The 112,646-nt window shown below is 71.7% G+C and carries 104 protein-coding genes and 1 pseudogene (2 of these 105 cut by a window edge); 44 read left to right on the plus strand and 61 right to left on the minus strand.

The genetic code is table 11. From position 1 onward, the window contains the following. Positions 1 to 2,046 carry the 5' portion of a HAMP domain-containing protein gene (locus tag OO60_RS23535; protein ID WP_003066903.1) on the minus strand. It extends 315 nt beyond the left edge of the window, so 2,046 of the gene's 2,361 nt are visible here — the first part of the coding sequence; it begins with the start codon at positions 2,044 to 2,046; the stop codon falls past the left edge of the window. 195 nt (positions 2,047 to 2,241) lie between these two features. Between OO60_RS23535 and OO60_RS23540 the strand changes: the two genes are divergently transcribed. Beyond that, positions 2,242 to 3,144 carry a hypothetical protein gene (locus tag OO60_RS23540; protein WP_240490631.1) on the plus strand — a complete coding sequence of 301 codons (903 nt, stop codon included), beginning with the start codon at positions 2,242 to 2,244 and terminating at the stop codon, positions 3,142 to 3,144. Here the strand turns inward: OO60_RS23540 and OO60_RS23545 are convergent. From OO60_RS23545 to OO60_RS23555, 3 genes are read right to left on the minus strand one after another with little or no spacing between them, the layout of a single operon-like run. Continuing rightward, positions 3,141 to 3,374 (minus strand): helix-turn-helix transcriptional regulator, encoded by a 234-nt coding sequence (locus OO60_RS23545; RefSeq protein ID WP_003066897.1) that lies wholly within the window; start codon positions 3,372 to 3,374, stop codon positions 3,141 to 3,143. The genes OO60_RS23540 and OO60_RS23545 overlap by 4 nt on opposite strands. Before the next feature lie 2 nt (positions 3,375 to 3,376). Beyond that, the gene (locus OO60_RS23550) at positions 3,377 to 4,222 is read right to left on the minus strand and encodes an ABC transporter permease (RefSeq protein WP_003066895.1); all 846 of its coding nucleotides are present in this window, start codon (positions 4,220 to 4,222) and stop codon (positions 3,377 to 3,379) included. Then, a complete protein-coding gene (locus tag OO60_RS23555; protein ID WP_081655763.1) occupies positions 4,219 to 5,145 on the minus strand; it encodes an ABC transporter ATP-binding protein in 927 nt (308 codons plus the stop codon). Before OO60_RS23555 ends, OO60_RS23550 begins: the two co-directional genes overlap by 4 nt. 89 nt (positions 5,146 to 5,234) lie before the next feature. Here OO60_RS23555 and OO60_RS47845 point away from each other — a divergent pair. The 4 genes and pseudogenes from OO60_RS47845 to OO60_RS23570 all read left to right on the plus strand — a co-directional run. Beyond that, positions 5,235 to 5,390: pseudogene (locus tag OO60_RS47845) on the plus strand (DUF6191 domain-containing protein); the annotation flags it as partial. 4 nt (positions 5,391 to 5,394) lie between these two features. Further along, positions 5,395 to 6,468 carry a nitrite/sulfite reductase gene (locus OO60_RS23560; protein WP_081655762.1) on the plus strand — a complete coding sequence of 358 codons (1,074 nt, stop codon included), beginning with the start codon at positions 5,395 to 5,397 and terminating at the stop codon, positions 6,466 to 6,468. Next, positions 6,465 to 7,088 (plus strand): precorrin-8X methylmutase, encoded by a 624-nt coding sequence (locus OO60_RS23565; protein WP_003066882.1) that lies wholly within the window; start codon positions 6,465 to 6,467, stop codon positions 7,086 to 7,088. Before OO60_RS23560 ends, OO60_RS23565 begins: the two co-directional genes overlap by 4 nt. Continuing rightward, positions 7,085 to 8,572, plus strand: a complete 1,488-nt coding sequence (locus OO60_RS23570; protein WP_003066879.1) for a precorrin-2 C(20)-methyltransferase — start codon at positions 7,085 to 7,087, stop codon at positions 8,570 to 8,572. The genes OO60_RS23565 and OO60_RS23570 overlap by 4 nt, the downstream gene beginning before the upstream one ends. Here the strand turns inward: OO60_RS23570 and OO60_RS23575 are convergent. Genes OO60_RS23575 through OO60_RS23605 form a run of 8 tightly spaced genes read right to left on the minus strand, consistent with a single transcriptional unit; the run spans position 8,566 to position 17,900 of the window. Continuing rightward, positions 8,566 to 10,260: an ATP-dependent nuclease gene (locus OO60_RS23575; RefSeq protein ID WP_003066876.1), complete on the minus strand. Its 1,695-nt coding sequence runs from the start codon at positions 10,258 to 10,260 to the stop codon at positions 8,566 to 8,568. The genes OO60_RS23570 and OO60_RS23575 overlap by 7 nt on opposite strands. Positions 10,261 to 10,292: 32 nt before the next feature. Further along, complete coding sequence (locus OO60_RS23580; protein WP_081655761.1) at positions 10,293 to 13,385, minus strand: arabinosyltransferase domain-containing protein; 3,093 nt, start codon at positions 13,383 to 13,385, stop codon at positions 10,293 to 10,295. 18 nt (positions 13,386 to 13,403) lie between these two features. Continuing rightward, positions 13,404 to 14,063 (minus strand): 5,6-dimethylbenzimidazole synthase, encoded by a 660-nt coding sequence (bluB, locus tag OO60_RS23585; RefSeq protein ID WP_003066870.1) that lies wholly within the window; start codon positions 14,061 to 14,063, stop codon positions 13,404 to 13,406. Next, positions 14,060 to 14,779, minus strand: a complete 720-nt coding sequence (locus tag OO60_RS23590) for a cobalt-precorrin-6A reductase (RefSeq protein ID WP_003066867.1) — start codon at positions 14,777 to 14,779, stop codon at positions 14,060 to 14,062. Before OO60_RS23590 ends, bluB begins: the two co-directional genes overlap by 4 nt. Further along, positions 14,776 to 15,792, minus strand: coding sequence for a Gfo/Idh/MocA family protein (locus tag OO60_RS23595; protein ID WP_003066864.1), 1,017 nt, complete (start codon positions 15,790 to 15,792; stop codon positions 14,776 to 14,778). Before OO60_RS23595 ends, OO60_RS23590 begins: the two co-directional genes overlap by 4 nt. Further along, a complete protein-coding gene (cobM, locus tag OO60_RS23600) occupies positions 15,789 to 16,550 on the minus strand; it encodes a precorrin-4 C(11)-methyltransferase (RefSeq protein ID WP_003066862.1) in 762 nt (253 codons plus the stop codon). The genes OO60_RS23595 and cobM overlap by 4 nt, the downstream gene beginning before the upstream one ends. Beyond that, positions 16,547 to 16,729 (minus strand): hypothetical protein, encoded by a 183-nt coding sequence (locus OO60_RS46535; protein WP_155848855.1) that lies wholly within the window; start codon positions 16,727 to 16,729, stop codon positions 16,547 to 16,549. Before OO60_RS46535 ends, cobM begins: the two co-directional genes overlap by 4 nt. A 40-nt stretch (positions 16,730 to 16,769) precedes the next feature. After that, positions 16,770 to 17,900 carry a bifunctional cobalt-precorrin-7 (C(5))-methyltransferase/cobalt-precorrin-6B (C(15))-methyltransferase gene (locus tag OO60_RS23605; protein ID WP_003066859.1) on the minus strand — a complete coding sequence of 377 codons (1,131 nt, stop codon included), beginning with the start codon at positions 17,898 to 17,900 and terminating at the stop codon, positions 16,770 to 16,772. Between the two features lie 88 nt (positions 17,901 to 17,988). Between OO60_RS23605 and OO60_RS23610 the strand changes: the two genes are divergently transcribed. The 5 genes from OO60_RS23610 (at position 17,989) to OO60_RS23630 (ending at position 23,322) form a co-directional block, all read left to right on the plus strand. Beyond that, complete coding sequence (locus OO60_RS23610; protein WP_003066855.1) at positions 17,989 to 19,935, plus strand: putative cobaltochelatase; 1,947 nt, start codon at positions 17,989 to 17,991, stop codon at positions 19,933 to 19,935. Continuing rightward, positions 19,935 to 20,549, plus strand: coding sequence for a cob(I)yrinic acid a,c-diamide adenosyltransferase (cobO, locus tag OO60_RS23615; protein WP_003066852.1), 615 nt, complete (start codon positions 19,935 to 19,937; stop codon positions 20,547 to 20,549). Before OO60_RS23610 ends, cobO begins: the two co-directional genes overlap by 1 nt. Beyond that, positions 20,543 to 21,874: a cobyrinic acid a,c-diamide synthase CobB gene (locus tag OO60_RS23620; RefSeq protein WP_033262093.1), complete on the plus strand. Its 1,332-nt coding sequence runs from the start codon at positions 20,543 to 20,545 to the stop codon at positions 21,872 to 21,874. Before cobO ends, OO60_RS23620 begins: the two co-directional genes overlap by 7 nt. Beyond that, positions 21,867 to 22,883: an Rv2231c family histidinol phosphate aminotransferase CobC gene (gene cobC / locus OO60_RS23625; protein ID WP_003066842.1), complete on the plus strand. Its 1,017-nt coding sequence runs from the start codon at positions 21,867 to 21,869 to the stop codon at positions 22,881 to 22,883. Before OO60_RS23620 ends, cobC begins: the two co-directional genes overlap by 8 nt. A gap of 82 nt (positions 22,884 to 22,965) precedes the next feature. After that, entirely contained in the window at positions 22,966 to 23,322 is a 357-nt protein-coding gene (locus OO60_RS23630; protein WP_003066839.1) for a VOC family protein, read from the plus strand. On the opposite strand, the gene OO60_RS23635 is transcribed toward OO60_RS23630, so the two are convergent. The 4 genes from OO60_RS23635 to OO60_RS23650 all read right to left on the minus strand — a co-directional run bounded on the left by OO60_RS23635 (position 23,306) and on the right by OO60_RS23650 (position 26,715). After that, positions 23,306 to 23,992 carry a helix-turn-helix transcriptional regulator gene (locus OO60_RS23635; RefSeq protein WP_033262094.1) on the minus strand — a complete coding sequence of 229 codons (687 nt, stop codon included), beginning with the start codon at positions 23,990 to 23,992 and terminating at the stop codon, positions 23,306 to 23,308. The genes OO60_RS23630 and OO60_RS23635 overlap by 17 nt on opposite strands. Before the next feature lie 32 nt (positions 23,993 to 24,024). Continuing rightward, positions 24,025 to 24,765, minus strand: coding sequence for an adenosylcobinamide-GDP ribazoletransferase (locus tag OO60_RS23640; protein WP_244885569.1), 741 nt, complete (start codon positions 24,763 to 24,765; stop codon positions 24,025 to 24,027). Between the two features lie 319 nt (positions 24,766 to 25,084). Then, a complete protein-coding gene (gene cobT, locus OO60_RS23645; RefSeq protein ID WP_003069153.1) occupies positions 25,085 to 26,098 on the minus strand; it encodes a nicotinate-nucleotide--dimethylbenzimidazole phosphoribosyltransferase in 1,014 nt (337 codons plus the stop codon). A gap of 14 nt (positions 26,099 to 26,112) precedes the next feature. Beyond that, on the minus strand, positions 26,113 to 26,715 hold the full coding sequence (locus OO60_RS23650; protein WP_003069156.1) for a bifunctional adenosylcobinamide kinase/adenosylcobinamide-phosphate guanylyltransferase: 603 nt from the start codon (positions 26,713 to 26,715) through the stop codon (positions 26,113 to 26,115). Positions 26,716 to 26,750: 35 nt separating this feature from the next. On the opposite strand from OO60_RS23650, the gene OO60_RS23655 reads away from it, so the two are divergent. Beyond that, positions 26,751 to 27,674, plus strand: coding sequence for a cobalamin biosynthesis protein (locus tag OO60_RS23655; protein ID WP_033262095.1), 924 nt, complete (start codon positions 26,751 to 26,753; stop codon positions 27,672 to 27,674). Next, positions 27,671 to 29,152, plus strand: coding sequence for a cobyric acid synthase (locus tag OO60_RS23660; RefSeq protein ID WP_003069161.1), 1,482 nt, complete (start codon positions 27,671 to 27,673; stop codon positions 29,150 to 29,152). Before OO60_RS23655 ends, OO60_RS23660 begins: the two co-directional genes overlap by 4 nt. A gap of 49 nt (positions 29,153 to 29,201) precedes the next feature. Here the strand turns inward: OO60_RS23660 and OO60_RS23665 are convergent, their stop codons facing one another. Continuing rightward, positions 29,202 to 29,963, minus strand: coding sequence for a CbtA family protein (locus tag OO60_RS23665; protein ID WP_003069167.1), 762 nt, complete (start codon positions 29,961 to 29,963; stop codon positions 29,202 to 29,204). 19 nt (positions 29,964 to 29,982) lie between these two features. Beyond that, on the minus strand, positions 29,983 to 30,192 hold the full coding sequence (locus OO60_RS23670) for a CbtB domain-containing protein (protein ID WP_003069169.1): 210 nt from the start codon (positions 30,190 to 30,192) through the stop codon (positions 29,983 to 29,985). A 287-nt stretch (positions 30,193 to 30,479) separates the two neighbouring features. Between OO60_RS23670 and OO60_RS23675 the strand changes: the two genes are divergently transcribed. After that, on the plus strand, positions 30,480 to 31,376 hold the full coding sequence (locus tag OO60_RS23675) for an ROK family protein (RefSeq protein WP_033262096.1): 897 nt from the start codon (positions 30,480 to 30,482) through the stop codon (positions 31,374 to 31,376). A gap of 43 nt (positions 31,377 to 31,419) precedes the next feature. Here OO60_RS23675 and OO60_RS23680 read toward each other — a convergent pair whose 3' ends face one another. Both OO60_RS23680 and OO60_RS23685 read right to left on the minus strand, forming a co-directional pair. Continuing rightward, positions 31,420 to 32,817: a Dyp-type peroxidase gene (locus OO60_RS23680; RefSeq protein ID WP_003069264.1), complete on the minus strand. Its 1,398-nt coding sequence runs from the start codon at positions 32,815 to 32,817 to the stop codon at positions 31,420 to 31,422. Between the two features lie 231 nt (positions 32,818 to 33,048). Further along, positions 33,049 to 33,684, minus strand: a complete 636-nt coding sequence (locus tag OO60_RS23685) for an RICIN domain-containing protein (protein WP_003069268.1) — start codon at positions 33,682 to 33,684, stop codon at positions 33,049 to 33,051. A gap of 269 nt (positions 33,685 to 33,953) precedes the next feature. On the opposite strand from OO60_RS23685, the gene OO60_RS23690 reads away from it, so the two are divergent. Then, positions 33,954 to 34,943 carry an ArsR/SmtB family transcription factor gene (locus OO60_RS23690; protein WP_033262097.1) on the plus strand — a complete coding sequence of 330 codons (990 nt, stop codon included), beginning with the start codon at positions 33,954 to 33,956 and terminating at the stop codon, positions 34,941 to 34,943. 5 nt (positions 34,944 to 34,948) lie between these two features. Here the strand turns inward: OO60_RS23690 and OO60_RS23695 are convergent, their stop codons facing one another. Next, positions 34,949 to 35,521 (minus strand): TetR/AcrR family transcriptional regulator, encoded by a 573-nt coding sequence (locus OO60_RS23695; RefSeq protein WP_003097162.1) that lies wholly within the window; start codon positions 35,519 to 35,521, stop codon positions 34,949 to 34,951. Positions 35,522 to 35,599: 78 nt separating this feature from the next. Here OO60_RS23695 and OO60_RS23700 point away from each other — a divergent pair, with 78 nt between their 5' ends. Beyond that, positions 35,600 to 36,472 (plus strand): SDR family oxidoreductase, encoded by an 873-nt coding sequence (locus tag OO60_RS23700; protein ID WP_003097159.1) that lies wholly within the window; start codon positions 35,600 to 35,602, stop codon positions 36,470 to 36,472. A gap of 57 nt (positions 36,473 to 36,529) precedes the next feature. On the opposite strand, the gene OO60_RS48210 is transcribed toward OO60_RS23700, so the two are convergent. Continuing rightward, on the minus strand, positions 36,530 to 37,978 hold the full coding sequence (locus OO60_RS48210) for a glutamate synthase subunit beta (protein ID WP_003097157.1): 1,449 nt from the start codon (positions 37,976 to 37,978) through the stop codon (positions 36,530 to 36,532). Beyond that, entirely contained in the window at positions 37,971 to 42,542 is a 4,572-nt protein-coding gene (gene gltB / locus OO60_RS23710; protein WP_003097155.1) for a glutamate synthase large subunit, read from the minus strand. The genes OO60_RS48210 and gltB overlap by 8 nt, the downstream gene beginning before the upstream one ends. Before the next feature lie 533 nt (positions 42,543 to 43,075). On the opposite strand from gltB, the gene OO60_RS23715 reads away from it, so the two are divergent. Further along, positions 43,076 to 43,708 (plus strand): YigZ family protein, encoded by a 633-nt coding sequence (locus OO60_RS23715; protein WP_033262098.1) that lies wholly within the window; start codon positions 43,076 to 43,078, stop codon positions 43,706 to 43,708. Between the two features lie 322 nt (positions 43,709 to 44,030). Further along, a complete protein-coding gene (locus tag OO60_RS23720) occupies positions 44,031 to 46,733 on the plus strand; it encodes a GH92 family glycosyl hydrolase (RefSeq protein ID WP_033262099.1) in 2,703 nt (900 codons plus the stop codon). Between the two features lie 46 nt (positions 46,734 to 46,779). On the opposite strand, the gene OO60_RS23725 is transcribed toward OO60_RS23720, so the two are convergent. The 3 genes from OO60_RS23725 to OO60_RS23735 form a co-directional block, all read right to left on the minus strand. Further along, complete coding sequence (locus tag OO60_RS23725; protein WP_003097150.1) at positions 46,780 to 47,352, minus strand: GNAT family N-acetyltransferase; 573 nt, start codon at positions 47,350 to 47,352, stop codon at positions 46,780 to 46,782. 40 nt (positions 47,353 to 47,392) lie between these two features. Further along, positions 47,393 to 47,650 carry a hypothetical protein gene (locus tag OO60_RS23730; RefSeq protein WP_063749411.1) on the minus strand — a complete coding sequence of 86 codons (258 nt, stop codon included), beginning with the start codon at positions 47,648 to 47,650 and terminating at the stop codon, positions 47,393 to 47,395. Positions 47,651 to 47,777: 127 nt separating this feature from the next. Then, positions 47,778 to 48,233, minus strand: a complete 456-nt coding sequence (locus OO60_RS23735; RefSeq protein WP_033262157.1) for an Lrp/AsnC family transcriptional regulator — start codon at positions 48,231 to 48,233, stop codon at positions 47,778 to 47,780. Between the two features lie 80 nt (positions 48,234 to 48,313). On the opposite strand from OO60_RS23735, the gene OO60_RS23740 reads away from it, so the two are divergent. After that, on the plus strand, positions 48,314 to 49,375 hold the full coding sequence (locus OO60_RS23740; RefSeq protein ID WP_033262100.1) for a Glu/Leu/Phe/Val dehydrogenase dimerization domain-containing protein: 1,062 nt from the start codon (positions 48,314 to 48,316) through the stop codon (positions 49,373 to 49,375). Here the strand turns inward: OO60_RS23740 and OO60_RS23745 are convergent. From OO60_RS23745 to OO60_RS23780, 8 genes are all read right to left on the minus strand, one after another. Continuing rightward, on the minus strand, positions 49,317 to 50,567 hold the full coding sequence (locus tag OO60_RS23745; protein ID WP_033262101.1) for an ABC transporter substrate-binding protein: 1,251 nt from the start codon (positions 50,565 to 50,567) through the stop codon (positions 49,317 to 49,319). The genes OO60_RS23740 and OO60_RS23745 overlap by 59 nt on opposite strands. Further along, positions 50,564 to 51,679 carry a branched-chain amino acid ABC transporter permease gene (locus tag OO60_RS23750; RefSeq protein ID WP_209441400.1) on the minus strand — a complete coding sequence of 372 codons (1,116 nt, stop codon included), beginning with the start codon at positions 51,677 to 51,679 and terminating at the stop codon, positions 50,564 to 50,566. Before OO60_RS23750 ends, OO60_RS23745 begins: the two co-directional genes overlap by 4 nt. 34 nt (positions 51,680 to 51,713) lie before the next feature. Next, positions 51,714 to 52,592, minus strand: coding sequence for a branched-chain amino acid ABC transporter permease (locus tag OO60_RS23755; protein WP_033262102.1), 879 nt, complete (start codon positions 52,590 to 52,592; stop codon positions 51,714 to 51,716). Then, a complete protein-coding gene (locus OO60_RS23760; RefSeq protein WP_003080003.1) occupies positions 52,589 to 53,362 on the minus strand; it encodes an ABC transporter ATP-binding protein in 774 nt (257 codons plus the stop codon). The genes OO60_RS23755 and OO60_RS23760 overlap by 4 nt, the downstream gene beginning before the upstream one ends. Beyond that, positions 53,359 to 54,168: an ABC transporter ATP-binding protein gene (locus OO60_RS23765; protein WP_003080006.1), complete on the minus strand. Its 810-nt coding sequence runs from the start codon at positions 54,166 to 54,168 to the stop codon at positions 53,359 to 53,361. Before OO60_RS23765 ends, OO60_RS23760 begins: the two co-directional genes overlap by 4 nt. A 194-nt stretch (positions 54,169 to 54,362) precedes the next feature. Beyond that, complete coding sequence (locus tag OO60_RS23770; protein WP_003080009.1) at positions 54,363 to 55,172, minus strand: PHP domain-containing protein; 810 nt, start codon at positions 55,170 to 55,172, stop codon at positions 54,363 to 54,365. A 13-nt stretch (positions 55,173 to 55,185) separates the two neighbouring features. Continuing rightward, complete coding sequence (locus OO60_RS23775) at positions 55,186 to 55,830, minus strand: response regulator (RefSeq protein ID WP_003080014.1); 645 nt, start codon at positions 55,828 to 55,830, stop codon at positions 55,186 to 55,188. Continuing rightward, positions 55,806 to 56,945 carry a GAF domain-containing sensor histidine kinase gene (locus OO60_RS23780; protein ID WP_003080017.1) on the minus strand — a complete coding sequence of 380 codons (1,140 nt, stop codon included), beginning with the start codon at positions 56,943 to 56,945 and terminating at the stop codon, positions 55,806 to 55,808. Before OO60_RS23780 ends, OO60_RS23775 begins: the two co-directional genes overlap by 25 nt. Positions 56,946 to 57,029: 84 nt before the next feature. Between OO60_RS23780 and OO60_RS23785 the strand changes: the two genes are divergently transcribed. After that, positions 57,030 to 59,765 carry an FAD-binding and (Fe-S)-binding domain-containing protein gene (locus OO60_RS23785; RefSeq protein ID WP_003080021.1) on the plus strand — a complete coding sequence of 912 codons (2,736 nt, stop codon included), beginning with the start codon at positions 57,030 to 57,032 and terminating at the stop codon, positions 59,763 to 59,765. An 80-nt stretch (positions 59,766 to 59,845) separates the two neighbouring features. Here the strand turns inward: OO60_RS23785 and OO60_RS23790 are convergent, their stop codons facing one another. Genes OO60_RS23790 through OO60_RS23805 form a run of 4 tightly spaced genes read right to left on the minus strand, consistent with a single transcriptional unit; the run spans position 59,846 to position 62,360 of the window. Further along, complete coding sequence (locus tag OO60_RS23790; protein WP_003080024.1) at positions 59,846 to 60,406, minus strand: TetR/AcrR family transcriptional regulator; 561 nt, start codon at positions 60,404 to 60,406, stop codon at positions 59,846 to 59,848. A 42-nt stretch (positions 60,407 to 60,448) separates the two neighbouring features. Then, a complete protein-coding gene (locus tag OO60_RS23795; RefSeq protein ID WP_033262104.1) occupies positions 60,449 to 60,646 on the minus strand; it encodes a ferredoxin in 198 nt (65 codons plus the stop codon). 2 nt (positions 60,647 to 60,648) lie between these two features. Continuing rightward, the gene (locus OO60_RS23800; protein WP_003080031.1) at positions 60,649 to 61,854 is read right to left on the minus strand and encodes a cytochrome P450; all 1,206 of its coding nucleotides are present in this window, start codon (positions 61,852 to 61,854) and stop codon (positions 60,649 to 60,651) included. Beyond that, the gene (locus OO60_RS23805; RefSeq protein WP_003080034.1) at positions 61,851 to 62,360 is read right to left on the minus strand and encodes a PadR family transcriptional regulator; all 510 of its coding nucleotides are present in this window, start codon (positions 62,358 to 62,360) and stop codon (positions 61,851 to 61,853) included. The genes OO60_RS23800 and OO60_RS23805 overlap by 4 nt, the downstream gene beginning before the upstream one ends. Before the next feature lie 115 nt (positions 62,361 to 62,475). Here OO60_RS23805 and OO60_RS23810 point away from each other — a divergent pair, with 115 nt between their 5' ends. Next, positions 62,476 to 63,666 (plus strand): cytochrome P450, encoded by a 1,191-nt coding sequence (locus tag OO60_RS23810; protein ID WP_003080036.1) that lies wholly within the window; start codon positions 62,476 to 62,478, stop codon positions 63,664 to 63,666. 2 nt (positions 63,667 to 63,668) lie between these two features. Continuing rightward, a complete protein-coding gene (locus OO60_RS23815) occupies positions 63,669 to 63,884 on the plus strand; it encodes a ferredoxin (RefSeq protein ID WP_205624151.1) in 216 nt (71 codons plus the stop codon). On the opposite strand, the gene mtnA is transcribed toward OO60_RS23815, so the two are convergent. The 3 genes from mtnA to OO60_RS23830 all read right to left on the minus strand — a co-directional run bounded on the left by mtnA (position 63,841) and on the right by OO60_RS23830 (position 66,850). Continuing rightward, complete coding sequence (gene mtnA, locus OO60_RS23820; protein ID WP_033262105.1) at positions 63,841 to 64,839, minus strand: S-methyl-5-thioribose-1-phosphate isomerase; 999 nt, start codon at positions 64,837 to 64,839, stop codon at positions 63,841 to 63,843. The genes OO60_RS23815 and mtnA overlap by 44 nt on opposite strands. Positions 64,840 to 65,202: 363 nt before the next feature. Continuing rightward, a complete protein-coding gene (locus OO60_RS23825) occupies positions 65,203 to 65,997 on the minus strand; it encodes a PIG-L family deacetylase (RefSeq protein ID WP_033262106.1) in 795 nt (264 codons plus the stop codon). 61 nt (positions 65,998 to 66,058) lie between these two features. Beyond that, the gene (locus OO60_RS23830) at positions 66,059 to 66,850 is read right to left on the minus strand and encodes an Fpg/Nei family DNA glycosylase (RefSeq protein WP_033262159.1); all 792 of its coding nucleotides are present in this window, start codon (positions 66,848 to 66,850) and stop codon (positions 66,059 to 66,061) included. Positions 66,851 to 67,028: 178 nt separating this feature from the next. On the opposite strand from OO60_RS23830, the gene OO60_RS23835 reads away from it, so the two are divergent. Further along, positions 67,029 to 70,670 carry a tetratricopeptide repeat protein gene (locus OO60_RS23835; protein WP_162186952.1) on the plus strand — a complete coding sequence of 1,214 codons (3,642 nt, stop codon included), beginning with the start codon at positions 67,029 to 67,031 and terminating at the stop codon, positions 70,668 to 70,670. On the opposite strand, the gene OO60_RS23840 is transcribed toward OO60_RS23835, so the two are convergent. Continuing rightward, positions 70,671 to 71,297: a VOC family protein gene (locus OO60_RS23840; protein ID WP_003056596.1), complete on the minus strand. Its 627-nt coding sequence runs from the start codon at positions 71,295 to 71,297 to the stop codon at positions 70,671 to 70,673. A 252-nt stretch (positions 71,298 to 71,549) separates the two neighbouring features. Between OO60_RS23840 and OO60_RS23845 the strand changes: the two genes are divergently transcribed. Both OO60_RS23845 and infA read left to right on the plus strand, forming a co-directional pair. Continuing rightward, positions 71,550 to 72,242 (plus strand): GNAT family N-acetyltransferase, encoded by a 693-nt coding sequence (locus OO60_RS23845; protein ID WP_003056592.1) that lies wholly within the window; start codon positions 71,550 to 71,552, stop codon positions 72,240 to 72,242. After that, positions 72,242 to 72,454 (plus strand): translation initiation factor IF-1, encoded by a 213-nt coding sequence (gene infA, locus OO60_RS23850; protein ID WP_003056590.1) that lies wholly within the window; start codon positions 72,242 to 72,244, stop codon positions 72,452 to 72,454. The genes OO60_RS23845 and infA overlap by 1 nt, the downstream gene beginning before the upstream one ends. A gap of 42 nt (positions 72,455 to 72,496) precedes the next feature. Here the strand turns inward: infA and OO60_RS23855 are convergent, their stop codons facing one another. Beyond that, positions 72,497 to 72,958 (minus strand): hypothetical protein, encoded by a 462-nt coding sequence (locus OO60_RS23855; protein WP_003056588.1) that lies wholly within the window; start codon positions 72,956 to 72,958, stop codon positions 72,497 to 72,499. A gap of 106 nt (positions 72,959 to 73,064) precedes the next feature. Continuing rightward, positions 73,065 to 73,760 carry a hypothetical protein gene (locus OO60_RS23860; protein WP_003056586.1) on the minus strand — a complete coding sequence of 232 codons (696 nt, stop codon included), beginning with the start codon at positions 73,758 to 73,760 and terminating at the stop codon, positions 73,065 to 73,067. Positions 73,761 to 73,834: 74 nt separating this feature from the next. Between OO60_RS23860 and OO60_RS23865 the strand changes: the two genes are divergently transcribed. Together OO60_RS23865 and OO60_RS23870 are read left to right on the plus strand one after the other, a co-directional pair. Continuing rightward, positions 73,835 to 74,158: a YciI family protein gene (locus OO60_RS23865; RefSeq protein WP_003056583.1), complete on the plus strand. Its 324-nt coding sequence runs from the start codon at positions 73,835 to 73,837 to the stop codon at positions 74,156 to 74,158. Next, the gene (locus tag OO60_RS23870) at positions 74,155 to 75,390 is read left to right on the plus strand and encodes an RNA polymerase sigma factor (RefSeq protein ID WP_003056581.1); all 1,236 of its coding nucleotides are present in this window, start codon (positions 74,155 to 74,157) and stop codon (positions 75,388 to 75,390) included. The genes OO60_RS23865 and OO60_RS23870 overlap by 4 nt, the downstream gene beginning before the upstream one ends. Here OO60_RS23870 and OO60_RS23875 read toward each other — a convergent pair. Next, on the minus strand, positions 75,380 to 76,618 hold the full coding sequence (locus OO60_RS23875) for a hypothetical protein (protein WP_003056579.1): 1,239 nt from the start codon (positions 76,616 to 76,618) through the stop codon (positions 75,380 to 75,382). The two genes, OO60_RS23870 and OO60_RS23875, sit on opposite strands and share 11 nt — an antisense overlap. Before the next feature lie 170 nt (positions 76,619 to 76,788). On the opposite strand from OO60_RS23875, the gene OO60_RS23880 reads away from it, so the two are divergent. Further along, entirely contained in the window at positions 76,789 to 77,139 is a 351-nt protein-coding gene (locus tag OO60_RS23880) for a hypothetical protein (RefSeq protein ID WP_003056576.1), read from the plus strand. On the opposite strand, the gene OO60_RS23885 is transcribed toward OO60_RS23880, so the two are convergent. Further along, positions 77,129 to 78,277 (minus strand): epoxide hydrolase family protein, encoded by a 1,149-nt coding sequence (locus OO60_RS23885; protein ID WP_003056574.1) that lies wholly within the window; start codon positions 78,275 to 78,277, stop codon positions 77,129 to 77,131. The two genes, OO60_RS23880 and OO60_RS23885, sit on opposite strands and share 11 nt — an antisense overlap. Before the next feature lie 77 nt (positions 78,278 to 78,354). Between OO60_RS23885 and OO60_RS23890 the strand changes: the two genes are divergently transcribed. Beyond that, the gene (locus OO60_RS23890; protein ID WP_003056571.1) at positions 78,355 to 78,924 is read left to right on the plus strand and encodes a CGNR zinc finger domain-containing protein; all 570 of its coding nucleotides are present in this window, start codon (positions 78,355 to 78,357) and stop codon (positions 78,922 to 78,924) included. Between the two features lie 42 nt (positions 78,925 to 78,966). After that, a complete protein-coding gene (locus OO60_RS23895; protein WP_155848806.1) occupies positions 78,967 to 79,962 on the plus strand; it encodes a hypothetical protein in 996 nt (331 codons plus the stop codon). A 40-nt stretch (positions 79,963 to 80,002) separates the two neighbouring features. On the opposite strand, the gene OO60_RS23900 is transcribed toward OO60_RS23895, so the two are convergent. Beyond that, the gene (locus OO60_RS23900) at positions 80,003 to 80,362 is read right to left on the minus strand and encodes a hypothetical protein (RefSeq protein WP_003056565.1); all 360 of its coding nucleotides are present in this window, start codon (positions 80,360 to 80,362) and stop codon (positions 80,003 to 80,005) included. 89 nt (positions 80,363 to 80,451) lie between these two features. On the opposite strand from OO60_RS23900, the gene OO60_RS23905 reads away from it, so the two are divergent. Next, on the plus strand, positions 80,452 to 81,015 hold the full coding sequence (locus tag OO60_RS23905) for a dihydrofolate reductase family protein (RefSeq protein ID WP_003056563.1): 564 nt from the start codon (positions 80,452 to 80,454) through the stop codon (positions 81,013 to 81,015). Positions 81,016 to 81,021: 6 nt separating this feature from the next. Here OO60_RS23905 and OO60_RS23910 read toward each other — a convergent pair whose 3' ends face one another. Continuing rightward, a complete protein-coding gene (locus tag OO60_RS23910) occupies positions 81,022 to 81,975 on the minus strand; it encodes an RNA polymerase subunit sigma-70 (protein WP_003056558.1) in 954 nt (317 codons plus the stop codon). A gap of 79 nt (positions 81,976 to 82,054) precedes the next feature. On the opposite strand from OO60_RS23910, the gene OO60_RS23915 reads away from it, so the two are divergent. From OO60_RS23915 to OO60_RS23940, 6 genes are all read left to right on the plus strand, one after another. Beyond that, the gene (locus OO60_RS23915) at positions 82,055 to 83,041 is read left to right on the plus strand and encodes a helix-turn-helix domain-containing protein (RefSeq protein ID WP_003056555.1); all 987 of its coding nucleotides are present in this window, start codon (positions 82,055 to 82,057) and stop codon (positions 83,039 to 83,041) included. 189 nt (positions 83,042 to 83,230) lie between these two features. Continuing rightward, on the plus strand, positions 83,231 to 83,731 hold the full coding sequence (locus OO60_RS23920; RefSeq protein WP_244885572.1) for a GNAT family N-acetyltransferase: 501 nt from the start codon (positions 83,231 to 83,233) through the stop codon (positions 83,729 to 83,731). 56 nt (positions 83,732 to 83,787) lie between these two features. Further along, positions 83,788 to 84,558 carry an SDR family NAD(P)-dependent oxidoreductase gene (locus OO60_RS23925; RefSeq protein ID WP_003056550.1) on the plus strand — a complete coding sequence of 257 codons (771 nt, stop codon included), beginning with the start codon at positions 83,788 to 83,790 and terminating at the stop codon, positions 84,556 to 84,558. Between the two features lie 456 nt (positions 84,559 to 85,014). Beyond that, a complete protein-coding gene (locus OO60_RS23930; protein WP_003056546.1) occupies positions 85,015 to 85,593 on the plus strand; it encodes an RNA polymerase sigma factor in 579 nt (192 codons plus the stop codon). After that, positions 85,593 to 87,785 (plus strand): tetratricopeptide repeat protein, encoded by a 2,193-nt coding sequence (locus OO60_RS23935; protein ID WP_003056544.1) that lies wholly within the window; start codon positions 85,593 to 85,595, stop codon positions 87,783 to 87,785. The genes OO60_RS23930 and OO60_RS23935 overlap by 1 nt, the downstream gene beginning before the upstream one ends. A 44-nt stretch (positions 87,786 to 87,829) precedes the next feature. Beyond that, entirely contained in the window at positions 87,830 to 88,654 is an 825-nt protein-coding gene (locus OO60_RS23940) for an AAC(3) family N-acetyltransferase (RefSeq protein WP_003056543.1), read from the plus strand. Between the two features lie 36 nt (positions 88,655 to 88,690). Here the strand turns inward: OO60_RS23940 and OO60_RS23945 are convergent, their stop codons facing one another. Continuing rightward, a complete protein-coding gene (locus tag OO60_RS23945; RefSeq protein ID WP_003056541.1) occupies positions 88,691 to 89,200 on the minus strand; it encodes a hypothetical protein in 510 nt (169 codons plus the stop codon). A 136-nt stretch (positions 89,201 to 89,336) separates the two neighbouring features. Between OO60_RS23945 and OO60_RS23950 the strand changes: the two genes are divergently transcribed. Next, positions 89,337 to 90,509, plus strand: a complete 1,173-nt coding sequence (locus tag OO60_RS23950) for a S1 family peptidase (RefSeq protein WP_240490567.1) — start codon at positions 89,337 to 89,339, stop codon at positions 90,507 to 90,509. Between the two features lie 37 nt (positions 90,510 to 90,546). On the opposite strand, the gene OO60_RS23955 is transcribed toward OO60_RS23950, so the two are convergent. Together OO60_RS23955 and OO60_RS23960 are read right to left on the minus strand one after the other, a co-directional pair. Further along, positions 90,547 to 91,209 carry a dienelactone hydrolase family protein gene (locus tag OO60_RS23955; protein WP_003056537.1) on the minus strand — a complete coding sequence of 221 codons (663 nt, stop codon included), beginning with the start codon at positions 91,207 to 91,209 and terminating at the stop codon, positions 90,547 to 90,549. After that, complete coding sequence (locus OO60_RS23960) at positions 91,206 to 92,066, minus strand: arginase family protein (RefSeq protein ID WP_003056535.1); 861 nt, start codon at positions 92,064 to 92,066, stop codon at positions 91,206 to 91,208. Before OO60_RS23960 ends, OO60_RS23955 begins: the two co-directional genes overlap by 4 nt. A gap of 65 nt (positions 92,067 to 92,131) precedes the next feature. On the opposite strand from OO60_RS23960, the gene OO60_RS23965 reads away from it, so the two are divergent. Next, positions 92,132 to 93,484, plus strand: coding sequence for a TrpB-like pyridoxal phosphate-dependent enzyme (locus OO60_RS23965; RefSeq protein WP_003056532.1), 1,353 nt, complete (start codon positions 92,132 to 92,134; stop codon positions 93,482 to 93,484). 44 nt (positions 93,485 to 93,528) lie between these two features. Here the strand turns inward: OO60_RS23965 and OO60_RS23970 are convergent, their stop codons facing one another. Together OO60_RS23970 and OO60_RS23975 are read right to left on the minus strand one after the other, a co-directional pair. Continuing rightward, a complete protein-coding gene (locus tag OO60_RS23970) occupies positions 93,529 to 95,181 on the minus strand; it encodes a hypothetical protein (RefSeq protein WP_156081321.1) in 1,653 nt (550 codons plus the stop codon). 108 nt (positions 95,182 to 95,289) lie between these two features. Continuing rightward, positions 95,290 to 96,564 carry a diguanylate cyclase gene (locus tag OO60_RS23975; RefSeq protein WP_003056524.1) on the minus strand — a complete coding sequence of 425 codons (1,275 nt, stop codon included), beginning with the start codon at positions 96,562 to 96,564 and terminating at the stop codon, positions 95,290 to 95,292. Positions 96,565 to 96,772: 208 nt separating this feature from the next. On the opposite strand from OO60_RS23975, the gene OO60_RS23980 reads away from it, so the two are divergent. After that, positions 96,773 to 97,057 carry a hypothetical protein gene (locus OO60_RS23980; RefSeq protein WP_003056523.1) on the plus strand — a complete coding sequence of 95 codons (285 nt, stop codon included), beginning with the start codon at positions 96,773 to 96,775 and terminating at the stop codon, positions 97,055 to 97,057. Between the two features lie 30 nt (positions 97,058 to 97,087). On the opposite strand, the gene OO60_RS23985 is transcribed toward OO60_RS23980, so the two are convergent. The 3 genes from OO60_RS23985 to araD all read right to left on the minus strand — a co-directional run bounded on the left by OO60_RS23985 (position 97,088) and on the right by araD (position 101,958). Next, positions 97,088 to 98,287 carry an MFS transporter gene (locus tag OO60_RS23985; protein ID WP_033262107.1) on the minus strand — a complete coding sequence of 400 codons (1,200 nt, stop codon included), beginning with the start codon at positions 98,285 to 98,287 and terminating at the stop codon, positions 97,088 to 97,090. 51 nt (positions 98,288 to 98,338) lie between these two features. Then, positions 98,339 to 100,126 carry a VanW family protein gene (locus OO60_RS23990; RefSeq protein ID WP_003056521.1) on the minus strand — a complete coding sequence of 596 codons (1,788 nt, stop codon included), beginning with the start codon at positions 100,124 to 100,126 and terminating at the stop codon, positions 98,339 to 98,341. 119 nt (positions 100,127 to 100,245) lie between these two features. Further along, on the minus strand, positions 100,246 to 101,958 hold the full coding sequence (gene araD, locus OO60_RS23995) for an L-arabinonate dehydratase (RefSeq protein ID WP_003056519.1): 1,713 nt from the start codon (positions 101,956 to 101,958) through the stop codon (positions 100,246 to 100,248). A 76-nt stretch (positions 101,959 to 102,034) separates the two neighbouring features. Here araD and OO60_RS24000 point away from each other — a divergent pair, with 76 nt between their 5' ends. Genes OO60_RS24000 through OO60_RS24010 form a run of 3 tightly spaced genes read left to right on the plus strand, consistent with a single transcriptional unit; the run spans position 102,035 to position 104,184 of the window. After that, entirely contained in the window at positions 102,035 to 102,688 is a 654-nt protein-coding gene (locus tag OO60_RS24000; RefSeq protein ID WP_003056516.1) for a GntR family transcriptional regulator, read from the plus strand. Next, entirely contained in the window at positions 102,685 to 103,188 is a 504-nt protein-coding gene (locus OO60_RS24005; protein WP_003056513.1) for a metallophosphoesterase family protein, read from the plus strand. The genes OO60_RS24000 and OO60_RS24005 overlap by 4 nt, the downstream gene beginning before the upstream one ends. Positions 103,189 to 103,197: 9 nt before the next feature. Then, positions 103,198 to 104,184 (plus strand): PHP domain-containing protein, encoded by a 987-nt coding sequence (locus OO60_RS24010; RefSeq protein ID WP_003056510.1) that lies wholly within the window; start codon positions 103,198 to 103,200, stop codon positions 104,182 to 104,184. A 6-nt stretch (positions 104,185 to 104,190) separates the two neighbouring features. On the opposite strand, the gene OO60_RS24015 is transcribed toward OO60_RS24010, so the two are convergent. Further along, positions 104,191 to 105,036: a chitosanase gene (locus OO60_RS24015; RefSeq protein ID WP_003056507.1), complete on the minus strand. Its 846-nt coding sequence runs from the start codon at positions 105,034 to 105,036 to the stop codon at positions 104,191 to 104,193. A gap of 172 nt (positions 105,037 to 105,208) precedes the next feature. After that, a complete protein-coding gene (locus tag OO60_RS24020) occupies positions 105,209 to 105,799 on the minus strand; it encodes a TetR/AcrR family transcriptional regulator (protein WP_003056503.1) in 591 nt (196 codons plus the stop codon). Positions 105,800 to 105,865: 66 nt separating this feature from the next. On the opposite strand from OO60_RS24020, the gene OO60_RS24025 reads away from it, so the two are divergent. Then, complete coding sequence (locus OO60_RS24025) at positions 105,866 to 107,335, plus strand: flavin-containing monooxygenase (RefSeq protein WP_003056501.1); 1,470 nt, start codon at positions 105,866 to 105,868, stop codon at positions 107,333 to 107,335. A 25-nt stretch (positions 107,336 to 107,360) separates the two neighbouring features. On the opposite strand, the gene OO60_RS24030 is transcribed toward OO60_RS24025, so the two are convergent. The 3 genes from OO60_RS24030 to OO60_RS24040 form a co-directional block, all read right to left on the minus strand. Then, a complete protein-coding gene (locus tag OO60_RS24030) occupies positions 107,361 to 108,245 on the minus strand; it encodes a hypothetical protein (protein ID WP_003056498.1) in 885 nt (294 codons plus the stop codon). A 77-nt stretch (positions 108,246 to 108,322) separates the two neighbouring features. Then, positions 108,323 to 110,416, minus strand: coding sequence for a M4 family metallopeptidase (locus OO60_RS24035; protein ID WP_033262109.1), 2,094 nt, complete (start codon positions 110,414 to 110,416; stop codon positions 108,323 to 108,325). 150 nt (positions 110,417 to 110,566) lie between these two features. Next, positions 110,567 to 111,745: a saccharopine dehydrogenase family protein gene (locus OO60_RS24040; RefSeq protein ID WP_033262110.1), complete on the minus strand. Its 1,179-nt coding sequence runs from the start codon at positions 111,743 to 111,745 to the stop codon at positions 110,567 to 110,569. Between the two features lie 110 nt (positions 111,746 to 111,855). On the opposite strand from OO60_RS24040, the gene OO60_RS24045 reads away from it, so the two are divergent. Continuing rightward, on the plus strand, positions 111,856 to 112,646 hold the 5' portion of the coding sequence (locus tag OO60_RS24045; RefSeq protein ID WP_004562687.1) for a lactate 2-monooxygenase. The gene runs 373 nt beyond the window's last position; 791 of the gene's 1,164 nt are visible here — the first part of the coding sequence; its start codon is at positions 111,856 to 111,858; its stop codon lies off the right edge, out of view.

The raw sequence follows: 112,646 nt of genomic DNA on the forward strand, positions 1-112,646 counted from the left end.
CGGGTAGACGACGGCGCCGGTGTCGCCGGCCGCGATCCGCCGCGCCTCGTCGCCGACCCGCCGCAGTGGCCGCACGACCACGAGGAGGTGCCAGGCGAACAGCATCAGCGCGACGACGGCGGTGAGCAGCGCGGCGACCCGCGCGCCCGAGCGCACGGTGTTGTCCGCGACCCCGAGCGAGCCGATCGGCTGCTCGGCGACGACGACCCACTTCAGCGTCGCGGCGGCGCCCTTGTCGGCCAGGCGCTGCGCCGCGACGACCGCGGACGGCGTCGTCTCGCGGGCGTCCTTGCCGGACTGCGCGGTCTCGACGTTCTTGATCAGCGCCGGGTCGGACAGCGGGGCGAACGCGAGGTAGCCCTCGGTGTCGGCGATCGTGCGCTTGCCCTCGTCGACGACCCGGATCCGGCCGCCCGCGGAGCCGAGGAGCCCGGCCAGCCGTGGCACGTCGTACTCGCCGACCAAGACGTTCTTCGAGCCCGGCAGCGGTGTGAAGGCGTAGACGATCGGGACGCGCCCGCTCGTGTTGTGCTGGCGCAGGCCCTCGCCGTCGGGCAGCTTCCCGGGGTCGCGCAGCGACTCGCGCCCGGCCAGCAGCCGGACCGTGCCCTGCTCGTCGGCGACGTAGACGCTGCGGAACCGGCTCTCGGTGCCGGCGAGCCGGTCGAGCATGCCGCGCAGCTGCTCCGGCTCCTTGCCCTTGCCCAGCCGGGCGACGGACTGCAGGTCGCTGACACCCGCGGCGAGGCTGCGGCGCAGGGTGTCGGCCGAGCGCGTGACGCGGACGCCGTGCTCGCTGAGCATGGTCGGCGACACCGCGGCGTGCTGACGGCCGAGCGTCGCGGCGACCGCGCCCGACCAGCCGAGCAGGGCCACCGCGACAGCCGCGACGACGAGCTGGGCGGAGAGGAACGGGCGCAGGTCCGGCGCGGGCTTGCGGCGGCGCAGCTTGGACCGCGACCGCTCGAGCGCCGCCGTCACGCGGTTGACCTCGCGGATCCGCGACTGCCGGACCGGCTTGCCGAGCACCCCGGCGGCGACCGCGAGAGCGTCGGTGCGCAGCCGCCGGATCGGCGCGACGACCGTGCGCCTCAGCAGGAAGAAGCCCGCGACGGCCAGCACGAGCAACGCGGCGGCGGGGATCAGGCCCGGCCAGCGCACCGGCACGGCCTCGACCGGGAAGCGGCTGAACGTCACGACGGACAGGCCGAGGCTGCCGCCGATGCCGGCGGGGGAGACCGGCGCGTAGGAGACGACCGGGGCCCGCTCCTTGCCCTTCTCGGGCACGGCCCGGCCGGTCAGCACGCCGTCCTGGCCGGCGGCGGCCGCCGTGGCGGCGCGGGACAGCAGCTCCTGGGCGGGGGCGTCGGTCGCGGCGACGTCGGAGCCGTGGGCGTACAGGACCGCGCCGTCGGCGGTGACCAGCCGGACCTGCTGCTGGGTGTCCTTGTCGAGGTCGCCGGCCGTGGTGCGCAGCGCCGTGGAGACGACGAGGAGCTTGCCGGCGCGGCTCCCGGTGAGCGGGAGCGCGGTCAGCACGAGCGGGGTGTCGCCCGGGCGGGCGACCGGGCGGACGGTGAGGTTCGCGACGGCGACCCCGCGCAGTGTCTCGACCGGCACCGGCTCGCCGCGGGTGGCCACGACCTTCTGCGCGGCGGGGTCGTAGACGACGACGCCCCGCCAGTCTTCGTAGGTTTCACCCAGGCGGGTGAGCAGCGCGTCGTCGTCGGCGGTGTCGAACACCCCGGAGCCGGAAGCGACCTGGAGGTCGCCGGCGGCGGCCGTCGCCGAGGTGGCGACGCCCTGCGCGAGACCGGCAGCGCCGCGCTGCTGGCCCGCGGTCACCTCGTCGGGGACGCGGCCGGCGGCGTCGTTCGCGCGGATCAGGGACAGCGGGCCCGCGGTGGACAGGTACAGCGCGGTGAAGGCGGCGATGAGCAGCAGCAGGACAAAGGTGGTCGCCGACGCGACCCCGGCGCCGCGGGGGAACCCCGCTTCCGGAATCTGCGCGCGCAGTCGCGCCGTTCGAATTTCGTGCTGGTTCAAGAGGGTCTCCCCAGGCCCTTCCCGTCTAGCGGTCCGCCAGGACCGCCGGCCACCGCGGCCTTTAGCGAAATACCCACCCGTTCGGGTTACGTGAAGGTATCAATACTCGCTTTGGTGACGTTACAACTGACCCCATCGGGGGACAAATGGCAGCCAAGCTAACTAACGGGTGACATCAGTACACTCCGCCTAGTGATGAGCCGACCGCGGATGTTGCTCAGCGTGGCCGGCGTGGCCGTCGCTCTGGCCCTGGTCCTCACCCTGGTGCTGACCTCGGGTGACGACGCACCGCAGAAACCCGTGCCGGAGGCCGGTTTGGATTCCCTGGTGACCGACTTCACCGCGAAGCTGTCCGCGGACCAGGACTACCGCTCACCGAAATCCGACGAACGTCGGACGGCGGCGGCCGGTTTCGCGGCGGTGCTGGACCGCCGCGGCCCGGCGGACCTCGAAAAGCTCGGGTTCTCGGTGCGCGACGGCGTCGACCCGGCGACCGGGCGGCCGTACACGATCGCCGTCAACGAACCCGGCACCGAGCGGGCGTGGGGGATGTACGTGATCGACCGGTCGGCCCCGCCGTCGCTGGCGATCGAGGTGCCGCACCCGGCGTTCGACCTGCGGACGGAGCTGTTCGGCGTCGACCTGTTCCGCCGCACGCCGGGCGCGGTGCTGCTGGTGGCGGGGGCGCACCGGAAGGCCGACGACAGCAAGGCCGACGTCGCGCACGAAGAGGACTCGGTGTTCCACGTCGTGGCTTCGGCGCTGGCCGGCCGCGGGCTGGCGCAGGTCCAGCTGCACGGCTTCCACGACGAAAACCTGCCGTCGACCGACATCGTGCTGTCGTCGGGAGCAGCGGTGGCCGGCGACGCGGCCCGCCGCACGGCGGCGCGCTTGACGGCGGACGGGTTCGCGGTGTGCCGGGCGTGGGAGGAGCGCTGCGGAGCTCTGGAGGGGACGAAGAACGTCCAGGGCAAACTCGCGGCCGCGGACGACACGGTGTTCCTGCACGTGGAAATGAGCCGGACGGTGCGGGAGTCGCCCGGACGACGCGCTGACGTCGTCCGGGCGCTCACCGAGGCCGAGCTGGCCAAGCCCTAGGCGGACCGCTCGCCCAGCCGCGGGAACGGCTTCGTCGCGAACAGCACCTCGACGGAGACCTCGAAAAACTCCGCGATCCGCAGCGCCAGGTACAGCGAAGGACTGTACTCGCCGCGTTCGAGGTAGCCGATCGTCTGGTAGTGCACCCCGAGGGCCTCCGCCAGCTGCCGCCGCGAGATCGACCGCTCCGCGCGCAGCATCGCGATCCGGTTGTAGACGACCTCACTCATGGCTACCCCACACGCTGCATGGCCTTCTGCCGCCGTTCGGCCACCGACGAGCCCGCTTCGCGCCGCGCCATGCGGCGGAGCAGGACCGGGGCCAGCGCGAAGCCGAGCACCGACCAGGCGAGGAGCACGGCCAGGGTGGCCAGCGGCCGCCACGACTGGCCGATCTCGACGACGACCGCGCCGTCCGGCAGCAGCGCCGACCGCATCCCGAGGCCGAGCCAGTACATCGGGAACACCTGCGCGATGTCCTGCACCCACACCGGCAGCGCGGTGATCGGGTAGAAGATCCCCGAGATCGCGCCCAGGCCCATGACCGGCAGGGTGATCAGCCCGATCGACCGCGCGCTGTTGGCCAGCGACCCCAGCGCGGCGCCGATCGGCATCGTCGCGACCATGCCGAGCACCAGCACACCGAGCAGGTGCAGGTACGACCAGACGCCGTCCGGTGCCAGCGCGGAGAACGCGAACAGGCACGGGACCAGGACCGCGACCACCGACGTGAGCTGGGCGAGCGACAGCGCCGTCGTCTTCCCGACCAGGTAGCCGAGCATCCCGTTCGGGGTGGCCTTCGCGCGCAGCAGCGTGCCGTCCTCGCGGTCGACGGCCAGGTAGCCGGCCGCGCCGGTCAGGCCCTGGAACACGACGCCGGCGCCGAGCACGCCGGGCACGGTCGCCGCGCCGAGCGAGAACGACGTGCCGGGCAGCGTGGCGTTGCGCATGAAGAACAACGTACCGAGGAAGAGCAGCACGAAGACGACCTGGCCCACCACGTCGTCGAGGTTGGTCCACGTCTGCTTGAACTCGATCCAGCCGCGGGCCAGCCCGGCACGCAAGGCGACGGCGTTCATCGCGCACCCGCTTCCTGGAGCCCCAGCTCCGTCTCGCCGCCGGTCTCGGCGCGGTGGACCAGCGTCATGTAGGTGTCCTCCAGCGACGCGCGCCGGACCTCGAGGTCCGCGACGGCGTCGCCGTGCTGCTTGAACAGGTCGTACACGTACTTCGTGGCCTCGGTCGTCGAGTGGACGAACCGCTGCCCGCCGACGCTCCAGCGGACCTCGGCCTCGCCGGAGATCTGCCTGCTCAGCTCGTCGGCCGAGCCGTCGGCGACGATCCGGCCGCCGTTGAGGATGAGGATCCGGTCGGCCAGCTTCTCGGCCTCGTCGAGGTCGTGCGTGGTGAGCAGGATCGTCGTGTCGAGCTCGTCGGACAGCCGGTGCACCAGGTCGTGGAACTCGCGCCGGGCCTCGGGGTCGAAGCCCGCGGTCGGCTCGTCGAGGAACAGCAGCTCGGGCCGCCCGACGATGCCGATGGCGACGTCGAGCCGCCGCCGCTGGCCGCCGGAGAGCTGCTTGAGCTTCCGGTGCGCGTGCTCGGTGAGCCCGACCGTCGCGATCAGCTCGTCGGTGTCCCACGGCCGCGGGTGCGACGCCGTCGAGTACGGCGCGTAGTACCGGCCGAGGTGGGCAAGGAGCTCGCGGACACGCCATTTCCCGTGGTCACGCCAGGACTGGAGGACGACCCCCAGCCGCGCCCGCCAGTCCTCGCCGCCCTGGGCCGGGTCGGCCCCCAGCACGCTCACCTCGCCGGCCGACCGCATGCGGAAGCCCTCGAGGATCTCGATCGTCGTCGTCTTGCCCGCGCCGTTCGGCCCGAGCAGGCCGACGACCTCCCCCCGGTACGCCTCGAAGCCGACGCCGTGGAGCACGTCGTTCGTCCCGTACCGCATCCGCAGCCCGCGCACGCGGACGACGGCATCGCTTGGATCTCTCATCACGTTGACCCCCATCTGACTGATGCGATCGAATGTAGCACACCTACTACATTCGATGAGAGTTCTGCTGTGCCGGGAACGGCACCAAGCGGCGTGAGCTGGAACACCGGGAAACGATGTCGATGCTCGTCGAGCAGGACGCCGAAGGCGCGCCACCCCGGCGTGACGTGGACCTGGACGCCGGAACGGCCCGGATCCGGCCCCGTTCGGACCCGCCGGAGCCGCAAGACCGCCAGCTACAGTGACCCCATGCCGACCCCAGCACGTGTGCGAGCCGACGCGTGCCCCGGTGTTTTCGCACCCCACGACGCCGCCGACGGGCCATTGGCCCGGGTGCGGCTGCCCGGCGGCACGATTTCCGCAGCGCAGCTGCACGCGCTGGCCGACGCGGCCGAAGCGTGCGGCGACGGCGACCTCCACCTCACTTCGCGCGGCAACGTCCAGCTGCGCGGCGTCACCCGGCCCAGCCTCGCGGCCCGGCTGGCCGACGCCGGCCTCCTGCCGTCGCCGTCGCACGAGCGGGTCCGGAACGTCCTCGCGTCGCCGCTGAGCGGAGTGCGCGGCGGCCTCGCCGACGTCCGCGGCCTGGCGGGGGCACTCGATTTTGCGCTGTGTTCGGCACCGGAACTGGCGGCGCTGCCCGGGCGGTTCCTCTTCGCCTTCGACGACGGCCGCGGCGACGTCGCCGGGGAGGGCGCCGACGTCTGCTGGCGTGCGCTGGATTCCGGAACGGGGACGCTGCTGCTTGCGGGTGGCGACACCGGGCGGCGGGTGGCCCGCGCCGACGCCGTGGCCGCGTTGATCGAGGTCGCGCTGGAGTTCTGCCGGATACGCGGGTCCGCGTGGCGCGTCGCCGAACTCGACGACCCGGCCTGGCGCAGGACGCCGGTGCCGCGTGTCGAGGTCTCGGTGCCGGTGGGGCTGATCGAACGGGACGGCGGCTTCGCGGCCGGGGTCGTGCCGCGCTTCGGGCAGCTGTCCGCGGCGCAGGCGCGGGCGCTGGCGGAATTCGGGACGGCGCTCGTCACGCCGTGGAAGACCGTGGTCCTGCCGGACGTGCCCGCCGACGTCTTCGAACGGCTGGGTTTCGGCGGCGAGGCACTGGGAACCACCGCGTGCATCGGCCGTCCGGGCTGCGCGAAGTCGCGCGCCGACGTCCGGGCCGACGCGGTGTTCCGGCCGGGCCTGCGCGCGCACTTCTCGGGCTGCGAACGGCGGTGCGGGAAGCCGTCGCGCTCCCATGTGGACGTTGTCGCCGAAGCGGGGGGCTACCGCATCGACGGCCGCTGGGTGCCGCTCGACGAGCTGAAGGGAAATCTGTGATCGACTACCTGCGGGACGGTGCCGAGATCTACCGGCACTCGTTCGCCACGATCCGCGAGGAGGCGGACCTGGCGATCCTGCCCGACGACGTGGCCGGGCTGGCGGTCCGGATGATCCACGCCTGCGGCATGGTCGATCTGGTCGACGACCTGCGCTACACGCTCGACGTGGTCGAGTCCGGCCGCGCGGCCCTCGAAGCCGGCGCGCCGATCCTGTGCGACGCACAGATGATCGCCAGCGGCGTCACCCGCCGTCGCCTGCCCGCGGACAACGAGGTGCTCTGCACGCTCTCGGACCCCGGTGTCCCATCGCTGGCCGAGCGGATGGGCACGACACGCTCGGCGGCGGCGCTGGAACTGTGGCGCGACAAGCTGCCCGGTTCGGTGGTGGCGATCGGCAACGCACCGACGGCGTTGTTCCGCCTGCTGGAGATCCTCGACGAAGGCGTCGGCGCGCCCGCGGCGATCATCGGCGTCCCGGTCGGGTTCGTCGGCGCGGTGGAGTCCAAAGTGGAGCTCGCCAAGCGAGCGCCCGCGCCGTACCTGGTGGTGCACGGCCGCCGAGGTGGCAGCGCGATGGCCGTGGCGGCGATCAACGCCCTCGCGAGCGCAGAGGAATGACCGGCACGCTGTACGGCGTCGGGCTCGGCCCCGGTGACCCGGAACTGATGACGGTCAAGGCAGCGCGCCTGATTTCCGAGGCGGCGGTGATCGCCTACCACTGCGCGCGGCACGGCCGCAGCATCGCGCGCTCGGTCGCGGAGCCGTACCTGCGCGAGGGGCAGATCGAGGAGAAGCTCGTCTACCCGGTCACGACGGAGACGACGGACCACCCGGGCGGCTACGAAGGCGCGATCGCGGACTTCTACGAGCTGAGCGCGAAGCGCCTGGCCGAGCACCTCGACGCGGGGCGCGATGTGGTCCTGCTCTGCGAAGGCGACCCGTTCTTCTACGGCTCGTACATGTACATGCACGAGCGCCTGGCCGGCCGCTTCCAGGCGGTGGTGGTCCCGGGCGTGACATCGGTGAGCGCGGCGGCGTCGGTGATCGGCCGCCCGCTGGTCCAGCGCGACGAGGTCCTGACGGTGCTCCCGGGCACCCTCCCGGCCCCGGAGCTGGCCCGCCGCCTGGCGGACACGGACGCGGCGGCGGTCCTGAAGCTGGGCCGGACGTTCTCGTCGGTGCGGGAGGCGTTCGCGGAGGCCGGAAAGCTGGACGACGCGGTGTACGTCGAGCGCGCGACCTGGGGACAGCAGCGGATCGAGCCCCTGGCTTCGGTGGATCCTTCGACGGTGCCGTACTTTTCGCTGGCTCTGCTGCCTTCGCCCGCTTATGCGTCACGGCAGTCTCCTGCTTCGCCTGCTCCTGCGCCTGCTGCCGGGGGCGAGGTCGTCGTCGTGGGTCTCGGCCCGGCGGGTCCCGAGTGGCTGACCCCAGAGGCGGCTTCGGAGCTTTCGGCTGCGGAACACATCGTCGGGTACGGGCCGTATGTGGCGCGGGTGCCGCAGAAGGCGGGCCAGCAGCGGCACGCGTCGGGCAACCGCGTGGAGGCGGACCGGGCGCGCGAAGCGCTTTCCCTGGCTGCTTCCGGGGCTCGGGTCGCGGTGGTGTCCTCGGGTGACCCGGGGGTGTTCGCGATGGCGTCGGCGGTGCTGGAGCAGGTGTCAGCGGGCCACGGCTCGGGGGTTCGTGTCCGGATCGTCCCGGGCGTGACGGCAGCGCAGGCGGCGGCGTCCCGGGTGGGAGCGCCGCTGGGTCACGATTACTGCGTGCTGTCGTTGTCGGATCGCTTGAAGCCGTGGGAGATCATCGAGAAGCGCCTGGACGCGGCGGGCGCGGCGGATCTGGTGCTGGCGCTGTACAACCCGGCGTCCCGCACCCGGACGACCCAGCTCGCCGACGCCCGTGCTGTCCTCCTGCGCCATCGTGCTGCTTCCACGCCGGTCGTGGTGGCCCGGGACGTGGGTGGCCCGGAGGAGGACATCCGCATCACGACGCTGGGGGAGCTGGACCCGTCCACAGTGGACATGCGCTGCCTGCTGATCGTGGGTTCCTCGAAGACCCGATCCGAGAACGGCATCGTCTGGACGCCCCGCAGTTACTGATGGCGTGAGATGAACTCGGCGGCCGCGAGCACGAAGTCCCGCGCGGCCGCCGAGTTCCGTCCGGTTTCGAGCACCGTTCGCAGCCACTCGGCTTTGTTCTCGCCGGAGATGTCGGGGTGGAAGCGTTCCAGCTCGCCGCACGGGACCACGAAGATCCCCAGCTCGCGCAGGCCCCGGTCAAGGTCCTCGAAGGCGGTCACGGCGTCGCCCGACAGATGGTGGACGCCGTACTTCTTGAACTGCCGCCAGCCGCTCACCGGGCTGACGGCCTCCTTGATCTTGGCGATCTCGCCGCTGCTCAAGGAGGGCGCCTTGCTGCGGGCGAACTGCGCCTCGACAAGGGCCTTGGCGGCGGTGCGATCGACCTTCCGGCCCCACGACTGCACGGAGTTTTCGATGACCGCCCGGGCTTTCGCGAAAGCCTCCGGATCGCCGCCCTGAGCGACGACGACCTCGGCGAAGTCCTTGTCGTCGCGGAGGAAGTCGATGTCCAGTACTGCGACGACGGGCACCCGCGCCGAGCGCAGCGCATCGACGGCCCGGCCGACGCGGGCCTTGCCGTTGCAGTGGGTGAAGTGGATACCCGGCGCGGAGGTTCCGGCTTCGAGGACCGAGCGGTAGTAGGTGCAGTCGGATTCTGCTTCACAGACGATCACGCCGCGGGAGAACAGCCCGTCGACGATCGGGTAGTACTTCACGAGCGGGTCGTCGTAGAGCGTCCGGACCTTCGCCGGGGCGATGCTCGCCACGTGGTTGGTCGCGCCGGTCCGGGTCAGCCGAGTGATGGCGACATCCGCGCGCACCGAAGTGATGCCCTTGATGATGTCGGCGCTGTGCGTCGCCACGATGACCTGCGACCCCGCGGCGTGCTCCTCGGCGAGGAACCGGCCCAGCAGGTAGGCCTGCGGCGGGTGCAGGAACGCTTCCGGCTCGTCGATGAGCACGATGGGGTAGTGGGAGGTCTTGAGCGCGAAGAGGATGCTCGCGAACGCCCGGAACCCGTCACCCTGTTCCGCCAGTCGCGGTAGCTCGTTGAGTTGCCGCAGGTATTCGCGGCTCACCGGCGGCGCAGACTCGGGTTCGGTGACTTCGCCGACGTGCAGCGTGATTTCGGGTGTTGCGTACCGGTTCACGGTCAGCGGTTCGCCGAACGCGCGGCGCAGCAGGTCACTCATTGCGCGTTCGAATTCCCGGTCCTGGTACAGCAGCTGGGCCATGCCGGTGGGCCGCTGCGTGTACGGGTTGAACGCCTGCCCGTCGAGCGGCAAGCTCAAGCTGCTGTGCGCGCTCAGCTGGAGGACGAGAAGCGGGCACAGGACTCCGAGCCTACCGGGGTACCTCCCGAGGTGTTCCCAAGCGTTGGCAATCTGCGAGAACGTCAGGACCGTTCCCGAGTTCGTCCGGATCTGTGCTTCGTCGCCGGTCGATTCGGGCTCCCGGACGGGATGTGTGCGTCGGATCCAGGCCAGGAACCCCTCGTACTCCATCGGGGAATCGATGGCGACCTGCCGCAGGATCCGATTCGGCGGATGCGCTTGCTGGCCGGCTTGAAGTGCGAGCTGGGTGCCGAGTTCGCGCAGCAGCAGGCTTTTGCCGACGTTGTTCGGTCCCACGATCACCGTGAGGCCGTCGGCGATTTCCACCTCTTCGCCGGACTGCAGTTCCAGGCTCCGGAGCTTGAGCACCATGGCGTCATCCTGTCACGGTGCCCAAGCCGGATTCAGCGCGTCGGGTCCTTGCCGTTCGGCTGCCGCGGTCCCGGACCCGGTGACCACCAGCCCGGCACCGTCTTCTCGCCGTGCACCACCGTCGGTGCGATGCCTTCCGTGAACGGCTCGATCTGCAGCAGCTGGCCCCACGACTGGCTCGGCTGGCCGATCAGGTAACTCGGCACCTCCGGCTCCTCCGCCAGTTCCTCCAGCCACCCGATCGGCCCGCCGTTCGTCGAGGACGCCCACTGGGCCTCGTCCGCCAGGCCGCCCGCGGTGATGCGGTAGTCCGGGACCTGCGAAATCCCGTCGTGCGACGTCACCGGCTGGACGCACGGGTACACGAACGACGCCGGCCAGTCCACGTACACCGGCTTCGAGCCGATGCGGTCCGTCAGTGTCGTGAACGTCGGGACGCGCGGGGCCGACGCCGCGATCCAGCCGTCCTCGGTCAGGTCGTTGTCCACGATGTTGATGCGGACCGCGTTCGTCTCCGGCGGGAGGTCGCGCAGGTTGATGCGGGTGTCGTTCCAGCCGCCCGTGCCCGAGCCCGGCGGCAGCATGAACTGGCTGCGCAGGACCTTCACACCGTCCGGGGTGTCGACGCCGTAGTCCAGGCTCACCGAGGTCGGACGGCGGGCCGCGCCCGCCGTCGCCACCACGATCTGGCCGTCCGCCGGCTTCTCCGTCAGCGCGTACCAGTCGCTGCGCAGCCGTCCCGCGCGCGTCTCCGGGTCGAGGTAGCTCGACCACATCGGCACCTTCTCCGGCGTGAACCCGTGCGGCGGCTCTGCTAGGGGGTCCTTGTCGTCGATCGGGCGGGTGTGGAAGCCGGTCTGGACGCGGCCGTTGTCCTGGTCCGGGTTCGGCAGCGGCGAGTCCGTCTCCTTGGGCTTCTCCGCCACGGTCCGCTGCTCGGCCTGCGCGTGCAGGATGCTCGTCGCCGCGTCGCGCTCGACCATCACGTGGTCGGAGAGGTTGCAGCTCTTGCCGAACAGGTGCCCGACGTTCGCCGCGCCCAGGCTGTAGCTGCCGGACTGGTTGTGGATCGCCCACGCCATCGTGACGAACTCGCCCGCCGCGACCAGGCCGCAGACCACCACCAGCGACAGCGACCCGAGCCGCAGCGCCCGCAGCCGGCCCTCCTGCGGCTGGTCCGGCAGCCCCGGCCGGTGCGCGCGGACGTTCTCGACGAACGCGTACACCCCGGCGGCCGCGGCCGCGACCAGCAGGATCGTCGACAGCGGGATGCCACCGACCGACGGCGCCACGTTCGTCCACTGGACGCCGAGGCGGGAGACGAACCAGTACGTGTTCGGCCCGGTCGCGGCCAGCGCGGCGACCACCAGCAGCGCCGCCAGGAACGCCGCGCGGTTGCGTTTCGACCGCAGCACCGTCGAGCTGGTCGCGAGCGCCGCCAGCGCCGCCATCGACGCGCCGACCGCCGCGAACGCGCCGAAGTGGTGCGTCCACTTCGTCGGTGTCAGGGCCAGGAGCAGGAAGAACAGCGCCGTCGTGCCGATCAGGCGGCGCGCCGGGCCGAGCGCCGCGCCGGGGATCCGGCTGCGGCGCAGCAGCACCACCAGGCAGGTGGCGGTGCACAGCACGACCAGCAGCACCGGGAACCGGCGCGGCGCCGAGCCGTCCGGCAGGTCGGCGAACAGCAGCTGGTAGCGCGCGAGTTCCTGGAACCACGACAGGTTCGGGCCGACCTGGGTGCGGATCCGGGTCGCCTCCTGGACGGTCGCGAACGTCTGGTCGGCGAACACCACGACCAGCACGAGCAGCCCCGCGGCGGCGACCGGCGCGAGGACCGGCAGCCAGCCGCTCTCGTTCGCGCGTTGGCGGATCAGCTTGAAGAGCGGCCGCGCGGCGACCAGGAACGGCGCCACCGCGATCAGCCCGGTCGGCGTCGCGGCCAGGGTGAACCCGGCCGCGGTCAGGCCGAGGCACAGCGGCAGCAGCCGCCGCGTCACCAGCGTGCGCTCGACCGCGCAGATCGCCAGCAGCGAGCCGAGCGCGGCCACCGGTTCCGGGCGGACGCCGTTGTTGTAGGGCATCCACCAGATCAGGAACACCGTCGCCGCGGCCCAGCTGGCCGGGCGGCTGGTGCGGATCTGGCTGCCGAGGCGCGGCATCACCTCGCGGCTGATCAGCAGCCAGCTCAGCACGCCGAGCAGGAACGACGGCAGCCGGATCCACGGCGGCACCGTGCTGACGTGCGTCATCAGCTCGAAGACGTGGTAGAACCAGCCGAACGGCGCCTCGGCGACGCCGAACCAGCGGTGGTAGTTCGTCAGGTAGCCGGTCGCCTCGGTGACCCGGGCCATGGTCAGGATGTAGCCGTCGTCCGAGGTCACCGGCCCGATGAAGACCCACGCACCGAGCGCGATGATCACCGTCGCGTCCCGCGCGGTCAGCCGCCACCAGCCGACCGGCGCCCAGCGCGGCGCACGTCTCGCGAAGCCGGAGTCGCGGCGCCAGACCGCGATCAGGCAGCCGATCAGCGACAGGATGGCGAGCACGCCGACGACGATCTTCAGCGCGGTCGGCGACGTCTGGTAGCGCGTGTCCGGCACGACCGAGACGTGCAGCCCGGCGATCGGGTCCTTGCTCGAGTTGATCGAGGAGTAGATGCCGACCACGCGGGGCCGGACGTCGCCGCCGGCGTGGAAGATCGGCGTCCCGGCCACGGCGAGGGTCATCTGCGTCGCGTCGACGTCCAGCTCGACGTCGCACTTCTCGGCGGGCAGCGGCTGCTGGGCGATCTGCTGGCCCTGGCTGGAGGCGAGCAGCACGCCGTTGTCGACGCGCAGCTGCAGGCCGACGCCGTTGCCGGCCTTCGGGTCGGTGCGGCCGTCCGGCACGGTGGCGAACAGCAGGCCGGGACCGTTCGTGCGGGCGTCGACCGAGCGGATGGCCGCGCACGGCAGCTCGGCGCGCAGGTCCTCGGCCCAGTACCCGGTCAAGGGCGCGTTGACGGAGCGGGTGTCGCTGCCGGTGGGCCAGACGACCTCCGCCGTGTCCTGCACCACCGGCAGGAAGGGGAAAGCCAGCGCGCACAAGGCCGAGAGCAACCCCAGCGCTACGGCAATCAGACGCATCGGCGCAACGCTAACGGGTCAGACGTCGGCGGTTGACGCAGCCCCCGGGTCACGCGGGGTGAACCTGCCGTGGTGTATCGCCGCGGTCAGGGGACGGCGGCTCCGCCAACCGTGGCGTTCCAGGTCGGGCACGGTCTCCAGCCTGCTGACCGGGCCGACGCAGAGCCACGCGACCGGCCGGACGCCGCCGGGCACGCCGAGCAGCTCGCCGAGGAACGGTTCGCGGTAGAAGCTCACCCAGCCGACGCCCAGGCCCTCCGCGGTCGCGGCGAGCCAGAGGTTCTGGATCGCCAGGCACACCGAGTACAGCCCGGCGTCGGCGATGGCGTGCCTGCCGAGCACGTCGGGCGCGCCGCGCGCCGGGTCGTAGGTGACGACGATGCCCAGGCTCGCCTCGAGGATGCCCTCGATCTTGATGTTCGCGAAGGTGCTCGCGCGGTCTTCGCCGAGCTGCCCGGCGAACACCTCGCGCTCCTCGTGGACGTGCTTGGCGAACTTCTCGCGCGTCACGACGTCGTCGACCAGCACGAAGTCCCACGGCTGGGTGAGCCCCACGCTCGGCGCGGCGTGCGCGGCCTCGAGGACCCGCATGAGCGTGGCCTCGGGGATCGGCGCGCCGGTGAACTCGCCGCGGACGTCCCGCCGTTTGCGCAGGACTTCGTAGAACTCTTCGATCATCGGTGCAGGACCCATTCGACGGCGGCGGGGACGGTTTCGGCGGTCTCGGTGGCGGGGCGGTCCGGCCGCCTGACGAGCAGGACGGGCATGCCGAGCTCGCGGGCGGCGGTCAGCTTCGCGCTGGTCTGCGCGCCGCCGGAGTCCTTCGTGACCAGGACGTCCACCCGGCCGAGCAGCTCGCGCTCCGCGGCCACCTCGTACGGCCCGCGGGCGAGGATCAGCTCGTGGTGGCGCGGCAGCGGAGGCTCGGGCGGGTCGACGCAGCGGATCAGGAACCACAGGTCGTCGAGGTGCGCGAAGGCGGGCAGGCCCTGGCGGCCGCTGGTCAGGAACACGCGTTTACCCAGGTCGGCGAGCATTTCTGCGGCTTCGGCGAGGTCGGCGGCCCAGTGCCAGTCGTCCTGCGGTCCCGCCTGCCAGCCCGGCCGGGCGAGCCTGAGCAGGGGCGTCTGCGTTCGCTCGGCGGCCGTTGCCGCGTTCGCGCCGATGCGTTCGGCGAAGGGGTGGGTGGCGTCCACGACCGCTTCGACCTGGTTCTCGCGCAAGTACCGCGCGAGACCTTCCGGGCCGCCGAAGCCGCCTACGCGCACTTCGCCGACGGGGAGCCTCGGCCGCGCGACTCGCCCCGCCAGCGAAGAGACAACCTCGACTCCGCGTTCGGTGAGCGCTTCGGCGAGCTTCCGGGCTTCGCCGGTCCCGCCGAGGATGAGGATCACGAGCGACGCCCGTAGCCGACGGCTTCGCGCCAGCGGTCCAGCGTCCGCATGTTGGCGAGGGTTTCGGCCCAGGTCAGCTCGGGCGCCTGGCGGTCTCCGACGTGCGCGGCGACGTGGTCCGCTTCGCGCGCGAAGACGCCCTGGGTCGCTTCGACCTCGATGACCTCCGGCTCGCCGTCGGCCGGGGTCAGGACGATCTGCGAGACGCCGGGGTGGCGCAGCGGGTGGATCCACGCGGGCCGCGGAATGTGGATCTGCCCGTGCGAGCCGAACACGCGGATGCCGTCCTCCCGGGTCAGCCGGATGCCGCACGAGATCGTGGCGAGGATGTCGCCGGGCAGGCGCAGCAGGCCGGTCGCCCACTCGTCGACGCCGGTCGCGGACAGGTGCGCCATCCCGCTGACCTCGGACGGCTCGACGACGTCCTGCCCGGTCGCGGCCTGCGCGACCAGCCGGGCCAGCGAGGTGCAGTAGCAGCCGACGTCGAGGATCCCGCCGCCGCCGAGCGCGGGGTCGCTCAGCCGGGCGGTCTCCTCCGGGTTGCTGTCGAAGGAGAAGGTCGTGTCCACCGCGCGGACCTCGCCGATCGCCCCGGAGGAGATCAGCTCGGCCAGCCGCCGCGTCTGCGGGTGCAGCCGGTACATGAACGCCTCCATCAGGAAGACGTCGTGCGCGCGGGCGGCGTCGATGACCTCCCCGGCATCGGCGGCGGTGAGCGTCAGCGGCTTCTCGCAGAGCACGTGCTTGCCGGCCTCGACGGCGGCGATGGCCCATTCCTTGTGCAGCGCGTGCGGCGTCGAGACGTAGACGGCATCGACGTCCGGGTCGGCGAGGAGGTCTTCGTAGCTGCCGTAGGCCTTCGGGATGTCGAAGCGCGTGGCGAACTCCCGGGCCCGCTCGCCGTCCCGGGCGGCAACGGCGGCGAGGACGCCGTGCTTGCTCTCGTCGACGCCCGCGGCGAAGTGGGCGGCGATGGTCCCGGCGGCCAGCAGGCCCCAGCGCAGTTCCGTCACAACGACTCCGGTTGGTTCGCCCGGTCACGGGCACTCGAGTACAGGAAGCTGTCGGGGAAGTTCGTCGTGGCGAGCACCCGCCCGACGAAGATGGTGGCGGCGCGCGTCATCCCGGCGTCGCGGACCAGGGCGGGGAGTTCCCCGAGCACCCCGCGCACGACGGTTTCCCCGGCCTGGCTCGCGAGCGCGACGACGGCGACGGGACAGTCCCTGCCGTAGTGCGGCGCCAGTTCCCCGGCCACCCGTTCGACGTGGTTGACGGCGAGGTGCAGCGCAAGGGTGGCCCCGGTCGCGGCGAAGGCGGCGAGGGTCTCGCCGGGCGGCATCTTGGTGGAGCGGGCTTGAACCCGGGTGATGACGAGGCTCTGCCCGATTTCGGGCACGGTGAGCTCCCGCTTCAGCACGGCGGCCGAAGCGGCGAAGGCGGGCACCCCGGGAACGACGTCGTAGGGAACCCCGACGGCATCGAGCCGCCGCACCTGCTCGGCGACGGCGCTGTAGAGCGACGGATCCCCCGAGCACAGCCGCGCAATCTCGTGCCCGGCGCGGTGAGCGTCGACGAGCTTCTCGACGATCTGCTCGAGGCTGAGGTTCGCGGTGTCGACGAGCTCGGCGCCGGCCGGGCAGTAGGCGAGGAGGTCGGGCGGGGTCATGCTGCCGGGGTAGAGGCAGACACCGCAGCGGGCGAGCAGGTCCCGGCCCCGCACGGTGATGAGGTCGGCAGCCCCGGGCCCGGCGCCGATGAAGTGCACGGTCATCGGCTGCTCCAGGTGACGGTGGCGGAACGGGCGGTGGCAGGCTGCCACACCCCGCGACCGGCCGTCGATGTCGTGCTCGTCACCGGCTCCCCGGAGGTGGCCGCGCGACGGCCGCGGCCGGGGTTCGCCATCGCCGCGTGCCCCGTGCCGTCCTTGGCCGTCGGGCGGCGGCCGGTCATCGGCAGCTCCGCGGTCCGCGATCCGACGGTCGGCCGCTGGTCACCGGCTGCTCCACTGGGTCACGACCCGTGCCGGCGTCCAGCCCGTGAAGCCGCCCAGCGGCGCCGCTTTCTCCACGCCGATCCGCAGCAGCTCCCCTCCGTGCTCCTCGTACGCGCGCGCCAAGACCTGCTCGGCCTCCAGCGTCACCCCGTGGGCCACCACCCGCGCGCCCGTCGCCAGGCACGCGTCCAGTACGCCGGGCGCCGTCACGCCGCCTCCGATGAAGACCGCGTCCGGTGCCGGCAGCGCGGTCAGCGCCTCCGGTGCTTCCCCCGTCACCACCTCCAGTTCCGGTACTCCCAGGTCCAGTGCGTTCCGCCCGATCCGCTCCGCCCGCTCCGCCGAGCGCTCGATCGCGACCGCGCGGTTCAAGCCGTTCAGCCGCGACCACTCGATGCCGACGCTGCCCGCGCCCGCGCCGACGTCCCACAACAGCTCGCCGGGACTCGGCGCGAGGCGGGCCAGCGCCGACACGCGGAGGTCGCGTTTGGTCAGCTGCCCGTCGTGGGCGTACACGTCGTCCGGGATGCCGATCAGCGGCAACGCCGGACCCGCGCACGCCAGCGCGAACACCGTCAGCGGACCGGGATCGCCGGCCCAGCCGTCGGAGACGCGCTCGTCGGGCCCGCCCAGGTTCTCCAGCGCGATCAGCTCACTCTCGCCATAGCCCCGCACGGTGAGCAGGGAGCGCAGAGCCGTCGCGTCGGCACCCAGGACGAGCACTCGCCGGCGCGGCGCCAGCACCCGGGCGACGCGGGCCGACGACCGGCCGACGATGGTGACCACCTCGGTCTCCTCGGCGGACCAGCCCAGCCGTGCCCGGGCCAGTGTCACCGACGAGAGCGCGGGCAGCGCCTCGACCTCGTATCCATGGGCCACCAGTGTGGCACCCACCCCCGACAAAAACGGATCTCCGCTGGCCAGGACGCAGATCCGGGCGCCTTCGTGCTCGGCGATGACCGCGTCCAGCCCGGGCAGCAGCGGCGTCGGCCAGGCCTGCGCCGGGAGCCCCTCGGGGAGGTACCCCAGCTGCCGTGGCGCGCCCAGCACGACGTCGGCGGCGAGCACCGCGGCTCTGGCCTGCTCCGACAGCCCGGACCAGCCGTCGGCCCCGATCCCGACGACCATCAAGGGTGATTTTTCGCGCACGATTTCCCACCCTAAGCGAGCCGGGCGCTGTGCGATGATCGGCCGGTCGCCGACCTCAGGAGCGCTGTTGAAGCCGTACCCGTTCACCGCCGTCGTCGGGCTGCCCGACCTGCGCCTGGCGCTGGTCCTCTCGTCGATCTCACCCGCCGTCGGCGGGGTGCTGGTGCGCGGCGAGAAGGGCACCGCGAAGTCGACCATGGTCCGCGCGCTGGCCGGCCTGCTGCCCGGCGTCGACGTCGTCGACGGCTGCCGGTTCTCCTGCGATCCCGCCGCCCCCGACCCGCTCTGCCCGGACGGCCCGCACGAAGGCGCGAAGAGCCATCGGCGGCCCGCCAAGCTGGTCGAACTCCCCGTCGGTGCGGCCGAAGACCGCGTGATCGGCTCCCTGCACCTGGAACGCGCGCTCGCCGAGGGCGTCACGGACTTCCAGCCCGGCCTGCTGGCCGCCGCGCACCGCGGGCTGCTCTACGTCGACGAGGTCAACCTGCTGCACGACCACCTCGTCGACACGCTCCTGGACGCCGCCGCGATGGGCCGCGCGACCGTGGAACGCGAGGGCGTCTCGGTGTCGCACGCGGCGCGGTTCGTGCTGATCGGCACCATGAACCCCGAGGAAGGCGAGCTGCGGCCGCAGCTGCTGGACCGGTTCGGGCTGACCGTCGAGGTCGCCTCCAGCCGCGACCCGGAGCAGCGCGTCGAGGTCGTCCGGCGCCGCCTGGCCTACGAAGCCGATCCGGACGCCTTCGCCGCGCAGTACGCCGACGAGGACGCCCGGCTCGCGGCGGACATCGAAGCCGCGCAACGGCTCCTGCCCGCCGTCAAGCTCCCCGACGAGGCGCTGCGCCAGATCGCCGAGGTCTGCGCGTCCTTCGAGGTCGACGGCATGCGCGCGGACATCGTCACCGCCCGCACCGCGGTCGCGCACGCGGCCTGGGCCGGCCGTGACGAGGTGACCACCGACGACGTCCGCGTCGCCGCCCGCCTCGCCCTGCCGCACCGCCGCCGCCGCAACCCGTTCGACGCCCCCGGCATCTCGGAAGAGCAGCTGGAGCAGGCCCTGCAGGACGCGCAACCGGATCCGGGGCCGGAGGACGACGGCCCCGGCTCGGGCTCGACGCCGCCGGAAGCACCCGAACCGCCGCAGAGCAGCGAAAACGCGCCGCAGGGAGAGCCGAAGCAGAGTGGCGGGCAGCAGAAGACCGTCGGCGCCGGCGAGACGTTCAAGGCCCGTGTCTTCCGCGTCAAGGGCATGGGCGAAGGCGAGCGCGGCCGCCGTTCGCGGGCGATCACCGACAGCGGCCGGACCATCGGCGTGCAGCCCCCGAGTGTCCATGAAGGACGGCCGCACCTGGTTGCGACCGTCAAAGCCGCGGCACCGCACCAGAAAGCCCGCGGCCGTGCGGGGGCCGGTTTGAAGCTGCGGCCCGAAGACGTCCGCTACGCGCTGCGCGAAGGGCGTGAGGGCAACCTCGTGCTGTTCTGCGTGGACGCGTCCGGCTCGATGGGCGCCAAGGCCCGCATGCGCGAGGTCAAGTCCGCGGTGCTGTCCCTGCTGCTCGACGCCTACCAGCGCCGCGACAAGGTCGGGCTCGTCACGTTCCGCGGCGCCGCGGCCGAACTCGCGTTGCCGCCGACGATCAGCGTCGACGCCGCCGCGTCCCGCCTGGACGGCCTGCCGACCGGTGGCCGGACGCCGCTGGCCGAAGGGCTCCTGGAGGCGGCGCGCGTGCTGCGTGTCGAGGAGATCCGCGACCCCCGGCGCCGCCCGCTGCTGGTCGTCGTCACCGACGGGCGCGCCACCAGCGGCCCCGACGCCGTCGCCCGCGCCCAGGCCGCGGCCGGCCTGCTGGCCGGCGTCACGACGATCGTGATGGACTGCGAAAGCGGCAAGATGCGGCTCGGGCTGGCCGCCGACCTCGCCGCCCACCTCGGCGCGGAACACGTGCCCCTCGCCGACGTCGCCGCCGAATCGCTGGCGGCCGCCGTCCGCGCCCGGACCGGAAAGGCCGCCTGATGCCGCAGGGGAAGCCCGAGGTCGTCCCGGACGACGGCCTGACCACGCGCCAGCGCCGCAACCGGCCGCTGCTCGCCGTGCACACCGGCGAAATGAAGGGCAAGTCGACCGCCGCGTTCGGAATGGCGTTGCGCGCCTGGAACCAGGGCTGGTCGATCGGCGTGTTCCAGTTCGTGAAGTCGGCGAAGTGGCGCGTCGGCGAGGAAGCCGCGTTCAAGGCGCTCGGCCAGCTGCACGACGACACCGGCCAGGGCGGGCCGGTCGAGTGGCACAAGATGGGCGAAGGCTGGAGCTGGGCGCGCAAGTCCGGTTCCGAAGAGGACCACGCTTCGAACGCTCGTGAGGGCTGGGCGGAGATCAAGCGACGGCTCGCCGCCGAGACGCACGACTTCTACGTCCTCGACGAATTCTCGTACCTGCTCAAGTGGGGCTGGCTCGAGGTTGACGACGTGGTGTCCACTTTGGTCTCCCGGCCAGGGCACCAGCACGTCGTCATCACCGGCCGGTACGCGCCGCCGGAACTGGTCGAGGTTGCCGACCTGGTGGCCGAGATGACCAAGGTCAAGCACCCGATGGACGCCGGCCAGAAGGGCCAGCGGGGGATCGAGTGGTAGCGCGCGTGGTCGTCGCCGCGCCCGGTTCCGGGCACGGCAAGACCACGATCGCCGCCGGGTTGATGGCGGCGCTGCGCGCGGCCGGGCACCGCGTGTCCGGGCACAAGGTCGGGCCGGACTTCATCGACCCGAGCTACCACGCCCTCGCCACCGGCCGTCCGGCGCGCAACCTCGACCCCTTCCTCCAGGGTGAGGATCAGCTGGTTCCGTTGCTGCGGCACGGTTCCCGCGGCGCCGGCATCGCCGTGATCGAGGGCGTGATGGGCCTGTTCGACGGGGCACTCGGCACCGAGGGCTACGCTTCGACGGCCCACGTCGCCCGGGTGCTGGACGCGCCGGTGGTGCTGGTCGTCGACGCCTCGGCCGCCTCCCGCAGCGTCGCCGCGACCGTGCTCGGGTTCGCCCACTACGACAACCGGGTGCGGCTCGCCGGGGTCATCCTCAACAAGCTGGGTTCGCAGCGGCACCGCGACGAGATCGCCTCGGCGCTGGAAGCCACCGGCGTCCCGCTGCTGGGGTCGTTGTACCGCAACGAAGAGATCCACGCGCCGAGCCGGCACCTCGGGCTCGTCCCGGCGGCGGAACGGGCCGCCGAGGCGCAGGACGTGCTGCCCGCGCTCGCCGCCTGGGTGCGGGAAGGCGTCGACCTGGAAGCGGTCGTCCGGATCGCGTCGGCCGCTCCCCGGCTTTCGGCGCCGCCGTGGGAACCATCCGGTGTGGACGGTCCACAAGTGACGGTCGCGGCCGCCGGCGGCCCGGCGTTCACCTTCCGCTACACCGAGAACGTCGAGCTGCTGGCCGCGTGCGGAGTCGAGGTCGTGGACATCGACCCGCTGCGGGACGAAGCGTTGCCCGACGGGTGCGCCGGCCTGTACTTCGGCGGCGGGTTCCCGGAGGTGCACGCGGCCGAGCTGTCGGCGAACACGGCGTTGCGTTCTGCGGTGGCTTCGGCGATCGAGCGCGGGATGCCGGTCAGCGCCGAATGCGCCGGGCTGCTGTACCTGTGCCAGTCACTGGACGGCGTGCCGATGGTCGGCGCGGTGCCCGCGGACGCGAAGATGACCGCCCGCGGCAAGCTGGGCTACCGGCGCGCGGTCGCCGTCGAAGACAACCTTCTGGCCACGGCCGGGCAGCGCGTCACCGGGCACGAATTCCACCGCACCGAGGTGACGCCGTCCCACGGCGCCTCGGCCGCGTGGGGCTGGGACCGGCAGCTGGACGGCTTCGCGTCGCCGACGCTGCACGCGTCCTACCTGCACGTTCATTGGGCCGGGTACCCCGAGCTGGCCCACCAGTTCGCCGCGCGGGTCCGGGCCCATGGCTGAGTACGATCTGCACCACCACGGCGACCGCGAGGTCGGGCCCGGGCTGGTGGACCTGGCGGTGAACGTCCGGCTGCCGCGGCCGCCGTCGTGGCTGCGGGAAGAGCTGGTGTCCGCTGTGGACTCGCTGGCCGCCTATCCGTCCACAGTGGATGCGTTGCACGCGGTGGCCGCGCGCCACGGCCGTGCTCCGGAAGAAGTCCTGGTCACCGCGGGTGCCGCGGAAGCGTTCACGCTGCTGGCGTCGGCATTGCGGCCGCGGCGGGCAGTGGTCGTGCACCCGCAGTTCACCGAGCCGGAGGCTGCGTTGCGAGCCGCCGGGCACGCGGTCGAGCGCGTGGTTTTGTCCGAAGTGGACGGTTTCGTGCTGGATCCGGCGCTGGTGCCGCCCGACGCGGATCTCGTGTTCGTGGGCAACCCGACCAACCCGACATCGGTGCTGCACCCGGCGTCGGTGCTGCGCTCGCTGGCGCGGCCCGGCCGGCTGCTGGTGGTGGACGAAGCGTTCCTCGACGCGGTGCCCGGCGAGGCCGAGAGCCTGGCCGCCGGCCACCCGGGGGTCGTCGTGCTGCGGAGCCTGACGAAGACGTGGGGCCTGGCCGGGCTGCGTGCCGGGTACGTGCTCGCTCCGGCGGACGTCGTCGAGCGGCTGCGCGCGGTGCAGGTGCCGTGGTCGGTGTCCACGCTGGCCGGGGTGGCGACGGTGGCGTGCTGCCGTCCGTCCGCTGTGGAGGAAGCGGAAAAGCTGGCGGTGACGGCGGAAGCCGACCGCGAGTACCTGGCGTCCGGCCTGGCAGCGGCGGGCATCGACGTCCTGGGCGACCCGCGCGGCCCGTTCGTGCTGGTCCGCGTCCCGGGCGGGGCGGCGGTTCGCGCTCGGCTGCGTGAGGTGGGGTACGCGGTGCGTCGTGGCGACACGTTCCCCGGGCTGGGGCCGGACCACCTGCGCCTGGCGGTGCGCGACCGCGCGACGACGGATGCCTTCCTCACCGCGTTGCGGAAAATCTTGTAAACACCGACAGGGGGTTGTCGCTGCCACGGCCGAGAGTGGGTGTCGACCGGGAAACGCCCGGCGAGGCAGTGAAAGGACCACCATGCCCGGATTCAACGACGTCGCCTGGTTCGAGATCGGCAGCCCCGACCCGGCGGCCGCGGAACGGTTCTACGGCGAGGTCTTCGGCTGGAGCGTCGCGCAGGACGAAACGGCGAGCACCGATTCGGCCTACCGCGTGATCAACACCGGCGGCTCGCGCGGCGGGCTGGCCACGGGCACGGAGAACTACGCGGTGTTCACCGTGCTCGTCGAGGACGTCGACGCCACCTGCCGCCGGGTCGAGGAAGCCGGCGGGCAGGTGCAGCGGCCACCGGTCGTCAACCCGGTCGGCGTGAAGTTCGCCCACCTGCTGGACCCGGCGGGCAACCACTTCTCGGTGTTCACCCCGCCAAGGTGAGCGGCACGGCGTCGCCGGACGGGATGTCGAGGTCTTCGGGCCGCAGCGGACGCGGCGGGGGGACCTCGGCGGTCACGGTGAACGAGACGATCCGGTCGGTGCGGAACGCCCGGATCTCCCCGCGCAGCCGGCACCAGGCCACGAGGTACCAGTGCTCGGGCTTGCCCACGTACCCCATGGGCTCGATCTCCCGGCGGGTCACGGTGCCGGCGCGGTCGGCATACCGGATGCGCAGGACACGGCGGATGCCGAGCACGTGCGGCATCGGCGGGATGGGGCCGTCGCCGAGCAGGTGGACGCAGGTGGCGAGGTCCCGCGCCATGACGGCGTCCTCCTGCCGCATCGCCGCGACGAGCTTGCGCAGCGCCGAGCGCCCCTCCGCCCGGAAGGGGGTGCCGTCGAGGTGTTTCAGGGCGAGCGCCATGGCGACGGCCTCGGCGGGCGTCAGGTTGACCGGCGGCATGGTGTGGGCCTTGTCGAGGCAGTACCCGCCGGTGCGGCCGGTCTCGGCGTAGATGGGCACGCCGGACTGCTGCAGGGCGCTGATGTCCCGTTCGACGGTGCGGACGCTCACCTCGAACCGGGTCGCGAGCCAGCGCGCGCTGCGCGGGCGAGGCGACACGACACGGAGCTCCTCGACGAGGGCGTAAAGACGATCAGTGCGGTTCACGTGGCCGACTGTAGGAGGGGGGTACGACAGTTTCAGACGAGCGCGAGCAGCGCGGCCGCGACGGCAGCCTCGACACCGGCGCCGAGGACGTCGCCGGTGACGCCACCGAGGCGCTTGGTGCACCGGAGGAGAAGGGCGCCGGCGGTGGCGTAGGCGAGGAGCACGGCGAGCGGTCCCCGCCACCACGGAACGCCGGGTAGCAGCGTGGCGAGCCCGGCGGCGGCCACCCCGACGGCAACCGCGGCGACGCGCGGAACCGAGCCGGCGACGGTGGCACCGAGGCCTTCGGGCCGGGCGGAGGGCACACCGCGCGCGCACGCCATCGAGAGGGTGCACCGCCCGATGAGGACCGCGGCGGCCGCCGTGAAGGGATTGGCGGCGGTGAGCGCGCCGACCTGGAGGAGGAGGACGAGCACGAGGGTCGCGACCCCGGTGGGCCCGGAGTCGCCGCGGCGCATGACGTCGAGAGCCTTGGCGCGGTCGTAGGAGGCACCGAGCCCGTCGGCGGTGTCGGCGAGCCCGTCGAGATGCAGCCCCCGGCTGCCGAGCGCGACGGCCCCCAGCGCGAGGGCGGCGGTCGCGAGCGCCGGGACGCCGAGCGCCGTCCCGGCGGCCACGACGAGCCCGGTGGCCACGGCCAGCGGAAGGGAGGCGAGCGGAGCGAGCAGCATGGCCCCACCGGCAACCCGCCGGTCGATGACGCGCGGCGCCGGAACGGGGACGGTGGTCAACGTCCCGACGGCCATCCGCACGGAGTCGAGCCACCGGCTCATGCCGGGGCGTCCGCAGGTCGCTGACCGGGTGGCCGGGGGGAGCGCGAGTCACCGAGGCCGGGCATCCTGGTTCCGGCGGCGAAGGCGCTGTGCAGATGCCTTAAGGGCGGTCGGCACCCGCTGCACTGGCGACCGGGCTCGCGCGGCAGCTCGACCCGGGCCTGGACGTGCTGGGCTTGGCGGGCGGCTTCGCAGGCCACCAGCCGCTTACGCCGCGCTGGGATGCTCGCCGCATCGGCTGAAGCGGATCTGCTGCGGGCAGCCCCACCGCAGATCCGCTCGGGACCGTGGCCTGCGAGACCGGCGCCGTGGCCGGCTGTCATGCCAGGTCGGCCAGCAGGCCCATGTCCGCCAGAATGGCGCGCGCCGCCCGCAGCGTCGGCACCGCCTGGACCGCTCCGCTGCCCTCGCCGAGCCGCAGGCCGAAGTCCAGGATCGGCTCCAAGCCCAGCGCCTTCAGCGCGAACGCCTGCGAAGGCTCCGTCGACCGGTGCCCGGCCAGCCACCACTGCTCCGCACCCGGGGCGATGTCCCGCGCCACCAAGGCTGCCGCGCCCGAGAACACTCCGTCCAGCAGCACCGGGATGCCCAACTCCGCCGCCTGGACCAGGAAGCCCGCCGTAGCCGCCAAGCAGGCGCTGCCCAGCGCCGTCAGGCGCTCGAACGGGTCCTCCGTGCGGCCCGTCGTCCGGGTCAGGGCCGCCGCCACCGCGGCCGTCTTGCGCTCCAGGCCTGCCGCGTCGACGCCCGTGCCCGTGCCGACCACCTCCGCCGCCGGCAGGCCCAGGGACGCCGCCACCACGGCCGCGCACACCGCCGTGTTGCCGATGCCCATGTCGCCCGGGATCAGCACGTCCGCTTCGCGCTCCTCCCGCGCGATCGCCCGGCCCGCCTCGAACGCCGCCTGCGCTTCGCCCGGCTGCAGCGCGTCCTCGACGTCGATCGAGCCCGAGCCGCGGCGGATCTTGTGTGCCGTGACCGAGGGCGGGATGTCCGCGCCGTCCCAGTCGACGGCGATGTCCGCCACCCGCACCCGGGCGCCGACCTGGGCGGCCAGCACGTTCACGCCGCTCTTGCCCGCCAGGAACACCCGCACCATCGCCGCCGTCACCTCGCGTGGGTACGCCGACAACGCCGACACGCCGTGGTCGCCCGCGAAGACCACCACGCGGACGTCGTCCAGTGGCCGGGGCGGGACGGTCCCGTGGGCCGCGGACAGCCAGGCGGCGATCTCCTCCAGCCTGCCCAGCGCGCCGAGTGGCTTGACCAGGCCGTCGAGCCGCTCCAAGGCGGCAGTGCGGGCGGCGGGGTCGGGCACGGGTACGTCGAACACGGGGCGCCTCCTGGCTACAGGTCGAGCGCCCGGCCCGCGACGACCAGCACGACCCGGTCGGCGTCGGCGGACACCCGGTTGTTGAGTGCGCCCAGCACATCACGGAACAGCCGTCCGGACGACGTTGCGGGCACCACACCGCTGCCGACCTCGTTGCTGACCGCGACCACCGGCACCCGCGCCGCGGCCCAGGCGGCGAGGAAGTCCTCGAGCCGGTCGTCCAGGCGGTGCTCCCAGCCCGGCTGCTGCCGCCACGCGCCGACGTCGTCCAGCACGCGGGACAGCCACGTGCCGAGGCAGTCGATCAGCAGCGGCTCGGTCGCGCTCCGGAGGGTGCCCGCGAGGTCCGTGGTCTCGACGGTCTTCCAGTTCGCCGGCCGCCGGGCCTGGTGCGCGGCCACCCGCGCGGCCCACTCGGGGTCGTCCTCGCCCGCGGGCAGGCCGGGCGCGACGTAGACGAGGTGCGCGTGGCGGGCGACGAGCCGCTCGGCGTGCCGTGACTTGCCCGAGCGGACCCCGCCGAGGACCAGCACCTTGCCTTCGTCGCGCCCGTACCGGCGGAGGGCGCGAGCCAGGGTTTCCAGACACCCGGCGAGCCGGTGGGTCAGCTTCGTCATACCGGCATTCTGGTGCACGCGCTACCGTGCGCCACGTGCCACTCCGTCTAGGGACAACCACGGCCGGACTCGTGACCGGATACGTCACCGACGCTCTGTTCGGTGACCCCCGAACGGGGCATCCGGTCGCCTTGTTCGGTACTGCCGCGGGCCGCCTGGAACACCGTCTGTGGGCGGACTCGAAGCCGCGCGGAGTCGCGTACGCCGCGTTGTGCACCTTCGGCGCTGTCGGCCTCGGCGTCGCGCTTCAGGCGGCGACGCGGCGACGCCCCTTCGCCCGGTTCGCGACCACAGCTGTCTGTACGTGGATCGTGCTCGGCGGCCGCGGCCTCGCCGCCGAAGGCGCCGAAATGGCCCGGCTGCTCGAAGCGGGCGAAATGCCCGAAGCGCGTCAGCGGCTCTCGCACCTCTGCGCACGCGACGCGACGACACTCGACTCCGCCGAACTGACCCGCGCCGCCACCGAGTCGATCGCCGAGAACACGTCGGACGCCGTGGTCGCGCCGCTGTTCTGGGGCGCCGTCGCCGGGATCCCGGGCCTGCTCGGCTACCGCGCGCTCAACACCCTCGACGCCATGGTCGGCTACCGCTCGCCGCGCTACCGCCGCTTCGGCTGGGCCGCGGCGCGGGCCGACGACGTCGTCAACCTGGTGCCGTCGCGGATCGGCGCCGCGCTCACCGTGCTGTGCGCGGGTGGCCGGGCGCGGACGGCCTGGCGGATGTGGCGCCGCGACGGCGGGCGGCACCCGAGCCCGAACGCGGGCCAGGTCGAGGCCGCCTTCGCGGGTGCGCTCGACGTCCGGCTCGGCGGGACGAACAGCTACGGCGGCGAGGTCGAGAGCCGCGCGCGGCTCGGCGACGGGCGCGACCCGGAACCGCTCGACCTGCGGCGCGCGGTCCGGTTGTCGCGGCGCGTGGGGGCCGCGGCGGTCGCGCTGGCGGCGGTGGCGGCCCGATGAGCGGCCTGCTCGTCGCCGGCACGACGTCCGACGCCGGGAAGAGCCTGGTCACCGCCGGGATCTGCCGCTGGCTGGCGCGCCGCGGCGCGCGCGTGGCGCCGTTCAAGGCACAGAACATGTCCAACAACTCGATGGTCTGCGCCGACGGCGCCGAGATCGGCCGCGCCCAGTGGCTGCAGGCCCGCGCGGCGGGCGCCGAACCCGAGGCGGCGATGAACCCGGTGCTGCTCAAGCCGGGCAGCGACCGGCGCAGCCACGTCATCGCGCTCGGGAAGCCGTTCGGCACCCTCGAAGCGGGGGAGTACGCCACCGGACGCGCCGGGCTGGCCGAGATCGCCTTCGGGGCCTTCGCCGACCTGAGCTCGCGCTACGACGTCGTCGTCTGCGAAGGCGCGGGCAGCCCGGCGGAGATCAACCTGCGTGGCGGCGACTACGTCAACATGGGGCTGGCGCGGCGGTTCGGGCTGCCGGTGCTGGTGGTCGGCGACATCGACCGCGGCGGCGTGCTGGCGGCGATGTTCGGCACCCTCGCCTTGCTGTCGGCCGAGGACCAGGCGCTGGTCGCGGGCTGGGTGGTCAACAAGTTCCGCGGCGACGTCGGGCTGCTGCGGCCGGGCCTGGACAGCCTGGAAAAGGTCACCGGGCGCCCGGTGCTCGGCGTGCTGCCGTGGCTCGACCGCGTGTGGATCGACTCGGAGGACGCCCTGGCGGCTGCGGGCTGGCGCCGCGAGGCCCGCGGCGGCGGGCTGGGCGTGGCGGTCGTCCGGTTCCCGCGCGCGTCGAACGCCACCGACGTCGACGCGCTGGCCGCCGAACCCGGGGTCACGGTGACGCTGACGGCCGACCCCGACGTGGTCGCGGCGGCGGACGTCGTGGTGCTCCCGGGCTCGCGCGCCACGGTGGGCGACCTGGCCTGGCTGCGCGACCGCGGCCTCGACACGGCGGTGACGGCCCGGGCGGCGGCCGGTCGGCCGGTCCTCGGCATCTGCGGCGGCTACCAGATGCTCACGGAGTCCATTGTGGACGACATCGAGTCGGGCGCGGGCGTGGTGTCCGGCCTCGGGTTGCTGCCGGGGAAGGTGACGTTCGCGGCCGAGAAGGTCCTCGCCCGGCCCACGGGAGCGTGGCGCGGCCACCCGGTGGAGGCCTACGAAATCCACCACGGCTCGGTGGCGACGACGGCCCCGGCGGAGTCCTTTTTGGACGGGGTCCGCGACGGAGCGGTCTGGGGCACGATGTGGCACGGCGCCTTCGAGAACGACGCCTTCCGCCGCGCCTGGCTCACGGAAGCGGCAACGCAGGCGGGGGTCGCCTGGACCCCGGCCCCGGGCGCGCCCGGCTTCGGCGAGTTGCGCGAGGAGATGCTGGACAAGCTGGCGGACGCGGTGGACGAACACCTCGACACGGCGATGCTGGCGACGCTGCTGGAGCGCGGTGCGCCGCCGGACCTGCCGTTCGTCCCCCCGGGCGCACCCTGAGCCCGGCTGCCCCGGCGGGTGGCCCGCCAGGACAGCCGGAGCGGAAGGATCAGGCGGCGACCGCGGTCCGCTGCTTCAGCGCCTTCTCCGCGAACGCGCCGAACGCCAGGCCCAGCGCCAGCCACAGCGTCACCTGCGTGCCGACCGAGGCCGTCCGGAAGCTCCACAGCGTCGAGGCCGGGAACGTGGCCGGGACCTCGTCGACCACCGGCATCAGCCACGCCACCACGCCGATCACGACGAGGTAGCCCGCCGCCGCCAGCAGGAAGCCGTTCCACGCGCCGAGGCGGTCCGCCAGCTTGCGGCCGAACACCGTTGCGAGGATGCCGGCGAGCAGGGAAACCGCGACGAAACCGAAGTACAGCTCGGTCCGCGAGCCGATCGTGCCCGGCTGGCCCACCGCGGGCGGGTTGGCCGGGTACTTCAGGAACGGCACCAGGAACACCACGGCGAACGCGCCCGCCGTCAGCAGCAGCGCCGTCACCCGCGGGCGCAGCGCACCGAGCCGGCCCTGGGCGAACGCGAACGCCAGCGACAGCAGGCCGCCGATCGCGACGCCGTAGACCAGCACGCCGGTCAGCAGGCCGAGCGTGCTCTGGACATCGCGGGGGACGAGCTCCTCTTCGTGTTCTTCAGTCGAAGCCGGAGCAGGTTCCGACGCGTCGTGGGAGTGCGAGTGGGCGCCGCCGGACTCCTCGAGGCCGATGGCCGCGTTCACCGACGGCTCACCGAAGGCGTAGGCGAACCCGAACGCGAGCACACCGGCGATCAGGCCCGCGAGCATGCCGCGGACCAGCAGGGTCTTCATCATGGGAGTACGTGCCCGCCGATCAGTGGCAGGGGAAGGCCAGCAGGTGCCGGCCGTCGTGCACGAACTCGTGGACGTACATGTTCGCGAACACCGCCGTCGCGCCCTGCTCGGCGCTCACGAAGTACAGCGCGATCAGCGCGAGTAGCACCACGAACACCGCCCACGGCACGATCTCACGGATCGGGATGCGGATCGGGAGCGGAACGGCGGGAGCTGCCGTCTGGGTCATGCGTGGCCTCCTCGGGCTTTCGCGGCCTCATCGGGGTCGGTCACGAGGGTCCGGGTCTGGCTTCCCCCTGGCGGGGGTCACAGTGGCGCGACCGCGCGGACTTGCACCGCGTTCCGGAATCTCCTCGTCTGGCCGGTTGAGCGTAGGTGCCCCTTTCACGCCCCGTCAATGAGGCTTGTTCAGCCGTCGGCCGCCGCATGGCCTTCGTCATACCCCGCGACCTGCGCGGGGGGCGCGGCGGCCTAACCAGAACAAGCCTCAAATGTGACAATGCCGCAGTGACTCGAATGGTGGCTGCCCTCGACGTGGGCGGGACGACGATCAAGGCCGCGTTGCTCGACGAGCAGCTGCAGCCCAAGGCGGCGCTGCGTGCTGAGACGGCCCGCAGCGCGGACGGGACCGCGCTGGCCGCGCAGACCGTGGACATCGTGGCCGCGCTGGCCGAGCAAGCGGGGACCGGGCGGCCGTCGGCCGTTGGTGTCGTGGTGCCCGGCATCGTCGACGAGGAAACCCGCGTCTGCCACTTCTCGGCCAACCTCGACTGGCGCGAAGTCCCCTTCGGCGAGCTCCTCGAAGACCGGCTCGGGCTGCCCGTGGCGTTCGGCCACGACGTCACCGCGGGCGGTGTCGCCGAGTTCCGGGTGGGGGCGGGCCGGGGCGCGACGAACGCGGCGTTCATCCCGGTCGGCACCGGGATCGCGGCGGCGCTGCTGCTCGACGGCCGGATCCACCGCGCGCACGGCCAGGCCGGCGAGGTCGGGCACATCGACGTCGGCCACGCGGGCAAGTGCGGCTGCGGCGCGACGGGCTGCCTGGAGGCCATCTCGTCGGCGGCCGCGATCGCCCGCCGCTACACCGAGCGGACCGGCCGCCCGGCCGACGGCGCCCGCGAGGTCGTCGAGCTCGCCCGCCGTGGCGACGAGGTCGCGGTCGCGGTCGTCCAGGACGCGCTCGACGGGCTCGGCCACGGCATCCGGACGCTGCTGACGCTGCTCGGCCCGGACGTGATCGTGCTGGGCGGCGGCCTGTTCACCGCGGCCGACTACGTGCTGGAGCCGGTGCGGGAGTGGCTGGCCGCGCACCTGACGTTCCAGAAGATGCCGGAGCTGCGGATCGCCGAGCTGGGCGACGAAGCCGGCCGGCTGGGCGCCGGGTTGCTCGCGTTCGACCTGCTCGACGCCTGACGCCGCCGGAGGCCACCACCGGAGTGGTGGCCTCCGCCCCCGGTCAGAGTGAACGCAGGAAGGCCAGCGACGGCATGAAGAAGTACTCCCCGCCCCGCAGCGTCACCGACTGCGGCACCGGGTCGGCCGTCCGCTGGGCCGACCCGCCCCAGTCCACCGTGTAGTCCGACGGATGACGCTCGCCCTGGCCGATCACCGGGTCCAGGCCCGGCGTGACACCGTCGACGATCGGGAAGCCCGGGTTGTCCGCCCAGAGCGCCTGGGTGAACTCGAACTGGTTGTCCAGCACCGAGTTGAAGGCCATGAACAGCAACCCGACCCCGCCGCTCGGCCGCGCCGCGGGCGGCACGTCGGCGTTCGGGTCGTCCGGGCGCTCGCCGTAGGTGACGCCGCGGCGGGCCATCAGGTGCCGCCGCTCGGCCTCCGGTTCCTCGGCGCCGCCCGAGCCGCGCGGGTTCGTCTTGCGGATGTGCGCCTGGAACGGGCACTTCAGTGCGGCGCGGTCGCTGTCGTAGGTGAAGTTGTTGGACACCGGGCTTTCCGCGCCGTCTTCCCGCTGGGTGGTCAGCGGGGTGCCGTCCTCGAAACGGCCGATGATCATCGCCCCGGCCCGTTCGCGGTCCTCGCCGGCCAGGCCGAGCGCGTCGGCCAGGTCCGCTTCGGCCTGCTTGAACCGCCGGACGTTCTGCTCCAGTTTGCGGAACACGAAATAGCTGCCGAAATGCACGGCGGGATCCGGCGCCGCGGTGTCGGGAACCAGCACCTGCTCGAGCGGGGCGGCCGGGTTCCACACGTTGATGCCGTCGGTGTTGTTCTTTTCCGCGTCGACGTCCTCGGTCAGGAACAACGGCTGGCTCCGGCCGTCGACGTACCCGAAGTGCTCGATGCCTTCGCCGCGCGCGTTGACCCGACCCAGCCCGGTTTCCTCGGCGAGCACCGCCGCCGAGTCCGGCAGCAGGCCGAGGATCTCGTTGCGGCGGGCGGTCATCGCCTTGTCGGTGGCGTCGCCGACGAGCACGACGGCGTGGATTTCCGCGCGGTAGCCCGGATCGAACGTCGACCGCGGCGGGTCGTTCAGCTTCCGCCGCGTCGCCGGGGCCGCCATCCCGCGCAGGAATGCTTCGTCCTGCGGGAAGTTCTCGACGGCCAGCGCGCGGTAGCCGGCCGCGGTGAGCCCGACGCCGACGTACGGCGTCCCGGCCGCGCCTTCGCGCCTGAACGCCCCCACTTCGTCGAGGTGGTCCATGGCGGACTTCATCTTCCCGGTGACCGCGACCAGGAAGGCCCGCGCCTCCGCCGCGTCCCCGAACGCGAGGAACAGCGCGGACAGGTGGTCGCGGACGTGGGCCTTGAGGATGTTCGGCTGCAGCTCGCCGAGCATCGTGGCGGCGTCACCGCTCGCCGTGGTCCAGGACAGCGTGGTGGACAGATCGACAGACATTCCGGGTCCCCTCCCGTGCGAAAAAAAGCCCGCCTCTCGGCGGGCACCCGGCCGACCGGAATCCCCCCTCGGCCGACCGGGTCCCCTGAACCCAGAATGCCGTGCCGGAGCCGGCGAATGCCACCTTGTGGCCGGCTTCACACGAAAGATTAAGTTGAGCGCGAAATGTTTTGCCGGTGAAAGCAAAACGCGGGCCCCGGCCGGGGCCCGCGTTTCACGCGCCGTAGCGGATCAGAACCACCACTGCGACTTGCCGCCCGCGATGAAGTCCCACAGCTGCATCCGCGTGCCGTTGCCGCCGACCGAGCCCTCGCCGGTCAGGTAGCGGTTGCTCGACGGGCTCTGCAGCCGCAGGTAGCCCTCGGGGTTGACGGTGTCGATCCACCACTGGTTCTTCTGGCCGGCGATGAAGTCCCACAGCTGGACCTTCGTGCCGTTCTTGCCGATCGAGTTCAGGTCGGCGTCGAGGTACCGGCCGCTCTGCACGTTCTGGAAGCGGAGGTAGCCCTCCGGGTTCCGGGTGATGTAGAACGCCTGGTTCGCCGCGTAGACGTTGCAGTCCCACAGCGCCATGATCGTGCCGTTGGCGTTGATCGTGTTCAGGTCCGCGTCCCAGCAGCGGTTGAAGCCGGCCGACTCGATCAGGTACGCGTCCGCCTCGGCGACGCCGGCGCCGGCGACACCCGGCGTGGACCGGTGCGCGGCACCCACCTTCGCCGGCCGCAGCTTGATCCCCCCGGCGAGCGTCTGCACGCTCACGTTGCCCTTGCCGTCGGTCTGCGCCGCGCCGGCCTGCGGAACGGCGACCAGGCCGAACAGGCCCGCCGCCGCGGCGACCGTCACCATCAGGCGCTTCATCTTCGTCATGGTTCCCCTTCTCGTCGCTTTCACCAGTGACGACGACGGGGAGAACGCAGGCGGCAACCGGCCCCGGGCCACAGTGGACCCGGCGCGTGGCGGTGCCGGCGAATCCCCCTCGCCGAGACCGTCAAACCCCCGAAAGCGGTCTCTCCGCCCATCATTCAGGGCGGTTCCGCCGTCGTCGAGGTGATTTCCCGGAGGGGACAGAACGCAGGTCAGCGGTGTAACGGAACGAGATCGGGTGCCGATGGACCGGCAGACACCCCGGGGGGAGCGTGCGGATCGAACTGACGGTGCCGGACCTCGTCCGCGCCCGCCTCGCGGCGGCGGCCGATCCGATGGGCGAGCTGACCGCGAGCCTGCAGGTCCTGCAGCGGCGCGACGGCGGCCGCAACGCGGCGTCGGCGGCGTTCAACCGGTGGCGCCACCGGGTCTGGCAGGCCCTGCCGGAGTCCGCGCCGGTGCTGATGTGGCTCTGCCGCCCGGATGCACCGGTTCCGGAGTTCCTGCTGCCCGCCGCGGGGCGCTACGACCTGGAGTCCGGGCTCGCCGCGGTGCTCGACACCGGACCGGTGCGCCTCAAGACCGCGTTGCGCACCGCGCCGGCCGGCCGCGACCTGCCGGCCTGGGCGGCCGCCCTCGCCGACGGCGACCCGGCGGGCCTGCCGCGGCTGGCGCAGGCGTTGCAGGACTACCACGACGTCGCGCTCGCCTCGTGCTGGGACGTCGTGTCCGCCCAGGTGGACGCCGACCTGGGGATGCGCACGCAGGTGCTGCTCCACGGCGGGGTCGACGCGCTGCTGACGGGCCTGCGGCCGAAGGTGCACTGGGCGGCGCCGGTCCTGGAGACCGACGACCGGATCGCCGGGACGCTTTCGTCGGAAGGCACCGGCCTGCTGCTGGTCCCGACGTACTTTTCGGTCGGCCCGGTCCTGGTCCCGCCGTTCTCCGGCGGCACGCCCCGGCTGCACTACCCGTGCGTCCGCCAGGCGGCGCAGCCGGCCGGGCTGACGGGCCCGGGCGCCCGCAGGGTGTTGGGGAACGCGCTGGCGGACCTGCTCGGCCCGACCCGCGCGGCGGCGCTGGCGGTCCTCGCGGTGGGGTGTTCGACGTCGGAGCTGGCGGCCCGGCTCGGGGTGACGCCGTCGGCGGTCAGCAAGCACACCGCGGTGCTGCGGCGGGCCGGGCTGATCATCACGCACCGGGAGCGGAACACGGTGCTGCACTCGCTCACGCCGCTGGGGAGTGCGCTGCTGGAGGGGTGAGCCGGTCAGTCCAGGGTGGCCGTGGCCGCCAGGAGCTCCTCCAGCGCCTCCGCCGCCAGTGCCGCGAACTCCCGCTCGTTGCCGGTTGCCGTCCACCGTGCGAAAGCCGTCCAGAACGCCAGGCCGCCGATCTCCGCGGCCAGGGCCGCCGCCGGGTCGCGTACCCCGCGTTCGCGCAGGGCCCCGGCCATCGCGGCCGTGAGCGTCGCCCGCTTGAGGAGCCCGCGCTCCCGCAGGTCGCTGTGGCCCGCGACCACCGCTTGTACCCGGCGGCCGCGCTCCTGCCGCTCCGGCCCGAACTCCGCCGCCGCGGCCGCCAAGGCCGATCCGACCGCCTCGGCCGGGGTCGCGGACGCGGGCGCCGCCGCGATGGCGCCGGCGAAGACGCGGCTCAGCACCTCCTGGCCCGCGAAGAGCACTTCGCGCTTGTCCGTGAAGTGACGGAAGAAAGTTCGCTTCGTCAGCCCGGCCCGCTCGGCGATCTCGGCGACCGTCACGCTGTCGTACCCGCGCTCGCCGAACAGCTCCAGGGCGGCGTCCAGCAGGCGCTCGCGCGTGTTCGGCTCCCAGCGGCTCATACCCCTCAGCCTAGGCGATGACACTTGGTGTCATCACGGTGCTATGGTGATGACACCAAGTGCCATAGGGAGGCTCTCATGCGTGTGTTCGTCACCGGCGCGTCCGGCTGGATCGGCCGGGCCCTCGTGCCGGAACTGCTCGACGCCGGGCACCAGGTCGTCGGGCTGGCGAGATCGGACGAGTCGGCCGGGACCGTCGCCGCGCTGGGCGCCGGCGTCCTCCGCGGCGACCTCACCGACCTCGACGTGCTGGAGGAAGGCGCCCGCGGCGCCGACGGCGTCGTCCACCTCGCCTTCGGGCACGACTTCGCCGCCTTCGACACCGCGATCCGGACCGACGCGGCCGCCGTCGGCGCCATGACCGCCGTGCTCACCGGGAAGCGGTTCGTCGCCGCCTCGGGGACGCCGATGGTGCCCGGGCGCGTGGCCACCGAAGACGACCCCGCCGTCTTCCCCGGCCCGGTGGGCGGCCGGGCGGACATCGCGAGGGCCGTGCTGGAGACGGCGGAGCGTGACGTGCGCGCGTCCCTCGTGCGGCTGCCGCGTTCGGTCCACGGCGAAGGCGACGCCCACGGGCTCATCACGCGTCTGATCGCCCTCGGCCGCGAAAAGGGGATCGCCGCGTACGTCGGCGATGGCACGCAGCGCTGGCCCGCGGTGCACGTCCTGGACGCGGCCCACCTGTTCCGCCTGGCGCTGGAGGACGCCCCGGCGGGCGCGGTGCTGCACGCGGTCGGCGACGAAGGGGTGCGGATCCGCGACGTCGCCGAGGTGGCCGGGCGCCGCCTCGGCCTGCCGGTGACGTCCGTGACCGCCGAGGAACTCGGGTTCCTCGGCGGGATCCTGGCGCTCGACCAGCCGGCGTCCAGCGCGCGGACCCAGCAGCTGCTCGGCTGGCGGCCCGCCGGGCCCGGCCTGCTCGACGACGTCGAAAAGGGTTACTACGACTGAGAAGTGGTACAGCGCCGGCGGCGGTGGCGACGGTGACACCGCCGCCGGCGCTGTGTCTTACGCGATCGGCCGGTCCGTCGGCGCGATCGGGCGGGGCAGGACGTCGCGGCCGGTCAGGTAGGCGTCGACGCCGGCTGCGGCGCTGCGGCCCTCCGCGATCGCCCAGACGATCAGGGACTGGCCGCGGCCCATGTCGCCGGCCACGAACACGTTGTCCAGGCTCGTCTTGAACGCCTGGTCACGGGCCACGTTGCCGCGCGCGTCCAGCTCGACGCCCAGGTCTTCGAGCAGGCCCTGCTTCTGCGGCCCAAGGAAGCCCATGGCCAGCAGGACGAGCTGCGCGGGCAGCTCGCGTTCGGTGCCCGGCACCGGGACGAACTTGCCGCCTTCGTTGCGCACCTCGACCAGCTTCAGAGCGCGCACGCGGCCGTCGGAATCACCCAGGAACTCCTGCGTGTTCACCGCGTAGAGCCGCTCACCGCCCTCTTCGTGCGCCGAGGACACCCGGTAGATCATCGGGTACGTCGGCCACGGGTGGGCGTCCGAACGGGACTCCGGCGGCTTGGGCATGATCTCCAGCTGCGTCACCGAACGCGCGCCCTGGCGGTGCGACGTCCCGACGCAGTCCGCGCCCGTGTCGCCGCCGCCGATGACCACGACGTCGAGGCCCGCGGCCGAGTACGGCGACTCGGTGAGCTCGCCCGAAGCGACCCGGTTGGCCGGCGGCAGGAACTCCATGGCCTGGTGGATGCCGTCCAGCTCGCGGCCGGGGATCGGCAGGTCGCGCCAGTCGGTCGCGCCACCCGCGAGCACCACGGCGTCGTAAGCCAAAAGCTCGGAAGCCGGCAGGTCGACGCCGACGTTCACCGACGTCCGGAACTCCGTGCCCTCGGCGCGCATCTGGTCGAGGCGCCGGTCGAGGCGGGCCTTCTCCATCTTGAACTCGGGGATGCCGTAGCGCAGCAGCCCGCCGATCTTGTCGGCCCGCTCGAGGACCACGACGCTGTGGCCCGCGCGCGTGAGCTGCTGCGCCGCGGCGAGACCCGACGGGCCGGACCCGACGACCGCGACCTTCTTGCCCGTCTTCGTAGCAGGCACCTGGGGCGTCACCCAGCCTTCGTCGAAGGCCCGGTCGATGATCGAGATCTCGACCCGCTTGATCGTCACGGGATCGTCGTTGATCCCGAGCACGCACGCGGTTTCGCACGGCGCCGGGCACAGCGTTCCGGTGAACTCCGGGAAGTTGTTGGTCGCGTGCAGCCGTTCGATGGCCTGCTGCCAGTCTTCGCGCCAGGTCAGCGTGTTCCACTCGGGGATGAGGTTCCCGAGCGGGCAACCCTGGTGGCAGAACGGGATCCCGCAGTCCATGCAGCGGCCGGCCTGCTTCTGCAGCTTCGTGGTGGCGAAGTCCTCGTAGACCTCGCGCCAGTCCATCAGCCGGAGGTCGACCGGACGCCGCTTCGGCTCTTCGCGGGTGGTGGTCAGAAAGCCCTTGGGGTCAGCCATGTGCGGCCTCCATGATCGCCTCGTTCACGTCGCGCCCGTCGCGCTCGGCTTGGACCTGCGCGGCGAGCACGCGCTTGTAGTCCTTCGGCATGACCTTCCCGAAGCGGTCGACACCCGCGTCCCAGTCGGCCAGCAGTTCCCGCGCGACCGCGGATTCCGTTTCGTTGTAGTGCTTCTCCAGCGTTTCCCGCAGGAAGTCCGCGTCCTCGGAGTCGAGCGGGTCGAGGTCGACCATCTCCGGGTTGACGCGGTGCGCGGGCAGGTCCAGCACGTAGGCGATGCCGCCGGACATGCCGGCCGCGAAGTTGCGCCCGATCGGGCCGAGCACGACCATCCGGCCGCCGGTCATGTACTCGCCGCCGTGGTCGCCGACGCCTTCGACGACGGCCAGCGCGCCCGAGTTGCGCACGCAGAACCGCTCGCCGACCTTGCCGCGGATGAAGATCTCGCCGCTCGTGGCGCCGTAGGCGATGACGTTGCCCGCGATGATCTGCTCTTCGGCCGGGTACTGCGCTTCTCGCGGCGGCCGCACGATCAGCCGTCCGCCGGAGAGGCCCTTGCCGACGTAGTCGTTGCCGTCGCCGTAGAGCCGCAGCGTGATGCCCTTCGGCACGAACGCGCCGAACGACTGGCCGGCGGTGCCGGTGAAGGTGACGTCGATGGTGTCGTCGGGCAGGCCTTCGCCGCCCCACCGCTTGGTCAGCTCGGAGCCGAGCATGGTGCCGACGGTCCGGTTGACGTTGCGGACCGGCAGCTCCAGCCGCACCTTGTCGCCGGAGTTCAACGCGCCTTCGGCCAGCTGGATCAGCGTGTTGTCCAGGGCCTTTTCGAGGCCGTGGTCCTGCAGCGTCTGCTGCAGGCGCAGCCCGGCGGGGGCCATGTCCGGCACGTGGAAGATCGGCGACAGGTCGAGCCCGGACGCCTTCCAGTGCTCGATCGCCTTGCGCTTGTCGAGGAACTCGGCGTGCCCGACGGCCTCGGCGATCGACCGGAAGCCCAGCGCCGCCAGGTACTCGCGCACTTCCTGGGCGATGAACTCGAAGAAGTTGACGACGTATTCGGCCTTGCCGCTGAACTTCTCGCGCAGCTTCGGGTTCTGCGTCGCGACGCCGACGGGGCAGGTGTCGAGGTGGCAGACGCGCATCATGATGCAGCCCGACACCACCAGCGGCGCGGTCGCGAAGCCGAACTCCTCGGCGCCGAGCAGCGCGGCGATGATGACGTCCCGGCCGGTCTTGAGCTGGCCGTCGGTCTGCACCACGATCCGGTCGCGCAGCCGGTTGGCCAGCAGCGTCTGCTGCGTCTCGGCCAGGCCGAGCTCCCACGGGCCGCCCGCGTGCTTGATCGACGACAGCGGCGACGCGCCCGTCCCGCCGTCGTGCCCCGAGATGAGCACGACGTCGGCGTGCGCCTTGGAGACACCCGCCGCGACCGTGCCGACGCCGACCTCGGACACGAGCTTCACGTGGATGCGCGCGTTCGGGTTGGCGTTCTTGAGGTCGTGGATCAGCTGCGCCAGGTCCTCGATCGAGTAGATGTCGTGGTGCGGCGGCGGCGAAATCAGGCCGACGCCCGGCGTCGAGAACCGCGTCTTTGCGATCCACGGGTACACCTTCGCGCCGGGCAGCTGCCCGCCTTCGCCGGGCTTCGCGCCCTGCGCCATCTTGATCTGGATGTCGTCGGCGTTGACGAGGTACTCGCTCGTGACGCCGAACCGGCCGGACGCGACCTGCTTGACCGCGCTTCGCCGCTCCGGGTCGTACAGCCGCTCCGCGTCTTCGCCGCCCTCACCGGTGTTCGACTTCCCGCCGAGGCGGTTCATCGCGATGGCGAGGGTCTGGTGCATCTCCATGGAGATCGAGCCGTAGGAGATCGCGCCGGTGGCGAACCGCTTGACGATCGACGAAACCGGCTCGACCTCCTCGATCGGCACCGGCGGCCGCTGGCCGTACTTGAAGTCGAACAGGCCGCGCAGGGTCAGCAGCTTCTCGGCCTGGTCGTCGACGGCCTTCGTGTACTCCTTGAAGACCTCGTACTTCCCGGCCCGCGTGGAGTGCTGGAGCTTGAACACCGTCTGCGGGTTGAACAGGTGCGGCTCGCCTTCGCGCCGCCACTGGTAATCCGCGCCCGTCTCCAGCTCGCGGTGGGCCGCCCGGACGCCGTCGGCCGGGAACGCGTACTTGTGCCGCTTCGCGACCTCGTCGGCTAGCGTCTCGAAGCCGACGCCGCCGAGGCGGGACGTCGTGCCGGTGAAGCAGTTCTCGATGACCTCTTCGCCGAGCCCGATCGCCTCGAAGATCTGCGCGCCGGTGTAGGACGCGACGGTCGAAACACCCATCTTGGACATCGTCTTGCGGACGCCCTTGCCGAGCGCCTTGATCAGGTTCTGCGTCGCCTGCTTCGGCGTCACGCCGGGGATCAGGCCCTGGTGGGCCATCTCCTCGACGGTCGCCATCGCCAGGTACGGGTTCACCGCGGCGACGCCGTAGCCGATCAGCAGCGCGATGTGGTGCACCTCGCGCGCGTCGCCGGCCTCGACGATGAGGCCGACCTGCGTGCGCGTCTTCTCGCGGACGAGGTGGTGGTGCACCGCGCCGGTCAGCAGCAGCGACGGGATCGGCGCGTGGTGCTCGTCGACCCCGCGGTCGGACAGCACGATCAGCCGGGCGCCGTCCTCGATCGCCTCGGACACCTCGGCGCGGATCTCGTCGAGGCGCTTGATGAGGGCGTCGCCGCCGCCGTGCACGTTGTAGCGGCCGAGCACGGTGACCGCCTGGAACTCCGGCAGGTCGCCGTCGTCGTTGACGTGCACCAGCTTGGCGAACTGGTCGTTGTCGAGCACCGGGAACGGCAGCACGATCCGGCGGCAGCTGGCCGCGTTGCCCGCCAGGAGGTTCGGCTCGGCGCCGATCTGGGTGCCGAGCGCGGTGACCAGCTCCTCGCGGATGGCGTCCAGCGGCGGGTTCGTGACCTGCGCGAACAGCTGGATGAAGTAGTCGAACAGCAGCCGCGGGCGGCTCGACAGGGGAGCGAGCGGCGAGTCGTTGCCCATCGAGCCGATCGGCTCCGCGCCGGTGCGGGCCATCGGCTCGAGGATGGCTTCGAGCTCTTCCTCGGTGTAGCCGAACGCCTGCTGGCGGCGCACGAGCGCGGCGTGCAGCGGGACCTCGCGGTCGCGCTCCGGCAGCTCCTCCAGGTGCACGAGGCCGGCGTCGACCCACTCGTCGTACGGGTGGGCGGTGGCCAGCTCGGTCTTGACCTCTTCGTCCTCGATGATCCGGCCTTCGACGGTGTCGACGAGGAACATCCGGCCGGGTTCGAGACGTCCCTTGCGGACGATCGTCGCCGGGTCGATGTCGAGCACGCCGACCTCGGAGGCGAGCACGACGAGGCCGTCGTCGGTCACCCAGTACCGGCCGGGACGCAGGCCGTTGCGGTCGAGCACCGCGCCGATCTGGCTGCCGTCGGTGAAGGCGACCAGGGCCGGGCCGTCCCACGGCTCCATCAGCGTCGAGTGGAACTCGTAGAACGCGCGCCGGGCGGGGTCCATCTCCTGGTGGTTCTCCCAGGCCTCCGGGATCATCATCAGGACGGCGTGGGGCAGCGAGCGGCCGCCGAGGTGCAGCAGTTCGAGGACCTCGTCGAAGGACGCCGAGTCGCTGGCGCCGCGGGTGATCACCGGGTAGATCCGCTTGAGGTCGCCGGGGACCAGGTCGGTCTCCAGCAGCGCCTCGCGGGCGTCCATCCAGTTGCGGTTGCCGCGCAGGGTGTTGATCTCGCCGTTGTGCGCCACGTACCGGTACGGGTGCGCCAGCGGCCACGACGGGAACGTGTTCGTGGAGAAGCGGGAGTGCACCAGGCCGATGGCGCTGGTGACGCGCTCGTCGGTGAGGTCGGCGAAGAAGCGCTCGACCTGCGGTTCGGTGAGCATTCCTTTGTAGACGATCGTGCGCGAGGACAGCGACGGGAAGTACACGTCGTCGTCGACGAGCTCGTGCTCCGCGCGCTTGCGGACGCAGAACGCGCTGCGCTCGATGTGCAGCGGGTCCGAGTGCTCCGGCTTCGGGCGGCGCGCGGCGAGGAACAGCTGCGTGAAGTGCGGCATGGTCTCGGCCGCGGTCGGCCCGCAGTGCTCGGTGTGCACCGGCAGCTCGCGCCAGCCGAGGACGCGCATGTCCTCCTCGGCGGCGATCCGCTCGATGGTCGTCATGGCCCGGCCGCGGCGCTTTTCGTCCTGCGGCAGGAAAGCCGTGCCGACCGCGTAGGTGCCCGGCTCGGGCAGCTCGAAGTCCACGACGGCGCGGTAGAACTCGTCCGGGATCTGGATCAGCAGGCCGGCGCCGTCGCCGGTGTCCGGTTCGGCGCCACGAGCCCCGCGGTGTTCCAGGTTGCGCAACGCGACCAGGGCCTTGGCGACGATCGCATGATCTCGGCGCCCGGTCAGGTCGGCGACGAAGGCGACACCGCAGGCGTCGTGTTCGTAGTCGCTCCGGTACAGGCCTTCGGCCTCGGCGTTGCTGAGCTGCTCCCCGGACGGGGGCAGGGAACTGGCACGGTGGGTCACGGCTGGCCGCCTCCCAAGGCGTTGGCGCGACCGGTACTCACCTCATCGAGTGGTTCGGGCTGAACCGGTTAACGAAGTGGTCCGGGACCGCGATGGTCAGTCGAGAACAGTTGCTGTCATCGAGTGCAAGATGGCCGCGAGGGACCGGCCGAGCACCGATGCTCGGAAACCGGGAGCGGACCATCTGGGAGGCCGCACAACACTGGGCAGCCGAACATGTCGGGTGCTGCGTGCGCGCACCGAACCGCCACTGTGGTGGGGGCCGTCCGGAGCGCGCGGTGTTACTCCCGGGTTCGCCGGGTCTTATGACGATAGTGTGAATTCGCTGTTATCGACATACGTCGTTGCGCCCGGGTGGGAAATGCCACGCTTGCGTTGACGGCGCCGGGGGTAGTCCCATATGCCGGGCTGGATCTCCCGCACAGCGGGCAAGGACCACGCTGACCTGGGCAAATGTCCGTCCGAAGTGGCCTGGGGCGGCTGGTCTGGTGTCCGGCGGGGGTGGGAAGCTGGGCACATGGCGGACTGCTCCGATGACTGATCGTTATCTCTCCGTGGCTCGCGAAGGGGTCCACGAGATCGAGATCAAGCGGTCGCGGTTCCGCTGCGCGCTGGCTCCGGTGACGTCGGAAGCGGCCGCGCGCGAGTTCATCGCCGCCCGCCGCCGTGCGGATCCGGGGGCGCGGCACCACTGCCACGCCTTCGTTCTCGGCCCGGACGGGCGCACGCAGCGGTCCAGTGACGACGGTGAGCCGGCCGGCACCGCGGGCACGCCGATGCTGGAAGTGCTGCGCCGCCGGGAACTGACGGACACGGTCGCGGTGGTGACGCGGTACTTCGGCGGAGTCCTGCTGGGGGCGGGTGGGTTGATCCGGGCGTACGGTCAGTCCGTTTCGGACGCTTTGGAAGTTGTTGGTGTACTAGAACACCGGCGTCTCAGCCTGGTCGAGGTGTCGGTGAGCTACGACCGCGCGGGCCGGCTGGAGAACGACTTGCGCGCGTCGCCGTACTTGCTCCACGCGACCCGCTTCGACGAACTGGCCCGGTTCGAGATCGGCCTGGCTCCTGGCGAGGCCGGCGCGTTCCACGGCTGGCTCGCCGACCTCACCAACGGCGAGGCGGCGACGACCGGACTCGGCGACCACTGGATCACCCGCGGCTCCTGACCGGCCCACCCCGAGGTCGCGAATGACTCATTCGCGACCTCCGACGTCCCGAATGAGTCATTCGCGACGCTGCCGGTGCGGTGCGGGCCGCCGGGTGGTCCACCGGCGCCGAGTGGTCCGGTCCGGATTCGGTTGGCCCGCAACAAACTTTCGGTGCTATCGCGGAGGAGTCCTTCCGTGGCACCATGTCGTGCCACCGAGTTCCGGTACCACTTCGATCCCTTGACGTTGCCAGTCCGGCAGTTGCCGAACTGACAACGTTGTCACCACGCCCGACAACGTTGTCGCCCGGCGGAAGCGTGCGACGAGGAGAGGAAGGGTCATGTCCAGACCATTGGCCAGACGGCTGTGCGCGGCTGCGCTCGCGGCCGCGTTGCTGGGGGCGGGGTTCGCCGCCCCGGCCGCCGGCGCGGCGACGCTCGCCCTCACGCAGTACGTGAATCCCTTCATCGGCACGGACAACAGCAACTCGCCCAACCCGGTGCCCGGCGGCGCCGGCGGCAGCACGTACCCGGGCGCGGTGGTGCCGTTCGGGATGGTGCAGTTCAGTCCGGACACCCCGACCGCGTCGCCGTCCGGCTACCGCTACAGCGACACCAGCATCGAGGAATTCAGCCTCACCCACTTCAACGGCGCCGGCTGCGCCAACAACGAGGACCTCGGCCTGCTGCCGATCACCGGCGCGATCGGCACCTCGCCGGGCACCGGCTGGACCGGGTACGCCGGTCGCTACACCAAGGCGAACGAGTCGGCCGCGCCCGGCTACTACAAGAACAAGCTCGACACCTACAACACGACCGTCGAGCTGTCGGCCACCCAGCGGTCCGGCTTCATGAAGCTCACCTACCCGAACACGACGTCCGCGCGCCTGCTCGTCAACACCAGCCGCAGCGCGACCGGCAGCCGCAGCGGGTCGATCGGCATCAGCGGCAGCCAGATCACCGGCGCGGTCACCGGCGGCGGCTTCTGCGGTTCGTCGAAGACGTACCAGATCTTCTACGTGATCCAGTTCGACCGCGCCCCGAGCGGGTTCGGCACCTGGCTCGGCGGGACCGTGACCGCCGGTTCCGCGAGCACGAGCGGCACGAACTCCGGCGGGTACGTCACCTTCGACACCTCGAGCAACGCCACCGTGCAGGCGAAGGTCGGCATTTCGTTCGTCAGCCTCGCCAACGCGCAGGCGAACCTCGCCGCGGAGAACCCCGGCTTCGACTTCGCCGGCGTCCGCGGCGCGGCCGACACGAGCTGGAACACCGTCCTCAACCGCGTCCAGGTGACCGGCGGTGCCGCCGCGGACCTGCAGAAGTTCTACACCGCGCTGTACCACGTGTTCCAGAACCCGAACATCGCCAGCGACACGAACGGCCAGTACCGCGGGTTCGACCAGGCGGTGCACACCGCGTCCCACACCGTCTACCAGAACTACTCCGGCTGGGACATCTACCGGTCGTGGGCCGCGCTGATCGGGCTCGTCGCGCCCAATGAAGCCAGTGACATCGCGAAGTCGATGGTGCTGGACGGCCAGCAGGGCGGGCTGCTGCCCAAGTGGTCGCACAACAGCAACGAGCACTTCGTGATGACCGGCGACCCCGGGCCGATCATCGTCGGCAGCATGTACGCCTTCGGGGTCCGCGGCTTCGACACCGCGGCGGCGCTGACGCTGATGGACAAGAGCTCCAACGGCGGCACCGCCCAGGGGCAGGCGATCCGCGGCCGGGAGAGCGGCTACCTGAGCCGGCACTACATCTACGAGGACCCGTCGGACTCGCTCGAGTACTCGGCGTCGGACTTCGCGATCGCGCAGTTCGCCAAGTCGCTCGGCGACACGACGAAGTACACCACCTACATGCAGCGCGCCCAGTGGTGGCAGAACGTGTTCGGCACCGACTCCGGCTACGTCCAGCCGCGGGGGAGCGACGGCACCTGGGCGTGGCCGGTCGTGCCGTCGAGCAACAGCGGGTACACCGAGGGCAACCCTTCGCAGTACACGTGGATGGTGCCCTACAACTACCAGGGCGTGATCAACCTGATGGGCGGCCGCCAGACCGCCGTCCAGCGGCTGGACCACCACTTCACCCAGCTCAACGGCGGCCTCACCCAGCCGTACTTCTACATCGGCAACGAGCCGGAGCACGGCGTGCCGTGGGCGTACAACTACGCCGCGCACCCGCAGGGCACCAGCTCGGCGGTGCGGCGCGTGATGAACGAGTCGTTCACCACCGGCGCGGGCGGCCTGCCCGGCAACGACGACCTCGGCGCCACCTCGGCGTGGTACGTCTTCGCCGCGCTCGGGATGTACCCGGCGACGCCGGGCTCGGACGTCCTGGCCCTGCACGGCCCGCTGTTCCCGTCGGCGTCGATCATCCGGCCGTCCGGGACGATCCAGATCACCGGCAGCGGCGCCGGCCAGGGCGCCGAGTACGTGCAGAGCGTGAGCGTCAACGGCGTGTCCACGACCAGGTCGTGGATCCGCTACGGCGACATCGCGGGCGCGTCGACGCTGAGTTACTCGATGGGCTCGTCGCCGAGCGCGTGGGGCACTGGCACCGCTGATGTCCCGCCGTCGTACAACGACGGGTTCACGCCGCCGGCCGCCGCGCCGGAGCTCGGCACGAACCTCGCCCAGGGCAAGGCGGCCACCGGCTCGGCCACCTGCAATTCGGCCGAGACTCCCGCCAAGGCCGTCGACGGCAGCCTGGCGAACAACAGCAAGTTCTGCAGCACGGCGGCGACGAAGTTCCTCCAGGTCGACCTCGGGTCGGCGCAGAACGTGTCCTCGTTCGTGGTCAAGCACGCCGGCCTCGGCGGCGAGACCACGGGCTGGAACACCGGCGCGTTCACGATCCAGACGTCGACCGACGGCTCGACCTGGACGACGGTCGCGTCGGTGTCCGGGTCGCGGGCGAGCCGCACGTACCACCCGATCACCACCCGATCGGCGCGGTACGTGAAGCTCAACCTGACCACGCCGACCAACAACGGCGACGGCGCGGCCCGCATCTACGAGTTCGAGGTCTACCGCTGACCCACCGGTCGTGAGTGAGAAACAGTGTTCTAACCCTGTTTCTCACTCACGACCGGGCCGCGGCAGACCACTCTTCGCGGGTGATGGCGTACTCGACTTCGCCGTGCTCGCTGCCCGGGGCGCGCTCGTGCTCCGGGAACTCCTCGAAGTACGTCCGGACGAACTTCATCCCCAGCTTTTCCATCACGCGGCGCGAGCGTTCGTTCACCGTCATGGTGAACGCGCTCACCTTCGTGACCCCCAGTTCGGTGAAACCCTTCGCGAGCAGTGCCGCCGAGCCTTCGGTGCCGTAACCCTGGCCCCACGCCTTCCGGTGCAGCCGGTAGCCGAGCTCGGGCTCGTCGGGCGGGTCGTGCGGGCGCGGGCGGAAATGGAACCACCCCAGGAAATCGCCGGTGCGCTTCTCGATCGCCGCCCAGAACCCGTAACCGGGGAAACGCTCGTAGTAACCGAGGAACGCGGGTAGATCCAGGGTGACGATCTCGGCGCGGTCGGCCGGCTGTCCCCCATTGAGGTACTTCATGACGGCCGGGTCGTCGTAGAGCTCGAAGAGCGCGTCGGCGTCGTTCTCGGTGAACCGGCGGAGGATCAGCCGCTCGGTTTCGAGGAATACGTGCATCGGGTGATGCTGGCAGTAACCCCAGAGTGTGGCAACGTGATTACGCGGCGACGGCGAGGACCTCGTCCAGCGCCCGCGAGCCGGCCTCGGTGAGCAGGGCGGGCACGCGCTCGCCGCACTTGCCGGGTTGCGCGGGTGCGATCAGGCCGAGCCGCGCGAGCCGGTGCACGGTGGACTGGTCGCAGCAGCTCAGGCCGTCGATGAACAGGTCGGGCTCGCAGCTGCAGCTGATCTCGGCGTGGCCCCCGGCCACGGCTCTCAACGTGGCCCGCTCACGATGGTTCAATGTGGTGATCATGGCGGCGCCTCCTTCCCTTCATCCTCATTAGACGCCCCGCCACCGACAGTTTCCGCCTTTCAGCGTGCGAACCCGGGTATTTCAGGGGTCCACGTAGGGGGCGTGTCGCGCCGTAACGGGGATACCCCTACGGGAGCGGTTCAAGCGTCGTCTTGCGCAGGTGCCGGAAAACGATCGACGTCCGGAAGCCGACGATCTCGCGGCGCAACGCCAGCCGGTCGGTCAGGAAAGCGTGCAACGCGTCGATGCCGGGCGTGGTGACTTCGATCAGGAAATCGTCGTTTCCGGCCGTGACGTACACCGAGAGCACCTCCGGGAGTTCGGCGATCGACCGCTGGAAGGAATCGATCACCGTCCGGCTCAAGGGTCGCACCTGCGCCGTGACGAGCGCCCGGACGCCGCGGTTGAGGCTCGCCAGGTCGACGTCGGCGTGGTAGCCGCGGATGACGCCGCGTTCGCGCAGCAGCCGGATGCGTTCGAGGCACGTCGAGGGCGCGATGCCGGCCTTCCGGGCGATGTCGCGGTTGGTCTGCCGGGCGTCTTCCTGCAGCAGCCGCACGATCACCGAATCAAGTTCGTCCAGCACCGGGCCCTCCGTGTCCGCACCGAATTTCGTTCGGCGACCGGATCCGGCCGCCGATCTTCACTCTAACTTCGGCGCTCATGACCGCACATGAGGAGCTCGTAGTCCGCCGGGGCCGTCGATCCGGCATCACCACGATGGTCGCGATCCATTCGACCGCGCTCGGTCCCGCCGTCGGCGGCTGCCGCTTCAAGCCCTACCGCACGCTCGAAGAAGCCGTCGGCGACGTCCTCCGCCTGTCGGAGGCCATGACGGCGAAGTGCGCCGTCGCCGGGCTGGCGTTCGGCGGCGGCAAGAGCGTCATCGCGCCCGAGCCGGGCCACGTCCTCTCGCCCGGGGAACGCCGGGCCGCCCTGCTCGACCACGCCGACCTGATCGCCGAGTTCGGCGGCCGCTACCAGGCGGGCCCGGACGTGGGCACCGGCCCGGCCGACATGCTGGTCCTCCGCGAAGCCTCGCCGTACGCGTTCTGCACGCCCGAGTCCGCGGGCGGAACCGGTTCCTCCAGCGGCCCGACCGCCCTCGGGGTGCTGGCCGCGCTCCGCGCCGCGACCGGCTCGGCGGCCATGGCGGGCCGCCGGGTGGTGATCAGCGGCTACGGCTCGGTCGGCGCCCACCTGGCGGCGAGCCTCCGGGCCGCGGGCGCCGGCGTCGTCGTCTCGGACATCGACCCGGCCAAGCGGGCCGTCGCCGAGAAACAGGGCCTGGCCTGGGCCGAGCCCGAGAAGGCGCTCACCCTCACCGCCGACGTGGTGATCCCGGCGGCGGTCGGCGGGGTGCTCGACCCCGGGACGGTGGCCCGCCTCGATACGCCGCTGGTCGTCGGCCCGGCCAACAACCAGCTCACCGACGACACCGTCGCCGACGCTCTCGCCGCCCGCGGCATCCGGTGGATCCCGGACTACGTGGCCAGCGCGGGCGGGATCCTGTATACGCTTTCGCGGGAAGCCGAGGGCCTGGGCCACGAGGCCGCGCTCGCCCGCGTCGAGACGATCGAGCAGACGGTCGCGGGCCTCCTCGAAGCCGCCGAGGCCAACGCGACCACCCCGCTGCAGGAAGCGGCCGCGCTGGCGGAGCGCCGGCTCACTTCTGGTGCGGGGCCACGTACTCCTTCGCCTCGGGCGCTTCGAACAGGGGCTTGACGTACTTGACGCCGCCCTCGGCGGTGGCGTCCGGCGTCGCCGCGTACACCTGGCGCGTCGCCGGTGTCCCCGGCTTGGAGAAGTCGAGCGCCGCGACCAGGTTGTCCGTGCTCGCCGACGTCGTCTGCTTCAGCGCCGCCGCGATGCCGTCGCGGGTGAGGTCCTTGTTGTCGCAGGCCTTCTTCAGCACCGCGCCCCACACCTCGCCCACCGCGTAGCCGTAGGGGACACCGCCGTTGGGGGTCTCCTTGTAGGTGGCCTTGTACTTCGCCGCGACGTCTTTCGCCTTCGGCAGGTCCGCGCTGAACGGGACGCTGCTGGCGACCACCGTCAGCTTGTCGAGCGCGCCGGCGGCCGGGCTCTTCAGCAGCGCCGGGTCGAACGTCGGGTTGTTGCCCAGCACCGGCACGTTCAGCCCGAGCGCCTTGTTCGCCGCCACCGCCGACCCGGTCTGGGCCGGGGTGGTGGTCAGCGCGATCGCCTTCACGCCGGCGCCCTTGAGCCCGGTGACGACGTTGGTGAGGTCGCTGTCGGTCGAGGTGATCTTCACTTCCTTGACCGACAGGTTGTGCTTCTTCGCGTAGAACTGGGACCCGCGGAGGCCGTTCTTGCCGTACTCGCCGTCGATGTAGACGTGCCCGATCGTGTCGCCGTCCTTGATCAGGCCCTGCTCCTGCAGGTACGACAGGCCGTCGATCATCTCCAGGTCGTAGGTGGTGCCGACGATCATCACGTACGGGTTGTCGAGCAGCTCCGACGACCACGACGCCGGCGCGGCGACGGCCTTGTCCGAAGCCAGGTTCTGCTTCAGCGCGGCCACGACCGGCGAGCCGAGCAGCTGCACGAACCCGAGCACCTTCGGTTCGATCTGCGGGTACAGCGTCTTCGCCGTGTCGGCCTTGTAGCCGTGGTCGACCTCCTCCAGCTTCACCTGGCGGCCGCAGACGCCGCCGGCCGCGTTGAAGTCCTTGGCCCACAGCTCGTTGCCCTGCGTGACACCGAGCCCGAGGTTCTTGAACACGCCGGACTTGTCGGTCATCACGCCGAGCGTCACGTCACCCGCCGTCACCCCCTTGCCGGTCTTGACGCCGGAGCTGTCCGAGCCCGCCGCGCCCGAGTCGTTAGCCTTCGTGCTGCACGCCGAAAGCGCGAGGACGGCCACCAGCGCCGCCGCCAGGTGTGTGCGTTTCATGGTTCCTCCGGAGGGGGTGAGCGTCGCTGGGTGATCCGGCGGCCGATCGCGGCGAGCCCGCCCGGCTCGAACAGCACGACCAGGATGATCGCGGCGCCGTAGACGAACGAGCTGACCAGCACCGGGGTCAGCGCGCCGTCGCCGGTGCCGGAGAACCAGCCCAGGTCGGCCGAATACAGGGCGAGGACCTGCGGGAGCCCGTTGACGATCAGCGCGCCGACCAGCGCGCCGGGCACCGAGCCGAGCCCGCCGATGATGACCATCGCCAGGTAGGCGATGGACACGTTGATGCCGTAGGTGCCGAACTCGCTCTCGTCCGGCTTGAGGATGTCGAACCACAGCACGGTCATCGCGCCGGCGAGGCCGCCGTAGGCCGAGGAGACGGCGAACGCGCCCGCCTTCGCGCGCATGACGCTGACGCCCATCACCGCGGCCGCGGCTTCGTTGTCGCGCACCGCCCGCCACGACCGCCCGACCCGCCCGCGGACCGCGCCGCGGGCGATCACGAACGCCAGCACGGTGAGCAGCAGGAACAGGTACCACATGCGTTCGGCCTGCCGGATCGGCACGCCGAGCAGGCTGATCTCCGGACCGTCGTTGGTGAACGGGAAACCGAACAGCGAGAACGGCGCCGGGGAGCGGCCGGTCGACGTCCCGCCGGTGAGTTCCTCCGCGGACTGTCCGAAGTAGAGCCCCAGGAACACCAGGGCCAGCGAGGCGACGCCGAGGTAGATCCCCCGCAGCCGCCCGGCGACCGGCGCGAAGGCCAGCCCGAGCAGGGCCGCGACGGCCACCGCGCCCAGCAGCGAGAGGCCGGGGTCGAGGCCGAAGCCGACCACCCGGTCGTCGCCCGCCGGTCCCGAAAGGACGGTGTAGGCCGTGCCGCCGGCCAGCAGGAAGAACGCGTGCGCCAAGGAAAGCTGCCCGGCCTGGCCGACCACCAGGGTCAGCCCGATCGCGCCGACCGCGCCGATCATCATGTACTGCCCGGCCTTGAGCCAGGCCGCGTCGAGGTACAGCGGCAGGGCGAGCAGGACGACCAGCAGCGCGAGCCACGCTGACGTGCGGACCAGCCGGGCCGGGCTGCGGCGGGGACGCGCCGGCGTGTCCACTTCGGACTCGGCGGCGGCCTCGGTCACCGTCTGCTCAGACACGTGTCCGCTCCCTCGTGCCGAACAGCCCCGACGGCCGCACCACCAGGACCACCAGCATCACCAGGAACACCGCGCTCTTGGAGAAGTCGAACGAGACGTACTGCGCGGACAGCGCTTCCACGAGCCCGACGACCAGGCCGCCGACCACCGCGCCCGCCGTCGAATCGAGGCCGCCGAGGATCGCCGCGGGGAACGCCGCCAGTGCGATCGAGTGCGTTCCGCGCGAAAGCCCGGCGCCGGAAAAGTCCTGCGTCGCGATGAACAGCACGGCCACCCCGGCCAGCAGCCCGGCGACCAGCCACGCGGTCGCGGTGACGCGGGAGCTGCGGATGCCCATCAGCGCGGCGGCCTCGCGGTTCTCCGCCTGGGCCCGCATGGCCACGCCCCAGTTCGAGTACTTGAAGGCCAGCCAGAACGCCGTGATCAGCACCGCGGCCACGCCGAGGGCGACCAGGTGCGTGCGGAACAGCGTGATGCCGCCGAGCTGGAACGGCTTCGCGTCCCACGCGCCGCCGAGGAACGGCAGCGTGACACCGAGGCGGCGGACGATCTCCTCGGTGACGATCACGTCGACGCCGATGGTGAGCAGGGCCAGGCTGTTCGCGTCGGCGTGCCGGGAGCGCGACAGCAGCAGCCGCTCCACGAGCAGGCCGAGCAGCCCGGCCGAGACGATCCCGGCGAGCGACGCACCGACCCAGCCCAGCGCGTCCTTCGTCACGACGACGAGGTAGCCGCCGAAGAGCACGAGCGAGCCGTGCGCGAAGTTGACCACCTCGGTGGCCTTGAAGATGATGACGAACCCCAGCGCCAGCAGCGCGAAGACCGCGCCCTTGCCGAGGCCGTTCACCACGAGCTGCAGGAAGGTGTTCACGCTGCCTCCGTGCCCAGGTAGGCCTTGACGACGTCCGGGTCGGACTGCACTTCCGACGGCGTGCCGTCGGCGATGCGGCGGCCGAAGTCGAGCACCGTGACGCGGTCGGCGATGCCCATCACCAGGCCCATGTCGTGCTCGACGAGCAGGATCGAGATGCCGAGCTCCGCGCGGATGCCGCTGATGGTGCCGGCCAGCTCGGCGGTCTCGGCCGCGTTCATCCCGGCCGCGGGTTCGTCGAGCAGGAGCAGCACCGGCTCGACGGCGAGCGCGCGGGCGAGGTCGACGCGCTTGACGACGCCGTAGGGCAGTGCGCCCGTAGGTGCGTCGACCACCGCGCCGAGCCCGAGGAACGCGCAGATCTCCCGGGCGCGCTCGGCGTGCCGCCGTTCGGCGCGGACCGTCCACGGCAGCCGCAGCCCGGTTTCCAGGAACCCGCCGCGGGTCAGCGCGTGGCGGCCGAGCATGACGTTGTCGAGCACGGTCGAGCCGGGGGAGAGGGCGGCGTTCTGGAAGGACCGCCCGATGCCGAGGCGCGCGAGCTTGTGTGGCGCGAGCCCGGTGAGGTCGGTGTCGCCCAGCCGTACGAGGCCGGTGCCGGCCCGGTAGAGGCCGCTGATCACGTTGAAGCAGCTGGACTTCCCGGCGCCGTTCGGCCCGATCAGCGCGTGCAGCGAGCCGGGTGCGACGGTGAAGCTGACGTCGTCCAGGGCCCGGATGCCGCCGAACCGCAGGGAAACGGCCTCGACCCGCAGCTCCGGCGGCGTCATCCGGCCCACCTCGAGAGGGTCCGCCCGGCCAGGCTCCGGCGCGCGGACTCCGCCTCGGCGTCGGCGGTCGCCGACGATTCGGCGTGCCCGCCGAGGTAGAGCCGCTGGACGTCCTGGCTGGCGGCGAGCTCGGCCGCCGTGCCGGCCAGCGCGACCCGGCCCACCTCCAGCACCACGGCGTGGTCGGCGACGCCGAGCGCCATCACGGCGTTCTGCTCGACCAGGACGACGGCGGTGCCCTGGTCGTGGATCTCCCGGACGGTCCGCCCGATCTGCGCGACGACCTTGGGCGCCAGGCCCAGCGAGGGCTCGTCGAGCAGCAGCAGCCGCGGCGCGGACATCAGCGCCCGGCCGATGGCCAGCATCTGCTGCTCCCCGCCGGACAGCAGCCCGGCTCGCTGCCGGGCGCGTTCGGTGAGCACCGGGAACAGCTCGTCGACCCGCTTGCGGGCGGCGGCCCGTTCGGCGGCGGTGCGGGCGCCGATGCCGCCGGCGCGCAGGTTCTCCTCGACGGTCATCCGGGCGAAGATCTGCCGTCCTTCGGGCACGCCGACGACGCCGAGCCGGACGATCCGGGCCGGGTCGAGCCGGCCGAGCGGGTGGCCGTCGTAGCGGATCTCGCCCGCGTCGATCGAGCCCCGGTGCATCCGCAGCGTGCCGGAAACGGCCCTGAGCAGGGTGGACTTCCCGGCGCCGTTGCTGCCGAGCACGGCCAGGACACCGTCGGCGGAGACGTCGAGATCGATCCCGTGCAGGGCGGCCGTCGAGCGGCCGTACCGCACCCGCAGGCCGCGGACGGTCAGCACGAACTCACTCCGGAACGCACAGGGCCTCCTCCGCTCGTGTGACGTGAGTCACGGTCGGTGGCGGTCATCCTGCGATCAGCCGCGGCCCTCCGTCACCCCCACCTGGAGACCCCACTGGCTACGAAACGGACACGACGGACGCTCTGCCGTGGCGGGTCGTGAGTGGTAAGGCGAGTTCTAACTCGCCTTACCACTCACGACCGGTGGGCGCGGAGGGCTGCGAGGACCTCGGGGGATGTGGTGCACTCGCCGAGGTGGACCGGTTTGCGGTCGCCGTGGAAGTCGCTCGAGCCGGTCGCGAGCAACCCCAGGTCCGCGGCCACCTCCCGGAGGCGGTCGCGGACCGGGACGGGCTGCTCCGGGTGGTCCACCTCGACCCCGGCGAGCCCGGCTTCGGCCAGCGCGGCCAGCTGCGCGTCCGAGACCGCGGCCCGTCGCTTGACCGAGCGCGGGTGGGCCAGCACCGCGACGCCGCCCGCCGCGCGGACCAGCGCGATCGCGTCCACAGTGGACAGCACGTGTTTCGGCACGTCGGCGCGGCCGCCGTCGGCGATCCAGTTCGGCGTGAACGCGTCGGTGATACCCACCGCGGCCAGCGCCGCGGCGATGTGCGGACGGCCCAGCGGTGCCCCCGCGGCGATCGCCTCGACCTGCGCCAGGGTGATCGGCGCGCCGAGTTCCCGGCAGCGTTCGACCATCCGGGCTCCGCGGCGGACGCGGTCGGTGCGGATCAGCTCCAGCTCGTCCGCCAGTGGCGCGAACAGCGGGTCGACGAAGAGGCCGAGCAGGTGCACTTCCGCGTCGTCGAGGCGGCAGGAGATCTCGACGCCGGGGACGATCTCGACCTCGGCGGCAGCGGCGGAAGCGGCGCTCAGGCCCGCGAAGGTGTCGTGGTCGGTGAGGGCGAGCACCGTCAGCCCGGCTTCGGCGGCCAGCCGGGGCAGCACCTCGGGCGGCGTCGTCCCGTCGGAGGCCGTGCTGTGCGCGTGCAGGTCGATCGTCACCCGGCCGAGGATGTCACAGCAGCCCGGCTTCGCTCGCCTTGCCGATCGCCTCGACGCGGTTGCGCGCGCCCAGTTTGTGCAGCGCCGACTGCAGGTACGTCTTGACCGTGTTGCGGGCCAGCCCGGTCGACTCCGCGATCTCGGGGTTCGTCTGGCCCTGGGCGGCCAGCCGCAGCACCTCGTACTCGCGGCGGGTCAGGCCGCTGCGGGCCAGCGCGTCCGACCGCTGCCCGGCGTCCGGGAGGATCCGCGGGTCGACGACGCGCTCGCCGCGCAGCACCCGCCGCAGCTCGGTGACCAGCTGCGCGCCGGCGGCGTCCTTGAGCAGGCAGCCGTGCGCGCCCGACTCCAGCGCGGCCAGCACGCCCTGGTGGTCGCCGTGCGCGGTGAACACCACGATCCGGCCCTCGGGGTGCACCCGGCGCAGCTCGGTGACGACCTCCGGGGCGAGCATGTCCGGCAGCCGCAGGTCGAGCAGGATCAGGTCCGGGGCCAGCGCCGCCACCCGCTCGATCGCCAGCCGCCCGGACTCGGCCGAGCCGATCACGGTCAGGCACGGGTCCGAGCGCAGCAGCAGCGTCACGCCGTCGCGGACCACCGGGTGGTCGTCGACGACGAAGACGGTCGCGGGCGTCACGGCCGCACCAGCGGCACCCACGCGCGCAGGGTGCAGCCGTCGTCGTCGTCCCGGACCAGGCTGACCCGCCCGCCGAGCCGCAACGCCCGCCCGGCGAGCGTCCGCAGGCCCACGCCGGTGCCCGGGACCGCGTCGGTGCCCGTGCCGTCGTCCGCGACGACCACCTGGACGCCGTCGTCGCTGGGCAGCAGGCTGACGATCACCGAGGACGCCCGTGCGTGCTTCTCGACGTTGAGCAGGCCCTCGCGGACCGCGGCCACCAGCAGCGCGGTGCGTTCGGCGTCCAGCGGCGGCACCGCGGCGAGCTGCACGAACCGCGCCGGGACGCCGCAGCGCGCCTGGAACGAGCGGCAGTGCTCGGCCAGCTCGACCGGCAGCGCCCGCTCCGGGCTGCACTCCGACAGCGCCAGCAACGACTCCCGCAGCGCACCCGCGGCCGCGGAGACGTCGCCTTCCAGCCGTCGTAGCCGCGCCTCCAGGCCCGGGTTCCCGTGGAAGTCCTCGTGCAGGTCGCGCACCTGGACGCCGATGGAGAACAGCAGGGCTCCGACGGAGTCGTGCAGCGCGCTCTGCATTCGCAGGCGTTCGCCCGCCACCGCGGCCGTGCGGTCGGTTTCGGCGACCTTCGCCAGGTGCAGCGCGGCCCCGGCCTGGCAGGCGACGTCCTCCATCCGCCGCACGGCGTCGTCGCCGAAGCCGGCGGGCTCGCGCATGGCGGCGTAGGCGATGGCGACGGTCTCGCCGCGCGCCACGATCGGGACGGCGAGCAGCGCGGCCAGGCCCTCCCCGCGGACCTGGGCGTCGAAGTGGTGGGTGATCGTCGGCGCGCTGACGTAGTCGGTGACGCGGACCGGACGGCCCAGCGCCAGCACCCGCCCGCCGACGCCCTGGCCGGTCGGCACCTCGAGGTCCTGCAGCGCGTCGGTCCGGTTGCCGGACATCCAGCGGATCACGGCCAGCCCCGGCTCGGTGAGCTCGCCGACGAACCCGGCCTTCGCCCCGACCGCCTCGCGGATCAGGCGCGCGGTGCCGTGCAGCGCGGCGACCCGGTCGAGCGTGCCGAGCAGCTTTTCGCGCTCGCGCAGCAGCTCGCCCAGCACCGCGCTGTACTCCGCAACGTGCTCCTTGGCCGTCACCCGATCACGATGGCACACGGAGTGTGGTTCCGGACATACCCGGCTGGAGAGGTACGGCGGCCCCCGGTCGACTTGAATGGGGGCGTGGAGATCCTCACCGACGCCGCCACGCTCGCGCTGTACACGACCGACGCGTCCAACTACCGGCACGTGCCCCGCGGGGTGGTGCTGCCACGGACCGTCGACGACGTCGTCGCCGCGGTCGCGGCCGCCCGCGATCGTGACCTGCCGGTGATCGCGCGGGGCGGCGGCACGAGTGTCGCCGGGAACGCGTGCGGCCCTGGCCTGGTGATCGACACCTCGCGCCACCTCGGTGGGGTGCTCTCGCTGGATCCGGCGGCCCGGCTCGCGCGGGTCCTGCCCGGGACGGTGCTCGACGACCTGCAGGCGGTCGCGGCCCCGCACGGCCTGCGGTTCGGCCCGGACCCGTCGACGCACAGCCGCTGCACGCTCGGCGGGATGATCGGCAACAACGCGTGCGGCTCGCACTCGGTGGCGTGGGGGCGCACGGCCGACGTCGTCCGCTCGCTGGAAGTCCTGCTCTACGACGGCACGCGGCTGCGGGTCGGCCCGGGCGAACCCACCGAGGGCCGGATCTTCGACGAGCTGCGCGCGCTGGTGCGCGACAACCTGGCGTTGCTGCGCAAGGAACTTTCGACGTGGCCGCGTCGCGTGTCGGGCTACGGGCTCGAACACCTGCTGCCGGAGAACGGTTTCGACGTCGCCAAGGCGCTGGTCGGCAGCGAGGGTACCTGCGTGACCGTCCTCGAAGCGACCGTTTCGCTCGCGGAGCTGCCCCGCGAGCGGGTGCTGGCGGTGCTGGGCTTTCCCTCGGACATCGCGGCGGCCGACGCGGTGCCGTCGATCCTGCCGTGGTCCCCGCTGACCGTCGAAGGCGTGGACGCCGAACTCGTCGCGATGCTCCCGGGACGGGCGGGCGACCTGCCGCCGGGCGGGGCGTGGCTGTTCGTCGAGCTGGCCGGCGACGACCCGGCCGCGCGTGCTCGTGAACTGGCCGCGTCACTCGATCTGACGGGCTTCGCGATCGTGGACGACCCGGCCGCGCAACGCGGACTCTGGCGCATCCGCGAGGAAGGCGCCGGGCTCGCCACGCGGCTCGCCGACGGCTCGGAGGCGTGGCCGGGCTGGGAGGACGCCGCCGTCCCGCCCGAACGGCTCGGCGCGTACCTGCGCGAGTTCAAGGAACTCATGCGGGCGCACGGCCGCCGCAGCGTCGTCTACGGCCACTACGGCGAAGGCTGCCTGCACCTGCGGCTCGACTTCGACCTGCTGTCGGAGTCCGGTGTCGGGGACTTCCGCCGGTTCCTGGAGGAGGCCGCCGACCTCGTCGCGGCGCACGGCGGCTCGCTGTCCGGCGAGCACGGCGACGGCCAGGCGCGCTCCGAGCTGCTGTCCCGCATGTACAGCCCGGAAATGCTGGCCGTCTTCGCGCGGTTCAAGGCGATCTTCGACCCGGCCGGGCGGATGAACCCCGGCATCCTGGTGGCGCCGCGGCCGATCGACGCGGACCTGCGGGTGCGTGCCACCTCGCAGTCCATTGAGGACACGGTGTTCCTGGGCTACCCGGAGGACCGCGGGAACTTCGGGCAGGCGATGCGGCGCTGCGTCGGAGTGGGGAAGTGCCGCAACACCAGCGGCGGCGGCGTGATGTGCCCGAGTTACCGGGCCACCCGCGAGGAACAGCACTCGACGCGCGGCCGGGCCCACCTGCTCGCGGAGATGATCAACGGTGAGGTGATCACGGACGGCTGGCGGTCCGCCGAAGTCCGCGACGCGCTGGACTTGTGCCTGTCCTGCAAAGGTTGTCTCTCCGACTGTCCGGTCGACGTGGACATGGCGACGTACAAGGCCGAGTTCCTGCACCAGCACTACCGGCGGCGGCTGCGCCCGGCGTCCCACTACTCGATGGGCTGGCTGCCGCTGTGGCTGCGGCTCAGCGCTTTGACTCCGCGCCTGGCCAATCTGGTGGCACGGTCCCGGTTGGCGGGCTTGGTGAAGCGGCTCGGCGGGATCGCGCCGGAACGTGCGCTGCCTTCGTTCGCTACGTCTCCTTTCACGTCGTCGCGCGCGGACCTCCGGCGGCGGGCTTCGGGGGAGCGCCGGGTGGTGCTGTGGCCGGACTCGTTCAACAACTACCTGACGCCTTCGGTGCTGGACGCGGCTTACGAAGTGCTGACCGCGGCGGGTTACGACGTCGTGCTGCCGGACCGCGGAGTCTGCTGTGGACTGACCTGGGTGTCGACGGGCCAGCTCGGCGTCGCGCGCCGCGTTCTGGACCGGACGCTGTCGGTGCTGACGCCGTACCTGGAGGACGGCTACGAGGTCGCGGGCCTGGAACCGAGCTGCACGGCCCTGTTTCGCGGCGACCTGCCCGCGCTGATGCCGGGCGACGCACGCGCGGAACTGCTGGCTTCGCGGACGTTCACGTTCGCGGAACTCCTCGAGCGGGCGCCGATCCCGTTCGCGGCCCTCGACGTCGACGCGATCACGCAGGTGCACTGCCACCAGCACGCGGTCCTCGGGTTCGGCGCCGACGAGTCCGCGCTGAAGGCGGCGGGGGTCCGCAACACGACGCTGGATTCGGGGTGCTGCGGCCTGGCGGGCAACTTCGGCTTCGAACGCGGCCACTACGACGTCTCCAAGGCGGTGGCGGAGGACCGGATGCTCCCCGCGATCCGCGCGGCGGCCCCGGAGACGGTGGTGGTGTCGGACGGCTTCAGCTGCCGGACGCAGATCGCCCAGGAGTCCGGAAGGACCCCGGTGCACCTGGCGGAACTGCTCCGCCGCGCGCTGCCGTGACGGGTCTGCCGCAACTCGTCGTGAGTGGTAAGGCGGGTTCTAACCCGCCTAAACACTCACGACCGGCCGCGGCAGACCCGCTACTCGCTGCGCTCCAGCAGCGTCCTGATCCCGGCGAGCACGAGCCGGCAGATGTCCTCCGGATCGGCGCCGGCCAGCGGCTCCTTCCCGGTGACCTCGCGGACCAGCGCGATGCCCATCAGCCAGGCGAGCGCGAGGTCGGCGCGCAGCTCGGCGTCCGGGGCGTCGGTCAGCGTGGCGAGCACCTCGGCGTACTCGCGGCCGACCTCCTGGCGGATGGCGGCCGCGACGCCGTCGCTGCCCGAGGAGCGCAGGTACGTCTCCAGCGCCCGGTTCTGCCGTCCGGGCTCCAGCATGCTGCGCAGGGACGTGCTGAAGAGCCGCTCGGGCGGGGTGGCGGCGAGCTGCTCGCGCCCCGACCGGGCGATGACCGCCTCGAACAGTGCCTCTTTGCTGCCGAAGTAGCGGAACAGCAGCGACTGGTTCGCCCCGGCGAGCTTGGCGATGTCCCGCACGGTCGTCCGGTCGAAGCCGCGCTCGGCGAACAGCTTGGCGGCGGCGTCGAGCAGCGCCTGCCGCGTCGCGGCCGCGTCCCGCTTGCGGCCAGGCTGCTCACCCATCGGAGCAGGCTAACCGGCAAACCGGACGCGGCGCGACGGACCCTAGGCGCCGGCGAGGCGGATCGCGGCGGCCGGGCAGGTCAGCTCCGCCTGCCGGACCGCCTCCTCTTCCCCGGCGGGTGGCTCGGCCGCGAGGAGCACGACCGTGCCGTCGTCTTCGTTCTGGTCGAACGTCTCCGGCGCCAGCAGCACGCACTGCCCGGACGAGACGCAGCTTTGCGTGTCGACGGTGATCTTCACGCTCACCACTCCACGGGCACGCGCTCGACGCCGCCGGCCACGCGGTTGGTGCGGATCGGGATCTCGTCGATGCCCACGGCCAGGCGCAGGCCCGGGAACCGCCGGAACAGCTTCGGGAACACCGTGCGCAGCTCGGTGCGGGCGAGGTTGGCGCCGATGCAGACGTGGGCGCCGGTGCCGAAGGCGAGGTGCACGTTCGGCGTCCGGTCCGGGTCGAACCCGTCCGGGTCGGCGAACACCGCCGCGTCCCGGTTGGCCGCGTCGCTGGAGATCAGCACGGCGTCGCCGCGCATGATCCGCACGCCGCCGATCTCGACGTCCTCGTGCGCGTACCGCAGCAGGCCGGTGCCGCTGGTGGCGGTGAGCCGCAGGATCTCCTCGACGGTCTGGTTCACCTCGCCGTCGGGGTCGGCGGCGAACCGGTCGCGGCGGGCGGTGTCGGTGAGCAGGAACAGCGTGCCCATCGCGATCCGCGTCGAGGTCGTCTCGTGGCCGGCGAACAGCAGGCCGGCGCCCATCCGGGCGAGGTCCTCGTCGGTGAACGTCGGGTCGTCGGCCTGGACCGCGACCATGTCGGAGATGACGTCCGGCTGCGGGTCGGCGCGCTTGGCGTCGGCCAGCTTCGTCATGTAGGCCATGAACTCCGCCATCGCCGCCTGGGCGTCTTCGCCGCCGTCCATCACCGCGATCCGCTCGGACAGCCCGCGGAAGTGCTCGCGGTCGGCGTACGGCACCCCGAGCAGTTCGCAGATCACCAGCACCGGCAGGGGAAACGCGAGGAAGTCGGTCAGGTCGACCGGCCCGTCTCCGCGCGCGGCTTCCAGGTCGTCGAGGCAGCGGTCGGTGAGCTCGGCGATGCGGTCGCCGAGTGCGCGCATCCGCGGTGCGGAAAAGGCGGGCGCGAGCATCCGGCGCATCCGCTTGTGCACGTGTTCTTCGGTCTCGAAGTCGCCGCTCGGGCCGTCCTGCACCGCGGCGTAGGAGATCCGCGACGCCTGTTCCGGCGCCGGGTGCGACCGGCCGAACCGGCGGTCGCGGAAGACCTCCTTGGCTTCCTCGTAGGACGTCACCAGCCAGGCCGGGTCGCCGGCCGGGGTGAGCACCCTGGTCACCGGCGCCTGCTGCCGGAGGACCTCGTAGTCCGGGGCGATCGCGAGCGCGTTCGCGCGGGCGAAGGGGAGGCGAGGCGTCTCTTCGGTGGTGGTCATGCGTCTTCCCTCGGATCGGTGGTGAGGCCGGCGAGCCAGCGGAGTTCGGCGTCGAACTTCCCGAGCACGTGCCGCAGCGCGGCCCGGCTCCACGGGTCGGCCTGCCCGGCGGCGAGCGCCTCGAGCCGGGCCTGCTCGGCGGTCAGCGCCTTCTTGCGGACGTCGAGCACCCGCGTGCGTTCGGCCGGGCGCAGCCAGGCGAAGTTCCCCACGCGGGCGAGGAACTCCGGCTCGTTGAGCGCCAGGTCGGCCGGGAAGTCGGCGAGCATGTCGTGCAGCAGTTCCCGCCCGACGTCGGTGATCGTGTAGACGTGCCGCGGCGGTTTGGCCTCCTGTTCCTCCGCGCTGCGGCTCACCGCGCCCGCGTCGACGAAGCGCCGCAGGGTCGGGTAGAGCGAGTTGTTGGACAGGGTGTGGCCGGTCGACGCCTCCACGGACTTGCGGAGTTCGTAGCCGTGCATCGGCTCGGCGGCCAGCTTCGACAGCAGGAGGATCTCGATCCACACCTAGGTCACCGTAACCTAGGATTCGGTGACTGGGCAATGGCGGATCGTGACAGGTGGGGAGAAACTGTGTAGCGTTGTAAGCAGCTGCTTACAAACTGGAGCACGGGGGTTCCGCATGACCGCCACGCACACCGAACCGCTGTCGTACCCCTTCAACGAGGAGGCCGGCCTCGACCTGAACGAGGCGTACGAGGCCGCCCGGGAGGCCGAGGGCCTGGTGCGGGTGAAGATGACCTACGGTGAGCCCGCGTGGCTGGCCACCCGGTACGCCGACGCCCGGCTGGTGCTGGGCGATCGCCGGTTTTCGCGGGCGATGGAGAAGGAGAAGGACGCGCCGCGCCGCTCGCCCGTGGTCCGCGACGGCGGCATCCTGCAGATGGACCCGCCCGACCACACGCGGCTGCGGACGCTGGTCGCGAAGGCGTTCACCGTCCGCCGCGTCGAACTGCTGCGGCCGCGGGTCGCCTCGCTCGCCGCCGAGCTGATCGCCGACATGAAGGCCGCCGGGGCGCCCGCCGACCTCGTCGACGCCTACGCGCTGCCGATCCCGGTCGCGGTGATCTGCGAGCTGCTCGGCGTCCCGGTCGCCGACCGGCCGAAGTTCCGCGTGTGGAGCGACGCGGCGCTGTCGACCAGCGGGCTGACACCCGAGGAGTTCGAGCGCAACCGCGAAGAGCTGCGCGACTACATGCGCGGCCTGATCGCCGAACACCGCGTCCGGCCGCAGGACGACCTGATGACGGCGCTGATCGAGGCGCACGACGTGCGCGACCGGCTGACCGAGCTGGAGCTGGTCGACCTGTGCGTCGGCATCCTCGTCGCCGGCCACGAGACGACCGCGAGCCAGATCCCGAACTTCGTCTACGCGCTGCTGGACCAGCACGAGCAGTGGGAGCGCCTGTGCGCCGACCCGGGCCTGATCCCGGCCGCGGTCGAGGAGCTGCTGCGGTTCGTGCCGCTGGGTGCGGGGGCGGGCTTCCCGCGGTACGCCACCGAAGACGTCGAGGTCGGGGGCGTGGTCGTGCGCGCGGGCGAGCCGGTGCTGGTGGCGGTCGGCGCGGCCAACCGCGACCGGCTGCGGTTCGACGACGCGGACGAGCTGCGGTTCGACCGCGCCGACAACCACCACCTGGGCTTCGGCCACGGCGTCCACCACTGCCTCGGCGCGCCGCTGGCCCGGCTGGAGCTGCAGGAGGCGCTGCGCGCCCTGGTCACCGAGCTGCCGGGGCTGCACCTGGCGGGCGATATCGTGTGGAAGACGCAGATGCTCGTCCGCGGGCCGCGGTCGATGCCGATCGGATGGTGACCATGAGCTGGCAGGTGGAGATCGACGAGCACGTCTGCATCGGCTCGGGGATGTGCGCGGCGCTGATGCCGGAGGTGTTCGTGCTGGACGGGGCGAAGGCGCGCACGCTGACGTCCGCGGTCGGCGCGGACGAAACGGTCCTCGACGCGGCGGACTCGTGCCCGGCGATGGCGATCACGGTGACCGAAGGCGGCCGGGAGATCGGCCCGCGCCCCTGAAGACACCGTGCTCGGTGACCACGGCCGTGACGAGGTCGTGCGGGGTGACGTCGAAGGCGGGGTTGAAGACGCTTGCGTCCGGCGGCGTGATCGGCACCCCGGCGAAGTGGGTGAGCTCGCCGGCATCGCGTTCCTCGATGGCGATGCCGGTTCCGTCGGCGATGTGTTCGTCCACAGTGGACGAAGGCGCGACCACGACGAACGGCACCCGGTGGTGGTGCGCGGCGATGGCCAGGCCGTAGGTGCCGATCTTGTTGGCGACGTCGCCGTTCGCGGCGATCCGGTCGGCGCCGACGAGCACGCAGTCGACCAGCCCCCGCGCCATCGCCGCGGCGGCGGCGCTGTCGGGCTGGACGCGGTAGGGAACGTTCGCCTGCGCGAGTTCCCAGGCCGTCAGCCGGGCCCCTTGGAACAGCGGACGGGTCTCGTCGACGAGGACCTCCTCGACGAGCCCGCGTTCGTGCAGGTGCCAGACCACCCCGAGGGCGCTGCCCCACCCGACGGTGGCGAGCCGCCCGGCGTTGCAGTGGCTGAGCAGCCGGAGCGGCCGCCGCGGGCAGGCGTCGAGCACCACCTCGGCGGCGTGCTTCGACGCGGTCTCGTTGAGCCGCTCGTCTTCGTCGAGCAGGGCCAGGGCCTCGGCCAGGACGGCGTCGGGGCCTTCGCCGAGCTTCGCGAGAGCGCGTTCGACGCCCCAGGCGAGGTTGACGGCGGTGGGCCGGGCCCGGGCGATCAGCTCGGCGTGCGCGCGGACGTCCCCGCCTTCCCGCACGGCCAGCGCGACGCCCAGGGCCCCGGCCGCCCCGAGCGCGGGAGCCCCGCGGACGGCAAGCCGCCGGATGGCGTCGACGAGCGCACCGACGGTCCGCAGTTCGAGCAGCCGGTACGCCCCGGGAAGCGCGGTCTGGTCGATGACGACGACGGCCCCGTCCACCCAGTCGATGGTCCTGCGCACACGCCCTCCCGAACTCGCCCCCGCCACCCATTCAACGCCGGCCTCACCCGTCCACAGGTGATGCCCCGCCAATCACGCGAGATGCCCCGCCAATCACGCGAGTTACGCGTTCAATCACGCGAGTCACGTCCCCGATCACGCGAGTGACGGGTCCGGTCACGGGAGTGCGGCGTACCGGAACGGCGAACTCGCGTACCTGGACGGCCGACTCGCGTACCCAGACGGACGACTCGCGTACTCGAACGGTCGGCTCGCGTGATCGGGGACGGAACTCGTGTGATTGGGGAGCGATCTCGCGTGATTGGACGGGCATCATGCGTGATTGGCGGGGCATCACGGGTGCTGGCGGAGCCGGACGGTGGGTCAGAGGCCGGACATCAGGTCGGTTTCCGTTATGCCTGGGCCTTGGCCCGTGCGGATGAACCACTCCGTGCCGAAGGCGAACGTGAACGCGTCGTCCGGCATGGCCAGCATGAACATGTCCTCGCTGATCTGGCTCGGGTGCGCGCGCATCGCCGCGCGCTTCACCGGTGCGTACTTCGACACGTCGACCGCCGCCGTGATCTCGGCCTCCGGTTTGCCGAACTCCACGTTCTCCGGGGGCTTCGGGGCCGCCTCCGGGGGGATCAGGCCGTCCGCCACCGCCGCCTCGAAGCCGCGCTGCATGAACTCGCGGTTGAACGTCGCCTGGAAGACCCGGGACGTGCCGGCCAGCTCGGCCGCGCGGACGCCGACGCGGTGGACCTGGATGTGGTCCGGGTGGCCGTAGTCGCCGTTGTCGTCGTACACCGTGAGGACGTCCGCCGACTCCTCTCGCAGGATCGCCGCCAGCTGCTCGGCCGCCTTCTCGACGTCGGCGCGCCAGAAGCACGCCGGGTCGTCGTTCGTCGGCTCGCCCATCATCCCCGAGTCGCGGTAGCCGAGGAATTCCACGCGCTCGACGCCGAGGATCTCCGCGGCCGCGTGCGACTCCTGGACGCGCCGGTCCGCGAGTTTCTCGCCCTCGGCGAGGAAGCCGTCGGGTACCTCGCCGACCTCGCCCTTGGTGGCGACGACGAGCACGACCCGGTGCCCCTCTTCGACGGCCTTGCGCATGACGCCCGCGGTGCGGAGGCACTCGTCGTCCGGGTGGGCGTGGAAGGTCACCAGTGTTCCCATGTCCGCGACGGTACCGGCTACCCCCGACAAAAACCGCCCGCGTGCGTGCCCTCCCGGGCCGCTAGGCCTGTTCCTTCGGGCACCACCAGGTGGACCGGCCGCCGACGGTGCCGTGGCTCAGCTCCGCCCCGCAGCGCGGGCAGTGGTCACCCGCGCGGCGGTGGCCGATGAACTCGCCGGTGTGCACGCCGCCGTGGCGGATCGCCGCGCGCAACGCCTTCCGCAGCGCCTTGTGCAGGTGCGCGAGGTCGTCGCCGGTCAGCTCGTTCACCGGCCGGGCCGGGCTCAGCGCGGCCTGCCACAGGGTTTCGTCGGCCAGCAGGTTGCCGATCCCGGCCACCACCGACTGGTCCAGCAGCCGCGCCTTGAGCGGCGCCCGTCCCCGGCCGACGCGCTCGGCGAAGTCCCGGCGCGAGATCTCCCCGGCGTCGGGGCCGAGCGCGTCGAGGTCCGGGTCGAGCCGCACCCGGCTGAGCCGCCGCGTGTCGAACAGCTGCAGCTGTTCGCCGTCGGCGAAAGTGATCCCGAACCGGAACCACTCGGGCTTTTCGACGCGGTCGCGGGCCCGTCCGGGCGGCCCGCTCCGGCCCGCGAACCGCAGCTGCCCGGCCATCCCGAGGTGCAGGCCGAGGTGCGGCCCCGGCTGCCCGTCCCGGCCTTCCGTGGCGCACCAGAGCGTCTTCCCACGCCGGTGCGCCTCGGTGAGCCGCCCGCCCCGCAGCGCCGCGGCGATGTCCTCGGGGGCGTGGGGGCGGCAGACCCAGTCGTCGTGGTCGTCGACCTCCCGGATCTCCCGGTCCAGCGCACCGGCGAGGACCTGACGGGCGAGTTCGACTTCGGGCAGTTCGGGCACCCGGCCAGTCTGCCCGGCCGCGGTCCCGGCCGCGCGGTGGCGGGCATTCTCGCGCACGGTGATCCTTTCCGGTGCGGTGCCTGCCAGTTGTCCTTGTTTTGTCGCATTTCTCCCGCCACCGCTTCCGGTTCGCCCGATACCCTGCAGGAAGGGGCCTGGTGAGGCGAGGGGATCGGCGGTGAGCGAGCGATCCGGCACGAAGCCGCGACCGCGGCGGGTGTTCATTTCCTACGCCCCGGAATCCGGTTCGGCCGCCGACGACCTGACGGTCCGGGAACTGTGGGTGTTCCTGCGGTCCTGCGGAGTCGACGCCCGGCTGGACCTTTCCGCGGAACACCGGCAGGACTGGTCGCTGTGGCTGGCCGAGCAGATCCGGGAGGCCGATCACGTCCTGGTCATCGCCTCGCCGCGGTACCGGGAAGGCGCGGAGGGGCGCGCCGCCGGGGACGTCGGCCGCGGTGTGCAGTGGGAAGCCCGGCTGATCCGCGACGCGTTCTACCGCGACCCGCACGCGCTGGACCGGTTCCTGCCCGTCGTGCTGCCCGGCCAGAGCCTCGACGGCGTGCCGGACTTCCTCGCCGCCGCCAGCACGACCGTGTACCGCGTCGACCGGTTTTCCCTTGCCGGGGCCGAATCCCTGCTCCGGTTGCTGACCGACCAGCCCGCCTACCCGGAACCGCCGGTGGGGACCGCCCCGGTGCTGCCGCCCGTCGACCTGACACCCGATCCGGCGAGCCGGCCGCCGCGGTTTCCCCTGGCGGTGCACCGGACCGTGCTCGTGGTCGACGTCGAAGGGTTCGGCGACCACCACCGGGCGAACCACCACCAGGTGGCCGTCCGGGACACGATGTACGAGACGCTGCGCCGGGCGTTCCGGCAGGCCGGCATCTCCTGGGACACCTGCTACCACGAAGACCGCGGGGACGGCGTGTTCGTGCTGGCCCCGCCCGACACCCCGAAGTCGGTCTTCGCGGACGTGCTGCCCGGGGCCCTCGTCGAAGGCCTGAACGCGCACAACCGCCGAGCCGCCCCCGAAGAACGCATCCGGCTGCGGCTGGCCCTGCACGCCGGGGAGGTCCGGTACGACAGCCACGGCGTGACGGCGGCGTCGGTGATCCTGACGTTCCGGCTGGTCGATTCGGAACCGGTGAAAACGGCGCTGGCGAATTCGCCGGGCGTGCTGGCGGTGATGGTTTCGTCGTGGTTCTTCGACGAGGTGGTCCGGCACAGCCAGGACGGTTCGCCGGGCACTTATCGCCCCGTTCTCGTCGAAGCCAAGGAAACCCGCACGATCGGCTGGGTGTGCCTGCCCGACCACCCCTATCCGGACAACCCGGTGTACCTGCAGCAGCACCTGATGAATTCGGCCGCGCAGTTCGCCTTGCCCGACGGCGTGCCTTCCGCCACGACCCGCCGGGACAATCCGCGACGCGGCCTGCGCACGCTGCCGCGCGATGTGCCCGCCTACACCGGCCGGGCCGCGGAACTCGCCTGGCTAGCCGACGCGGTCGCCGACGCCGCCGGGAGCGGTGACGCGGTCGCGATCCACGCCGTCGACGGGATGGCCGGGGTCGGCAAGACCGCGTTCGCCGTCCACGCCGGGCACCTGCTGGCCGACCGGTTCCCGGACGCGCAGCTGTTCGTCCGCCTGCACGGGCACACCCCGGGGCAGCAGCCCGCCGACCCCGCCGACGTGCTGGCGGCCCTGCTGGCCACGACGGGGGTGCCCGCCCAGCAGGTGCCCGCCGACCCGGACGCGCGGGCGGCCATGTGGCGCGACCGGCTGGCGGGCCGCCGGGTCCTGCTGATCCTCGACGACGCCGTCAGCTACGCCCAGGTCGAACCCCTGCTGCCGGCGAGCCCGGGTTCGCTGGTGATGATCACCAGCCGCCGCCGGCTCACCGCGTTGACCGGCGTGGTGACCCTGCCGCTGGACATCCTGCCGCCCGACGAGGCGGCGTCGCTGTTCACGCGCCTGTCCGGCCGGCCGGGCGCGCACGCCGAGGCCGAGCACGTGGACCGGGTGGTCCGGCTGTGCGGGATGCTGCCGCTGGCCGTTTCGCTGCTGGCCGGGCGGTTGCGCAGCCGTCCGCAGTGGAGCGTCGCCGAGCTGGCGGGCGAACTGGACTCGGCGCACGACCGGCTCGGCGAGCTCCGCGCGGAGGACCTCGAGGTGGCCGCCGCCTTCGACCTGTCCTACCGCGAGCTCACCGACGACCGGCAGCGGTTCTTCCGGCGGCTCGGCCTGCACCCCGGGCCGGAACTGGACGCCCACGCCGCCGCGGCGCTGGCCGACGTCCCGGTGGCCGAGGCCGGCGCGCACCTCGAGGTGCTCTACAACGACCACCTCGTCGACGAGCCGGCGTTCGACCGCTACCGGATGCACGACCTGATCCGCGAATTCGGCCGCAAGCTCAGCCAGGGCGACGCCGCGGCCGACCGCGAGCAGGCCATCGGCCGCCTCTTCGGCCACTACCGGGCGACCGCCGCGGTCGCCGCGCACCACATCGCCCAGGACGTCACCACGGACGGCCTGCGCGACTCCGGCGGCATCCTCCGCGGCCGCGCGCCGGCCGGGCCCGAGGTGCGGCTCAGCAGCCGGATGGAGGCGTGGGCCTGGATGCGCACGGAGGCGGCGAACCTGATCGCCTGCGCCGAGTACGCCATCGGCAACGCGTGGCACGACCAGGTGATCGGGCTGGCGGAGAGCCTGGCCAAGTTCCTCTACCTGGTCGGGCCGTGGGACCAGGCCGTGCGGTTGCACCTGGCGGCGGCGGAGTCCGCGGCCCGCACCGGGAACGACCTCGCCCGGGCGCACGCGCTGAACCGGCTGGGGAACATGCAGCGGCGGATCGGCGACTACCAGGGCGCCCTCGAATCGCACGTGGTGGCGCTGGCCTGCTACACCGAACTCGGCGACAAGGCCGGACAGGTGGCCGCGTGGGGCCAGCTCGGTGCCGACCGGCGCATGGTCGACGACTACCGGGGCGCCGCCGCGGCCTACACCCGGGCGCTGGAGATGGCCCGGAACCTGGACGACCGCTCCAGCGAGGCGTTCGCGCTCAACCAGCTGGGCATCGTCCACCTGGTCGACGGGGACTACCAGGCGGCGGTCGCCGCGCACACGAAGTCACTGCGCCTCTACGAGGACCTCGGCGACCAGCTCGGCCAGGCCGACGCCTGGAACGAACTGGGCATCGCCCGCCGCACGATGGGCGACTTCGACGGCGCGATCGAGGCGCACACCCGGGCCGTGCACGGCTTCCGGGAGGTGAGCCACCGGTTCAGCGAGTCGTTCGCGCTCAACAGCCTCGCGGTCGTGTGGCGGATGGTCGGCAAGTACCGCAAGGCCATCGACGCGCACGAACAGGCCCTGGCCATTTCCCGCACGCTGGGCGACCGGCTCGGTGAAGCGGGCGGTCTCAACGAGCTCGGTGCCGCCCAGCACCGGATCGGGGACCTGGCCGCCGCCGAGCGGAGCCAGATTCAGGCCCTCGAAATCTACCGCGACCTGGGCAACCGCCTGGGCGAAGCCGAGGCCCTGAACCACATCGGCGTGCTGCTGCTGGCGACGGACCGGGTCGACGAAGCCGTGTCGCGGTACACGAAGGCGTTGCGCCTGGCCCGCGACGTCAACAGCCCGCTGGAGGAAGCCCGGGCCCTGGACGGGCTGGGCCGCTGCGCCGCGCGGTCGGCCCGGCCGGACGCCGCGGCCCGCGACCTGCGGACCGCGGCGGAGATCTTCGAGCGCATCGGCGCGTCCGAAGCCGGCGACACCCGCGAGTACCTCGAACGGCTGCGGACCACCGGGACCGGCTGATCAGGACCGGCTCGCGGCCGCGGTGGTTTCCCAGGCGAACCCGTCCGGGTCGGTGAACGGCTCGGCCGCGCCGCCGACCGCGATCCGGTGCGAACCGCTGCCCTCGGGCGCGACACCGGCGTCCTTGGCCAGTGCCTTGCGCCGGTACAGCGCCAGCTTGACCGGGCTCGACCCGGCTTCGAACTCGACGTACATCTTGCCGAAGCTCTTCCCGACGGCCAGGCCGCGCTCGACGTAGAACTTCTTGCTCGCGGCGACGTCGGCGACGCCCAGCAGCAGCACGACGGCGTCGATCTTCCGGGTGGCCGGGCCGGTGTTCTTCTTGGCGGAGGTGGCGAGCTTCCAGATCGTCCCGTCCGGCGCCCGGACGGTGCCGCCGTAGCCCCACATGGACTTCGTGGCCGGCTTGATCGTGGTGGCGCCGGCTTCGAGGGCGGTGCCGATGAGGGAGTCGACGTCGGCGGGCTGGGGCACGGTGAGGGAGAGGGTGAACCCGCGGAAGCCGGTGCTGGGGGCGTCCGAGGCGCGGAAGCGCAGCTGGGTGGTGAGCCCGAAGGCGTCGGCGTAGAAGCGCTCGGCGGCGGCGGTGTCGGCAACTTCGAGGGTGATGATTTCGCTGTTCGTCATGCCGGTAACGCTAGGTGCGGCGTCCTGACCGGCGCTTCTCGATTCCTGACCGGTCTCGCCCCGCCCGTCGCCGGAAAAGGAGTGGGCGGGACGTGCGCCGGGCTGCTAGCTTGCCCCTTGACCGTGACCCGGACCGAGGGGGTGAGACCCGTGAACGTTGTACGCAGTGGGTGCTCCCCCTCGTCGTCACGGGCGGGCGGCTGACGGAGGTGTCGCCGGGAGCGCTTCGACGAGCTCCCGAAAGGCGACACCATGAATCACCTGTACGAAAGACCGGGCGTGGCCGGCCGCGGGGAAGCATCCCGGCGCCCGGACGGCCGCCTCTTCCTCAGCATCGACACGTGGAGCGACGCGGACTTCGCGCTGCTCGCGGCCGACATGCTGCCCGCACTGCCGAGGCCGCTGTACACCGTGGTCGACGAAGCCGACGCGGAACTGCGGTCCCGCTGGGAATCCGCCGGGTTCACGATCCGGCGCCGTGAGTGGGAGTACGTGGTCCCCACGGACGTGGTCCCCGTGCCGGCGGACGTCACGATCAGGCCGCCGTCCGACGAGCGGTTGCTGCGCGCGTTCGAGGACCTGATCCGCGCCGAAGTCTCGGCGGCGGTGGGCTGGCACGAGATGCCGGCGGAGATCCTGCCCCGCCCGGACACCCCGGACGTCACGAAGTACGTGGTGGCGGAGTCCGCGGGCGAGCACGTGGGCCTGGTCCGGCTGGCGGCGGTGACGCGGCAGCCGCGGATCGGGCTGATCGCGGTCCGCGCGGACCGGCAGCGGCGCGGGATCGGCCGCGCCCTGCTGTCGCACGTGCTGAATACGTTGCACCATAGGGGAATCGCGACGGCGTCGGCCGAAGTGAACGAGACGAACCCGGCGGCGGTGGCGCTGTTCGAGGGCATCGGAGCCCGCCGGGTGGGCAGCAACCTCGAGCTGGTGCTGCGCTGATGGCCGGGATCGAAGTCGAGGGCACGGTCGTCGAGTGCCTGCGCGGGGCGACGTTCCGGGTGGAACTCGAGAACGGCCACCAGGTGCTCGCGCACATCAGCGGGAAGATCCGGAAGAACTTCATCAAGATCCTGCCGTTCGACCGGGTCCTGGTGGAGCTGAGCCCGTACGACCTGAACCGCGGACGGATCCTGTTCCGCTACCGGACGTAGTGCGAGGGGGCGGGGAGGCGGCGCCTCCCCGCCCCCGGGCGCTCAGTACTCGCCCTTGATCACGAAGTACGAGCCCCGGATGGTGCCGGCCAGTTTGGACTTCTGGCGGGCGAACTTGAACGACGAGAGCTCCTCGGGGACGTCCATCCCCTCGGAGAGCTTGAACCCGACCGCCCGCTTCCCGCCGTCGTCCACGGTGTACATCACGTTGACCGACAGGCCGCTTTCGTAGAACACGTAAGCCATCCGGATGTTCTCGACCTGGAACGCGGTCGCCTCGAGCGGGCGCGAGGCGATGACGATGCCGCGTTCCTCCTCGAGGATCCGGTGCACCCAGCCGACCGCCGGCCGGGCGTCGGCCGCCGGTTCGACGGTGAACTCGTGGTCGTACTTGTTCTTGAAGTAGCGGGCCTCGTTCGCCCGCAGGCCGGCGAGCGCGGCGGCGACCGGCGAGGTTTCCAGGCCGGTGGTCGAGACGGTCCCGAAGTCGACGGCATGGGGCATGGCACAGTCCTCCGCGTGTGTCCGGTCGATCCGGGCCCAGCGTAGGCGCCGGTGGCGGGGTGGACCACCGGGGAGCTCGTCGGCCGGGACCTCGAGCCGGCCCTTGTCAGCCGCGGGCCGCTCCCGCCAGCACCTGGTGCAGCCGGGCGAACCGCAGCGGATCGACCGCGGCCGGGTCGTCCGACAGCTCGAGCACCAGTGCCCCGGCGGGCGTCCGCCGGACGTGGGCGCCCAGCTCCGCCGGAACGGCCGGCAGCGCCCGGGCGCGGCCGGCGTCGAAGTAGGTCGACCAGCTCAGCCACTCCGGCCAGGCACCCGGGGGCGGCGGGGCGTCGCCCAAGCGGGGGTCGCTCAGCTCGGCCCAGATCTGTTCCAGCGACCACTCGTCCTCGACCCGGCCGAACAGCGCGCCGAGCTCGTCCGCGAGGGCCACCCACAGGTCGGTGAGCAGCCGGTGCAGCGCTCGGAAGGGCTCGGCCCGGTCATCCGGGGTCCGCCGGCAGTAGATCGAGTCCAGCGACAGGGTCACCACGTCCTGGGCGCCGCGCTCGGTGGACAGCGAGACGGCCACATCGGACCCGAGCCACACGTTGGTGCCCCAGGACGCGGTGGCCAGGCCCGCCACCATCTGCGACCGGTCCTGCACCCGGTAATCGCCGGTCGCGCTGAAGCCGTTGTACCCGCCGTCCGGCCGCGCCGGCGACAGCCCGAACGTGCCGGCCACGGCCAGCAGCCGCTCGACGTTCTCCGGGCGCACCGCGCCGGCGGGAAGGGTCAGCGTCCACCACCAGTCCGAGCCCATGGGGACAGCCTGGCAGCACGGCACCGGAAGCGCCTCCGAAATAATGGCCGTTCGCGAACACAGGGGAGTTTCGGATGCAGTACCTGGTTTCCGTGATCGACGACAAGAGCAGTCCCGGCAGCACGGACCGGCAGCCGGCCATCAGCGAGTTCAACGACCGCCTGGTCGACGCGGGCTACTGGGTGTTCGCCGGCGGGCTCGCGGACACCGACGCGGCCACCGTCGTCGACAACCGGGGCGAGCGGGCGGTGTTCAGCGACGGGCCCTTCGTGGAGTCGAAGGAGTACCTCGCCGGCTTCTGGGTGTGGGAGGCACCCGGCCTGGACGTGGTGCTCGAGCTCGCCGCCGAGGCGTCCAAGGTCTGCGACCGCAAGATCGAGGTCCGGCCGTTCCGGTGAGCGACGTCGAAGCAGCGGTGACCCGGGCCCACCGCGACGAGTGGGCGCGGCTGGTGGCCGCGCTGACCCGGCGGTTCGGTGACCTCGACGTCGCCGAGGAGGCGGCGGCCGAGGCGTTCGCGGTCGCCGTCGAACGCTGGCCAGCCGACGGCCTGCCGCCCAACCCCGGCGCCTGGCTGACCACCACGGCCAGTCGCAAGGCCATCGACCGGATCCGGCGCGAGAGCAAGCGCGACGACAAGCACCAGGCGGCCGTCGTGGAGTACGACGACGACCCGCCGCAGCCGCCCGGCGCCATCGACGACGACCGGCTGCGGCTGATCTTCACCTGCTGCCACCCGGCGCTGGGGGTGGACGCCCGCGTGGCGCTGACGCTGCGCCTGGTCGCCGGGCTGACCATGCCCGAGATCGCCCGCGGGTTCCTGGTGGCCGAGAGCGCCATGGGGCAGCGGATCACCCGCGCGAAAGCCAAGATCAAGGCGGCCCGCATCCCCTACCGCGTGCCGTCCGCCGAGGACCTCCCGGCCCGCGTCGACGGCGTGCTCACCGTGCTGTTCCTGGTGTTCAACGAGGGCTACCTGGCGACCGGCCCCGGCACCGGCCCGGTGCGCCGCGACCTGACCGCCGAGGCGATCCGCCTGACCCGCCTGATCCACGCCCTCCTGCCGGAGGATGGCGAGGTGACCGGGCTGCTGGCGTTGATGCTCCTGACCGAGGCCCGCCGCGACGCCCGCGTCTCGCCGGACGGCGAACTGGTCGCCCTCGGCGAGCAGGACCGCGGCGCGTGGGACACGGCGCTGATCGCCGAGGGGCACCGGCTGGTGCGGGAGCGGCTGGCCACCGGGGTGGCGCCGGGCCGCTACCAGGTCCTCGCGGCGATCAACGCCGTGCACACGTCCGCCCGGGACATGCGTGACACCGACTGGTCGCAGATCCTCGCGCTCTACGACCAGCTCGTCCGCCTCGACCCGTCGCCGATCGTCGCCCTGAACCGGGCCGTCGCGGTCGCCGAGCTCGACGGCCCGGAGGTGGCGCTGGCGGTGGTCGACCGGCTCGAAGCCGAGCTGGCCGGCTACCACGCCTACCACGCCACCCGGGCGGATCTGCTGCGCCGCCTCCACCGCGGCCGCGAGTCACGTGCGGCGTACGACCGGGCCATCGAGCTGGCGGGCAACACCGCCGAGACGGCCGCCCTGACCCGGCGCCGCGACCAGCTCGGGCTCAGGCCTTGACGACCCGCACCCAGGTCCGGAAGAACCGGCGGTCACCGGCGGCGGGCGGCGGCACCCGCTTGTTCAGCGCTTCGGCGCTGGCCTGCCGCTTGAGCGCGGTTTCGGCCACGGGGACCGGCTTGGCGCCGGGCACGGACACCTTCTGGTAGCCCGGCCAGTACTCGGCGAACAGGGCGTCGATGACGTCGTCGGTCAGCCCGGCGTCCCGCAGGCCGAGCCGGTTGACTTCGGTGTCCGGGGTTTCGACGAGCTCCATGAGGTGGAACCACGTGTTCGCCTTGTCGGCGGGGACCAGCTTCAGGTACGCGGCGAACGGCTTGGCGGTGCTCATCAGCGAGCGGAAGTAACTGCCGAACCCCGAGTTCGCCTCGCGGAACGCCTGCCGGGCGGCACTGGCGTCCTGCACCAGGTCCTGGCCGTACGTCTTGGCGAGGAACGCACCGAGCTGGTTGCCGGACACCGTCCGGCCGCCGAACTGCGGGCTCATGTGGTGGATGGCTTCGTCCACGAACGCGACGAACTGGTGGGGCTTGACCGCCGCGATGTTGATTTCGGCCGGTTTCCCGAGCCGGCCGCGAACCCACCGCAGATCTTCCAGGAATTTGGCCGGCAGCGACCGTTCGATCTGCGTTTCGTGCTCCTGGACCACCGCCGGGTTGAGGACGTACTCGGGGCCGGGAATGTCCACGTCGGTGTCGTAGTTGAGGTTCACGAACAGCGTCTCGCCGTAGGTGTCCTTGTGGAGCCGGTCCCGTCCGACGAATTGCCGCTTGCGGTAGTAGTGGATCTCGACGAGGACTTTCCACTCCTTTCCGACGAACCCGCTCTTGCGCAGGTATTCGAGCTGGTGGGCGGCGCTCATGGTGAGCAGGGAGAACCGCACGAGGTTCCGTTCGGCGCCGACGGCCTGGGCCAGCGGAAACCCGTTCAGGTGCGTGCCGAGCGCGTGGATGGGCTCGTTTCCCTTGGCTTCGGTGACCGACGGCAGGTTGATCAGCTTGACCTGGTCGGGCAACGCCCCCTCGGCGGAGGCGTCCGGGATGACGGGCAGTTCGAAAGCACCGACGAAGAGGAGGTACTTGTCGAACTTGGCGGGGGCCTGTTTGATCCCGTCCTCCAGTGCGGCGACGAGGTCCTTTTGCAGGTCCAGGTCCGGGCAGTTCCCGATGAGCGGCGGCGCGAGTTTCTCGAGCAGTCGGGCCGATTCGCCGGTTTCCGTGGTCGTCATGGATCGATCACATCCCCTGTGTGAGCCGGTATCCGTCCGAGCCTATCGGCTGGGCACGGGTGGGAACGTTGGCCTCAACGGGTGGATTTGCTCGCTGAACGGAGTAGGGTGAAACGTTCACGGGGTGCGCGGGAAAAAGGACCGGAAATCATGGAATCGGGAGTTCGGCGATGGACGACGGCGAAGCGGTGGCGGAACTGGTGACGGCGCGGCTCCTGTCGTTCGGCGGCCGGGGTGTCACCGGAGCCGTCGACGCGAGCACGCTCGCCTACCGGCACCTGGCCGGGCTGGGCGCGCACGCCGTTCCCCTGCTGGAGCGCGTGCTCGAGGAGGCAACACCGGCGGGCCGGGCGTACGCGGCGACGTTGCTGAGCGAACTGGACGAACCCGCGGGCCGCGCGGCGTGGGAACGGCTGGCCGGCGAGCCGGGCCAGGTCAGCTACTACCGGGGTTGCGTGCACGAAACGCTGTCGCTGGGGGAGTACGCCCGTCGCAACCTGCGGCCGGGGTTCACCGGCTGACGGCCAGCACCGCCGCGAGGCCGTCCTGCAGGTCCTTGACGAAGTACCCGGGCACCTCCAGCGACGGGAAGTGGCCCCCGGTTTCCGGTTCCGTCCAGCGGACGATCCGCCGGAACCGCTCCTGCGCCAAGGGCCGCGGGCATTTCTCGATGTCACGCGGATAAACGCTGATCGCCGCCGGGACGTCGACCCGGAGGCCGGGGTCCAGCGAATCGTGGCTTTCGTAGTAGATGCGGGCCGCCGACGCGCCGGTCCGCGTCAGCCAGTACAGGGTGACGTCGTCCAGGATGCGGTCCCGGGAAATCGTTTCGAAAGGGCTTTCCCGGGTGTCGGTCCATTCGGCGAACTTGTCGAGGATCCAGGCGAGCAGGCCGACCGGTGAGTCGACGAGCGAGTAGCCGATGGTCTGCGGCCGGGTCGCCTGCTGCTTCGCGTACGCCGCGCGATGGCGCCAGAAATCGCGGGTTTCCTCCGCCCACCGGCGTTCGGACGCGGTCAGCCCGTCGGTGGGCAGGCCGGGCGGCGCCTGCGCGGTCGTGGTGTGGATGCCGAGGACGTGGGCCGGGAACCGGCCGGCGAGAATCGTGGTGATCACGCCGCCCCAATCGCCGCCGTGGGCCGCGAACCGGCGGTAGCCGAGCCGGGTCATGAGTTCGACCCAGGCGGCGGCGATCTTTTCGGTGCCCCAGCCGGTGGTGGCGGGTTTGCCGCTGTACCCGAAGCCCGGTAGCGACGGAGCCACGACGTGAAAGGCCGGTGCGCCGGCCGTTTCCGGATCCGCCAGCTCGTCCACGACGTCGGCGAATTCGGCGATGCTGCCCGGCCAGCCGGGCGTCAGGATCAGCGGCGTGGCGTCCGCGCGCGGGGAGCGGCGGTGCAGGAAATGGATGTCCAGGCCGTCGATGGTCGTGCGGAACTGGCCGATCCGGTTGAGCCGCGCTTCGAAGGACCGCCAGTGGTACCCGGTGCGCCAGTAGTCGACGACATCGGCGAGGGCATCGAGCGGAACGCCCTGGTCCCAGCGGCCGGGGGTCGTCTCGCGCTCCGGAAGCCGCGCGGCGGCCAACCGGGCACGCAGCTCGTCGAGGGCGGCATCGGGTGCGTGGGCTTCGAACACGTGCACGTCATCGCTGGGCATGAGACCTCCATCGGTGAACCGGCTAAGACGGTTCTAACACGATCCGAGGGCGGCGGGCAACCTGCTAAGCTGGTTCCATGCGCGCTGGGTTCCCCGACTTCCGGCTGGGCAGCGTGCTGGCGACCAGCTTCACGGGGACGCTGACGGAGCGTCGCGGGGAATCGGTGGAGCGCATCCCGACACCGCAGCGCCTCGTCGATTGGCTGGTGGTGAACGGCTTGGACGTGGAGTCGTGCACCATGGCCCAGCTCGAACTCGCCCGCGAGCTGAGGGAAGCGATCCACGCGGCCGCAACAGCGGCGGCAAGCGAGGAGCCGCTCCCGGCGGCGGCGGTGAAGGTGATCAACGCTCGAAGTAGTCAGGGGCGGGCGTCGGCCGTTCTGACGCTTGAGGGGCATCGGCACTGGCGGCTCAGCTCACCGGCCAGCGTGGAGGACGCCTTGGGCGTGATCGCGGCCGACGCAATAAGCATCCTGGCGGGCGAGCGGGACGGAAAACTGGCGTTGTGCGCATCACCGACGTGCCGGGCGGCTTTCTTCGACACCAGCCAGAGCCGGACTCGCCGGTGGTGTGACATGAACACGTGCGGGAACCGGCAGAAGAAAGCGCGCTTCAACGCCAATCAGCGCAAGAACTCCGCTGTGTGATGCGCTGTATCATGTTCTCTCGAAGTTGCGGAGGTGTCTTCGGTGGGCCAGTTCGCAACAGCCGGGGCGGCATTGCTTGCGGCCGTGCTCGCGTTGGTAGCGGGAGTGTATGCGGCTCGGACGACGAGGAGAACCAGCCGGGAAGTGGAGGTTCTCCGATCAAGCCTGGCTCGGGAATCCGCTGAAGAGCAGAGCAGGCGAGAATATGAATTTGCTGCCCGGAAGCGGCTTTACGATGAATGCGAACCACTGATAAGCAAGCTGGCCGCGAGCTGTGACGCTGCCGCGGATCGCATCGTCGAGCTCTCGGATCCGCGGCGGTGGAAGGAACTGCAGGCGACGCGAGACGCAAACTCGTTTTGGATGCTTTCCAGGTCTTCGGAAGTCATCTCCTTCGCGCGCGCTTTTCTGGAGCCGCTCGCCGTCTATACGCTTCTGAGTGAGAAGATCACCCTGGTGGACCTCGCCTTCGACGCGAGGGTGAACGAAGTCTACACGCTGGCGGAAGCCGCCTACCAGGTTCACTTGAACGACTACAAGATCGCGGCCATTCCTCCGGCGTTGACTTATGGCCCTGTAGTCATGGGCTGGCGCGAGAAGAGAGTGGCGGAGTCCGCAACGTATTGGTGGCAGGGGCTTACCCGCGGCCGACTCGATCCGGCGATCGAAACCTGCATCCACCGCGACGCGGGCCGGTTGACGACCGTCGCGGAGTTCGAGAACCGCTATCTCGAACTGTTCGAGGCGCCTCAGGACAGTCGAAGCAAGTCGCTCGGCCTCTTTTGCAATCCTCTGTACAATTTCCGGCCCGAGGATCGTCCGGTCTTCTGGCGGATGCTGATGTGTCAGCTGCTCATCTATCGAAGGATCTCCGCGAGAAGCCGGTTGCCCGAGGGAATCAAGGTCAGTCATCGATTCAGCTTTGACATGCGGGACATCGACACGATCCAGCGGGCAGGTGAGATCAAGGACGATCTCCTGGAGTCGAGCTTGAACGTGGCCTTGCAATACTCAAGCGGCCTACTCGGCGGCAAATGACGAACGAGCCTCCGCGCCCGGTCTCGCCGCGCTGCGCCGCTCACTGGCCGTAGGAGTAGCGAAGGTCGGCGAACAGCAGTTGGTTGAGCCGCCGCCGGAGGTGTCCGGTTTTGCTCTGGTCGGGGGCCTCCCCGGGCGTCAGCAAGGTGAACCTCAGCAAGGTCCCTCCATCGCGCGAGGCCGTCAGCGCGAAATGGATTTGGTCCTCGGGCCGGCTCGGCCACAGCGATGACCACACCGCCTGGCCGGGCTTCTCCGCAGTCAGGACCCGGGGTTCGACCTCGTCGGCCAGCAGGCGGAGCCACGGACGGGCCCCCGGCCGGCGGGGCTCCGCGAGTGACTCCCAGACGACATGGGGCGGCGCCGGCAGCGTCCGCGCCCGCGAACCGATCTCGATCACACGAACAGCGTAGGCCGGCGCGGCACCGATCAGGTTTTCGCGCCGCGGCCGTCTGTACGGGTGAGATCGACTCACGAGAGGCTGGCATGGTGCGGAAACTGATCTTCGGCATGAACCTGAGCGTGGACGGCTACATCGCCGCGGCCGGTGGTGACCTCGGCTGGAGCGAGCCCAGTGACGAGCTGTTCGCGTGGTGGCTCGAACGGGAGCAGGCGATCGGCCTGTTCCTCTACGGGCGCAAGCTGTGGGAGACGATGAACTCCTACTGGCCGACCGGCGACCGGCAGCCGGGCGCCACCCCCGCGGAGATCGCGTTCGCGCGGAACTGGCGCGACACGCCCAAGGTGGTGTTCTCCTCCACGCTCGGCGAGGTCGACGGGAACGCCCGCTTGGTCACCGGTGACGCGGTCGCCGAGATCACCCGGCTCAAGGCCGGGGACGGCGGGCCGATGCGGGTCGGTGGGGCGGCGCTGGCCGGGGCGGCCGTGCGGGCCGGGCTGGTCGACGAGTACGAGGTCGTCAGCCATCCGGTGCTGGTGGGCGGGGGCACGCCGTTCTTCACGGCGCTCGACAGCCAGGTGAACCTGGACCTCGTGGAGACGCGGACGTTCCCCGGCGGTGTGGTGCTGACCCGGTACGAGACGAGGCGATGACCCCGGTCACGAGGGGGCAAGCCACGGCTTGCCGGTGGCGTCGAAGCCGGTGAGCTCGGCGATCTTCCCGTCGACGACGTGCAGGACCGCGACGGCGAACAGGCGGTGCTCGGAGTCACCGGGGGTGCGGAGGTACAGCGCGGCGGCGGGCATGCGGTTGACCGTCGTCGTGACCCCGCGCCAGTCGTCGTGGCCGGGGCGGAAGAGGCCGCCGGAGACCCAGCCGTCCACCGCGTCCCCGGCCGTCGTCGTCGCGGTGCCCGGGTCGGGCAGCATCGCGAAGCGCAGGTCCTCGCGCAGCAGGGACGCCAGCGCGTCGAGGTCGTTGCGCTCGTGGGCGTCGATGTAGGCCTTCACCACGCCGCGCTCGTCGCTCGACAGTTCGCGGGTCGCGGGGGTGCGCCAGTCGAGACGGCGGCCGGGCAGCCGCTCGCGCATCGTCGCGCGGGCCCGCTGCAGGGCGCTGGTCACCGAGGCGACGGTCAGGTCGAGGGCGTCGGCGGTCTTCGGCGCCGGCCAGCCGAGGACGTCGCGCAGGATGAGCACCGCACGCTGCCGCGGCGGCAGGTGCTGGACGGCGACGATGAAGGCCAGCTCGATCGTCTCCCGCGCCACCACCGACTCCTCGGGGAGCATCCGGTCGGGGTAGGGCTGCAGGTGCAGCAGGTCCGGCCCCGGCGTGCGGTCGGTGCGCTTCTCCAGGAAGTCGAGGCAGGCGTTGGTCGCGATCCGGTGCAGCCAGGTCCGCAGGCTCGCGCGGCCCTTGAACGACTCCCGCTTGTGCCACGCGCGCAGGAACGTCTCCTGCGTCATGTCCTGGGCGTCCTCGTAGCTGGCGAGCATCCGGTAGCAGTGCACCTGCAGGTCACGCCGGTGGCGCTCGGTGATCAGCGCGAACCCCGCCGCGTCGCCCGCGCGGGCCGCCGCGATGAACGTGGCCTCGTCGGTGCCGTCGGTCATGGTCGTCGATCCTTCCACCAGCCGGCGTCGATCCGTGACCCTTGACTCTCAAGCCGGTCGAGATTGCACAGTGGGGGACATGAACGAGCTCTATCCCATCGGGGACGTCGCCCGCCGCACCGGTTTGAGCGTCAGCGCGATCAGGTTCTACGCCGATGAGGGTGTCGTCGCGCCCACCGGTGTCACCGAGGGCGGCTTCCGGCGGTACGACGTGCACGCCATCGCCCGGCTCGAACTCGTGCGCACCCTCCGCGACCTCGGCGCCGGCCTGGACGACATCCGCCGGGTGGTGGCCGAGGAAAGCACGCTGCACGAGCTGGCCGCCCGGCACCTGCGGCTGGTCGAGGACCAGTTGCAGCAGTTCCGCGCGCGCCGCGCCGTGTTGCGGACCATCGTGCGCCAGCACACCCCGGCCGAGCAGGTGGGCTTGATGCACAAGCTCGTGTCGATGTCCGATGACGACCGCGACCGGCTCATCAGCCGCTTCTGGGACTTCGTGACCGACGGCCTGGACGTCCATCCCGGCTATCTCGAACGGCTGCGCAGCCGGCGGCCGCACCTGCCGGAGGAGCCGTCCACCGAGCAGCTCGAGGCGTGGATCGAACTCGCGGAGGTCGTGCAGGACGAGCAGTTCCGGACCGAGCTGCGGGCGTTCTTCCGTCGTGCTTTCGGCACCGAGCGGGGCAAGCTGATGGCCACCCCCGAGATGCTGGCGCGCGCCGAGCAGCGCCGGGTGCTCTACCTGGAGGCACAGGCGGCGCAGCAGGCCGGCGTGCCGCCGGACGCGCCGCAGGCCAGGGACATCGCCGAACGGATGGTGGCCGACTCGGCCGGTTTCCTGGCCGCCATGACCGGCACGCACGACGCCGACGAGGCCCGGCGCAGCATGGCCGGCTTCGACCGGGCCAGGTCGGAGCGGACGCGGGCCGCGCTGACCGGGACGAACCTGATGGTCAGGTACACCACGCTCGTGGCGACGATCAACGGCACGCCCAGGCCGGATCCCGGCAAGACGGCGGCGGTCCAGGAATGGCTGGCGGCTGCCCTGCGCCACGAGACCACCTGACGCTGTCCGCGACCTGTCCGGATATTGTCGTAAAGCCGAAGTCACTGCGGAAACGGTGAAACAATTCGCTGCCGGGTACGCCGACTGCGCCGCCAATCCGACCCGCACTACGGGTTCGGCGGCATCGCGAAGACGCGCGCGTGAGATATTGCTTTCATGGCAGTCGAAATGCCTTCGGAACCCCAGGTCGTGCTCGAGACCGATCGCCTGCTGCTCCGGCCGTGGCGGGTGGCCGACGCTGTCGTGCAGCGAGAACTGTGGACCGAACGTGATCCGCGAGTGCCGTCACATCGGCGGATCGATGCCGACGGGCGTCCCACGGTCGCCGAGCTCGAGGAAGCGATTCGCGCCGGCCGGCCGTCGTCGGGCGGGTTGCTGGCGATCGAGCGGAAGGCTTCCGGCGATGTCATCGGCTATTGCGGGCTGATCGACGGGCAGGGAGCCGAAGGAGAACCGGAGCTGGCCTTCGAGTTGCTGCGCCGGACCTGGGGGCGGGGCTACGCGACCGAGGCCGCGACGGCGGTCCTGGGCTGGGCCAGATCGTCCGGGTACGCACGACTTCGGGCCACGGTGTGGGAGTGGAACACCGCCTCCCGCCGCGTGCTGGACAAGCTCGGATTCACCGAAACCGCGCGCAAAGAGGTGGACCCGGTCCGCGGAACCACCCTGTTCACCACCAAATGGCTGTAGCCCATCCCGTTGCACGGACCATGGATTCGCCCGCCGCCCTGATTTAGGGTCGTGTCATGCTGCTGGCCGAGAAGGTCGCCCTGATCACCGGAGCGAGCACGGGGATCGGCGCCGCGTCCGCGCGGCTCTTCGCCCGGGAAGGCGCGGCCGTGGTGCTGAGCGCGCGTTCCGGGGACAAGCTCGGCGCGCTGGCCGAGGAGATCCGGGCGGCGGGCGGGCAAGCTCTCGCGGTGGTCGCCGATGTCGCCCGGGACGCGGACTGCGAAGCGATCGTCGCCGCGGTGGTCGAGCGGTTCGGGCGGCTCGACGTGGCCTTCAACAACGCCGGGGTCGGTCCGGAGGGGACGCCGCTCGCGGACACCTCACCGGAGGCGTGGCAGGCGGCGCTCGCGACCAACTTGACCGGCGTCGCGCAGTGCCTGCGGCACGAAATCCGGGCGATGCGGGCGGCCGGTGGCGGCGCGATCGTCAACAACGCCAGCACCGCCGCGTTCTTCGGGACCGCGTTCTCCGCCGCCTACTCGGCGTCCAAGCACGGCGTGGTCGGGCTGACGAAGGCGGCGGCCGCCGAATACGGGCCGTCGGGGATCCGGGTCAACGTCGTGAACCCCGGCGTCACCGAAACCCCGCAGACCGGGCCGTGGCTCGACTCGGTCCCCGGCGAGCGCGAGCGGGTCGCCGGGTGGAACGCGCTGAAGCGGCTGGCCCGGCCCGAAGAGGTGGCCGAGGCGGCGGCGTGGCTGCTGTCGGACCGGGCCTCGTTCGTGACCGGCGCGGAACTGGCCGTGGACGGCGGCTACACGGCGATCGCGCCGTACGTCGGATGATGCGCATCCAGCGGTGGAGGCGGCGCGGTGGGCACCGGCGACGCATCGCGGAGCACCCCGGACGCCGAGGCTCGGTGCGCAACGCCGATTCGTCGAGCAGTCCGTCGAATCCTCACACCCGAACCTCCCGCCGGAGGTGTTCGTCAGGCTGGCGAAGGTCGATGCCCCGTCGCCGTGTACTCGCCGCAATCGGCCCCGACCTGCCGTCCGACGTCGTTGCAACGCCGGCACGGGACACGGTTGCGTGTGATCAGGGGTTTTAACGTATCGGGCGGCCGGGGGCTCTTATAAGTCGATCGACGGATCGATGAGGCGAAAGGGCAGCCCCCATGGACGTGAATGACTGCGGTTACCGCCTGAAGGTGACGCCGAAGCTCGCCGGGACGCGCGAGCCACCGCCGAAGGGTTCCGTACCCGTATGCGGCCGGGGTGGTTGGTCACCCTGGGAGGGTTCCGGTGCCCGATGAGGAGCAGTTCGCCAACGGCGACTCCGCTGGGGACGGGGAAGTGGTGTACCCGGGCGGGTTCGACGATTTCTTCCGTGCCGAATACCGGGAGCTGGTGAAGGCGTTGATGGTCATGGAGGGAGCTTCCCTGGCCGACGCTGACGACTGTGCCGCACACGCAATGGAAAAGGTCCTCGAACGGTGGGATCTTCCCGTCTCCGACCCCGGCCGGGTTCGGCATCCCAAGGCTTACGCCATGAAAACGGCAAGGCACCGGCTCAACAGTGAGCGGCGCCGGCGGCAATCCGTCGCGCTCGACGAGGACGGGTCGACGCTGCCGGCCGACAGCTCGGCGTTGACCACCGTGGAAGATCGTCAGTTCGTCGCGGGCATCCTTGCGTGCCTGCCGCCGGCGCAGCGTCAGGTGATGCATTTGATCACCGAAGGCTACACAGTGGCAGAAATCGCCGAGGTGCTGAACAAGAAAACCAACAACGTCCGCCAGATCGTCCATCTTGGCAAGAAGCGGCTGCGCCCGCTGTGGGGACCCCCGCCGATCGGCTCGCCCGAAGAAGAGGAGGAGCGGTAGTGGCCAGCGATGACGACCGCACGGAGGCTGAGACCTTGCGGGAACGGCTGAACCGCATCAGCGAGATCGTCGAGGAGCACATCACCGACGACGGCTTGGAGGCCAGGCTGCGGGCAGTCAAGAACAGGCCCCGAGACCGCGTTCCCGGCGGACCCGCCCGGTTCATCGGCCGCCGTGCGCTGCTGGACGACCTGCTGAAGCTGACGCGCCGATCGCCGGGAAAGCCCGCGGTGCTCACCGGCCCGGGGGGCACCGGCAAGACGACGGTGGCCGCGGCCTTGGCCGAGCACGTCCGGGCACGGGGTGACCGGACGTGGTGGGTTCCGGCCGTCGATCCGGTCGCCCTGTCACAGGGCCTCACGACGGTGGCGCGGCAGCTGGGCGCAGCCTCGCACGACGTCGAGGCGATCGCCCGGGGCACGGCCGACGCCGCCGACCGCTTCTGGCGGTTGCTCGATGGCGTACCTCCCGGGTGGCTGCTGGTGTTCGACGAGGCCGATGATCCCCGGGTGCTGGCGACCGGGACTTCGCCGGCCGGGATCCAGGACTTGACGGGCTGGGTGCGCTCGTCTGCACACGGCCTGGCCCTGGTGACCAGCCGGGAGGCCGATCCGCGGATGTGGGGAGCGGCACGGATCCTGTCCCTCGGCGCTCTGGACGAGGACGACGCCGCCCGGGTTCTGCGCGAACTCGCGCCGGAGGCGGGCGATGAAGACCAGGCCAGGGCGCTGGCGCGGCGTCTTGACGGCCACCCGCTCAGCCTGCACCTGGCGGGCAGCCACCTGCGTTCGCGGACCACCCGGCGAGCCACCTTCGCCGCCTACGAACTGGCGGTCGGGGAGACGGCCGATTCCGGCCTGCGGGAACGCCCCGCCGCCGCAGTCACGGGGACGCTGACAGGTCGTGCCGTGGAGATGTCGCTGGACGAGCTGGCACAGCGGGGAGTCCCGCAGGCGCGGCCAGTACTGCAGCTGGCCAGCTGCTACGCCTCCACCGCGATCCCCGAGGGGCTCCTCGACGCCGATTTCCTGGCCGGCCCGCCGAGCCCGCGTAACACCACTCCGCCGATTCGGCACCTGGACGAAGTCCTGCGGGGGCTGCGGGAAGTCGGCCTGATCGACGACAGCTCCCCGAGCGGCATCGTCGTGCATCCCGTCGTCGGAGCGGTCGGCCGAGCCGGCCTGGACGTGCCGGAACCGCGCCCGGCCTGGATCCGGCACACCGCGGTCGCCCTCCTTGCCGCCGATGTCGCCGGGCTGCCCCAGGACCAGCCGGCCACCTGGCCGGAGTACGCCCTGCTCGGCCCCCATCTGCTGAGCCTCCTGGGAACCACCGCACAGCACGTGGACCGGGAGCATCTGATCCAGCTCCTGGAAACCGCCGCCGGCATGGCGTGGGCGTTCAACCTCAGCGGAGCCGGCCGAGCGGGGAGTGTGCTGTGCGAGCGTGCCCTGGCCCACAGCGCTGAGCTGGGCGACGGGCATCTCACGGTGCTTCGCCTGCGCCACATGCTGGCGTGGGCAGTCGCCGACCAGGGTGATCTGGCCGGAGCGGAACGGCTGTACCTGGACGTTCTCCGGAACCGGCTGCGGCAGCTCGGCCCCGAGCACCCGGATGTCCTCAGGTGCCGGCACGAACTCGCCTGGATCGCCGGCTGCGGTAAGGAATGGGCGAAGGCCGAGCAGGGCTATCGAGCGGTCCTCCGCGACAGCGCCGGCGTTCTGGAGCCCGACGACCCCGACATCCTGATCACCCGCCATGAGCTCGGCTGGGCGATCGCGAACCAGGGGCGGCTCGACGAGGCCCGCGCCGTCCTCGGCACAGTCCTCGAGGATCGTCTGCGCGTGCTCGGCCCCACGCATCAGCGAACGCTGGGAACCCGGCACGAGCTCGCCTGGATCACCGCCACGGAAGGCAACTGGGCGCAAGCCGAGACCGGCTACCGCGATCTTCTCGGCCTGCGTGCGCAGTTCCTCGGTGCAGATCATCCCGAGACGCTCGTCATCCGGCACGAGCTCGCCTGGATCGCGGCCCGTCGCGGCCGGACGGCGGAGGCGGAGGCCGGTTACCGGGATGTCCTGGCCCGCCGTCGCCGGGTGCTGGGCGAGGACCACCCCGAGACGCGAGCGACAGCGATGGCACTGGAGGAGCTCCGGCAGGGCCGGATCGTCGACGCCCGCCACTCCGTCTGAATCACCGACCACTACTACCGGCTTCCGGTTCGAGGAGATCCGCGATGATTCCGAGCGAACACTTCAGCAAGGCGGTCGACGAACTGGCGCCGCGAGGTCGCCCGATCATGCTGCACGCCTCGTTGCGTTCCTTCCGCGCGCCCATCGCGGGTGGCGTGCACGTCCTGCTGGATGCGCTGCTGGCAAACAACCGCACCGTATTGGTGCCGGCCTTCACCGAACCCCAATTCGGCGTATCTCCGCCCATCGGCATGCGGCCGGCGCGCAACGGCATCGACTACTCCGAACTCCCCGCGGTGCCCACGCCCCCGGAAGGCACCCCGTACACCGTCGACTGTGGGCTCATCAACCCGGGGCTGGGCGTGCTCCCGGCGGCCGTGATCAGCCGTACCAGCGTCGTACGCGGCACGCATCCGCTCAACTCGTTCGCCGCAATCGGCCCCCTGGCCGAAAAGTTGATCTCGGCGCAGAGCCCCTCCGACGTGTACGGCCCCATCCGCGAATTGGCCGCTCGGGAGGGGGTGATCGTCTTGATCGGGGTTGGCCTGAACCGGATGACAGCGCTCCACCTGGCCGAACAGCAGGCGGGACGGCGTCTGTTCCTACGCTGGGCGCGAGACCCCGACCGTCGGGTGACCATGGTCGAGGTCGGTTCCTGCTCCGAAGGGTTTCCCCGCCTGGAGCCGATCCTGCACCCCAACGTCCGTACCGTGGTCGTCGGCGGATCGCGGTGGCAGGCATTTCCCGCGCGGCAGACTCTCGCAGCCGCTGCCGCGGCCATCAAAGCGGACCAGGGCATCACCCGCTGCGACGACGACGAATGCCTGTTGTGCCGTGACTCGATCGCCGGAGGCCCCCAACCGACGTAGCCGCCAGAGCTGCTGTGCACCGGGTGGAGCGGCTGGTCACAGCGGTTCGTATTCGTCGCCGTCTTCGTTGAGCAGCACGAAACCGGGCGACAGCTCCGTCAGGCAGACGCTCAACGACGCCAGCAACTCCTCGACGGGAACCTCGTCGAGCTCCAGCTCGGCCGCCACCTCGGCACGGAGGCGGTCGAGCTCGGGCTCCTCCTCCCTCAACTCCGCGTAGGAAGCTTCGAAGGCGGCCCGCATGGCGTCGACGTCAGGCGCGCAGGCCACGACGTCCTGCCACGTCGGCAGCCCGGTCACCAGCCGGACCGCCGCGGTCGAATCCTCGGCGACGATCCCCGCCGTGCCCTCGGAACTGGCGTACAGCACCGGTCCGCCGTCGCAGACGAAGAACGTGCCGCCCGCTGCGTCGCCCGCGGCCACCTGCAGCTTTCCGCCCGAGGCCAGGTGTACCCGCTCGACCGGGTCCTGGCGGGTGAGGTCGAAGTCGAACACGTTCGCCAGCAGGGCCGTGGCGCGGGCGTTGTCCCGGATGCGATCGAGCATGGCGGGAACCTTAGCCCGCCCGTCATCCGGACCTTGTGAACTTTGACAAACGCCGTCATCCGGTTCACGCGGAACGACATAGCCTCGCTCTCCTCCCGCGCCCGACACTCGGGGGCGAACGGGAGGGAGTTCCGCCATGCTTCGAACACGCAGGGTGCTCGCCGCCACTGGGGTCGTCTGGCTCGCCGTGGCCGGGGTCAGCGGGCCGGCTCAGGCGGCCGCCGATCCGCGGCTGCTCGCCGCGATGCAGCGCGATCTGCACCTCGATTCCGCCCAGGCGACCGAACTGCTGGCCGTGGAGGCGGCCGCCGGGCGCACCGAACGCCGGCTGCGGGCTGAGTTCGGCACCCGGTTCGGCGGCGCCTGGCTCAGTTCGTCCACTTTGGTCGTGGCCGTCACCGATCCGGCGCTGGCGGACGCGGTGAAAGCCGCCGGTGCCGAGCCTAAGCTCGTCCGGCGCAGTGAAAGCGAACTCGGCAAGGTTAAGTCTACTTTGGACAAGGCGGCGCGGCCGGCTGCCCGTGCCGTGTCCGGCTGGTACGTCGACGCCGTCACGAACGCCGTCGTCGTGCGTGCCCACCCGGACGCCGTCGCGGTCGCCGCCGCGTTCGTCGGGGCCAGTGGCGCCGACCCGCGTGCGGTGCGGGTCGAGGTCTCGGCCGGCACGCCGCGGACGCTGGACCGGGTGCCGCTCGGCATCTACGGCGGGGACCTGCTCCGGGTGCCGCTCGGCCGGTGCTCGCTCGGCTTCTCCGTCCTGAGCTACGTCCAGCACTTCACCGGCTGGACGACGGCGGGCCACTGCGGCCGGGCCGGCGACGCGGCCACCCCGGGCTTCGACGTCGGCGCCACCGGGACCTTCCGCGGCTCGGTGTTCCCCGGCAACGACCACGCCTGGGTCAGCCACGACAACTACGACTTCGACTTCGGCCCGTTCGCGATGCCGCAGGTCAACGACTACCAGGGCGACGGCGTCCGCGTCGAGGGCCTGCAGGAAGCACCCGTCGGGGCGTCGATCTGCCGGTCCGGCATCACCAGCGGCTGGCGCTGCGGCACGATCCAGGCCAAGAACGAGACCGTCAACTACGCGGAAGGCACGGTGACCGGGCTGACCCGGACCAGCGCCTGCGCCGAGCCGGGGGATTCGGGCGGGCCGTACCTGTCCGGCGGGCAGGCACAGGGCACCACCTCCGGCGGGAGCGGCGACTGCACCTTCGGCGGCACGACCTACTTCCAGCCGATCAACCCGGTCCTGCGTGCGTACCAGCTGAAACTGTTCAGCGTCAACGGCGCTCTCGACCCGCTGTGAGCACTCCGGGCGCTCACGGCGGCGTGCGCGCCCGGAGTCACGCCGGCAACGTCCGGCGCAGGAACTCCGTCGTCAGCTCCCACGCGCGCGCCGCGGCTTCGGGGTGGTGGAACATCGGGGCCACGTGGTTGTGGAACGCGTGCCCGGCCTCCTCCTGCACGTGGATCTCCGCGCCGGGGTGCGCCGCCACCGCGGCCTCGACCACGGCCACGTCCGACCGCGGGATGTACGGGTCCTGGCCGCCGAAGTGGAACTGGATCGGGCACGAAACCCGGGCGAGGTCCGCGATCTGCCTGGCGACCGTCGAGCCGTAGAACGACACCGCCACGTCGGGATCGCCTTCGGCCGCCGCCGCGAAGGCCAGCAAGCCGCCCAGGCAGAAGCCCAGCACCCCCACCCCGCCCGAAACCGACGGCAGCGCACGCAGGTGGGCCACCGCGTCGAGCACGTCCGCCAGTCCCAGCACCGGGTCGAACGACGCCGCCACCGCCATCGACGCCGCCACGCCGGCTTCGTCGTGCGTCGAGGACCAGCCCGGCGCCGTCCGCCGGAACAGTTCCGGGATCGCCACCACGTACCCCGCCTCCGCCAGGCCGGCCGCCACCGAGCGCAGGTAGTCGTCCAGGCCGAAGATCTCCTGGACCAGCACCAGGCCCGGGCCGCGGCCGGACGGCGGGTACCAGATCGGCAGGTCGGTCATCGCAACGCCCTTTCGAGGATGTCGGCGACCAGGGCGGCCTGGTGGCCGTCCGGGTCGAGGTCGGGGTCGAACACGGTCAGCTCGAAGCCCGCGGCGCCCGGCCGGGCCAGCAGCTGCCGCAGCACCGACACCAGCGTGTCCGGGTCGAGGCCGCCGGGGTCGGGACTGTCCACTGCGGACACATACGCCGGGTCCAGCACGTCGATGTCCACGTGCACCCAGAAGCCGTCCAGGCCCTCGAACGGCGACGACGGCGCCCACCCGGAAGCCATCATCGATTCGGACGTGACGTGGGCGATCCCCGCGGCGCGCAGGTGCGCCGACTCGGCGGACCGCACCCCGAGCACGAGGACGTCTTCGTCGCGGACGTACGGGCGCAGGCCGTCGATGTCGGCCAGGCCGGGCTCGCCCCGCCCGGTCATGATCGCCAGGTCCTCGCCGGCCGCCGCGCCGACGTGGTCCGCGACGCCCAGGTGGCGGAAGTCGTCGTGACCGTCCAGGTACGCGATGCCGTACCGGCCCGCGCGGCGCAGCGCCAGCATCGCGCCCAGCGAGATCGAGCAGTCGCCGCCGAGGACCACCGGGAAGCCGCCCGACGACCGGACCGAGGCCACCCGCGCCGCCAGTGCGCGCGTGTAGGCGGCCAGCGCCGCCGCGTTGCGCACGCCGTCACCCGGCTGCCACGTGCCCACGTACCGGCCCGGCGTCACGACGCCGCCGTCGGCCGCGCCCAGGCGGCTCAGGATACCGAGGTCGCGCAGCACGCCGGGCGTCTTGTAACAGCCCGGCACCGCGCCTTCGGCCGGCGGCCGGAGGCCCAGATTGGACGGTGCGTCGATCAGGACCGGATTCCTCACCCGATCACCGTACTGGCTCCGCGGCCGGGAGCGGCCTAGGTTGGAGTGCCGACCAAGGAGGCGTGATGGCTGAGCAGACCAAATACGTCCTGGACGAAGCCGATCTCCCGACCCAGTGGTACAACGTCATCCCCGACCTGCCGGAGCCGCCACCGCCGCCGCTGCACCCCGGCACCCGCGAGCCGGTCGGGCCGGACGACCTCGCGCCGCTGTTCCCGCAGGCGCTCATCGCCCAGGAAGTGACGACGGATCGCTATGTCGACATCCCGGAGGAGGTTCGGGAGGTCTACCGGCTCTGGCGCCCGTCGCCGCTGTTCCGCGCGCGTCGCCTGGAGAAGGCGCTGGGCACCCCGGCGCGGATCTACTACAAGTACGAAGGCGTCAGCCCGGTCGGCTCGCACAAGCCGAACACCGCGGTGCCGCAAGCGTTCTACAACGCGGCCGAAGGCGTCACGCGGCTGACCACCGAGACCGGCGCCGGCCAGTGGGGCAGCGCGCTCGCCTTCGCCTGCGCCCAGTACGGGCTGGAGTGCGAGGTCTGGCAGGTGCGCGCGTCCTACGACCAGAAGCCCTACCGCAAGCTGATGATGGAGACGTTCGGCGCGACCGTCCACCCGAGCCCGTCCGAGCTGACCGAGTCCGGCCGCGCGATCCTCAAGCAGCACCCCGATTCGACGGGCAGCCTCGGCATCGCGATCAGCGAAGCCGTCGAGCAGGCGGCGCAGGACCCGAACACGCGGTACGCGCTGGGCAGCGTGCTCAACCACGTGCTGCTGCACCAGACGGTCATCGGCGAGGAGGCGCTGCGCCAGTTCCGCCTGGCCGGCGACACCCCGGACGTCCTGGTCGGCTGCACCGGCGGCGGCTCGAACTTCGGCGGGCTGGCGTTCCCGTTCCTGCGCGAGAAGCTGGCCGGCCGGATGGACCCGGTGATCCGCGCGGTCGAGCCGGCCGCGTGCCCGTCGCTCACGCGGGGGAAGTACGCCTACGACTTCGGCGACACCGCCGGGCTGACCCCGTTGCTGAAGATGCACACGCTCGGCCACGAGTTCATCCCGGACCCGATCCACGCGGGCGGCCTGCGCTACCACGGGATGTCGCCGCTCATCTCGCACCTCTACGAGCTGGGCCTGATCGAGGCACTGGCCGTCGGCCAGCAGGAGTGCTTCGCGGCGGGCGTGCGGTTCGCCCGGTCGGAGGGCATCATCCCGGCACCGGAACCGACGCACGCGCTCGCGGCGTGCATCCAGGAAGCGTTGCGGTGCAAGGAAACCGGGGAGGAGAAGGTGATCCTCACGGCGTTGTGCGGGCACGCCCACCTCGACCTGCCCGCGTACGGCGCCTACCTCGCGGGGGAAATGGTGGACAACGAGCTTTCGGCGGCCACGCTGGAAGAATCGCTGGCGACGCTGCCGTAGGCGGGGGCCCGGGTGGCGTCCGGTGCGCCACCCGGGGTGTCCCGCTAGTGCTGACCGGAAAGGATGCGGCTCGCGGCCTTCAGGGAGTTGTAGATTTCGACCTCCCCGCGCCCGAGGCCTTCGTACAAGGCTCTTTCGCACTGCCTGGCGCGCTCCTGGAGCTCCCGTCCGAGCAACCTGGATGCGACGAGCTCGTCCACGCCGACGCCGAAGGTCGGACGGCACCAGGCCGGCAGGTCGCCGGCTGCCGTGATCAGGTCCAGCAGTTCCGTGGCGGCCGGTGCGACGTCGTCGCGGTGGAAGATGCGGATCCGGCAGTCCGCCATGGCGCGGGCGATCTTGTCGGTGTCCGAAACCGGCTGAGCCGCGGCCAGCCGGGCCCTGGCTTCGTCTTCCGCCGGGGAATCGCCGGCCAGCAGCCACGCGGCCGTCGAATGCGTGATCGGATGGCTTTCGTACGAAATCCCGATTCCGGCCAGTTGGCCGGCCTGGTCGATTTCGAGATCTTCGCACAGGGGCCAGATCATGGCGGCCAGGCAGCCGTCGCTGATTCCGCGGCGCACCGCGAACCTGACCAGCTGCCAGTGCTGGCCGGTTTGCAGGCTCATGAACGACGAAGTCGTCAGGAGGGTGACCAGAACGTCGTCGACGGTGTGGTCCCGGCGGGGTCCGTCGTCGCCGGTGCGCAGGACGACCTGCGCTTCGGCGAGGGAATAGGCTTTCTCGTGTTCGTTCTCACCGATCAGGACCATGAGCCGGGCGCCGAGCAACGACCCGTCCCGGAAGCCCTGTGCGTCGAGCTTGTCCAGCCAGCGCCGGGCGTCCTCGATCCGGCCCAGCGCGCTCAGCGTCGCCACGATCGTCGCGTGGTCGGCCGGCTGCCGGATGAATTTCCTGTACTGGAACAGGACCTTGCCGATCATGGCGAACAGGCAGATCCCGGCCAGTGTCAGCAGAATCGCCGACGGCGTGCGTGGCGTCCCGAGGACCACGTCGAAAACGTGGGTGAAGGCGCCCAGGCCCTTGATCTGGTCGACGACGACGTCGAGCGTCGGCTTCCCGCCGACCTGGAGGGGGCCGAGCAGCAGGGAGCCGGAAAGGAGCGTGAGGTACTGCAATGCGGCGATGGCGATGAACTGCACGTACGGCTGCATCAGGTTTCTGCGCAGCTGACCGGGGAGGTCGAGGGCGGACAGGGAGTTCGAGATCAGGTTGGCGATCAGGGCGACCAGGAGGAACGCTGATCCCGTGTCGATCGCCCAGCCGGGACCGACCAGGATCCGCAGCACGAGCAGCAGCAGGGCGAACCCGAACAGCGCCAGCGCGACCTGCAGGTTCACCGGCGCCAGGTGCACGGCTCTCGTCCGCTCGCGGTAGTCTCTCGAAATGATCGCCCGGCGCATGTAGGCGACGGTGACCGGCCAGGCCACGACGAACACCGGGAAGAACAGGAACCGGTACGTTATTATCCATCGCAGTCTCGACAGCAGTCCCTTTTTGAATTGCCGCTGGAAACTGGCGAGCCCGACGACCCTGTCTATCGACTTGTCGGCGAGCTTCAATGCCCGTGGTCCCATGTAAAAGGCGCTGAACACGGCCAGTACCGCACCGATGGCCAAGTAGATCACGATGATGGACGCAGTCACCTGCCCGACCCCCTCCTCGCCGGTGCTGATTCGCGGATCCCGGGAAATCATACGCCCGTATTCAGGGTGGGTTCGGCGAAAAAGCCGGTCAGGTCCCGACCTGTGACCCGCCGCGCGAGAAGCAGGTGAATCACTTCCGGGCCGGCTGGGGGTGAGCCGTCAGAGGGTGTCCGGGATCTCCGGGCGCGACAGCTCGGTGCGGGCGGTCGCCAAGACCACGCGGTCGCGGCCGCCCGCCTTCGCCTCGAACACCGCGTCGTCCGCTGCCTGCAGCAGGATCGTGTACTCCGTGGCCGTTTCCGGGTACACCGCTGCGCCGATCGAGGCCGTCAGGCCCGTGATCACCTCGGGCTTGCCCGGGCGGATCACCGGGACCGGGACCTCGATGCGGGCGATCGCCGTGCGGATGCGGTCCGCGACCGAGGCGATCTCCGCGCTCGTCGTGCCCGGGAGGAGGACCACGAACTCGTCGCCGCCGAAGCGGCCGACGTAGTCGCCGCCGCGGACCGAGCCCTGGATCGCCGCCGCGACCGCGCGCAGGACCTCGTCGCCCGCCAGGTGGCCGTTGCCGTCGTCGATGGCCTTGAAGTGGTCGATGTCGATCATCAGCACGCCCGCCGTAGAGGACAGCTCCGCCGCGCGGGCCAGCTCGTTGCGGGCCAGCTGGACCCAGAACTCCGGGGCGAGCAGCGCCGTCTTCGAGTCCGTGCGCGCCGCCGCCTGGAACTGGGGGAGCAGCAGGCCGATGTGCAGCGCCACCGGGGTCACCATCAGCACCGGCAGCAGCCACGGCCGGACCGTCATCACCAGCGCGATGCCGCAGCCGACGCCCACCGCGGCCAGCACGATCAGCACGTCGGACGGGTTGCCGAACGCCTGCCGCGGCGGCTTGCCCGGGTTGCTCATCAGGATCGCGAGGATCACGAGCACGTAGTTGAGGCCGAAGTAGGAGAGCCCGGACACCAGCAGCGCCGTCATCCCGCCGAACCCGTCCAGATACGGCACATACGGCGCCACGTGCCCGGTACCCGCCGAAAGAACGCCGCCCGCGGCGGCGCAGGCGAGGATCACCGTGGCGCCGGAAAACACTTTCCGGTGAATTACGCCGCGCCGTTTGTAGACGCGCACCCACGAATGGGCGTAACTCACAACGATGACCACAGTGGCCAGTGGCGGGGGCAGCAGCAGGAGCCCGGCGAAGATCCAGATCGACTGGAGGTGCATGTGCGGCCGTCCGTCGGCGGCCAGCTCGCGGATGCGCTCGATGCGTTGCGCCGCTTCGAGGTGCACGATTTCGCCGGCCAGGATCAGGCCGCACCACAGCAGCGACTGGGCCGTGATCGGCACCAGCGCGGCCGTCGTCGCGACCATGATCAACGCCAGCGCGTCGACGACGAGGACATAGCCGAGCACCGGAGTGGCCAGCTTCCACATCGCCCACGTTCGGATACCTGATCGTGGACGTTCTGAGCTGGGCTTTCGCCCTTGGGACCCGGACAATCCCACGAAACGCCCCTCTTCCCAGGACGGAACTCTTCGCGGAAAACGTCACTGTAATCGAATGAACGCGGTGTGTCACTAGGCCGGTCAGGCTACCGTTCGGTCACGCACCGTGCGTAAACCCTCACGAACTGGAGAAATCATGTCGCACTTCCTGCCCAACGCCAACATCGTCCCGTCCCGCCGGCGCGCGCAGCGGCCGACCGACTGGACCCGGCAGCTCCCCACCGACTGGACCCGCGCGATCCCGACCGACTGGACCACGCGGCAGCTGCCGACCGACTGGACCGCCCGCGAACTCCCCACCGACTGGACCGTCCGCGAGCTGCCCACCGATTGGACCCGGCCCGGCGTCGCGCCAGCGCTGCCGCAGTGCCCGACCGATTGGACGCCGCGCCAGGCGCCGACCGACTGGACGCGGTCCTGACCAGTGCCCGGTGACCGGCACCGTCGCCGGTCACCGGGAATCCGGTTGCGCCTGCCGCCACAGGCGAGCCGCGCCCAACGCCGCCAGCACGCCCAAAGCGCCCGCGCCCGCCACCACGCCGTGCGGAGCCACCCGCTCGGCCGCCAGCCCCGCCAGCACCACACCCAGGCCCTGTGACACCCGCAACGCCGTCAACGCGAACCCGAACGCCTGCGCGCGCTGGGTGTCCGGCGTCAGCTGCACGAACGTCGTGTTCGCGATCAGGTTGTACGAACTGGCCACCCCGGACAGCGTGAACAGGGTCAACGTGGCCGCCAGGTCCGGTTGCAGCGCGCAGCCCAGCAGCGCCGCGCACGCCAGCACCGCCAAGGGCCCGAGCAGCCGGCTGCGCCGCGCAGGCGGGATTCGCGAGAGCGCCGCCATGCCGAGCACGTTCCCGAGCGCGTACGCGCCGAGCAGCAGCCCGACCACCACCGCACCGCCGCCGAGCTCGGCGGCGTACGGCGCGGCGACCGCCTCGCCCGCGATGTAGAGCCCCGACACGCACCCCAGCGCCACCAGCGCGAGCCGCCGCCGGTCGCGCGCCACCACCGTCCAGCCCGCCCGCACGTGCCGCCACCAGCGGACCCCGGAAGACTCCCGCGGCGGCCGCGGGAGGACGCCGCTGACCAGGAACAGGGCCGACACCGCGAAGCTCGCCGCGTCCGCCAGCAGGGCGCCGCCGGTGCCGAGGCCCGCCACGAGCAGCCCGCCGAGTGCGAACCCGGCGACCTGGCCCGCCTGCACCAGCATCATCAGCAGGCCCATCCCGGGCACGAACGTGTCGCTGGGCAGCACCTGCGGCAGCAGCGCGGCCCGCGCGGAGTTCCACACCGGGTTGAACAGCTGGACGCCGACCAGCAGCGCCGCCACCGCCGGCAGCGGGAGGCCGGGCGTCGCCATCACGGCCACCGCGAGCGCCCGCAGGACGTCGGCCAGCACCATCACCGTCCGCGGCGGGTACCGGTCGGCCAGCCCGGACAGCAGCGGGCCGCCGACGAGGTCCGGCAGGAACGTCAGCGCGTAGGTCAGCGCGGCCCAGCCCGGCGAGTTCGTGCGGTCGTAGACCAGGATCGACAGCGCGACCCGCGCCAGCTGGTCACCGGTGACCGAGACGAGCTGCGCCGCGAACAGGGCCCGGAATTCGGTCACGCCGAGGACGTCCCGGAACCCCACCGCGCGTCCGCTCATGGGCACTCAGGGTACCGCCGCGGACGCCCAGCGTGAACGGCCGTTAGGAGGTCACGGTGCTTCTCCGCAGACGATTTTCGGCTGCGGGTTGTAGTGGACGGTCCGGGTCGAGCGGCTCACCTCACGGCCGGTGGCCGCGTCCTTGAGCACGCGGGTGTTGCTCGTGGTGAACCCCGGCGCGCCGTTCGAGGCGTGGCAGTTCTCCGCCGGCCCCGGCTTCGTCGGCGGGTCGCTCTGGTTGGTCTGGGCGCCCTCGATCGACTCGACCGTGTAGCGCTTGGTGCCCCACAGCTTCACGGTGATCGACGACGGCGTCCAGATCGTCTGGATCGCGATGCCGGTCGGCGAGTCGTTGGTGAACTTGAGGTCGATGACGCTGGACCCGTTCGGGTTCTGGAACACCGTGGCCTCGCGCGCGGCGGGGTAGCGGCTGATGTAGTAGCTGTGCTCCTTGTGCCCGGCGTCCTTCAGGCCCGCGAAGTAGGACGCGTTGTACAGCGTGGTCGCGAACTGCGAGATGCCGCCGCCGACCTCGCGCCCCGGGGCGCCGTCCTTGATCACGCCCGCCTCGACGTAGCCCTGCGCCGTGCCGCGCGGACCGGTGAACCCGTTGAGGCTGAACGTTTCCCCCGGCTTGACGATGGCGCCGTTCACCTTCTGCGCGACGACGCGGATGTTGACGCCGGAGTCGGCCGCGAACTTCTGCGTCGTGAACTCGCCGACCACCTCTTTGACGCCCAGCTGGTTCGCCTGGTCGGTGGTGACCTTCGCCGGGCTGTCCTTGTAGATCGCCGGCACCTCGCGGCCGTCGGTCTTCTTCAGCACGTCGGGCAGCGGCTTGAGGCTCGGGTCCCAGTCGATGGTCCGGCCGTCGGTGGAGGGGTCGACCGCGGGCTTGCCGCCTTCGAAGACGATGGTCGCGTCCTTGCCCTCCTTCTCCGTGGACTTCAGCTGCGGCCCGGCGGCTTCGGCGATCTTCGCGTTGTCGATCTTCGGGGTCAGCCCGCCGCCGTCGGCCGGTTCGAAGGTGATCGCCGCGGCGATCGCCTCCGGCTTCACGGTGGCGTTCTTGCCCTCGCCCTTGACCACGAGCGGACCGGAGACGGCGGGGCGCGCGAACCCGTCGAGCGCCGCCTGGACGCCTTCGGCCGTGGTGCGGACCGGGGTGCCGGTCACCGGCAGCGCCAGGGTTTCCCCGCTCGCCCACTTCTCGACGACGGCGGCGGTGGCGCCCGCCACGTCGAGCTTCTGCCCGGCCTTCGGCGGCACGGCGACCGGCTGGACGCCGTCGAACTTCACGGTGCCTTCGACCGGATCGCGGTACACCTGGCCGCGCAGCGTCTCGAGCGCCGCGGTCAGCTTGGCGTCGTCGGAGTGGCTGACGACGCCGACCTCGCGGCTGGAGAAGAACGACGACAGCCGCGTGAAGGGGTTCAGCGGCTGCTCGCCCGCCTGGTCGAGGGTCTGCGGCCAGTCCAGCTTCAGCCCGGCGAGCGTCGGCGACAGCGTGCCCTGGTACTCGCCCGCGGTGACGGCGAGCGGGCGCGTCAGCCGCGGCTCGATCTTCCCGCGCAGCTCCTGCTCGGCCGCGTCGCGGCCCATCCCGCCGACGTCGACGCCGGCCACGGTCACCCCGCGCGGGACGCTGCCCTGGCTGATCAGCAGGTCGATGCCGTAGACCGCGACGAGCAGCCCGAACACCCCGCCGGCGATCAGGCCCGCCGTGCGGAAGGAGCGCTTCGGGGTGCGGCCGGGGCCCGGTTCCGGTTCGGGCCGGACGACCGGGAGGACGTCGGTCTGCTCACCGTGTGAGTCGGGCCAGCGCGGTTCGTACGGCAACTCTCCACCCCTTCAGCGCGGCGCCGGGTTGCGCCGGTGACGACGTCAGCGTACGGGGCAGCCGGACAAGCCGTACGACTCGCCCTAACGGGGGATGAAACGGTCACGGATCGCGGGGTTCACCCGGCATCGGGTTCGGGATCGTGCCCGGCCCTGGCCAGGAAATCGAAGTCGCAGCCTGCGTCGGCCTGCGTGATGTGTTCGCTGTAGAGCGCGCCGTAGCCGCGTTCGAACCGGGGCGCCGGCGGAGTCCACTCGGCACGCCGCCGTTCGAGCTCCGCATCGGACACTTCGAGCCGCAGGGTGCGCGTGGGGACGTCCAAGGTGATCAGGTCGCCGTCGCGGACCAGCGCCAGCGGGCCGCCGACGTGCGACTCGGGTGCCACGTGCAGCACGCAGGCGCCGTAGCTGGTGCCGCTCATCCGGGCGTCGGAGATCCGGACCATGTCGCGGACGCCCTGTTCGAGCAGGTGCGCCGGGATCGGCAGCATCCCGTACTCGGGCATGCCGGGGCCGCCGAGCGGGCCGGAGCCGCGCAGCACCAGCACCGAGTCCGTGGTGATCGCCGGGTCGTCGATCCGCTTCTTGAGGTCCGGGTAGTTCTCGAACACCACGGCCGGGCCGGTGTGCGTCAGCAGGTGCGGCTCGGCGGCGATGTGCTTGATCACCGCGCCCGACGGCGCCAGGTTGCCGTGCAGCACGGCGACCCCGCCCTCGGCGGCGACCGGGTTGTCCCGGGTCCGGATCACGTCGTCGTTGTGCACGCTCGCCTGCGCGAGGTTCTCGCCGAGCGTCCGGCCGGTGACGGTGAGCCGTTCGGGGTGCAGCAGGTCGGTCAGCCGCGACAGCAGCCCGGGCAGGCCGCCGGCGTAGTAGAAGTCCTCCATCAGCCAGTCGCCGCCGGGCCGGATGTTGGCCAGCACCGGCACGCGCCGGGCGATCGCGTCGAAGTCCGCGAGCGAGACCGGGATCCCGCTGCGCCCGGCCATCGCGATCAGGTGGATCACGGCGTTGGTCGAACCGCCCAGCGCGAGCACGGTGGTGATCGCATCGCTGTAGGCGCGCTTGTCCAGGACTTGCGTGATGGTCAGGTCTTCCCAGACCATGCCGACGATCCGGGCACCGCTCGCCGCGGCCATCCGGTGGTGCGCCGAGTCGACGGCGGGGATCGACGCGGCACCCGGCAGCGTCACGCCGAGCACCTCGGCCGCCGAAGTCATGGTCGACGCCGTCCCCATCGTCATGCAGTGCCCCGGTGACCGGGCCAGCCCGCGTTCCAGTTCGGACATTTCGGCGTCGCCGATCAGCCCGGCGCGCTTGTCGTCCCAGTACTTCCACATGTCGGTGCCGCTGCCGAGGACCTCGTTGCGCCAGTGCCCCCGCAGCATCGGCCCGGCCGGGACGAAGATCGCGGGCAGGCCCGCGCTGGCCGCGCCCATCAGCAGTGCCGGCGTGGTCTTGTCGCAGCCGCCCATCAGGACGGCGCCGTCGATGGGGTAGGAGCGGAGGATCTCCTCGGTCTCCATGGCCAGCAGGTTGCGGTAGAGCATCGGCGTCGGCTTCTGGTAGGTCTCCGACAGCGTGGCGACCGGGAACTCCAGCGGGAACCCGCCTGCCTGCCAGACACCGCGCTTGACCTGCTCGGCGCGTTCGCGCAGGTGCATGTGGCAGGGGTTGATGTCCGACCAGGTGTTGAGGATGCCGATGACCGGTTTGCCGAGGTGCTCTTCCGGGTTGTAGCCGAGCTGGCGGCTGCGGGCGCGGTGGCTGAAGTTGCGCAGTTCGCCGCCGCCGAACCACCGGTGGCTGCGGAGTTCCTCGGGTTGCTTCATGCCGTCCAGTATGGCATCTGATATACGATCGGTGGGCCTGGTTGAATTGGGGTTTCACAGATCGAGGGAGCGCGCCATGACCGGGACGTTCAGCCTGCCCGCCTCCCGGACCGAAGTGGTCCTGGAGGAGATCCGCCGCGGCATCCTGACCCGGGAACTCGTCCCCGGTCAACCGCTCGTCGAAGCGGAGCTGGCCGCGCGGCTCGGCGTGTCGAAGACCCCGGTGCGCGAGGCCCTCAAGGTGCTCTCCAACTCCGGACTGGTGACGTTCAGCCCGTACAAGGGCGCGTCGGTGATCACGGTCGACGCCGAGCTCGCGAAGTCCGTCTACGACGTGCGGATGGTGCTCGAACCCGAGGCCGTCCGGCGGACCGTCGAGCGGCGCGACCCGGAGCTGCTGGAGGACGCGGCCGAGGCGCTGAAGGAGGCGTCGACGGCCATCGCGGACAAGGACCAGGCCGCGCTGAGCCTGCTGAACCGCCGCTTCCACCGCGCCCTCTACTCCGGCTGCGGCAATCCGCTGCTGGTCAGCATCCTCGACGACCTCAAGGACCGCGCGGCGCTGATCAGCGTCGTCGGCTGGGAAGCCAACCCGAGCTGGAAGAAGGAGTGGACCGAGCACAAGGCAGTCCTCGCCGCGGCGAAGAAGGGTGACGCGGACGGGGCCGCGGCCCTGCTGCGCGAGCACATCGGCGGGTTCCTGGAACGGGTGCTGAAGGCCATCGGATGAGGCTGCTGCTGATTTCGGACACCCACCTGCCGGCCCGCGCCCGCGAGCTGCCGCCGCAGGTCTGGGCCGAGGTCGCGGCCGCCGACGTCGTCGTGCACGCGGGCGACTGGGTCGACGTCGCCCTGCTGGACGAGCTCGAGGCGCGCAGCAAGCGGCTGATCGGGGTGTACGGCAACAACGACGGTCCGGCGCTGCGGGCGCGGCTGCCGGAGATCGCGCGGGCGGAGCTCGACGGCGTGCGCCTGGCCGTGATCCACGAAACGGGCGCGAAGCAGGGCCGTGAGCAGCGGTGCGACGCGCAGTTCCCGGACACCGACGTGCTGGTCTTCGGGCACAGCCACATCCCGTGGGACACGGTGGCGCCGTCCGGGCTGCGGCTGCTCAACCCGGGTTCGCCGACCGACCGCCGCCGTCAGCCGTACTGCACGTACCAGACCGGCCGGGTCGAGGACGGCGCGCTGGTGGACGTCGAGCTGCACCGACTGCCCCGGAGGAGGTAGACAGGTCCCATGGATCCGGCATGGGCGTTGCGGGAGATCGCGTTCCAGCTCGAACGCGCGGGCGAACCGACCTACCGTGTCCGGGCGTTCCGGAACGCGGCCGCGACCGTCGACAAGACCGGCGCCGAGCAGCTGGCGCAGCTGGCGGAGAACGGCACGCTCACGTCGTTGCCCGGCATCGGCAAGGCCACGGCCGGGGTCATCGAGGACGTGCTGGCCGGTCGTGAACCGGCCTACCGGGGCAAGCTCGTCCCCAAGCAGCTGCCGAGCGGAGAGCCGCTGCGGTCGGCGTTGCGCGGGGACTGCCACACGCATTCGGACTGGTCGGACGGCGGGAGTTCGATCGGCGAGATGGCGGTGGCGGGCCGCGACCTCGGCCACGAGTACATGGTGCTGACCGACCACTCGCCGCGGCTGACGGTCGCGAACGGGCTGTCCCCGGACCGGCTGCGCACGCAGATGCAGATCGTGGCGAAGGCCAACGAGCTGATGGCCCCCTTCCGCCTGCTGCAGGGGATCGAGGTCGACATCCTCGACGACGGGTCACTGGACCAGGAGGAAGAGCTGCTGGGACAGCTCGATTTCGTGGTGGCGAGCGTCCACTCGAAGCTGCGGATGCCGTCCCGCGACATGACCCGCCGGATGGTGGCGGCGGTCCGCAACCCGCACGTCCGGGTCCTGGGGCACTGCACGGGCCGGCTGGTGGTCGGCCGCGGGCGTCCGGAGTCGGAGTTCGACGCGGAGAAGGTGTTCACGGCGTGCCGCGAGAACGGCGTGGCGGTGGAGATCAACTCCCGGCCGGAGCGCCTGGACCCGCCGATGCGGCTGCTGCGGCTGGCCGCGGAGATCGGCTGCGACTTCACGATCGACAGCGACGCGCACGCGCCGGGGCAGCTCGACTGGCTGGGTTACGGCTGCGAGCGCGCGATCAAGGCGGGCATCGGGCCGGAGCGCATCCTCAACACCCGCACGGCGGATGCGCTCCTGACCCGATGACCGGCGTCAGTTGATCGTGTACGAGTCGCCGTACACCTTCCACTTCAGCGGGGTGTGCAGGTCGAAGTTGCCCTCGCTCAGGAACTTCGCCTGCTCGGTGTCGACGCGCGAGGTGTCCGCGTGCGCCTCTTCCTGCTTCATGATCACCTTGCGGGCCGCGAAGAACGCCTTCAGGTACGTCGCTTCGTCGCCGCCCTGGGCCGGGGTCTTCGCCTTCTTCATCGCGGCCTTGCGGATGCCGCCGAAGCTGTCGGAGCTGTCGCCCGGGCCGTGCATCACGATCGCGTCGTAGTAGGCGAACTGGCCGAGGTTGCTCAGGCCGTCCGACTTGCCCTGGTTCACCGCCGGGTTGAAGTAGACGCGGTCGCGCTCGTTGTTCTGCGCCGTCTGGAACGCCGTCGTCGCCGCGGCCTGCTTCCACGCGCTTTCGAACGCCGAACCGAGGCCCGCGTGCGAATCGGTGCCGTTCACCTTGCGCAGCGCGGGAAGGTACTTGGCCAGCGGGTTGTTCGGGACCGAATTCGTGTACGCCTCGACGAGTTCGAGCATGTCACCGGTGCCCGAGCAGAACCCGATGATGCCCGCCGTGTAGCCGCGGCCGTCGCCGATGTCCTCGATGTACTTGTACTGCGCCTTCCAGTCCAGCGACGAGTTCTCCGCGCTGGAGACCAGTTTCATCGCGATTTCCTTCTTGGCCGGCGCCGAGAGGTCGCCGGTGGCGAGCACGGACGCGCTGCTCGCGGCCAGTGGCGCGGGTGCGGCCGAGGAGAGCGCGGGCGTGGTGATCACGAGGGCGGCGACGGAGGCCGCGCCGAGCGTGCCGACGAGGACCGGCCGCAACTTCTTGCTCATGGGGAGGGGACCCTTTCCGCGGGATGCGCCGTCGGAGCACGGCGTTTCGGGTGATGAGGTGGAGCTGCGGCGTAACGACACGGTAGCGAAGGGTCAGCAGGCTCCACAAGAGGCGGAATTCGTTCATGTTCGTGAACGGTCCAGACCACGCGGCGGGGTCCTCAGAGGACGGTCAGCGGCCGCCGGCGAAGAGGCGGATGACGTCGGGCAGCACGGACACCGGGATCGTCGGGTCGATCGCCCGCTGGACGCCGAGCCCGATGCCCAGGGACAGCAGCGCCGTCGCGGCGTCGTCGGCCGACATCGGGAGGGTGATCCCGAACCGCTCGGCGAACCCGGTGAGCAGGCCGGCGATCGAGTCGCGGATGGCCTTGTCCCGCGCGGCCAGCTCCGCCCGCACGTGCGGGTCGCGCCGGGCGTTCGTGGCGAACTCGACTTCCAGGGCCGTCCACGCCTCGTCGCCGATGCTGCGCTCGGCCCAGGCCTGGAACGCCGCGAGCAGCCCGTCCACGCCTTCGGCGCCGTCCAGCGCCTCGGCGACCAGTTCGACCTGCTCGTCGTGGATCCGGTCGAGCACCGCCAGGCAGAGCTCGTCCTTGTTGCGGAAGTTCGAGTACACCGCGCCCTTCGAGTACCCCGCCTCGTCGGCGACCTTCTCCAGGGACGTCACGGAGTAGCCGTCGCGCAGGAACAACAGCTTGGCGGTCTCGACGAGCTGTTCGCGGGTGCGGGCCTGGCTTTCCGCGCGGGTGAGTCGGGGCATGCGGGCACTCTAGCGAGGTCCGGAATCGGGGTACCGATAGTATTCGGATACTGCTAGTCTCCGAAAATGGAACAACGTGACTTCGCGGTCCTCGTCGTCGGAGCCGGGGCGTCGGGGCTGGGCGCCGCCATCCGCCTCGGCCAGGCCGGGGTCGAGGACCTCGCCGTGCTCGAGAAGGCGGACACGCTGGGCGGCACCTGGCGCGACAACACCTACCCCGGCTGCGCGTGCGACGTCCCGTCCGCGCTGTACTCCTACTCCTTCGCCCCCAATCCGGAATGGACGCGCGCCTTCGCCGGCCAGGCCGAAATCCGGGCCTACCTGCGCGACACGGCTTCGCGGTTCGGGGTCACCCCGAAGATCCGCTACGGCGTGGAGGTGACGCGGGCGCAGTGGAACGCGCGGGACGCGCGGTGGGAGCTGGAGACGTCACGGGGGCCGTACCGCGCCCGGGTCCTGGTCGCCGGCACCGGTCCCTGGCACGAGCCGCTGATCCCGGACCTGCCGGGGCTCGCCGGCTTCCCGGGCGAGGTCTTCCACTCGGCGCGCTGGAACCACGGCTACGACCTGGCGGGCAAGCGGGTCGCGGTGATCGGTTCCGGCGCGTCGGCGGTCCAGTTCGTCCCGGAGATCGTGCCGCGGGTGGGGCGGCTGCACCTGTTCCAGCGCACGGCCCAGTGGGTGTTGCCGAAGCCGGACCACCCGGTCCCCGGCGTCGAGCGGCTCCTGCTGCGGCGGTTCCCGGCTTTGCAGCGGGCGTTGCGCAGTGCCGAGTACGGCATGATGGAGACGCTCGGGTTCGGGTTCCGGCACCCGTGGCTGCTGCGGCAGGTGCAGCGGATCGGGCTCGCGCACCTGCGGTTCGCGGTGCGGGATCCGGTGTTGCGCAAGGCGCTCACCCCGGATTACACGCTGGGCTGCAAGCGCTTGCTCATGTCGAACACGTACTACCGCGCGCTGACGCAGTCCCATGTGGACGTTCACCCGGCGGCGGTGCGTTCGGTGGACGGTTCGCGCGTGCTGGGCGCGGACGGTTCTTCGGCGGAGGTCGACGCGATCATCTTCGGCACCGGCTTCCACATCCTCGACATGCCGGTGTCGTCCCGGGTGTTCGACGGCGACGGCCGCAGCCTCGACGACCACTGGAAGGGCAGCCCGCAGGCGTACGCGGGGACGACGGTGGCCGGGTTCCCGAACCTCTACCTGCTGCTCGGGCCGAGCCTCGGCACGGGGCATTCGTCGGCGTTCATGATCCTGGAGGCCCAGCTGCGGCACACGGTGGCGGCGGTGACCCGGACGCTGAGCGCGGCGGGGACGGCGCTGTCGGTCCGCCCGGAGGCGCAGGACGCGTTCAACGCGGAGGTCCAGGCGGCGTTGCCGGGGACGGTGTACCAGTCGGGCGGTTGTTCGAGTTACTACACGGATGTCAACGGCCGCAACAGCTTCAGCTGGCCCTTCTCCACCGGCCGGCTGCGGTCGCAGGTGGGGGCGTTCCGTGAAGCCGACTACGAGGTCGTGAGTGTGAAACAGGGTTAGAACACTGTTTCACACTCACGACGGGTCAGTCCCACTCCCAGCACATCCCGTAGACCCCCGGCCGGGCGTCCAGCACCGCGATGTGGCTGGTCCCGCTCGGCCCCACCGGCAGCTCCGGCCGGGCCGCCGACCCGTCGTAGCGATAGCACCGCACTGGCACCGCCGCCGGGTCGAAGCACGCCTGCAGCACGATCTGGCGCGCCGGGGCCCGCACCCCGAACTGCAGGTAGCTCGTCTCCGGCGGCTTCCCGTCGTAGGCGAACTCGAAGTCGAACACGTACGTCTCGCCCGCTCGCAGCGGGTAGTCGAACCGCAGCTCCAGCGCCACCAGCTCGGATTCCGCGTCCCGTCTGACGCGGCCCGGGCGGCAGCAGTGCGCCGAACGCAACACCGGCTGGTGGCCGCCGCCGGTCTGGGGGCGGAAGAACGACACCCAGCGGTCGACGCCGTCCGCGCGGCTCGTCACCACCAGTTCCGTGTGGACCGACCGCTCGGTCCGGTCTGGTCCCAGCGTCGCCCGCTGGTGCACCGACACCAGCGCCAGGCGGGCGTTGCCGTCGAGGTCGATGCCTTCGCAGGCGGCCAGGTCCATGGACTCGGAGCCGAGCGCGCTGGCCAGGCTGACCCCGCCCGGCCACGGCTCGGCCCGGCGCACCCGCGGCCGCGCCACCAGGCTCGTCAGCGCGTCCGCCGGCAGGCCGAGGCAGCTTTCGGCGACGCCGACCGCGTGCAGCGAGCGGTGCCCCTCCGGGTGACGGCGGCCCCGGCGCCAGTAGCTCAGCGTGGCCAGGCTGACCTGGGCGCCGCGGATCGCCATCCGCCGCTGCAGGGCCTCCAGGCTCAGGCCGCGCTGCCGGATCGCCAGGTCGAAGGCCTCGGCGAACGGGGCCGACGCTGATAACGCCTCCATCCGGGTAAGCATGAATACCGGACGCATCGGGCGCAACGAGGGCCTGCCACCAAAGTAGGTGGCAGGCCCCGCGGGGGTCAGCTCACGGTGACCCCGGTGTCGTCCACGGCGAACGACGTCTGCAGCGACTGGTCCTCGGTCCCGGCGAACTTCAGCGTGACCGTCTGGCCCGCGTACGCGGACAGGTCGAGCGTCTTCTGGACGTAGGCGGAGTTGCGGTCGAGGTTCGAGTACGTGGCCAGCGTCGCCGAGCCCGCGGACACGACGAGCTTGTCGTAGGCCACGTTCTCGGTCTCGGCCGTCCACACGCGCAGCCAGAACGTCAGGCTCGCCTTGCAGCCGGCCGGGATGGTGACGGCCTGCGTGAGCGTGTCCGTGTGCGCCGAACCCCAGCCGCCGAGCCAGGAGTCGTAGCTGCCCGAGCGCGCCGGCGCCTGGCTGCCCCACTGGCCGATGGTGGTGTTCGGGTCGGTCCAGGACGCCTGGCCCGACTCGAAGCCCGGGTTCTGCACCAGCTGGCCACTGCACCCGCCAGGAGGCGTCGTGGGCGGCGTGGTCGTGGTGGGCGGGGTGGTCGTCGTGGTCGGCGGCGTTCCGCTGCACGTCGGGTCGCCGGACTGCGCCGGGACGCTCACCGCGTTCCACGCCGCCTTCACGGCGTCGAACTCGGCGCAGCTGTCCGGGTACAGGTTCTTCGCCGCCTGCAGCGTCCACGTGCGGTAGCGCAGGTAGTTGCTGCCGGAGGTCTTCAGCTGCACCGCGCCGTGCATGATGTTGATCGCCTTGCGGATGCCGATCCCGGCCACCGTGCTGCCGTTGCACGTCGAGCTCGTCGGCTGCCCGTTCGTCGGGTTGCTGCCTTCGGCGAGCAGGTAGAACCAGTGGTCACCCGGCCCGGCCGCCTTGTGCACCTCCGCGTTCGGCGTCGAGCTGGAGTAGCAGTTCGGGTCGCCGACCTTCGACGGGTCGTACATGTACCGGATCGCGCCGGTGCCGACCAGGTTGACCTCCTCGCCGATCGCGTAGTCCGGCGGGTCGTACTGCGACGGCTCGTTCGCGTAGAACTCCGTCGCCGTGCCGAAGGTGTCCGCGATGAACTCCTGCGTGCCGCCGCCGGAGAACCCGCCGGAGCCGGAGTAGTCGTCGACGCCGTGGCCCATTTCGTGGCCGAGGATGTCGAGCGAGCCGACCCACTCGCCGCTCGGGTTGTGCCCGAGGTTCACGTACGCCGGGCGCGAGTTGTAGTAGTACGCGTTCTCGTCGTCGAGCCCGACGCGGATCTTCCACGCACCGCCGTTGCCGGTGAACCCGTTGCGGCCCACCCATTCCGAGAGCATCTTCTTCTCGGTCTGCGCGACGAACAGCGCGTCGGCGCACCCGGTTTCGATGTTCGTGCCGGTGCCGTTGCCCCAGCTGTCGTCCGGTCCGGTGAGGACGGAGTCGCTGCTGTAGTTGCGGCAGTCCAGGTTCGGCGTGTTCGGGTCGGCCATCGAATACGTGCTGCCGGACTTCGTCGTGTTCAGCGGCAGCGGCGCCGGGCCGTTCCACTTGCCCGTGCCGGTCCCCGCGGCGAGGTGCTGGACGGTCCGCAGCACGCGCCCGTCCACGGCGTCGACGTACACGCTCAGGCTGCTCGGCTCGCCGTGTTCGTCGGTGCCTTCGACGTTGCTCTCGTAGGCCAGCCGCCCGGCACCGTCGGCGACCACGACGAGCTGCCCGCCCGGCAGGCTTTTGGGCCCGCGGACCTGCTTGCGCGCCACCGCATCCGCCTGCGCGGCGGACAGCTTCGCGCCGTGGACGTCGAGATCCCCGAGGGCCTGCTGCTGCGCGACGGAGGTGGTCTTCACGGTGCCGGCGGCGTCGGTGGCGATGACCAGGTCGCCGCCGATCACCGGCAGCCCGTCGTAGGTGCGGTCGTAGACCACGTACGACAACCCGGCGGCCGACCGGACGTCCCGCTGGACGAACTTGTCGTGCTTCCCGGCGTGCAGGGCGGCGGGGCGGGCGGCGACCAGGCCGGCGGCGGCGCCGGTGGCGTTGGCCTGGGCCTGCGCGGCGGACGGCGGGGGCACGGGGGCGGGCTGCGCGGGCGCGGCGACGGCGATGCCGACCACCACCATGCCCGCCGCCGTCGCGCCGCCGAGCGCGGCGAACCGTTGGGGCAATCTCATGACGCTCCTTGGGAAAACGCGAAGGGGAAAGGGAGAACCCGATCGACGCTAACCGCGGGACAGGACCGTCAGAAGATTCATCACAGCGCCGGAATTTCACGCTCCCGCACTGTGAAAGCGTGAAAAGCCTCGTGAGTGGTAAGGCGGGTTCTAACCCGCCTTACCACTCACGAGGGTCGTGAAGCGGACGCCTGCCTTGGTGAGCCGGTCGACGAGTGCGCCGCCCATCGCGGTCGCCGTCGTCACCTGGCCTGCCGTGTCCGGGAGGTCGTCCGTTGCCAGGCACAGCGCCGATTCCGCGAGCATCTTCGCCGTTTCGTCGTAGCCCGGGTCGCCGCCGGACACCTCCGTCACCACCCGTGAACCGCCGCCCTCGCCGACGAACCGCACCGAGAACCACGACCGCGCGCGGCGCTCCGGGCTCGGCCCGCTGCCGGGCGCGAGCAGCCGCGAGAGCCCCCGCCGCGCCGGCGGGACCTGCGCCGCCGCGAACAGCGTGCCCGCTCCCGCGACGCCGCCGGCCAGCATCGGAAGGTGCTTGAACGCGGCGAAGTGCCGGTAGGTGAAGTCGGGCCCGTAGCGCTCGGACGCGGTCGCCGACCGGCGGACGACCTCGGGGTCGATCGTCGGCAGCGGCACCGCCCACCAGCCCGCGCCGGCGAGCCGGTGCGGGCGCCCGAGCGGGGCTCGCGCGAACCGCCCGGCCGGGCGCGGCTCGGCCGCCGCCCGCTCGCGGGCCACCCGGGCCTCGGCCGGCAGCCGGGACATGATGGTGAGCGCGCTGAGCACCGTGCCGCCCGAGGGCATCCCGCCCGCCCGCACGTAGCCGTCGACCCGCAGCGGCACGTCCTCCGGCAGCTGCTGCACGGTGAACCACGCGCCGAGGTCGTGCGGGATCGAGTCGAACCCGCACGCGTGCACCAGCCGCGCCCCGGTCTCGCGGGCGCGGCGGTCGTGCGCGAGGTACATCAAGTCGACGAACTCGGCTTCGCCGGTCAGGTCGACGTAGTCGGTGCCCGCGTCGGCGCACGCCGCCACCAGCGGCTCGCCGTGCGTCAGGTACGGCCCGACCGTGGTGATCACCACCTTCGTGGCCTCGGCGACGGCCCTCAGGGACGCCGGGTCGCCGGAGTCGGCGACGAGCAGGTCCAGCGAGCCGAACCGGTCGTCGACCTCCGCCAGCCGCGTCCGGACCGCCTCGAGCTTGCCGCGGTTGCGCCCGGCCAGGGCCCAGCGCAGGTCCGCGGGTGCGTGCCGGGCCAGGTACTCGGCCGTCAGGCCGCCGGTGAACCCGGTGGCACCGAACAGGACCACGTCGTACGCGCGCATGGCTGCTCCTTCGAGGGACGTCGGCGGGCTCAGGTTACCCGTCGGTCACTTCCCGGCGCCGGGTGAACTACCGGCGGGTACAGTGCCCCCTCGAACGCGAGGAGGCAACCGTGACCGAACGCTTCGGCAGCTACCAGAACGAGATCTACCTGCAGGGACTCGGAGGCCAGCTGCCGCCGTGCTCGACCGACGCGACGAAGCTCGAAGCGTCGGCCCGCGAGGTCATGGCCCCCGGGCCGTTCTCCTACGTCGCGGGCGCGGCCGGCTCCGGCGCGACCGCCCGCGCCAACCGCGAAGCGTTCGACCGCTGGCGCGTCGTGCCGCGGATGCTGACCGGCGCCACCGACCGCGACCTGGCCACGACGGTGCTCGGCAGCCGGCTGCCCGCGCCGGTGGCCGTCGCGCCCGTCGGCGTCCAGTCGATCGTCCACCCGGACGCGGAGTCCGCGACGGCCCGCGCCGCCGCCTCGGTCGGCCTGCCGTTCATCCTGTCCACGGCGTCGTCGACCGGCATCGAGGACGTCGCCGCGGCCAACGGCGCCGGCCCGCGCTGGTTCCAGCTGTACTGGCCGGGCGACAACGACGTCTGCGCGAGCCTGCTGACGCGGGCGAAGAACGCGGGCTACACGGCACTGGTCGTCACCCTCGACACGTGGACGCTGGCCTGGCGGCCGTCCGATCTGGACCAGGCGTACCTGCCGTTCCTCAAGGGCGAAGGCTGCGCGGTCCCGTTCACCGACCCGGTGTTCCGCGGCCTGCTGGAGAAGACGCCGGAGGCGGACCCGAACATGGCGATCCTGCGCTGGATCGGCATGCTCACCGGCACCGACCGGACCTGGGACCAGCTGCCGTTCCTGCGCGAGCACTGGGACGGCCCGATCGTCCTGAAGGGCATCCAGCA

This window comes from Amycolatopsis vancoresmycina (assembly GCF_000716785.1).
GTDB lineage: Bacteria > Actinomycetota > Actinomycetes > Mycobacteriales > Pseudonocardiaceae > Amycolatopsis > Amycolatopsis vancoresmycina.

Bases quoted from the DNA above. Each gene is read 5' to 3' on its own strand.
- OO60_RS23940 (WP_003056543.1), top strand. From the start codon at position 87,830: ATGATTCCGAGCGAACACTTCAGCAAGGCGGTCGACGAACTGGCGCCG.
- OO60_RS23855 (WP_003056588.1), bottom strand. From the start codon at position 72,958: ATGCCCCATGCCGTCGACTTCGGGACCGTCTCGACCACCGGCCTGGAA.
- OO60_RS23760 (WP_003080003.1), bottom strand. From the start codon at position 53,362: ATGACGCCGCCGGAGCTGCGGGTCGAGGCCGTTTCCCTGCGGTTCGGC.
- OO60_RS23875 (WP_003056579.1), bottom strand. From the start codon at position 76,618: ATGACGACCACGGAAACCGGCGAATCGGCCCGACTGCTCGAGAAACTC.
- OO60_RS23725 (WP_003097150.1), bottom strand. From the start codon at position 47,352: ATGCACGTATTCCTCGAAACCGAGCGGCTGATCCTCCGCCGGTTCACC.
- OO60_RS23720 (WP_033262099.1), top strand. From the start codon at position 44,031: ATGTCCAGACCATTGGCCAGACGGCTGTGCGCGGCTGCGCTCGCGGCC.
- OO60_RS23685 (WP_003069268.1), bottom strand. From the start codon at position 33,684: ATGACGAAGATGAAGCGCCTGATGGTGACGGTCGCCGCGGCGGCGGGC.
- OO60_RS23740 (WP_033262100.1), top strand. From the start codon at position 48,314: ATGACCGCACATGAGGAGCTCGTAGTCCGCCGGGGCCGTCGATCCGGC.
- OO60_RS23865 (WP_003056583.1), top strand. From the start codon at position 73,835: ATGCAGTACCTGGTTTCCGTGATCGACGACAAGAGCAGTCCCGGCAGC.
- OO60_RS23980 (WP_003056523.1), top strand. From the start codon at position 96,773: ATGTCGCACTTCCTGCCCAACGCCAACATCGTCCCGTCCCGCCGGCGC.
- OO60_RS24025 (WP_003056501.1), top strand. From the start codon at position 105,866: ATGGAACAACGTGACTTCGCGGTCCTCGTCGTCGGAGCCGGGGCGTCG.
- OO60_RS23840 (WP_003056596.1), bottom strand. From the start codon at position 71,297: ATGACGAACAGCGAAATCATCACCCTCGAAGTTGCCGACACCGCCGCC.
- OO60_RS23745 (WP_033262101.1), bottom strand. From the start codon at position 50,567: ATGAAACGCACACACCTGGCGGCGGCGCTGGTGGCCGTCCTCGCGCTT.
- OO60_RS23800 (WP_003080031.1), bottom strand. From the start codon at position 61,854: ATGACCACCACCGAAGAGACGCCTCGCCTCCCCTTCGCCCGCGCGAAC.
- OO60_RS23845 (WP_003056592.1), top strand. From the start codon at position 71,550: ATGAATCACCTGTACGAAAGACCGGGCGTGGCCGGCCGCGGGGAAGCA.
- OO60_RS23970 (WP_156081321.1), bottom strand. From the start codon at position 95,181: ATGATTTCCCGGGATCCGCGAATCAGCACCGGCGAGGAGGGGGTCGGG.
- OO60_RS23560 (WP_081655762.1), top strand. From the start codon at position 5,395: ATGCCGACCCCAGCACGTGTGCGAGCCGACGCGTGCCCCGGTGTTTTC.
- OO60_RS23540 (WP_240490631.1), top strand. From the start codon at position 2,242: ATGAGCCGACCGCGGATGTTGCTCAGCGTGGCCGGCGTGGCCGTCGCT.
- bluB (WP_003066870.1), bottom strand. From the start codon at position 14,063: ATGATCGAAGAGTTCTACGAAGTCCTGCGCAAACGGCGGGACGTCCGC.
- OO60_RS23985 (WP_033262107.1), bottom strand. From the start codon at position 98,287: ATGAGCGGACGCGCGGTGGGGTTCCGGGACGTCCTCGGCGTGACCGAA.
- OO60_RS23700 (WP_003097159.1), top strand. From the start codon at position 35,600: ATGCGTGTGTTCGTCACCGGCGCGTCCGGCTGGATCGGCCGGGCCCTC.
- OO60_RS23665 (WP_003069167.1), bottom strand. From the start codon at position 29,963: ATGATGAAGACCCTGCTGGTCCGCGGCATGCTCGCGGGCCTGATCGCC.
- OO60_RS24040 (WP_033262110.1), bottom strand. From the start codon at position 111,745: ATGCGCGCGTACGACGTGGTCCTGTTCGGTGCCACCGGGTTCACCGGC.
- OO60_RS23675 (WP_033262096.1), top strand. From the start codon at position 30,480: ATGGTGGCTGCCCTCGACGTGGGCGGGACGACGATCAAGGCCGCGTTG.
- OO60_RS23880 (WP_003056576.1), top strand. From the start codon at position 76,789: ATGGACGACGGCGAAGCGGTGGCGGAACTGGTGACGGCGCGGCTCCTG.
- OO60_RS23555 (WP_081655763.1), bottom strand. From the start codon at position 5,145: ATGAGAGATCCAAGCGATGCCGTCGTCCGCGTGCGCGGGCTGCGGATG.
- OO60_RS46535 (WP_155848855.1), bottom strand. From the start codon at position 16,729: ATGACCGGCCGCCGCCCGACGGCCAAGGACGGCACGGGGCACGCGGCG.
- OO60_RS23630 (WP_003066839.1), top strand. From the start codon at position 22,966: ATGCCCGGATTCAACGACGTCGCCTGGTTCGAGATCGGCAGCCCCGAC.
- OO60_RS23605 (WP_003066859.1), bottom strand. From the start codon at position 17,900: ATGGTCGTCGGGATCGGGGCCGACGGCTGGTCCGGGCTGTCGGAGCAG.
- OO60_RS23575 (WP_003066876.1), bottom strand. From the start codon at position 10,260: ATGGTGCTCAAGCTCCGGAGCCTGGAACTGCAGTCCGGCGAAGAGGTG.
- OO60_RS23950 (WP_240490567.1), top strand. From the start codon at position 89,337: ATGCTTCGAACACGCAGGGTGCTCGCCGCCACTGGGGTCGTCTGGCTC.
- infA (WP_003056590.1), top strand. From the start codon at position 72,242: ATGGCCGGGATCGAAGTCGAGGGCACGGTCGTCGAGTGCCTGCGCGGG.
- OO60_RS23545 (WP_003066897.1), bottom strand. From the start codon at position 3,374: ATGAGTGAGGTCGTCTACAACCGGATCGCGATGCTGCGCGCGGAGCGG.
- OO60_RS23910 (WP_003056558.1), bottom strand. From the start codon at position 81,975: ATGACCGACGGCACCGACGAGGCCACGTTCATCGCGGCGGCCCGCGCG.
- OO60_RS23640 (WP_244885569.1), bottom strand. From the start codon at position 24,765: ATGAGCCGGTGGCTCGACTCCGTGCGGATGGCCGTCGGGACGTTGACC.
- OO60_RS24020 (WP_003056503.1), bottom strand. From the start codon at position 105,799: ATGCCCCGACTCACCCGCGCGGAAAGCCAGGCCCGCACCCGCGAACAG.
- cobC (WP_003066842.1), top strand. From the start codon at position 21,867: ATGGCTGAGTACGATCTGCACCACCACGGCGACCGCGAGGTCGGGCCC.
- OO60_RS23975 (WP_003056524.1), bottom strand. From the start codon at position 96,564: ATGTGGAAGCTGGCCACTCCGGTGCTCGGCTATGTCCTCGTCGTCGAC.
- OO60_RS23945 (WP_003056541.1), bottom strand. From the start codon at position 89,200: ATGCTCGATCGCATCCGGGACAACGCCCGCGCCACGGCCCTGCTGGCG.
- OO60_RS48210 (WP_003097157.1), bottom strand. From the start codon at position 37,978: ATGGCTGACCCCAAGGGCTTTCTGACCACCACCCGCGAAGAGCCGAAG.
- OO60_RS23570 (WP_003066879.1), top strand. From the start codon at position 7,085: ATGACCGGCACGCTGTACGGCGTCGGGCTCGGCCCCGGTGACCCGGAA.
- OO60_RS23825 (WP_033262106.1), bottom strand. From the start codon at position 65,997: ATGGGAACACTGGTGACCTTCCACGCCCACCCGGACGACGAGTGCCTC.
- OO60_RS23955 (WP_003056537.1), bottom strand. From the start codon at position 91,209: ATGACCGACCTGCCGATCTGGTACCCGCCGTCCGGCCGCGGCCCGGGC.
- OO60_RS23550 (WP_003066895.1), bottom strand. From the start codon at position 4,222: ATGAACGCCGTCGCCTTGCGTGCCGGGCTGGCCCGCGGCTGGATCGAG.
- OO60_RS23660 (WP_003069161.1), top strand. From the start codon at position 27,671: ATGAGCGGCCTGCTCGTCGCCGGCACGACGTCCGACGCCGGGAAGAGC.
- OO60_RS24030 (WP_003056498.1), bottom strand. From the start codon at position 108,245: ATGGAGGCGTTATCAGCGTCGGCCCCGTTCGCCGAGGCCTTCGACCTG.
- OO60_RS23670 (WP_003069169.1), bottom strand. From the start codon at position 30,192: ATGACCCAGACGGCAGCTCCCGCCGTTCCGCTCCCGATCCGCATCCCG.
- OO60_RS23885 (WP_003056574.1), bottom strand. From the start codon at position 78,277: ATGCCCAGCGATGACGTGCACGTGTTCGAAGCCCACGCACCCGATGCC.
- araD (WP_003056519.1), bottom strand. From the start codon at position 101,958: ATGAAGCAACCCGAGGAACTCCGCAGCCACCGGTGGTTCGGCGGCGGC.
- OO60_RS24015 (WP_003056507.1), bottom strand. From the start codon at position 105,036: ATGAGCAAGAAGTTGCGGCCGGTCCTCGTCGGCACGCTCGGCGCGGCC.
- OO60_RS23695 (WP_003097162.1), bottom strand. From the start codon at position 35,521: ATGAGCCGCTGGGAGCCGAACACGCGCGAGCGCCTGCTGGACGCCGCC.
- cobO (WP_003066852.1), top strand. From the start codon at position 19,935: ATGCCGCAGGGGAAGCCCGAGGTCGTCCCGGACGACGGCCTGACCACG.
- OO60_RS23680 (WP_003069264.1), bottom strand. From the start codon at position 32,817: ATGTCTGTCGATCTGTCCACCACGCTGTCCTGGACCACGGCGAGCGGT.
- OO60_RS23650 (WP_003069156.1), bottom strand. From the start codon at position 26,715: ATGACGAAGCTGACCCACCGGCTCGCCGGGTGTCTGGAAACCCTGGCT.
- OO60_RS23810 (WP_003080036.1), top strand. From the start codon at position 62,476: ATGACCGCCACGCACACCGAACCGCTGTCGTACCCCTTCAACGAGGAG.
- OO60_RS23730 (WP_063749411.1), bottom strand. From the start codon at position 47,650: ATGATCACCACATTGAACCATCGTGAGCGGGCCACGTTGAGAGCCGTG.
- OO60_RS23890 (WP_003056571.1), top strand. From the start codon at position 78,355: ATGCGCGCTGGGTTCCCCGACTTCCGGCTGGGCAGCGTGCTGGCGACC.
- OO60_RS23815 (WP_205624151.1), top strand. From the start codon at position 63,669: ATGAGCTGGCAGGTGGAGATCGACGAGCACGTCTGCATCGGCTCGGGG.
- OO60_RS23925 (WP_003056550.1), top strand. From the start codon at position 83,788: ATGCTGCTGGCCGAGAAGGTCGCCCTGATCACCGGAGCGAGCACGGGG.
- OO60_RS24035 (WP_033262109.1), bottom strand. From the start codon at position 110,416: ATGAGATTGCCCCAACGGTTCGCCGCGCTCGGCGGCGCGACGGCGGCG.
- OO60_RS24010 (WP_003056510.1), top strand. From the start codon at position 103,198: ATGGATCCGGCATGGGCGTTGCGGGAGATCGCGTTCCAGCTCGAACGC.
- OO60_RS23860 (WP_003056586.1), bottom strand. From the start codon at position 73,760: ATGGGCTCGGACTGGTGGTGGACGCTGACCCTTCCCGCCGGCGCGGTG.
- OO60_RS24000 (WP_003056516.1), top strand. From the start codon at position 102,035: ATGACCGGGACGTTCAGCCTGCCCGCCTCCCGGACCGAAGTGGTCCTG.
- OO60_RS23965 (WP_003056532.1), top strand. From the start codon at position 92,132: ATGGCTGAGCAGACCAAATACGTCCTGGACGAAGCCGATCTCCCGACC.
- OO60_RS23715 (WP_033262098.1), top strand. From the start codon at position 43,076: ATGACTGATCGTTATCTCTCCGTGGCTCGCGAAGGGGTCCACGAGATC.
- cobM (WP_003066862.1), bottom strand. From the start codon at position 16,550: ATGACCGTGCACTTCATCGGCGCCGGGCCCGGGGCTGCCGACCTCATC.
- OO60_RS23580 (WP_081655761.1), bottom strand. From the start codon at position 13,385: ATGCGTCTGATTGCCGTAGCGCTGGGGTTGCTCTCGGCCTTGTGCGCG.
- OO60_RS24005 (WP_003056513.1), top strand. From the start codon at position 102,685: ATGAGGCTGCTGCTGATTTCGGACACCCACCTGCCGGCCCGCGCCCGC.
- OO60_RS23915 (WP_003056555.1), top strand. From the start codon at position 82,055: ATGAACGAGCTCTATCCCATCGGGGACGTCGCCCGCCGCACCGGTTTG.
- OO60_RS23790 (WP_003080024.1), bottom strand. From the start codon at position 60,406: ATGGGTGAGCAGCCTGGCCGCAAGCGGGACGCGGCCGCGACGCGGCAG.